Below are 115,343 nucleotides of genomic sequence, written 5' to 3' on the forward strand. Positions count from 1 at the left end.
TCGCCACCGCGTTGGTGCCCATGGCAACCGCGTTGGTGGAACTGGCCGCGGCATTGTTGCCGATGGCGATGGCGCTCGTGGCCGACGCCGCGGCGCCGATGCCGAGTGCGGTGCTGGCGACCCCGCTGGCGTTGGCGCTGACGCCGGCAGCGAGGGAATTGTCTCCCGTCGCCTTGGATCCGGACCCGAATGAGGAGGCATTTTGGCCGCTGGCAACGGCGACGTTACCAACCGCTGTGCTGGCGGCGCCACTCGCAACGGAGGTGGTGCCTATGGCGATGGCAGATTGAGCGCTCGCGTTTGCAGCCGTTCCCAGCGAAGCTGCATTCAAGCCACTCGCAGCGGCATTGTTGCCGATCGCCGTGGCGTTGACGCCCGCGGCCTGGGCTCCAGACCCCGCCGCGACCGTGCCGGTAGCGCTCGCCACGGCCAAATTGCCCAGTGCCAGCGAGAAGTCGGCCGAAGCGGTGGCAGAGCGACCGAACGCCCCGGAGCTTGTCCCCGCAGCATTGGCAAATAGGCCGATCGCCGCGGCGTTCGTGCCAGTCGCCTTGCTTTGGCGGCCCATCGCGATCGTATCGACCTGGGACGCCGTCACATCAGTACCGATAGCGATGGCGCTCTGGGCCAGCGCTCCCGTTCCGGCGGCAGTGCGCGAGCCGAGATAGACTGAGTTTATCGTGGTTGCAGTCGCCTGAAAGCCGATTGCAACGGCATTCTGGGCGCCTGCGTTCGTGTTGGTACCTTGGGCAATGGTGTCCAGTCCCGACGAGACCGCGTTACTCCCGAGCGCGATGGCGCGCGTCCCGGTGGCTTTAGATGACCAACCCCCGGCGAATGACAGGGAACCGCTGGCCAAGGAACTGACGCCGACCGCGGTGGAGTTACCTCCGGAAGCAACGGAGAAGGTGCCCAAGGCGCTGTCGCCGGCGCCGGTGGCACTGGCGCTCACGCCGATCGCCACCGTGTTGACATTATTTGAGATTGTGCCAGAGCCCAGCGCCACCGCGCCGCCGGGGCCCGTGGCCGACGCGGTCCGGCCAATGGCAATCGAATATTGTGCCGCCGAATTGGCCTGGAAACCGACTGCTATGGCCCAGTTAAGGCTGGCGGTTGAGCCATTTCCGATCGCCACGGTCTCGGGACCGGTCGCTGAACCGCCGCCAGCCTGATATTGCGCCTGAGCCGGCATCGCAGCCATGCCGATCGCGAAGGCGCCCAGCATCGCGGCCGCCGCCGGCATCCCGCCGACCCCGAGCGTTCCCAGCCCCAGGCGCTTGCGCCCCATACCCTGCGCGCGATGAGCCATGCGCAGGACCGCCATCAAACGACGGCGAACCGAGCGAGAGCGAGGATCGGCATTCGCGATCCAGTTGCCGGCGAAACGCGCCGCGCGACGCTGCACAACAAGTGAGCCGCTCGAAGTCTTGGTGTCGGTCATGGTGCCCTCTCCGCTGGCCGGCATGGAATCGTCTGACAATTCCAATCCACGACAGGAAGACATGATTCCTGCTTGCGGTATTTCACGATATTGCTGTCTTGTGAGAAAAGAGTCGAGCAACCCGGCAGAGGTTAACGGCTCGTTACTTTAGCCGATGCTTTAAGACCAAGCAGTGAAACAACGCCGCAAGTCGACCTTCATCTAACCTTGGCGTTAAGCTTACCTACCCGCGCCTGCAATGGCGTCACCTGCCGGTATTTCTTCATCATGGTGGTAAAATGGCTCTGGCTAGAAAATCCGCAGGAATGAGCGATGTCCGCGATCGTCATGCGGCTGTCGGCAAGCAGCCTTTCGGCAAGGTCCAGCCGCAGGTCGAGGACATATTGGTGCGGCGGCACCCCGAACGTCCTGGCAAATGCCCGCACGAAGTGAGAGGGCGAAAGCGCGCAGACCGCGGCGATCTCGGCAAGCGACAGCTTGCGGGTGAAGTTCTCGTGCAGGAAGTCTTGCACCTTGCGTGCGGCACGGGGAGAAAGCCCGCCTTTTGCAGTGAGCGCCGGCTGCCGCGCCGAATTGATTCGAGAAACTGACCCAGGGGGGCCATCATCGCCCGGCATTCTTCGGCCTCCTGACATGTCCCAGATAAAGTTCAACCCGAGGCTTCCTTCCCCGTTCCGCCGGAAAACAATTCGTGATTGATCGCAGCGGGCCTGCAGCGCCAGGCCCGTTCATGGGATCGATGCGTCCCGACGGCGAACAATGCGCAGGCTGCATGGGCGCAAGCACGATCCCTACGGAGTACTCCTTGGCCAGGAATGTCTGCGAGCCGGGCCCGCGAACGGAATAAATCACGCTTCCTTGCGCTGTGGCCCTGCGCGGACCTGCACTTTCAGGAATGATGTCCAGGACGTATCGAGCTGCTCGCTCCCGATCGATGCCTTGGGAAACGCCGCTTTCCCGTGCCTCGTCCGCATTTTTCATTCGCGCTGCCTCAGCCGTCCGACGCCGCCTCAAATCCCCTTTCCCGACCCGGAAGATAGCGTAACGCTCGCACCTTGGCTTGGGAAGAACTCCCACGCGCAAATAAAAATCTTTATTCGAGATAAAGATGGAAAAATGAACGGCTAGAGATCTCCGCGCCGGTTCTCGTACAGATCCCAGGCGAGTTCCACGATAGTCAGAAGAACGTCGTCCCGGTTCCACCCGGCAGCCACCGCAGCCTGGACGATCCCGTTGACGAGAGGCAGCAACTGGTCCTGGCAATCGGCCGACATATCGCCGTCGCCCGGCCCTTCGAAGTTGAACGTGATCATCCGGCGCCCCCCTCGCCTTCAGCCGAAGTGTTACATCGGCAATTTCATTCCCCCTCATATACAACGGATGCGGTACCAAAGTACAGGAAGCCCTGGAAGACCAAAGCAGAATGGGAGGGGCGCCGGATCACAACGGCTTTATGCTTCCCCGGGGTCAGGGTGAACGCCGCTTTCAGCGTCTTGGTTGAGTTGCTCAAATAACCGTGCGCCGGCCGTTCTTGCATCCGTAGACACAACCCGGTAGCGCCGCGCGGCCAATGGGCGGATGTGGACATCGCCGGCTGCATTGCCTTCCGCGGGCGCTCGCTGGATAGTCCCGGCAATGTTCGAGACCCTGGTGATTCACTGGACACAAATACTGGCGATCATCTCGGTGGTGATGGCGACCATCGGCATTGCCCATGCCGTCATGACCAAGGAGGACGTCCGCGCCGCCACCGGCTGGGTCGGCGTCATGGTGCTGTCGCCGATCCTCGGCGTGCTGATCTATGCCGTGGCCGGCATCAACCGCATCCGCCGCGCCACGATCAGCGCGCAGCGCCCGCTTGCCGAAGGCCTTGTGTCGGCCAAGCACGAGCGCGACGTCGCCGCCGAAGAGGCGTTGATCGTCGAGCGCTATGGACAGCGCTTCACCGGCCTCAGGACGCTGGGCGACAGGGTGGCGCGGCGCGCGCTCAACCCGGGAAATGCAATCGACGTGCTGGAGAGCGGCGACGAGGCCTACCCCGCAATGTGCGCGGCGATCGACGGGGCGGAGCGCAGCGTCCTGCTGGAGACCTATATTTTCGACAATGACGGCGTCGGCCTGCTTTTCGTCGAAGCGCTGGCCGGCGCTGTCCGGCGCGGCGTCACCGTGCGTGTGCTGATCGATGCCGTCGGCGCCCGCTACTCCGTCCCCAGCATCCTGGCACATCTGCGCCGCGCCAACATTACGGCGGATGTCTTCAACGGCAACATCGTCATGGGCCTGCGCCTGCCCTATGCCAACCTGCGGACCCACCGCAAGATCCTGGTGATCGACGGCACGGTTGCCTTTACCGGCGGCATGAACATCCGCAAGGGTTTTTCGTCGGAGTTCGCCGGATCGAACAGCGCCAGGGACACGCATTTCCAGGTCACCGGACCCGTCGTCGCCGACCTCTTCTCGGTCGCCGCGGAAGACTGGCGCTTCGCCACCAAGGAGGCGCTGAAGGGCGATGCCTGGCGGATCACACCGGTTTCACCGCCCGCCGGCCAGCCGATGCTGGTGCGTGCGGTCGCATCCGGGCCGGATGCCAGCAACGAGACCAACCACAAACTGCTGATCGGCGCCTTCTCTGTGGCGCGCAAGTCGATACGCCTGATGTCGCCCTATTTCCTGCCAGACCGGGAACTGATCAGTGCCCTGGTCACCGCGGCCAGGCGCGGTGTCGAGATCGATGTCGTGGTGCCGGCGGTGAACAATCTCTTCCTTGTCGACCGCGCCATGACCGCGCAATTCGACCAGATCCTGAAGAATTATTGCCGCATATGGCGCACGGAAGGACCCTTCGACCATTCCAAGCTGCTTTCGATCGACGGCGTGTGGGCCTATGTCGGGTCCTCCAATCTCGACGCCCGCTCGCTGCGGCTCAACTTCGAGATCGACCTGGAGGTCCTCGACGCAGGCTTCGCCACCGAGATCGAGAGGCGGATCGAAACGGCGATCGAAACGGCTGTTCCAGTCACGCTGGCCTCCTTGCGGGCGCGTCCCTTCATCATCCGCCTGTTCGACCGCATCCTCTGGCTGGGTTCGCCCTATCTCTAGAAAAAACCATTATCTGCGACAAAAATCCTATCTTTAACAAAACGACGTGTTTGCCCGGTAGCATGTCACCAACGATGGAACATCGGCCGAAAGACTTTATTTCCAGGTGCATGGTGAGAACCCTAGGGATGATGGGCGGGTTATGCGAATGAGCGGGCGCAGCCTGCCGGCCAGCATGCTCCTGTCCATTCGCGACAGGCGGATGCGCAAGGCCAACGCCTTGTCGCCGAAGAAGGACGGCGTCACCGGGACGCTGGTCGCCTCCTACAACGTCCACAAATGCATCGGCGTCGACCGCAAATTCGATCCCGACCGCACCAGCCGCGTCATCCGCGAGATCGCCCCCGACGTCATCGCCCTGCAGGAGGCCGACAATCGTTTCGGCGACCGTGTCGGGCTTCTCGACCTGCACCGTCTCGAACTGGAAACCGGCCTCGTGCCGGTGCCCATTTCCGCAACGGGCAAAGGCCACGGCTGGCACGGCAATGTCCTGCTGTTCAAAAGGGGCGTCGTTCGCGACGTGCATCAGATCAGGCTTCCGGGTCTCGAACCGCGCGGCGCCGTGGTGGCGGAGATCGATTTCGACGGAAATCAATCATTGCGCATCATCGCGGCCCATCTCGGATTGCTGCGCCGCTCCCGCTCGCAGCAGGCCCAGGTCGTGCTCGATCTCATGAACAGCCCCGATGAGAAGCCGACGCTCCTGCTCGGCGATCTGAACGAATGGCGGCTCGGAAATCGCTCCGCGCTGAACACGCTGCACGCGACCTTCGGCCCGCAGCCACCGGCAGTCCCCACCTTCCCGTCCAACCTGCCGCTGCTGGCGCTCGATCGGATCATGGCCAACCGGCACGGCATCATCGCGGCCGTCGAAGCGCATGACACGCCGCTGTCGCGCGTGGCCTCCGATCATCTGCCGCTGACCGCCTTCGTCCATTTGTAATGATTTTTGCCGCGCGTCGGTCACGTCTTGATGTCCACCGCGTTGGAAAGCGTGTGGTATGTACCCTGGAACAAGCTCCTCCTGTTGCGAGTTGATGCCAGTCAACCCCAGGAGGACGAAACGTGAAGAAGGTGATTTTGGCTTCCCTATTGGCGTTTGCCGCGACGGCTTCAGTCATTGCGCCAACGCAAGCCGCAAGTTTGACGATTCAGTCCGATGACGACAACCGATATTCCTCGGATGACGATTCCGGGATTGTCGTTCGCCGTCATCATGTGCGCCGTTATGATAACGAATACGATGGCGACCGGAACGCTCAGTACGAAGACTACGACAATGGCGGCTACCGCTGGCACCGCCGGCACCACCGCTGCCACACGGAAACGATCGTGCATTGGCGCCACCACCACAGGGTATTCGAGGACGTTCGCGTCTGCGGCTGAAGCCGCTCCGTCTCCTGATCCTATCCTTGGCGGATTGCCGCCAAGGTAGCCGTTGACGTCCGTCGCCTTTCCACGGACGCGGCTATTGCCGCATTGCACAAATTCCCCAGCATGCCCACAATGCCGGCATGATCCGAACTTCACTCGCCGTCCTGGTGATCGATGAAAACCGCATCCGCGCTTCGATAATCGAGGCCGGCTTGCGCGAGGCGGGCCATGAGCGGGTCACCGTCATCCATGACGTCAGCGGCATTGCGCGCCGCATCGCCGAGATCGAGCCCGACGTCATCGTCATCGATCTGGAAAACCCCAACCGCGACATGCTGGAAAACATGTTCCAGCTGTCGCGCGCGGTGAAGCGGCCGATCGCCATGTTCGTCGACCGCTCCGACCAGGCCTCGATCGAGGCGGCGGTCGATGCCGGCGTTTCGGCCTATGTCGTCGACGGGTTGAGGCAGGAGCGCGTCAAGCCGATCCTCGACATGGCGGTGAGCCGCTTCAACGCTTTCTCGCGCATGGCGCGCGAGCTGGAAGAGGCGCGCAGCGAGCTCGAGAGCCGCAAGGTGATCGACCGCGCCAAGGGCATCCTGATGAAGTCGCGCGGCCTGACCGAAGAGGCCGCCTACGCGCTGCTGCGCAAGACGGCGATGAACCAGAACCGCAAGATCAGCGATATCGCCCAGAGCCTGGTGACTGCCGCCGGGCTTCTCGGACCGGCGGAGGACGAATAGACATGGGCGCCGAGCACCAGATCACCGCCGGCTTCATGCCGCTTTTCGATAGCGCCGTCCTGGTCGCTGCCGGCGAACTGGGCTTTGCCGCGCGCGAAGGCATCGATCTCACGCTGCACCGCGAGACCTCCTGGGCCAACATCCGCGACCGCATCGCCATCGGCCATTTCGACCTCGCGCACATGCTGGGACCGATGCCGCTCGCCTGCAATCTTGGCCTCACCCCCCTCGCCTCCGAGACCATCGTGCCCTTTTCGCTGGGGCTCGGCGGCAACTGCGTCACCATCTCCAACGCCGTCTGGGCGGGCATGGAGGCGCACGGCGCCGTGCCCGATCTCGATCCGGCGCGCGCCGGCGCGGCCCTTCGCGCGTTCATCCGCGAGCGGGCGGCCGCCGGCCGCGACCCACTGCGCTTTGCCGTCGTGCATCCGCATTCCGGGCACAATTACGAACTGCGTTATTGGCTTGCCGCCTGCGGCATCGATCCCTCGCGCGAAATCGAGATCGTCATCGTGCCGCCGCCCTTCATGGCCGACGCGTTGGCAGCCGGCCGCATCGACGGCCATTGCGTCGGCGAACCCTGGAACAGCGCCGCCGTGGCAGCCGGCACCGGCCATATCGTCACCGTCAAGGCGCTGCTCTGGCGCAACAGCCCCGAGAAGGTGATCGGCGCGCGCAAGGCTTGGGCCGAACAGAGCCCCGAGGCGCTGGCGGCGCTCTTGCGCGCACTGCATCACTCGGCGCGCTGGTGCCAGGATCCCGCGAACCGCGACGAATTGGCCGCGGTGATGGCGCAACGTGGCTTCCTTGGCCTGCCGCCGGCCGTCCAGATGCCGATCCTGACTGGCCGTCTCCGGCTGGGCGGCGGGGCGGAGCTGGACATCGACGACTTCTTCGTGCCGTTCGACAAGGCGGCCAACTTCCCCTGGAAAAGCCATGCGCTGTGGTTCTACACGCAGATGGTCCGCTGGGGGCATGTCGCGCATACGCCGGAAAACCTTGCCATCGCCCGCGATTGCTACCGGCCAGATCTGTACCGCTCGGCGCTGAAGCCGCTCGGCGTCGCGCTGCCCGGCGCCAATGCCAAGGTCGAGGGCGCGCTGAAGGTGGCGACGCCGGTGGGCTCGGCGGGCGCGAGCCTGGTGCTTGGCCCGGACGGCTTCTTCGACGGCCAGATCTTCGATCTCGACGAGATCGACGCCTATATTGCGAGCCAGTCGCGCCGCTGATCATTCGCGCGCCATTCTTGTGCATTGCACAAAATTTATGCGATCCATCGACCGGATTGGTCAATGTTTGACCTTATCCGTTGCTGGCGCGACCGAACCATGAGTCGGCGATGTAACTGATTTCGCTAGACATTCCAGACAGTTCGGAAACTGGCACGGTTCCTGCATTGAAATAAACGAGCCCTTCTCGGGCAATCGAACAGGCGTCCAATGGCGGGCGCCACAGGCAAAGCTGCCGCTCAGGTCTACACGCGATCCCGGATGTACGGACGCGAGGGCTTGGACGGCGGCTTTTTTGTTTTGGACCCGAACACGCAATCAACGGAGCGCCGTTCCCAAGGCGCCCAACCGGAGACGACGATGACGAAACGGATCGGAACAACATCCCTGAAGGATTTCACCCGCCGCGATTTTCTGGTGAGCAGCGCGATGACCGCGGTGCTGTTCACCGTGGCGCTCCTGCTGTTTCCCACCGGCACCAAACCAGAGGGCAAGGCTCCGCAAGTGATCGCGCAAGGCGCGGCCTCTTCGCGCTGACCTATGCCGCACCGCATTCACCACCCAAGAACGAGCGCGGCGATGCCGCAAACCGGAGCCTGACATGACCGCAAATCTCCCAGCCGCGCCCAGCCAGGACACTGCTCCCCGGCAGGCGCTCGTAATGTCCACCATCGCCTTCACCGTCTGCTTCGCGGTGTGGACGATCTTTTCGATCATCGGCGTGCGCATTAAGCAGGATCTCGGGCTGAATGAGACGGAATTCGGCCTGCTCGTCGGCACGCCGATCCTCACCGGTTCCCTCGTGCGCATGGTGCTCGGCGTCTGGACCGACCGCTTTGGCGGGCGGCTGGTCTACACCGCGACCATGCTTGCGGCGGCAATCGCGACCTTCCTGCTGGCTTTTGCGCACACCTACGCGCAGATGCTGGTCGCCGCGCTCGGCGTCGGGCTAGCCGGCGGCTCCTTCGCCGTCGGCGTGTCTTACGTCTCGCGCTTCTTCCCCGCCGGCAAGCAGGGTACGGCCCTCGGCATCTTCGGTGCCGGCAATGTCGGGGCCGCGGTCACCAAGTTCCTGGCGCCGTTCGTGCTTCTTTCCTGGGGGTGGCAGTCGGTTGCGCTGATCTGGGCGGCGGCACTCGTCGTCATGGCTGTCGTCTTCTGGTTCACCACCGGCGACGATCCGGTCATTCGCGAGCGCCGTGCCGGCAAGGCGACACCCGTGAGGAGCTTCTGGCAGGAATTCGCGCCGCTCAAGAACCTGCAGGTCTGGCGATTCGCCTTCTACTATTTCTTCGCCTTCGGTGCGTTCGTGGCGTTGTCGCTGTGGCTTCCGCGCTATCTGATCGGCGTCTACGGCTTCGGTCTCGCGACCGCCGGCATGATCGGCGCGGCCTATTCAATTCCCGCAAGTGTCTTCCGCGCTTATGGCGGCGTGCTCTCCGACCGGATCGGCGCCCGCACCGTGCTCTATTGGACTTTCGCGGTCAGTGCCGTCACGACCTTCATTCTGTCTCTCCCCTCGGCAGACTACGTCGTACGCGGCATCAGCGGGCCGATCGCCTTCCATTTCGAGATCGGCCCGCTCGCCTTCATTGCCGTTGCCTGCGTGCTCGGCTTCTTCATGAGCCTTGGCAAGGCCGCCGTCTACAAACACATTCCCGCCTATTATCCACAGAGTGTCGGCGCGGTTGGTGGTGTGGTGGGCATGATCGGCGGTCTCGGTGGCTTTATCCTGCCGATCGCCTTTGGCGCGCTCAACGACCTCACCGGCGTCTGGTCGAGCTGCTTCATGCTGCTCTTCCTGATCGTCGTCACCTGCTTTGCCTGGATGCACTTTTCCATCCGGCGCATGGAGCGCGCGACAGCCGCCGAAGCTCCAGACCTTTCCTACGCCGCAGAGTGACACGGGAGCGGAGTAAGCACATGACCGAAAAACTCGTTATCATCGGCAACGGCATGGCCCCCGGGCGCATGCTGGAGCATCTGCTGGAACAGGCGCCGGGCCGCTACGCCGTCACCATCTTCAACGCCGAGCCGCGCGTGAACTATGACCGCATCATGCTGTCGCCCGTGCTGTCAGGCGAAAAGGCCTATGAGGAAATCATCATCCATGGCGACGGCTGGTACATCAAGCACGGCATCACCCTCTACAAGGGTCACAAGATCGTAGCCATCGACCGCCAAGCGAAGACCGTCACCTCCGATCACGGCGTGACCGAGCCCTACGACAAGCTTGTCATCGCCACCGGCTCGGTGCCGTTCATCATCCCGGTGCCGGGCCACAACCTTCCGGGCGTGCTGACCTATCGCGACCTGGATGACGTCCGCGCTATGATGCTTGCCGCCCAGTCGCGCGCCAAGGCCGTGGTCATCGGCGGCGGCCTGCTCGGGCTCGAGGCCGCGGCCGGGCTGAATTCGCAAGGCATGGATGTCACCGTGCTGCATGTCATGCCGACGCTGATGGAGCGTCAGCTAGATCCGGCCGCCGGCTATCTCCTGCAGCGCGCCGTCGAACAACGCGGCATCAAGGTCATCACCAAGGCCAACACCCAGGCGATCACAGGCAATGGCAAGGTCCAGCAGGTGGAACTCGCCGACGGCACAATCATCCCGGCGACCCTGGTGGTGATGGCGGTCGGCATCAGGCCGAATGCGGCGCTGGCCAAGGATGCAGGCATCGCCGTCAACCGCGGCATCGTCGTCGATGCCGGGATGCGCAGCAACGACCCCGACATCTTCGCGCTCGGCGAGTGCGCCGAGGTGGGCGGCACGGTCTACGGGCTGGTGGCGCCGCTCTACGAGATGGCGCGTGTTGCCGCTCATCAGCTTGCCGGCGACGAGACCGCCGCCTTCGTCCACATGGACACGCCGACCAAGCTCAAGGTCACCGGCATCGACCTCTTTTCGCTCGGCGACTTCGCCGATGGCGACGACCGCCAGGAGATCGTGCTGCGCGACGCTTCCGCCGGCGTCTACAAACGCCTGGTGCTCAGGGATGATCGCATCATCGGCACCGTGCTCTATGGCGAGACGGCTGACGGCGCCTGGTTCAACGACCTGAAGAAGAAGCAGACCGACATATCGCAAATGCGTGATACGTTGATCTTCGGCCAGTCCTACCAGGGGGGTGCCCCGCTGGACCCTATGGCGGCCGTTGCAGCCTTGCCGGATGATGCGGAAATCTGCGGCTGCAACGGCGTCTGCAAGGGCAAGATCACGGGCGCGATCACGGGCAAGGGCCTGACTTCGCTCGACGACGTCCGCGCCCACACCAAGGCGTCGGCCTCCTGCGGCTCCTGCACAGGGCTGGTCGAAAAGCTGATGGTGCTGACCCTTGGTGACACCTACAACCCGGCCGCGGTGCAGCCTATGTGTTCCTGCACCACGTTCGGCCATGACGAAGTACGCCGGCTGATCAAGGCCAAGCACCTGAAGACCATTCCGGCGGTCATGCAGGAACTGGAGTGGAAGACCTCCTGCGGCTGCGCCAAATGCCGGCCGGCACTCAACTACTATCTCGTCTGCGACTGGCCAGACGAGTATGCCGACGACTACCAGTCGCGCTTCATCAACGAGCGCGTCCACGCCAACATCCAGAAGGATGGCACCTATTCGGTGGTGCCGCGCATGTGGGGCGGCGTGACCAATGCGGCCGAACTGCGCGCCATCGCCGACGTCGTCGACAAATTCGAGATCCCGATGGTCAAGGTCACCGGCGGCCAGCGCATCGACATGCTGGGCATCCGCAAGGAGGACCTGCCGGCGGTGTGGGCCGATCTCGGCCAGGCCGGCTTCGTCTCGGGCCATGCCTATGCCAAGGGCCTGCGCACAGTGAAGACCTGCGTCGGCTCCGACTGGTGCCGCTTCGGCACGCAGGATTCGACCGGGCTCGGCATCCGCATCGAGAAATTCATGTGGGGTTCGTGGACCCCCGCCAAGGTCAAGATGGCGGTATCGGGTTGTCCGCGCAACTGTGCCGAGGCGACCTGCAAGGATGTCGGCGTGATCTGCGTCGACAGTGGTTACGAGATCCACTTCGCCGGTGCCGCCGGTCTCGATATCAAGGGCACGGAAGTGCTCGGCCTGGTCAGGACCGAAGACGAAGCGCTGCAGCACATCGTGGCGCTGACGCAGATGTATCGCGAGCAGGGCCGCTATCTCGAACGCATCTACAAATGGGCCAAGCGCGTCGGCATAGCCGAGGTCAAGCGCCAGATCATGGACGACGGCGAGAAGCGCCAGGCCTACTACGAGCGCTTTGTCTTTTCGCAGAAATTCGCCCAGGTCGATCCGTGGTCCGAGCGCGTCTCCGGCAAGGACAAGCACGAGTTCCGGCCCATGGCCTCGGTCGGGTTTGCGCAGGCGGCGGAGTGACAATCATGAACTGGATCGCGATCGGCACCATCTCCGATATTCCCCGGCGCGGCGCGCGCTGTGTCGCCACACCGCAAGGCAAGATCGCCGTCTTTCGCACGGCGGACGACGAGGTCTTCGCCATCGAGGACCATTGCCCGCACAAAGGCGGACCGCTGAGCCAGGGCATCGTCCATGGCGCGGCCGTGACGTGTCCTCTGCACAATTGGGTGATCTCGCTGGAGACGGGCAAGGCGCTTGGCGCCGACGAGGGCGCCGTGCGCACTATCCCGGTGAAGCGGGAAGGCGAGCGCCTGTTCATCGCGCTGGAAGCGCTGGCCAGCCGCGCGGCCTGAACCATGGAGATTGACGAAGCACGCGAGGTGAGGACCACCTGCCCCTATTGCGGGGTGGGCTGCGGCGTACTGGCAAAGATCGCCACGGACGGACAGGTGTCCGTCCGTGGCGACCCCGATCATCCGGCGAATTTCGGCCGGCTCTGCTCGAAGGGCTCCGCGCTCGCCGAGACCATCGGCCTCGACGGCCGGCTGCTCCATCCGCAAATCCACGACCACGGCTCGTCTTGGGACGAGGCGCTCGACCTCGTCGCTTCGACCTTCTGCCAAACCATTGCCGAACATGGTCCCGACGCGGTCGCCTTCTACGTCTCCGGCCAGTTGCTGACCGAGGATTACTACCTCGCCAACAAGCTGATGAAGGGTTTTGTCGGCTCGGCCAACATCGACACAAATTCGCGTCTCTGCATGGCGTCCTCGGTCGCCGGCCACCGCCGCGCGTTTGGTTCGGACACCGTGCCGGGAACCTACGAGGATATGGAACTCTCCGATCTCATCGTGCTGGTCGGCTCCAACCTCGCCTGGTGCCATCCGGTGCTTTATCAGCGCATCGCGGCCGCCCGCGAAAAACGGCCCGAGATGAAGGTGGTGCTGGTCGACCCGCGCCGCACCGTGACATCTGACATCGCCGACATGCATCTGGCGATCGCGCCGGATGGCGACGTCGCCCTGTTCACCGGCCTGCTCGCCTGGCTCGGCCAGCACAATGCGCTCGATCGTGCCTATATCACGGCGCATACGTCCGGCTTTGGACAAGCACTGTTCGCCGCCTCGGCGCTCAACCTTGCCGGCGTCGCTGCCGCCACGGGGCTCAGCGAAGACGAGCTCGGCCGTTTCTACAGCCTGTTCGCCAGGACGGAGAAGACAGTCACCGTCTACAGCCAGGGCGTCAACCAGTCGTCCCAGGGCACCGACAAGGTCAATGCGATCATCAACTGCCATCTCGCCACTGGCCGTATCGGAAAACCGGGCGCCGGGCCGTTCTCTGTCACTGGCCAGCCCAACGCCATGGGCGGCCGCGAGGTCGGCGGCATGGCCAACATGCTCGCCGCCCATATGGAGATCGAAAACCCCGAGCATCGCGAACGCGTGCAGCGCTTCTGGAATGCGCCGGCGATTGCAGGGAAACCGGGCCTCAAGGCGGTCGATATGTTCAAGGCGGTTGCCGACGGACGCATCAAGGCGCTGTGGATCATGGCCACCAACCCGGTCGATTCGATGCCGGATGCAGGCGCCGTCGAAGCGGCGATCAAGGCCTGTCCCTTCGTCGTAGTGTCGGACGTGCTGGCCGAGACCGACACCGTCCGCCATGCCCATGTCCGGCTGCCGGCGACGGCTTGGGGCGAGAAGGATGGCACCGTCACCAATTCCGAGCGCCGCATCTCGCGCCAGCGCGCGTTCTTGCCGATCCCCGGCGAGGCGCGGCCCGACTGGTGGATCATTGCCGAGGTGGCGCGGCGCATGGGCTTTGACGGGGCGTTTGCGCATGAGACGCCGGCGGAAATCTTTGCCGAGCACGCCGCGTTGTCGGCATTCGAGAATGACGGCGAGCGCGATTTCGACATTGGCGCTTATGCTGGTGTCGATAGAGAAGACTACGACGCGCTAGCGCCTTTCCAATGGCCAGGGCCGAGCCCAGGCACTCCCCTCACCCCGACCGGGCACCAATCCATCCGCTTCTTCGCCAACGGCAACTTCTACACGCCCGACCGCAAGGCACGCTTCATCGCCATCCGCCCGACCGTCGAAACCCGCATCACCTCCGACTTCCCGCTCATCCTCAACACCGGCCGCATCCGCGACCACTGGCACACCATGACGCGTACGGGCAAAAGCCCGCGCCTGTCCCAGCACATCGCCGAGCCCTTTGTCGAAATCCACCCAGTGGATGCGCACCGCCACGGCATTGGCGATGCCGACATCGCACGCGTCTCGACCCCGCGCGGCGAGGTGCTGGTCCGCGCGCTGGTGACCACGCGCCAGCGCCGGGGCAGCCTGTTCGCGCCGATGCACTGGACGGACCTATTCGCCGCCAGGGCCCGGCTCGACACGCTCACCGCATCGCTTGCCGATCCGGTGTCAGGCCAGCCGGCGTTGAAGCATGTCGCGGCCAGCATCGAGAAATTCACCGCCAGGACCTTCGGCTTTGCCGTGACACGCAAAAGACCCACGACGATGGCCGCCGACTACTGGGCGGTAGCCAGATGCCGGGGCGGCTGGCGGGTCGAGCTTGCCTTTGCCAATGACGATGTCGACTGGACGGCCTTCGCCGGTTCGCTCTTCGATACCGCGGATGCCGAAGTTCTCGCCTATCACGACCGCGAGGCCGGCCAACACCGCATCGCCGCCTTCGATGGCGAGCATCTGACGGGTGCCTTGTTCATCGCGCCAGGTCCGGTCGCGGTGTCGCGCGGCTGGGCGGCCGAGCAGCTCGGCGAGGTCCACGCCAGCCAGCGTCAGCGCTTCAGGATCGTTGCCGGTCGCGCCGGTGCCGGACGGCCCGATGCCGGCGCGACCGTCTGTTCCTGTTTCAACGTCGGGGTCAACCAGATCACGGCTGCCGCGGCCGCTGGCTGCACCACCGTGGACGCCATCGGCGCCGCGCTGAAGGCAGGCACCAATTGCGGCTCCTGCCGGTCCGAGATTCGCGCAATTATCGCGGCCAACCAGGTTCAGGCCGCCGAGTGAAGGCGACCCGGCAGGCCGGGCTGAACTCCGGCCGGAAGTTGGGATCGAACCTTTCCAGCAGAAATCGACTTCGCGGGTGATGGGGTGAAAGACGCCGCCATGGACCAGCAACCGGCCCCTGCAGGCGACCGTCGCGTGACGCCGCTCGCGTGGCTGGATCCCACCGTTCGGCTGACCATTGTTGGGAGGTGTTTTCCAAGCCATAGCAAGCAGTTGGCGAAATGCGCCATGAAATCGCCGCCGTGGATCTGTGGCTCGGCTGGCGCTGTCCTCCGCAATTGGTACGTCTGGACACGCGTGTTGAAGACTGAAAAATGGGGAACGCAACCCTCGCCATCCGAGTTGATTCAAAGCATCGGGAGATCAGCGCTGAATCTGGAAGACATAGCCGGCCATCCGGCCTTGCACCGCTACGTTCAGGAACAGTCGCAGTCCCTGATCCGCATCTATGAGGAAAGCCCGCGCCTGGCTTCCATCTTTGCCACACAGCAGCGCTGGCTTTTGGGTCATGTCGGCCTTGCCATGCACTTCAGGCGAGGCCCGAATGACCGCCGCAAGGAGCTGACCGTATCGCGTTTCATCGAGGTCGTGCACAAGAACGCGGTGGCCAGCCGCAACACGGCGGACGCCTTCATCAAGGAGATGCTGCACTACAACATCGCCGAGTATGTGGCGGGCGGCGACGGCCGCACGCATCCCCTGCAGCCGACAGCGGCCACCATCGAGCGATTCACCGGCTGGGTAACAGCCCATCTGCGCACGCTCGACCACATCGACGGCGGCGACCGGCTGGCCAGATTCCTGGAGCGGCCCGAAATGCTTGCCACGCTGCAGCCGCTGGTGGCTGACGGCCTGCTTGCGTCCAAGCCGGTGCGCGAACCCAACCAGACCTTCTCCCTGTTCATCTGGCTCAACAATGGCGGCATCGTCATGGACTGGCTGATGTCGGGCATCGACCCCGACCACGCCGGCCTGGAGCGGATTCCGACGGGCGTGGTTTCGATAGGTGACTTTGCCAAATGGCTCAAGCTGTCGCGGACCCATCTCGGCCGCAAACTGCGCACGGCGGAGGAACTCGGCAGCATTGGCTGGCTTGGTCAGCGTGGCCATTCGGTGATGTGGGTGTCGCACGGATTCTACGAGGAATACATGACCGTCCAGGCCGCCAAGCTGGCCGTCGTCGACACCGCCTTCAAGGCCTGTTTTCCGGCATCGCAGGGCGACGGCTGAGCAGCGCCGCGCATGAGAGTCATTCCAGGAAAACTGTGAAGCGTTTTCCGTCCGGAATTGTACCAGAACAGGTGGATTGACCGGTTCCGCGTTTGCGTGGCTGCGCGACGCCAAGGACCTCGGCAGCGTCGGCTGGCTCGGCCAGCGCCCAGTCACGAAAAGCCGACGCTGGACAGGCGTCAGAGCCTGTCCGGCGTTACTGCCGCGTGTACACCCTCCACCTGTGTCGATTGATGCTCGCCGAGCTTGATCGACACTGATCGCGGGCGGCGTTCTCAATCGATGTCGAACGAGACGCCTTGGGCGAGCGGCAGCGCCTTGGAATAGTTCACCGTATTGGTGGCGCGGCGCATATAGGCCTTCCATGCATCGGAGCCGCTCTCGCGTCCGCCGCCGGTTTCTTTCTCGCCGCCGAAGGCACCGCCGATTTCGGCGCCTGAGGTGCCGATATTGACATTGGCGATGCCGCAATCCGAACCGTCGACACCGAGAAAGCGCTCGGATTCCTGCAGGTCGCGGGTGAAGATCGATGACGACAAGCCGGCGCCGACCGCATTGTGCTCGTCAAGCACGGCGTCGAAATCCGAATACTTCATCACATAGAGGATCGGCGCGAAGGTTTCTTCCGTTACTGGCGAAACCTGCTTTGGCATTTCGACCAGCGCCGGATGGACATAATAGGCATCCGGATGGCCATTCTCGACCCGTGTCCCGCCGGTCACCTTGCCGCCATGGGCGGTCGCTTCGCTCAGGGCCTTCTGCATGGCATCGAACGCTGCCTTGTCGATCAACGGCCCGACCAGCGACGAGGTCTCCAGCGGATTGCCGACCGAAACGCTCTGATAGGCCTTCTTCAGCCGCGGCACCAAGGCGTCGTAGACGCTGTCATGGACGAACAGGCGGCGCAGCGTCGTGCAGCGCTGGCCAGCCGTGCCCATGGCCCCGAAGGCGATGGCGCGCAGCGCCATGTCGAGATCGGCCGTCGGGCACACGATGCCGGCATTGTTGCCGCCCAGTTCCAGCACCGCTCGTGCAAAACGCTTGGCCAGGCGCGGACCGACATCCCGGCCCATGCGGGTCGAGCCGGTGGCCGAAACCAGCGGCACCTTCGGATGATCGACCAGGATCTCGCCGACGGCACGGTCGCCGATCAGCACCGGCGCCAGGCCTTGCGGTGCGTCCGCGCCGAAGCGCTTGACCGCGCGCTTGAAGATCGCCTCGCAGGCAAGCGCCGTCAGCGGCGTCTTCTCGGAAGGTTTCCATACCACTGCATCGCCGCAGACCAGCGCCAGCGCTGCGTTCCACGACCACACGGCGACCGGGAAGTTGAAAGCCGAGATGACACCAACGACGCCGAGCGGATGCCAGGTTTCCATCATACGGTGGCCGGGACGCTCGGTGGCGATGGTCAGACCGTACAATTGCCGTGAGAGACCGACGGCGAAATCGCAGATGTCGATCATTTCCTGCACTTCACCGAGCCCTTCGGAGGGTATCTTGCCAACCTCGATCGACACCAGCCGGCCCAGCTCGGTCTTGTGCGCGCGCAGTTCTTCGCCCAGCAGCCGAACCAGTTCGCCGCGCTTGGGACCCGGCACCAGCCGCCAGGACTGGAATGCCTGGTGGGCGTCATTAATGGTCTTTGCCGCGTCGACTGGCGAGATCGTCTTCAGCGCCGCGATCTGCTCACCCGTCACCGGGCTGCGCACGATCAGGTCGCCGCCGACAAGCGCCTCCTTGGCCACGCCCAATTTCGCCAGAAGCTCGGCCGTTTCCTTCGCTATCGTCATTTTTGTCCCTTTCAGATCCCGCCGCTCGTGTGGCGTGGGTCAACGTCTTGCGCCATGCCTTCCCGCGCCGTTGCGGCTGGAAGGGGCTATCATGGCGTGCCATTACCTGTTTCAGGGGAAAATCGCCACCCCGGCATGGTCCAAGCCCAGGCTGCACGATTGAGCCAGACGACCCTTGGAGCAGAACTGGCAGAGGGCGCTTAGTCTAGTTTGCCTTTTTCGCCGGCGCGCGCACGGCGCCGTCCTTGATCAGACGGTCGATATGCATGCGGATATGGGCTGCTTCCGCCGCCGTGTTGGCGAGCGCAATGGCGCGGTCGAAGGCAATGCGTGCCTCCTCGCCCCGGTCGAGTTGCATCAAGAGCCCGCCCTTGAGGCCGAAGAAATGGAAATAGCCGGATAGTCTCTGCTCGAGCGGCTCGATCATCGCCAGCGCCGCTTCCGGTCCGCGCACCTTGGCCACCGCGACCGCACGGTTGAGCGTGATGACCGGCGACGGCTGCATCTGTTCGAGCAGGCCGTAGAGCAGGTCGATCTCCACCCAATCCGTGTCCTCGGCCTTCTCGGCCCGCGCGTGGAGCGCCGCGATCGCCGCCTGCACCTGGTAAGGGCCGGGCTTGCGGTGGCGCAGGGCCTTGTCGACCAGCGCCAGCCCTTCGTCGATCATCTTGCGGCTCCACAGGCTTCGATCCTGGTCCTCGAGCAGCACGATCTCGCCATCATCGTCGAAACGTGCCGGTGCGCGTGCGTGCTGCAGGAGAAGCAGCGCCGTCAGCCCCATGATCTCCGGCTCGGTCTGGAACAATCTGAGCAGCAGCCGTGCCAGCCGGATCGCTTCCTCGCACAGAGGCGCGCGGGCCGGCGCCTCGCCGCTGTTGGTCGAATAGCCCTCGTTGAAGATCAGGTAGACCATGGACGCGACCGCCGCGAGCCGCTCGGAGCGCTCGACCGCGCCTGGCGTCTCGAACGGCACGCCGGCGTCCGCGATGCGCGCCTTGGCGCGGGTGATGCGCTGCTCCATCGCGCTCTCGCCGACCAGGAAGGCGCGCGCGATCTGCTTGACGGTGAGGCCGGAGACGACGCGCAGCGCCACTGCGATCTGCTGTGTTGCGGGCAAATCAGGGTGACAGCAGATGAACAGCAGCCGCAGGATGTCGTCGCGGTAATGCGCGCCGTCCAGCCGCTCCGCGATATCGCTCTCGGCGTCTTCCAGATCGGATATCTGGTCTTCCTCTGGCATCGGCGCTTGCTTGGCGCGCTTGCGCACCGCGTCGATGCCGCTGTTGCGGCCGACGAAGATCAGCCAGGCCGCCGGATCGCGTGGCGGCCCGTTCTGCGGCCAGTTCTTCAGCGCCTTGAGACAAGCGTCCTGGAAAGCTTCCTCCGCGGTATCGAGATCGCGGAAATAGCGCAGCAGTGCGCCCATCGCTTGTGGGCGGGCAGCGCTGATTGCGGAGCTTATCCAGGCGAATTCGGTCATGCTGGAACCCTGGTTGGATGGAACACCGAGACCGGCCGGATCTCATAGGAACCGCCGCTCGGGTTGACCTCGGAAAGCTCGCGGGCGAATTCGACGGCCTCGTCGAGGTCAGCGCAATCGAGCGTATAGAAGCCGAGGAACTGTTCCTTGGTTTCGGCGAACGGCCCGTCGATGACCAGCGATTCGCCTTTCACTTTCCGCAGCGTCGTTGCCGCAGTTGTCGGCAAAAGCCGCGCCACGGGCCCAAGCCGGCCGGCGTTGGCATACTTCTCCTGGACACCGAGCAGGTCGGCCATGACCTTGTCGTCCTGTTCCTTGCTCCAGGAGCAGACGACATCTTCGGAGGCGTAGCAGAGGATGGCATAGAGCATGGAGGGTCCTTTCTGTAGCAAAGGACGAAACAGTAGGGCCGATCCCGACATGGCGTCGATAAAAAAAATCGAGACGCCGCGGATTCAGCGGCCGCTGATTGCCGCCGATCGACTCTCCTGCGTCTTCAACCATCTCAGCACGAGCGCTTCCTCCTCATCGAGACCGTCTATGGATCGCTTGCGCTTGTTGGCTTCCGCCATTTCGGCAAGCAGCCGTCCTTCGCTCCAGGCCTCGAAGACCTGCGGGTGGATATAGCATTTGCGGCAGACCGCGCGCGTATTGCCCAGCCGTTCGGCCACTTTGTCGATGATGTTGTTCATCGCCCGCTTTCGCTGTGCCTGGCTTTCAGGCAGTTCCGTCTGTGCAAACAGCGACGCGGCATGGATGGTGCCGCCCCATGTGCGGAAATGCTTCGAACTGAACGCGTCGCCGGCGGCGTCCCGGATGTAGCGGTTGACGTCGTCGGAGCGGACCGGGCGTCTGTCGTCCCTCTCGTCGAGATACTGGAACAGTTTCTGGCCCGGCAGGTCCTGCGCGCCCCGAACGATCCCGGCGATGCGGCGGTCCACCAGCTTCAATCTCCATTCCTTGCCGGACTTTCCCTTGAAGGCGAAGCGCAGGCTCGATCCCTTGATGTCGACATGCCGATCGCGCAACGTCGTCAGGCCGAAGCTCTTGTTATCGCGTGCATAGGCCGCGTTGCCGACGCGGATCATCGTGTTGTCGAGCAGCCAGACCACCGCTGCGACGACGCGTTCGAGCGGCAGGCCGTGACGGCGCAAGTCGCTATCGATTCTGCGCCGAAGGTCCGGCAGGCTTTCGGCGAAAGCGACGAGGCTGGAATATTTGACACCGTCGCGCTCCTCGGCCCATTGCGGGTGATAGCGATACTGCTTGCGCCCCCGCTGATCCCTCCCGGTCGCCTGAATATGTCCATCCGGATCGGGCGAAATCCAGACATCGGTCCAGGCCGGGGGAATGACGATGGCCGCGATGCGCGCCCTGTCGGCATCGGAGACCGCTCTCCCGTCCGGTCCCTTGTAGGCGAATCCTTTGCCAGCCTTCAGCCGGCGGATGCCGGGCTCGGCATCGCTGACATAGGTCAGCGCGGTATCCCGGGCGGAAATCTGTGGTCGATTCTTGGGTACGCTATCACAGTCAGCCAATCGGCTACGCGACGATCCGGTTCTCTGCAGCATGACGGCTCCACGCAAAATGTCCGTAGATAAGTTGCGGGCAGACTGCTGGTTCCACACCCCGTCTGGAAAGCAGGATCCGGTGGCGTCGGCGAGGCAATGCGCTGCATCTGTGTCGGCGGAAAGGACAGCCGGCGGCGCGCGCCTTTTTTTACGCCTTTTCGAGCACCACCGGGATGACGTCGACAGCCTGCTCCCCGACCTGTCCGCCGGTCGTCTTCAGCACGCCGACGATGGGCGCCACATCCGAATAGTCGCGCCCGTAACCGACGGTGATATGGTCGTTGGAAGCCCGCATGCCGTTGGTCGGATCGAACTCCTGCCAGCCGGCATCACGCCCGCACCAGACCTTGACCCAGGCATGCATGGCATCCGCACCTTCCAGCCGCGGCTTGCCCTTGGGCGGAATGGTGCGCAGGAAGCCGCTGACATAGCCGGCCGGAATGCCGAGTCCGCGCAGCCCGGCGATCATGATGTGCGAGAAATCCTGGCAGACGCCCCGCTTCAGCCGAAAGGCATCGCTGGCCAGGGTCCGCACCGTGGTCGCTTCGCCATCATAGGTGAAATCATGGTGGATGCGCTTGCAGAGGCTCATCGCCGTGCCGGCGGTCGAGCCACCGATGCTGTCTTGCGCATAGGTGGTGATCGCCGCATCCATGCCGGCGTGACCGCTTGCCACCAGGAAGTGATGCGGCGACGCCGGCGCCAGCGACCGCACGGCCGCCAGCTCCCGCCTCAGTCGGCCGATATCGGGCGACACGTCGAGCCCAGGCTCGGGCCGCGACACCGAAACGCGCGCGCTCATCCTTATGTCGAGCGCTTCATGCGCGTCGCGAAACGCGATCGAGGTAACGTTGTTGCCGAAAAAATCGGTAAAGTCGGATCGTTCATTGGGTGCCGGTTCAAAGGACAGCGAAGCGGCGATGACGCGCTGCACGCCGCCAATGGTCGGCGGCAGCACCCGCACCTGATGCCGGCCGCCGCCGGCAGCGGCGGCGTAGTCGTAATGGAGCAGAAGCCGGATGTCGTACAGCATGGCCATTGCTTTCTAGCCGAAATAGGCTTTGGCGAGGCTGTTGTAGAGGCCGCCGATTTCGCTGGCGAGTTCGTTCAGCGCCTTCGTCGTCATGTCAGCCGGCTCCTTGATGGCGATGGCGGTATTGAGCTGCAGGATCTCCTTGGCCGCCGCCGACATGTGCCCCTCGCCGCCGGTCGCCGGCAGCAGCCCTATCTCGGTCTTCAGCCTTTCCAGCTGGAACAGGATGGAGCGTGGATTGAGCGGATCGAGCGCCAGGAGATCGACCACCGTGCGCCGGCCGGCCTGCACCGGATATTGCCGGCGATGGGTCATGACGCTGTCGCCGATCTCCAGCATCATGTCCAGCGCGCCATCCGGCGCCTTGCTGCCGGTCAGTCGGGCCAGCGTGCCGGCGATCTGGATGCCACGTTCCAGCCGCCGGCCGATCTCGAGGAAGCGCCAGCCGGCGAAACGGTACATGTTCTCGTGCAGCAGGCCGGAGAATCCGGCAAGCTTGCGCAGAATGACGGTCATGGCCCGCGTCGCGTCGTCGCCGGGGGCCACGGTGGTGGCAAACCGATGGATCGTCTTCGACAAATCCTTGAGCGCCAGCCAGCCATCCGGCGAGAAACGATCGCGGATCTGGCCGGCGCTGTAGACCGCGCTGTCGAGCATGCCGATCAGCCCTGGCGGGATCGCCGTTTCGACATCGATGCCGAACGGCTCGAGATAGTCCCTGATATCTGCCAGCAGAGGCATGTCGGGATCGGACGTTTCGGCGAGCCGCACATGATAGGCGCGCAGGATGCGCACGGTGTCTTCCGAGCGTTCGATGTAGCGGCCGAGCCAGGTCAGGTTTTCCGCCGCGCGGCTGGGCAGGCTACCTGGCCTGGTGCGGTTGAAGCTGTCGCCCTCCTGCGGCAGCAGCGTCTCGCGCTCGACTGGTCTGTCGCTGACCACCCAGACATCAGCCGCCTGGCCGCCGCGCTGCATGGCGATCGCCGTCGGGTCGAGCGACAGGCCGACGCGGGCGAAACCGCCCGGCATCACCGTCCATCCCTCGGGCGTGCGCGCCAGATAGACGCGCAAGCTCGCCGGCCGGGGTTCCAGCCAGCCGCCGACATAGACGGGTGTCGTCGAAAGTGTCACCGCTTCCTGGCCGACGAAGGCCTCGCCATCGCGTTCGATGCGCGCCACCAGTTCCGCCCGTTCTCCGACCGACAGCGCCGAGCCGAGCTTTGTCTGTCCGTCATCCTCGAAGGCAAGTCTTGTCGACAGCGCCGGGCCGACCACCATTCGGTCGATATTGGCGAGGACATGGGCGCGCTCCGTCCCCTGCCCGCACCACCATGTCACCACACTGGGCAAAAGCAGCTCCTCGCCCCACAATTCGCGCGCGATCTTGGGCAGGAACGCAAGCAGCGCACGCGTCTCCATCAGGCCCGATCCCAGCGCATTGACGGTGGACACCGTACCTTGCCGGATCGCTTCGACCAGGCCCGGCGTGCCGATCTGCGAATCCGGACGCAGTTCGAGAGGATCGGCAAAGGCGGCATCGAGCCGCCGCCACAGCACGCTGATCGGCATCAGGCCCGACACGGTGCGCACCATGAGCCTGCCGCCGGAAACAGTCAGATCCTCGCCTTCGAGCAGCATGATGCCGAGGTAGCGGGCGATATAGGCGTGTTCATAGTAGGTTTCATTGAGCGGCCCCGGCGTGAGGATGGCGACGCGGCCGTCGCTCTCCTTTGCCATTCCGATCAGCGCATCGCGGAAGCGACGGAAGAAGCCGGCGAGCCGGTGCACATGCATCTCGCCATAGATGTCTGACAGTGCGCGCGTGGTGGCGACCCGGTTCTCCAGCGCGAAGCCGGCGCCCGAAGGCGCCTGGGTGCGGTCGCCAAGCACCCACCAGCGGCCATCGGGCCCGCGGCCGAGCTCGAAGGCGCAGAAGTGCAGGAAATGCCCTCCGGCCGGCCTGGTGCCGACCACGGGCCGCAAATATTCAGGGCTCGCCGCGATCAGCCCTGCCGGCAGGATGCCTTTTTCGACCAGTCGGTTCTGTCCATGGATATCGGCGACAATTTCCTCGAGCAGGTCGGCGCGCTGCACCAGGCCGGCGCTGATCGCCTGCCACTCGCTATCCTCGATGAGCACGGGAATATGCGCCAGCGGCCATTCGCGCTCGTTGGCGCCCGCCTTGTCATAGACGCGGTAGTAAACACCCGCATCGCGCAGATACTGGTCGGCGCGGGCGAAGCGCTGGCCGAGCTTTTCGGCCCCGAGTTCGTCCAGCGCTTCGACAAAATCCTTCCAGACCGGGCGGGGATTGCCCGACGCGTCGACCATCTCGTCGACGACGCCGTCAATCGGCTGGTAGTGCTTCAGCAGGCTATGGGCCTGCGGCTTGCCGCGCACCCTTTTGTGATTCCCCTTTGCCATGTCAGATCACAGTCTTGGCGGACGCCTGAGGTCAAGGGTCATCGGGAAATCTTCCCCCGGCTGTTCTTCACGCAACACATAGCCGGACGGGGTATGGCCGCGCGGTTCGAAGCGGGCGAGCCGCCGTGCCTCGGCCTCGTTGCCATTGACCGGGAAGGTGTCGTAATTGCGTCCGCCGGGATGGGCGACATGGTAGACGCAGCCGCCGACCGCCCTGCCCGACCAGCGGTCGTAGATGTCGAACACCAGCGGCGTGTTGACCGGCAGTGCCGGATGCAGGCCCGAAGCCGGCTGCCAGGCCTTGAAGCGCACGCCCGCCACCGCGACCTCGCGGTTGTCGGTAGCCCTCATCGGCACGATGCGGCCGTTGCAGACGATCGCATGGCGCTCCGGATTGAGACCTTCGGTCTTGACCTGCAGCCGTTCGACCGAGGAATCGACGAAACGCACCGTGCCGCCGATCGCGCCCTGCTCGCCCATGACATGCCATGGCTCCAGCGCTTGCCTGAGCTCCAGCTTGATGCCCGCATGCTGGACTTCGCCGCAGAAGGGAAAGCGGAATTCGAGCTGGGCGTCGAACCATTCGGGCCGGAACTCGAAACCATTGAGCTTGAGGTCGTCGAGCACATCGAGAAAGTCCGCCCAGACATAGTGCGGCAGCATGAAGCGGTCATGCAGCGAAGTGCCCCAGCGCACGAAGCGTCCGTCGAGCGGGTTCTTCCAGGCGCGTGCGATGATAGCCCGCACCAGCAATTGCTGCGCCAGAGACATGCGCGCATTGGGTGGCATCTCGAATCCACGGAATTCGACAAGGCCAAGCCGACCGGTCGGTCCATCGGGCGAGAACAGCTTGTCGATGCAGATTTCCGAGCGATGCGTATTGCCGGTGACGTCGGTCAACAGATTGCGGAACAGGCGGTCGACCAGCCATGGCAAGGGTGCGGCCCCCTGGTCGGGATGCGGCACCTGCGCCATGGCGATCTCGAGCTCATAGAGCGAATCGTGCCGCGCCTCATCGAAACGTGGCGCCTGGCTGGTCGGCCCGATGAACAGGCCGGAGAACAGATAGGACAACGAGGGACGCCGTTGCCAATGCAGCACCAGGCTCTTCAGCAGGTCGGGCCGGCGCAGGAACGGACTGTCATTGGGCGTGGCGCCACCGACCACGACATGGTTGCCGCCGCCGGTACCGGTGTGGCGGCCATCGATCATGAACTTGTCGGCGCCAAGCCGCGTCTGCCGCGCCTCGTCATAGATCGCCGTCGTCGTCGCCACGCAATCCTGCCAATTCGAGGCGGGATGGATGTTGACTTCGATGACGCCGGGGTCGGGTGCCACGCGGATGACGTTGAGGCGCGGGTCCTGCGGCGGGCCGTAGCCCTCGATATGCACGGGAAGGCCAATCGCCTTCGCCGCGTTCTCGGCAGCGGCGACGAGTTCGAGATAGTCTTCCAGCGCCTCGACCGGCGGCATGAAAACGCACAGCCTGCCGTCACGCGGTTCGACCGAAAGTGCCGTGCGCACCGCGCCGCCGATCTCGGTGATCTCCTGCTCGACCCGCTCCTGCTGGCCGGTCGCCGCCGTGAACGACACCGCCTGCTGGCGGCGGGCCATTTCGTCGGCGCCTTCCAGTTCGGCCGGAGCCGCCGCAGGCAAGATTGCTTCCCGCACGGGCAGCGGGCCACGCGGCAGCGACGGATCGACAGGCACGATGTAGGGGAACTGCGCGGGCGGCACATGAGGAAGCGTTCCCAGCGGCAAGCGGTAGCCGACCGGGGAATCGCCCGGCACCAGGAACAGCCGGCCACGCCGCGTCTTCCACTTTTCCGAACGCCAGCGCGGATCCGATGCCTGGCTGTTCCAGCGCTGCACTGGCAGCACATAGCCGGATGGCTTGGTCAGCCCGCGCTCGAAGACGCGCGCCATGCGGCTGCGTTCCTCGGGGTCTTCCAGCTTGGAGTTGGACGGGTCGACATTCTCGGGCAGCTTGCCTTCCTTGAGCAGCCATTCGGCCGGATCCTCATAGGCTTCACTGACCATGGACGTGTCGATGCCGAGCTCGCCGGCGATCGCCGTCAGCAGGCTTTCGGCCTGTTTCGGCCCGACATCAGCCGAGCTTTTCTCCGGCGCGATCAGCGACGGATCGCTCCACACCGGCTCGCCGTCGGCGCGCCAAAAGAGCGAGAAGGTCCAGCGCGGCAGGCTTTCACCGGGATACCATTTGCCCTGGCCGTAATGCAGAAAGCCGCCGGGCGCGAAGCGCTCGCGCAGGCGGCGGATCAGCGCGTCGGCCTTTTCACGCTTGCTCGGCCCGACGGCGGCGGTGTTCCACTCGGCGGCCTCGAAATCGTCGATCGACACGAAGGTCGGTTCGCCGCCCATGGTCAGCCGCACATCCCCGGCCGCGAGCGCGGCATCGACCTTGTTGCCGAGCGCGTCGAGCGCTTGCCAGCTTTCATCCGAGAACGGCTTAGTGATGCGCGGATGCTCGGCGATGCGATCGACCCGCATCTCGAAGCCGAACTCGACATTGGCAAAGCTCGCCATGCCTGAAATGGGTGCCGCATTGCGGAAATGCGGCGTGGCGGCCAGCGGCACATGGCTCTCGCCGGTGAGCAGGCCGGAAGTCGGGTCGAAACCGATCCAGCCGGCACCGGGAAGATAGACCTCGCACCAGGCATGCAGGTCGGTGAAATCGACTGATGTGCCGGCCGGCCCGTCCAGCGCGACTAGGTCGGGCTTGAGCTGGATCAGATAGCCAGAGACGAAGCGCGCGGCGACGCCGAGATTGCGCAGGATCTGCACCAGAAGCCAACTCGAATCCCGGCAGGAGCCCTTGGCCGCCGCCAGCGTTTCCTCCGGTGAGAAGACGCCGGTCTCCATGCGCACGATGTAGGCGATCTCGCGCTGCAGGCGCGCATTGAGGTCGACGAGGAAATTGACCGTGTTCGGCGCGCTGCGGTCGACGGTTTCCAGGAAAGCCGAGAGAAGCGGCCCCGCCGGCTCCGGTGCCCGGTAGATGGCCAGATCAGCCCTGATTTCCTCGGGATAATCGAACGGGAACGCCTCCGCCGACGGTTCGACGAAGAAGTCGAACGGATTGTAGACCGTCATGTCGGCGACGAGATCGACCTCGATCTTCAGCTCCGTCACCGGCTCGGGAAAGACAAAACGGGCGAGGAAGTTGCCGTAGGGGTCTTGCTGCAGATTGACGAAGTGGTTCGCCGGCTCGACCTTGAGCGAATGGCTCAACACCTTGGTGCGGGAATGCGGTGCTGGCTGAAGCCTGATCACCTGGGGACCCAGAACCACCGGCCGGTCGTATTTGTAGTGGGTCAGGTGGTAGACGGCTGCCAGAATTGCCATGGGGCCCCGGAATTCAGCGTTTCAAACGATTTCGCTGAACCCTGACACATCCGGCCGCCATTCTCCAAGCGGATGTTGCGGTGCACCTAAATTAAACGGCTATCGAACGGTCAGAAGAACGCCTGTATCCCCGTCTGCGCCCGTCCCAGGATCAGCGCGTGCACGTCATGCGTGCCCTCATAGGTGTTGACGGTCTCCAAATTCTGCGCGTGGCGCATGACGTGGTAGCCGATCTGGATACCGTTGCCGCCATGCATGTCGCGGGCCTGGCGGGCGATGTCGAGCGCCTTGCCGCAATTGTTGCGCTTGACGATCGAGATCATTTCCGGCGCCATTTTGCCTTCATCGAGCAGACGCCCGACGCGCAACGAAGCCTGCAGCCCCAAAGCGATCTCGGTCTGCATATCGGCGAGCTTCTTCTGGTAGAGCTGCGTGCCGGCCAGCGGCTTGCCGAACTGCTTGCGGTCGAGGCCATACTGGCGAGCGCGATGCCAGCAATCTTCCGCCGCGCCCATCGAGCCCCAGGAAATGCCGTAGCGGGCCCGGTTGAGGCAGCCGAACGGTCCGCCGAGCCCCTTGGCGTTGGGCAGCAATGCTTCCTCGCCGACCTCGACGCCTTCCATCACCACTTCACCGGTGATCGACGCCCGCAGCGACAGCTTGCCCCCAATCTTCGGCGCCGACAGCCCCTTCATGCCTTTTTCCAGCACGAAACCGCGGATCTCGTCCTTGCCGTTCTCGCCCTTCAACTTCGCCCAGACGACGAACACGTCGGCGACCGGCGCATTGGAAATCCACATCTTGGAGCCGGTCAGCTTATAGCCGCTGGCGGTCTTTTCCGCGCGCGTCTTCATGCCGCCGGGGTCGGAGCCGGCATCCGGCTCGGTCAGGCCGAAGCAGCCGATCCATTCGCCGCTGGCTAGCTTCGGCAGGTACTTCTTGCGTTGTTCATCCGAGCCATAGGCGTAGATTGGATACATCACCAGCGATGACTGCACCGACATCATCGAGCGATAGCCGGAATCGACGCGTTCGACTTCCCGCGCTACCAGCCCGTAGGTCACATAGTTGGCGCCGAGACCACCGAACTCCTCCGGGATGTTGATGCCGAGCAGGCCAGCCTCGCCCATCTCGCGGAAAATCGCTGTGTCGAAAGTCTCGTTGAGATACGCCTCCTCGATGCGCGGCGCGAGCTTGTCGGCGGCAAAGGCCGCCGCGCCGTCGCGCACCATGCGTTCGTCTTCCGAAAGCTGGCCCTCGATCAGGAACGGGTCTTCCCAGACGAATGCATTCTTGTCGGCGGCCATGGCTTGATCCTCAGAAGGGTGAAGCCCGGCTTATCGGCCCATGGCCTGAAAAAATCAAACGAAATTGCTTCACCGATCAATGAGCGTTAGGAATGGATCATGAGTGTCCAGCGTCGCCTTTTACCCAACATCAGCGCCCTTGCCGCCTTCGAGGCGGTGGCCCGGCTTGGCAGTTTCACCGCTGCCGCCCAGGAACTGGATCTAACCCAGGGCGCCGTCAGCCGGCAGATCAGCTTGCTGGAAGATCAGTTCGGCCGCCGATTGTTCGAGCGCGACAGCCGCAACGTCCGCCTGTCGACGGCAGGCGAAATCTACGCCGAGGCGGTACGTTCGGCGCTTGGCCAATTGCGCGACGCAGCGCTTGGATTGATGAGCAATCGGCATAGCGGCATCCTGAACCTGGCCATATTGCCGACCTTCGGCACGCGCTGGCTGATGCCGATGATCCCCAATTTCGTCGAAAGCAATCCCGACATCACCATCAACTTCGTCACGCGCGTCGGCCGGTTCGACTTCGCCAGGGAGAGGTTGGATGCAGCCATCCACTACGGCCTGCCGGACTGGCCGGACGCCGACTCGACACTGCTGGTGCGTGAGACGGTGGCACCGGTGGTGTCGCCCGAGTTCCTCGCCGGCCGCGCCATCGCCACGCCGGCCGACATCGGTCGTTTGCCGCTGCTGCATATGACGACGCGCCCCGGCGCCTGGACGGAATGGTTCGAGCATCAGGGACTGAGCGCGCCGACCGGGCCGGGCATGCAGTTCGAGCAGTTCGGCACCGCCGCCCAGGCTTGCATGGCGGGGCTCGGCGTGGCGCTGTTGCCGCTGCTCCTCATCGCTGGCGAATTACAGCGCGGCCAGCTTGTGCCAGCACCCGGCCAGCCGATGCAAAGCCGCAGCGCCTATTACCTCGTCATTCCCCACGACAAGCGCGGCTATCCACCGGTTGCCAGCTTTCGAGATTGGCTGCTAGGCCAGCTCGAGAAGGAGCCGGCTGTTCTGGCGTGGTAGCTATTTCCGCTTCAGTGCGTCCGCCAGCGCAGCGCCGAACGCACCTTGCTGTGCCGGCCGCTCGGGCTGGCGCTGCGGCGCCGGCGAGCGTGGCGCCGGCCTGCCGCCGCCATTGTCGCGCGGCCCGCTCCTCGGCGCGCCGCCCTCACCGGCATCCCTACGCATAGAGAGCGCGATGCGCTTGCGCTTGATGTCGACATCGACGACGCGCACCTTCACCACGTCGCCGGCCTTGACCACCTCATGCGCGTCCTTGATAAAACGGTCGGCCAGTTGCGAGACATGCACCAGCCCGTCCTGGTGGACGCCAATATCGACGAAGGCGCCAAACGCCGCCACGTTGGTAACGGTGCCTTCCAGCAGCATGCCGGGCTTCAAATCCTTGATGTCGTCGATGCCATCGGCGAAGGTCGCGGTCTTGAAGCCGGGGCGCGGGTCGCGGCCGGGCTTTTCCAGCTCGGCAAGAATATCGCGCACCGTCGGCAGGCCGAAACGCTCGTCGACGAAGACGCGCGGGTCGAGCGCCTTCAGCGCGGCGCTGTCGCCCATCAGCGAACGCACATCGCGGCCGCAGGCGGCGACGATCTTCTTGGCCACCCCATAGGCTTCCGGATGCACCGACGAGGCATCGAGCGGCTCACTGCCATTGGCAATGCGCAGGAAGCCGGCGGACTGTTCGAACGCGCGCGGCCCAAGCCGCGCCACCTTCAGCAGGTCCTTGCGGCTGGCGAACGGGCCGGTCGCATCGCGATGCGCGACGATCGCCTCGGCAAGCGACGCCCCGAGGCCCGAAACGCGCGCCAGCAAGGGCGCCGAGGCGGTATTGAGGTCGACACCGACCGCGTTGACGGCGTCCTCGACGACAGCCTCCAGCGAACGGCCGAGCCGGTATTGGTCGACATCGTGCTGATACTGACCGACACCGATGGATTTCGGCTCGATCTTGACCAATTCGGCTAGCGGATCCTGCAGGCGCCGCGCAATCGACACCGCGCCGCGCAGCGACACGTCGAGGCCGGGAAATTCCGCCGCCGCCGTCGCCGAGGCCGAATAGACCGAGGCACCCGCCTCGCTGACGATAACCTTGAGCGGCTTCGGGCCTGAACCCGCTGGCATGTCCGACAGCATGTCCGCCACCAGCTTCTCCGTTTCGCGGCTACCGGTGCCGTTGCCGATCGAGATCAGCTCGACCTTGTGCTGGCGGATCAGCGCGGCAAGCTCGGCCTGCGTGCCGCGCACATCGTTCCGCGGCGGGAACGGATAGACCGTCGTCGTCGCCAGCAGCTTGCCGGTGCCGTCGACCACCGCAACCTTCACGCCGGTGCGGATGCCGGGATCGAGCCCCATCGTCGGCCGCGAGCCGGCGGGAGCCGCCAGCAGCAAATCCTTCAGGTTTCGGGCAAAGACATGGATCGCCTCTTCCTCGGCCCGCTCGCGCAGGTCGCGCATCAGATCGAGCGTGAGGTGCAACGACAGTTTTATCCGCCAGGTCCAGCCGGCGACCTCCATCAGCCAGCGGTCGCCCGGCAGGCTGGCGCCGATGGCGTAGGCATTGGCGATCATCCGCTCGACCGGCTTCACCGGTGAGACATCGTCGGCGTCGACCTCGATATCGAGCGACAGCACCTCTTCATTGCGGCCGCGCAGCATGGCCAGCGCGCGGTGGCTTGGCGCCGTGGACCAACGCTCGACATGGTCGAAATAGTCCGAGAATTTCGCGCCGGCCTCCTGCTTGCCGTCGACCACCCTGGCGCGCAGGAAGGCGCGCTCCTTCATGTAGCCACGCAGCTTGCCGACCAGATCGGCATTTTCCGCGAACTGCTCCGACAGGATGTCGCGCGCGCCATCGAGCGCCGCCTTGGTGTCGGCCACCTCTTCGGTGACATAGGCGAGCGCGACTTCCGCGGGCACCAACGAGCGGTCGTTGAGAATGGCTTCGGCGAGCGGCCCCAGCCCGCGCTCCCTGGCGATCTCGGCCTTGGTGCGGCGCTTCGGCTTGTAGGGTAGGTAGATGTCTTCGAGTTCCGCCTTGGTGGCCACCGCCCCGATCTTCGCTTCGAGGTCTGGCGTAAGCTTGCCCTGCTCGCGGATCGAACCCAGGATGGTGTCACGGCGGGCGTCGAGTTCGCGCAGATAGACGAGACGCTCGGCAAGGTCGCGCAGCTGCGTGTCGTCCAGCCCGCCGGTCACCTCCTTGCGGTAGCGTGCCACGAATGGCACCGTCGCCCCCTCATCGAGCAGTCCGATCGCCGCGGCCGCCTGTTCGGGCCGCGCCTTGATTTCGGCTGCGATGATGGCTGCGATGCGCTTGATGTCGGATGCCATGTCGTTCCCACTCTCGTCGAAAAGAGCGGCGACCATAGGCGCAGAGATCAGGTCCGCCAACCACCGCGTTTTCAATGGCGGCGGAGGTCCACAGGAAAGCGCGGGCGATTGGATTGTCCGGGCTGGTCAGACCATGCGGCTCAGCACTTCGAAAAAGGCAACGATTTCGAGGTCCAGTGCATCGTCGACCGGCTCCGGCTGCGACGACATCTTGGCAATGACCACTTCGGTCCTGGGGTCGACATAAAGCCATTGCCCATGAATTCCGATGCCGCAATAGGCGCCATTTTCGAAACCGGTCTGATACCATTTGTTGCGGTAACGGCCGTTCGGGAACAGCGGCAGCATGGCGCCGCGCTGCCAGGCTTCCGAGCTGCCGCCGGTGCTGGTGGTGTCGCGCACCCAGGCCTCGGGCACGATGCGGCGGCCATTGGCCGTGCCGCCTTGCCGCATCATCTCGCCGATGCGCGCCAGGTCACGCGGCGTCACCGAAATGCCGCCTGCGGTACGTGCCGTGCCTTCCATGTCGACACCGACGGAGGCCTCACTGACGGCGCCAAGCGGCAGCCACAGTTTCTCACGCATCAAGTCGCAGAAGCGCTGCCCTGAAGCGCGTTCCAGGAGAAGGCCGAGCAGGTCGGAATTGGGCGAACGGTAGCGGAAGGTCTGGCCATGCGGCTCGGCAAGCCGCTGCAGGGTCAGGATGAATTCGCGCAGGCTTTCGGTGCCGCCGCCGGGGTTCCACAGCGTCGCGCGGCGATAGCGGGCAAAGGCGCTTTCCGGATCGAGATAGGCTTCCTCGAAATCGAGGCTGACGCTCATATCGAGCACATGCCGCACGCTTGCATCGCCATAGGCCGAGCCGGCTGCTTCAGGGATATAGTCCGTCACCGGCGCTTCCGGATCGAACACCCCCTCGCCTTCCAGTATGCCGGCGATGATCGCCGTCACCGACTTGCTGACCGAGAAGATGATGTGGCGCGCGCCGAACTCCATATGCGGCGCGAACCAGTCGCCAATGATCTTGCCGCCTTTCATGACCGTCAATGCGTCGGTGCTGGAGCGGACGAGAAACTCGGCCACCGTCTCCGGCGCGCTCGCGACCGTGACTTTTTCCCCGAGCAAGCCGTCCATGTCTCGCTGAGGGACTTCCACGGCGCCGGGCGCTGCCGCCACACGGGCGGTAGGCACCAGTTCGCCGAGATTCTGGAACGACCACCGATTGAACGGGGCCACGCGCCAGTTGGCGAGCAGCACCTCGTTACGGCGGAATCCGTATCGAGTCTCGAACGCGGTCTTGCCGGTCATGGCGTTCCTCCCAGTCCATTGGTCTTGAAGCTCAGGCAAGCGCCGCTGCGATGGCGTGCACGGCCTTCAGCGTTGCCACGGAATAGGCCGTGTTGCTGAAATCCGGGTAGGTCGACAGCTTCACCACCACCATTCCTGTGTTCCAGTCGATATGGATCAACTGTCCAAACACGCCCCGGCACATCAGGGCGCGCGAGCTGGGATCCTCGATCCAGAACTGGTTGCGGTAGCTGCCCTCGGGCAGGCTGGCGGAGAAATCCGGACCATGCTTGCCAGTGCGCGTCGCCTCGATCCAGTCGGCCGGCACGATGCCGCCGCCATTGTCGAGGATCAGCTGGCCGAAGCGGGCGTAGTCGCGCAGCGTCGCGTTGAAGCCGCCATCGGCGAGCGCATAGCCGGCGCTGTCGACGGTGAAGCAGGCGCTTTCGTCGGCACCGAGCTTTTGCCAGAGTTCCTCGGAAACCAGCTGCGCCAGCCGCTTGCCCGTCACCCGTTCCATGATGAAGGCGAGCACGTCCGTCTCGATCGAGCGATATTCGAACGCAGCCCCATGCGGGCGCACCGTCTCTTTCAAGCCCAGGATCAGCTCGAACATGTGCGAGGGCCAGCGAAAATCCGGATTGCTGCCCGGCGGCACCGGCTTCCAGCCGGTGGCGACATCGACCTGGCCGATGTCGGAATAGCGGTCGGTGTATTCCTCTGAGAACCGCACGCCGGTGGTCATGTCGAGCACATGCTGGACGCTGGCGCCGGCCCAGCCGGTCGCGCTCAGTTCCGGCAGGTAGTCCGTCACTAGCTTCGCCGGATCGATCAGGCCGCGCCCCGCCAATATGCCGAACACCGAGCCGGTGACAGACTTCGCCATCGACTGCGACAGATGCAGCGTGCGCTCGTCCATGCCGTTGAAATAGCGCTCATAGGCTATCCTGCCGTCCTTGAGCACCAGGAGGCCGTCCGTATAGGTCTCGTCGAGCAGACCGGCGAGCGTCGAAGGCCTGCCCCCGCTGTCCTCGACCGCCAACCCGTCGAGATCGACCTCGGCGCGTTCGAGACGGTGGCGATGGCCAGCGCCGCGCCAGACTTCGACGGTCGGCAGAATTTCCCTGATGTGCTGGAAAGCCCAGCGGTTCCAGGGCGCCCTGTCCCAGTCGAGCTTGGGGGGCACCATGGCGGGCGGCGAACCCTGCATGATCGGCGGCCGCGGATCGCTGTTGCGGTAGGAGTCCATGAAGGGCCATTCCCGGAAAAGAAAAGACCCGGCGGCATGTGCCGCCGGGCCCTTGTGTCTGTGACTATTTCTGCAGTTCGGTCCAGATCTTGGTGTAAATGTCCTGGATTTCCGGAGCGCACATCTTCTGCAGTTCGCCAAGCGGCTTGGCGTCCGCCGGAATGACGACTTCCGGCGCGTCCTTCATGTCGGCCGGCATGTACTTGTCCGAACCGGCGATGGCATTGGCGTAGCGGTGGAAGGCCGAGAGACCCGCCGCATTTTCCGGATCCATGATGAAGTTCTGGAACAGCTTGGCGTTCTCGACGTTCTTGGCCTCCTTGAGAACGACGACGTTGTCGCTCCACAGGCCATAGCCTTCCTTCGGATAGTTGAAGTGGATGGCAGGATTGGCCAGCCGCTGGCGCAGGGCCGAACCGTTCCAGTCGCTGGTTGCCTTGAAGTCGCCGGCGCCCATCTTCTCGATGGTGTTGTATTCCATCGAGATCCAGTTCGGCTTGGCCGCGACAAGCGTATCGCGCACCTTCTTCAGAACCGCCTTGTCGTCGGTGCATTGCTGGCCACCGAGATACTTGATCGCCGCGAAGATGACGTCATTCATCTCGGGAACGACGTTGACCTTGCCCTTCAACTCGTCAGGCGTATTGAAGATGATGCCCCAGCTATTGGTCGGGCCCTTGTAGGCGTCGGTGTTGACGACGACGCCGATCGTGCCCCAAGCCCACGGAACGGTGTATTTGCGGCCTGGATCGAAGTCAGGATTGGCCCATTCGGGCGCAATGTTCTTGGCGTTCTCCATCTGGCCAGGGTCGGTCTCCTGGACGAGGCCTTCCTTGATCCAGATCGGCACGTAGGTCTGCGAAGGCACCGCGATGTCGAAGCCGGTGCCGCCCTGGCGGACCTTGGCCAGCGCGGTGTCGTTGGAATCGTAATCGGTGATGGTCACCTTGATGTTGTATTTGGCCTCGAACTTCTTGATCACGTCGGGGCTGGTATAGTTGCCCCAATTGTAGATGTTCAGTTCGCCATCGGCGCGGGCGATGCCCGTCGAAGCGAGCAGCGCCAACCCTATGGCGCTCGCTGTTGTCTTCCAGTTCATGGTTTTAACTCCCATTATCGGTTTCAGTCTCGTTTCCTGCTGACGAAGAAAAACAACGTGACGATCGCGACCGAAAGCAGCAGGAAGGCGGTCGATATCGCGTTGATCTCGGGCGTTATGCCGCGGCGGATCTGGCCGAGCATGTAGGTGGGCAGCGTGTCCTGGCCGCCCGATTTGACGAACTCGGTGATGACGACGTCATCGAGCGAGATGACGAAGGCCAGCATCAGTCCGGCCAGGATACCGGGCCACAAAAGCGGCAGCGTGATGCGACGAAAGGTTTTCCACGGCGGGGCGTAGAGGTCGGCCGCGGCGCGTTCCAGCGTCAGGTCCATATTCTCCAGCCGCGCCCGTATCGGCAGGTAGGCAAAGGGAATGCAGAACGCCGTATGCGCGGCGACCAGGTAGCCGATACCGGAATAGCCGGTGAAGATCTTGATGCGCGAGAAGAAGATCAGCAGCGCCACGCCGGTGACGATCTCGGGCACCATCAGCGGCTGGTTGATCGCCGCGTATTTGAAGGTGAGGCCGGGATAGGACGCCGTGCGTGTGGTGGCTAGCGCGGCCATGGTGGCGAAGATGGTCGACAGCACCGCCGCGATGGAGCCGATCTGGAACGAACGCAGCGTCGCGTCGATGACCTGCGTGTTCTGGTATGCCGACTGGAACCATTTCAGCGAAAAGCCACCCCATTCGGATGTCGAGCTCGCCGCGTTGAAGGCGTAGATGACCAGCACGATGATGGGCAGATAGAGGATGACAAAGCAGGTCGCCGCGATCGCTGTGAAGCCGGTCTGATGCTTGATGGAAAAGTTCTTAGCCATGCCGCATCCCCGACTTGCCGGCATTGCGCACATAGGCAAGCAGCGCCACCATGACTATGATCATCACCGTGATCGACAGCGCCGAGCCCAGCGGCCAGTTGCGGCCCTGTCCGAACTGCAATTCGATCAGGTTGGACAGCATCATGTTCTTGCCGCCGCCAAGCACGCTCGGCGTCACGTAGGCGCCCAGTGCCGGAATGAAGACCAGGATCGAGCCGGCGATGACGCCGGGTTTGACCAGCGGGAAAATGATCTTCCGCAGCACCTTGAAGCGTGTCGCGTAAAGGTCATAGCCAGCCTCGACCAGCCGGAAGTCGAGCTTCTCCATGCTGGCATAGATCGGCAGCACCATCAGCGGCAGGTAGACATAGGCCATGCCGATCAGGATCGCCGTGTCGGTGTAGAGCATCTGGACCGGCGCCGAGACGATGCCGAGCTTGAGCAGGATCGTGTTTACGATGCCTTCGTTGCGGATGATCTGCAGCACGGCGAAGGTGCGGATCAAAAGGTTCGTCCAGAACGGGATGGTGATCAGGAACAGCCAGAGATCCCTGGTCTTTTCGCTGCGCGTCGCCATGAAATAGGCCGTCGGGAAACCGAGCGCCAAGGTGGCGAGCGTCGTCACCACCGCAAGCTTGATCGAGCGCCAGACGATGGTGACATGCGCCGCCGCGAGCGACAGCGTGTCGTCGAAAATATCGCGTTCCAGGAAGACCGATGTCCAGGCGTCGGATGAGAACTGCCATTTCACGTCGCCATAGGCGCCGGGGGTGAGGAACGAATAGACCAGCACGATCAGCAGCGGGCCGGTCGCGGCAAACAGAATGACCAGCAGCGCCGGCGCTGACAGAAGCCAGCGGTCACGGACATCGCGCCGTTCCGCTGCCTTGGCGACTTCTTCCGCGGTCGCCATCAGTCCCTCAGCACTTGCGCGGCATCGTTGCCGATCATGATGCCAACCTTGTCGCCGCGCTCGAAACCGCAGCCGGCGCTGCGCGTGTTCTGCTGGCGCACGGTGAAGGCCTCGCCGCTGTCGAGATGGACATGGATATGCGTGTCGGTGCCGAAATAGACGATGTTCTCGACCGTGCCCGACAGGTCGCCCTTGTCCTTCGACAACTTGGCATGCTCGGGCCTCACCACCACGGTGGCGTTTTCCTTCGGCTGGAAGCCTTCGGCGACGGTGGCATCGATGACCGCACCGGATTTGAGTGTCGCGCGCGCTTTGCCATTGCCGGCGCCTGAAATGGCGGCGGTGAGGAAATTGGTTTCGCCGATGAAGTCGGCCACGAAGCGTTCCGCCGGCTTGTCGTAGATGTCCCAGGGCGAGCCGACCTGCAGGATCTTGCCCGACGACATCACCGCGATGCGGTCCGACATCGTCAGCGCTTCTTCCTGGTCATGAGTGACGAAGATGAAGGTGATGCCGGTTTCGTTCTGCAGCCGCTTCAACTCGATCTGCATCTCCTTGCGCAGCTTGTAGTCGAGCGCCGAGAGCGGTTCGTCGAGCAACAGCACTTTCGGCTGCGGCGCCAATGCCCTTGCCAGCGCCACGCGCTGCTGCTGGCCGCCCGAAATCTGGCCGGTGCGGCGGCCGGCCAGCGCTTCCATCTTGACCAGCTTCAGCATCTCGGTGACGCGCGCCTTGATCTCGGCCTTCGGCCTGGCCAGCATTTCCAGGCCAAAGCCGATATTGTCGGCGACCGTCATGTGCGGGAACAGCGCGTAGGACTGGAAAACGGTGTTGACCGGCCGCTTGAAGGGCGGCAATGGCGCGATGTCCTGGCCGTAGAGCAGGATCTCGCCGGCGGTTGGAAAGTCGAAGCCGGCGATCAGCCGCAGCAAGGTGGTCTTGCCGCAGCCGGATGGTCCCAGCAGCGTGAAGAACTCGTTCTCGCGGATGGACACCGAAACCTTGTCGAGGGCAGCGACCTGCCCCTCACCCGATCCGAAAATTTTGCTGACGTTTACTACCTCAATCGCATTCCGATCCGGTTTGTCCGGCACGATTACGCCTCACTGTTGACCCCGCTCTTGCTGGCGGAGCTTGTCCCCTGTTGGATGTGACCACACGGCCGGTAGGTTGGCAAGCCCGGCATTGAATCACAGTTCAGTCAGTCTTTCAGCCAGCAAGCCTCATGCCATTATCGGGCCTGATAGGTGATCTTGCCGCCGCAGATCGTCGTCACCGGCCGCAGCTTGTGCAGATCGGCCGGCGCCGTCTTCTCGATATCGGCCGACAGCACCACCAGATCCGCCATATAGCCTGATTTCAGCATGCCTTTGCGGTGCTCGGCGAATTCGGCATAGGCGCCCTCGACCGTGTAAGCTGCGATCGATTCATGCAGCGAGAAGCGCTGGTCCGGGTCGCTTTCTGCCCACGGTTTGCGCAGCACTGCCGCCTGGATGCCCAGGATCGGATCGATCGGCGACACCGGCCAGTCCGAGGCGAACACGACGTGGGCGCCGGCGTTCTTCAAGGTCCGCCAGGCATAGCTCAGCGGCCAGCGGGCCGGGCCGATGCGCGACACGGTCGGCTCCAGCGGAAAATCCATGGCGCCGGGCGGATGCGGCGGCTGCATGGAAGCGATGACGCCGAGTTCCGCAAAACGCGGCACATCCGCGGTGGTGGTGACCTCGATATGCTCGACGCGATGCCGGCTGTCACGCTTGCCATTGGCTTTTTGCGCTGCCTCGTAGCCGTCGAGCACGGCACGCACCGCGCCGTCACCGATCGAATGCACCGCGATCTGCAGCCCGCGCCTGTCGACGGCGACAGCCAGATCGATGAACTGCTGCGGCGTGAACAGCGGCTCGCCGACCCAGTCGGGCCGATCGGCATAGGGCTCGACCATGACAGCCGTCCAGGAATCGAGCACTCCGTCGTAGAACACCTTGACCATGCCCGATGACAGCCACTCGCTGTTATAGCGCTCGGCCATCACGGATGCCTTGTCCAACATGTCGAGCGTCATGAAATTTTTGTAGTGGAAAGGGATCTGCACGCGGCAGGGCAGGCCTTCCCCGGCCTCGATCTCGGCCAGCAGTTCGAGCTGGTAGAGATTGCCGTCCATGTTCTGGATCGAGGTGATGCCGTGGCGCGCGCACCAGGCAAGCCCGCGCCGCATGATATCGCGGTCGGCGGCGCGTTCGGCGGCCGAAGGCATCGGGTCGGGCTCGCCGCCGGTCGCCAGGCCCAGCCGCACGCGGCCTTCGCCGGCAAGGTCGAGAACCGGGCCGAAGGCCTCGCCCTCGCGCAGTTCACCCGCTGCCAGGCCATCGTCGCCCATGACAATCTCATTGCCCGGACCAAGCGTGCGCCCATTGAGGATGCCGGCCATTTCAAGAGCCTTGGTGTTGGCCCACATCGTATGGTGGTCGGGCGCGGCCATGACAAAGGGCCGGTCCGGCAGGATCGCATCGAGATGATGACGCGTCACCCGCTCGTCGTCGAGCACGGTGTAGTCGACGCTCTGCCCGACCAGCATCCGCGCGTGGGGGTGCGTCGCTGCATAGTCGCGGATCGCCTTCTGCAGCGCCTCGAACCCATGCACGCCGGCCAGTTGCAGATGGGCAAGCTCGGCGGCGCCCGAAAACAGATGCATGTGGGCTTCGATGAAGCCGGGCAGGACCGATCCGCCAAGCGCGTCGATGACCTTGGTACCCGATCCCTTGAACTCTTCGATGGAGGTGCGGCTGCCGATGGCGATGATGGCGCCGTCCTTGACGGCAACGGCCTCGGCGGCGGGATTGTCACCGTCCATGGTCAGCACGCGACCGTTGACGACAATCAGATCCGCACTACCACCCGCACCCGTGACCGACATCGCGACTCCGCGTTTTTTGACGACTGACTGAGACCGGCAAAGCTCGCGTCCAACGACCTGCGCACCACGGCGCGGCGCTATCGGACAACGAATGATGCCAGTGCGCTGTCTTCGAAATTCCCCTTGTTATCCCAAGAGACAGCGTGGATAAAGAATGCGACTGATTATTCGCGTTTGTCAACATGCCGGATTTAGAATGTATTGTGGACAGAAGCGCTTCGCTTGTGTTGGGACCAGGCGGGAACGAGGGCATCAAGCAGTGAAGCGCAGTCTCGACCGCAAAACCAGGATAGCGCTCGAGCCGCGCAAGCAGCCGCGGCAACAACGGTCCAGCAAGGTCGTCGACAGGATTCTCGACGCGGCGCTGATCCTGACGCGGGAGCAAGGAACCAAGACGCCGACGACGCTCGCCATCGCACAGCGCGCGGGGCTGTCGGTCGGTTCGATCTACCAGTACTTTCCCAACAAGGAAGCCATTCTTCTGGATCTCGCCCGGCGCTGGCTGTCATCCTTTCCCGAGGTGATCGCTAGGCGCATCAAGGTCGCCCCGCCCACCAACCGCGAAGAGTTCCGGCGGGAAGTGCGCAAGCTCTTCATCGACACATCGAAGCTCTATCTCGAAAACGCCACCCTGATGCCGGTGATCGAGGCCATTTCAGGCAATGCGGACCTGCGGCCGATCCAGAACGAATATGACGACCAGATCATCGCCCTTTATGCCGCATGGCTGCAGCATGTGAACCCGGCACTCGAAGGCAAGATCGCCAGCCGGCTCGGGGCGGTGATGATGGAGGTCGGGCATGCCTGCAGGCTCGTGGGGTTGAAGAAGGACCGCAGGACATTCGACCTCATCGAGGACGATGTCGAAACCATGTGGCTCGCTCTGCTGAGCCCCTATCTCAATCTTGGCTGACCGGTTTCAACGCAATTCCGGACGGAAAACCGCTTCCCACCTATCCCGGAATTGCCTTAGTTGCGCACTTTGAGAGGAATTTCATGAAGACTGTCTATTCGCCGCTTCACGCCGGCCATGCCGGCCAAATGGAACTGGTTACCTCAGCCATCGTGCCCGGCTTTGAAAAGCCCTCGCGCGCGGAGTTCATCAAGGCGCGGGTCGAAAGCGAGAAGCTCGGCCCGATCATAGCACCGGTCGAGCACGACCTTGCCTCCGCCAAGCGCGTCCACAGGGCCGACTACATCGACTTCCTGCCGACCGTCTGGCCGCAATGGGTGGAATCCGGCTTCACGGGCTCGGCCATGCCCTTCACCTGGCCGACGCGCGGCCTGCGCGGCGACGTGCCGCCCAAGCGCATCGATGCCCTGCTCGGCTACTATTCCTTCGACGGCGGCGCCACCTTCGTCGAGGGCACCTGGACCGCGATCAAATCGTCCTTTGACGTGGCGCTGACCGCAGCCGGCCGGGTCAAGGACGGCGAGAGATCGGCCTTCGCGCTCTGCCGTCCGCCCGGCCACCATGCCGGCGCCGGCTTCATGGGCGGCTATTGCTACATCAACAACGCCGCGGTCGCCGCGCAATGGTTCCGTGACCAGGGCGCCAAACGTGTCTCGATCCTCGACGTCGATTATCACCACGGCAATGGTACGCAGGAGATATTCTATGACCGCGCCGACGTGCAGGTTCTCAACCTGCACGGCGATCCGATGGTCGAGTACCCCTTCTTCCTCGGCCATTCCGATGAGCGCGGCGCGGGCGCGGGCGAAGGTTTCAACATCAACTATCCCATGCCCTTCGGCACCGGTTGGGATACCTGGAATGCCTCACTCGAGGATGCCTGCGCCAGGCTCGCCGCATACGCGCCTGACATCGTCGTCGTCTCGCTCGGCGTCGACACCTTCGAGAAGGACCCGATCAGCCAGTTCAAGCTGAAAAGCCCCGACTATCCGAAGATCGGCCGGCGCATCGCCAAACTCGGCCTGCCGACGCTGTTCGTCCAGGAAGGCGGCTATGCGGTCGAGGAGATCGGCATCAACGCCGTCGGCGTGCTGACCGGCTTCGAGGATCGGTAAGCCTGCCAGAAAATCCAGGCGAGCAACGACAGACAGTAAAAGGGCGGCGTGGCCGCCCTTTTTGCAAGCTACGTTGCGATGCCGGTGCTCGGCGCGGCCATTGGCGTGGCTGCCCCGCGTGATCGTCCGAGATAATAGACCGCCGCAGCCGCGACGACGCCGACCGCCAGGATGGCCGCTGCCAGAACCGGCCGATACCAGAACCAGGCAATCGCGATTGTCGTGGCGCCGACCAGGATCGCCAGGAAGAAGGCGATGATGCCGGTTCCCATCCGCGCCATGCTGCCAAGGAACGGAATCACGTCGAGGATCACGCCGATCGGGCTGAGGAACAGCGCAAAGCCGATGGTCAGCAATAAAAGGCCGGCAACGCGCAGCAGCCAGGTAATCAGCGTGTTGGCGCTGACCGCCTCGGCGAACATCTTGTCGGCCGGCACCGAGCCGGTGTCGACCATCAGCAGCGCATCGCCCGCCTGCGTCTGGTAGGGCTCGAATCGGCTGCCGGCCTGGCGCGCCACGATGCTGACCACGCCGAGCGGCGCCAACTCGTAGCCGATACGGTAGTCGCCTAGCGCGGGCGTCGTGTTGTCGCTGCCGAGATAGATCTTCCCATCGATGATGCTGAGCGGCTTCGTTCCGGTGTAGGCGGCCTTGATCGCGGCTGACTGGCTGGCCGACAACGAAAGACCCTTGTCGCCGTCGATGCGACCCAGCACCGGCGTATCGAGATCGAAAGCGCCAAGCTTGCCCTGTGGAATCTGAAAGGCATGGCTGTGGATCGCCATCGGCGGATTCTGATGGCCGTCGGGCTTCTTGAAGTCCGACGAGTCGATCTGGTTGTTGTCCCACACCTTCGAATAGCTGTAGGTCGTCTCCGTCTCCTCGCCGCCGCCAAGCTTCTTGGTGGTTTCCGATTTGGACTCTTCCTTCCACTGATACATCTCGACGCCGCGCGACAGGCGCAGCCCTTGCGCCGCGATGCCGAAATCCGGATCCGCCAAGCTGCTGTCCGCCGTCACTGGCCCGCTGACATGCACCAGTTTCCCTTCATTGGCGGCATCGGAACTATCAGCCTCCACCGAGACCACGGCACCAGAGCCCTCGGCCAGCGAGCGCGCCGTCTGCACCGCACGGCCTTCGTTCCAGAACAGCCCAATCACCATCAGCACGATCAACAGCAGGCCGAAGATAACCCCGCCGACCGCGCGCTTGATCCGCCCGAACCACGAGATTGAAGTAACTTCCCGAAATGAATCGCTCATTGTTTCCCCCGAAACCAACCTTGCCAAGACCCGAGTAGCGCCGCAGCGGATAACCGCATTCCGCGCTGCCGACCTTGCGCTCGACTGCCGGGGTGCCCACCCCTTCGGCACGAGCGAAGCTACCGCAACGGGCCGGACGCTGATATGGCCTACGCGCACAGTCCCGGTATTTTCGCCCCTCAGTGGCTTCGAAAGCTCCCCTGAGTCGCAAGCAGAGTCCCCCAGATTCGATTTTGTCAAATCGCGTTTGATGTCGGATTCATCTGCGGGTAGATTAGACCCGAATCAGCCGGTCCGCGGGGGGCGCGGCGACCACCCAAAGTCTCACGTTCCGGACTTCTCCGGCGCCAGACGCGGATGTTTTCGCGTTCCCTGAATGGATTCCGTCTGATTGGGCGCGGCCCCGCGTCTCGTGTGTGTCTCGTAAAAGTAATGCGTTTTCGGGTTCGGCGGCTGGCTCTCCAGCAACCGGACATCAGCATCGATTCCGGCCAAAAGCAGCAGATGAGCAGTCCCGCCGCGCCTCTTCAATCCGATACATTGGGCTCGCGCCTGACGTCGCGTGGTGATCTCACCAGCTTCTTCATGGAGCTGACCGCCGAGATCGGCGCCGACAGCTACATGCTGGTCGCCATCGTCCATGACCAGGACCGCAACGATGCGCGTATCGTCTCCTCGAACTGGATCTTCGACGCCATCGAGCTGATCGGCAAGCGGCTGATCGCCGGCCTCGCCCAGGGACCACTCACCGCCGCACCCGGTATCCGTCCGACACCGTTGGTGGCGGCCCAGGCGCCGGATGCCGACGGGCTGGTCTCGGGTGAAGAGGCCCGGCTGCTCGACGTGCTCGGCCATGCCGAGATCTATTCACTGCGGCTGAATGTCGGCCGTCAGCGCCTGTTCGCCTTGTTCTCGGCGGTGGCCGCCGGCCGGATCGACCCGCCGGCGCTGATGAAGGCGCAACTGAAATGCTGCTACGCGCTCTCGCACATTCCGCAGTTGATCGCCGCCGCTGCCATGCAGGATCCGCTGTCGGACCGTGAGCGCGAATGCCTGTTCTGGGTCTCGGAAGGCAAGACCACCGACGAGGTGGCCGTCATCCTCGGCGTCTCCTCAAACACCGTCAACAGCTACATCACCCACGCCATCCAGAAATTCGCGGCCAGCAACCGTGCGATGGCCATCGCCACGGCGATCAGGAGTGGCATCATTTGAAACACACCGAGATCAAGGACGCAGCGGAAGCCCTTTTCAACGAGCAGCGCAGCCCTTTCGGCGCCTTCTCGCTGGGATCCGAAACACATCACGCCGTCACCATTCCCGATGCGGTGCGCCGCTGCCGCTGGATATCAGTCGACATTAACGCCTCGGCCTTCGGCCTGTTCTTCGTCAGCCCGTCGCCGGAGCGCGCCCGGCTGGTCCCGTGCTTTGATTCCGATTATCCCAGCGTCGCGGTGGCGTCGAAATTCATTTCAGGCGCCAATGGCGAGGAGATCGTTCGCCATAGCCGGATTTCGACCGAGCCGCGCTGGTGGACGGATGATGGCGTGGCGGCGATGGCCGACATGTTCGGCAATCTGGCCTGGACCGGGCAGATCGCGCCGCTGACACCCGGATCGAGTGGCATTGCCTTTCCCGTCCATGCCGATCGCGGCCAATGCGGCCTTGTCGTCTTCCTGGGATCGGAGATCGCGCTGCCGCAGGATGCGCTCTACGAAATCCACGCTCGCTGCTTTTCGCTGTTCGCCGCCGTCGCGCGGATGCGTCCGGGCGATGTCGGCAGAATGCGGTCGATCTCCAAGCGCGAGCTCGAATGCCTGAAGCTGACCGCCAATGGCAACACCAGCGAGGAGATCGCGCGGCTCCTGAAACTGTCGGTGCACACCGCCAACCAGTATCTCACCCAGTCGACCCAGAAGCTCAACGCCGTCAACCGCAACCAGGCGGTCGCCAAGGCGCTGCGGCTGGGACTTATCGAGTAGCCGCTATCGGCTGACCGAAGCGCTTTAAAACGCCAGCGGTTCGACCTTGCGGATACGAGCCTGTTCGATCACCGCCTCCAGCAGCGCCGTATTGTGCTGGGGGTCTTCGCCCGGTTTTTCAAACGACACGTAATTGACCACCACCGTGTTGCCGGTCTCGTTCAGCGTCAGTTGGAAATAGACGGTCACGCCGGGTGGCCTGAGCTCCAGGTCGAGCACGATGCGCGGGCTGCCGCTCCAGTCGACATGCGCCTCGCCGCCATGGCCGAGCCGCAGCGTACCAGGCATGAAGAACAGCTCCGCCGCTGAATCGACCAGATCCGACAGGCAGGCGAAGTGCTCCAGCCGGATGAAAGCGATATAGTCGGCGACGTCGATCAGCCTGAGTTCCACCACCACCTGCTCGATGGCGCTGGCGACGATGATCTCGCGGGATTTTGCGTGCGGTTGACGGTTCATGAAATCTGTCTGCGCTCAGCCTTTTTCGAGTAGACGATCCGCACCAGTTCGGCGACGGCCTGGTAGAATTGCGACGGGATCACATTATCGACCGAAACTTGCTTGTACATGGAGCGGGCGAGCGCCACGTCCTCGAAGATCGGGATGTTATGCTCCTTGGCGATCTCGCGGATTTTCAGCGCCACGAGATCCTGCCCCTTCGCCACTACGAGCGGCGCCGAGTCCTCGTCGCGCACATATTTCAGCGCGATCGAGAAGTGGGTCGGGTTGGCGATAACAAGCGTCGCGCGCGGCACCGCCGTCATCATCCGCTTGCGCGCCCGGTCTCGCGCCAGCGAGCGCAGCCGCGACTTGACGATCGGATCGCCCTCGGACTGCTTGAACTCGTCCTTGACCTCCTGCTTGCTCATGCGCAGGTCCTGCTTCCAGTGGAAGCGCGACCAGACGATGTCGATCGCCGCGATCAGTCCCATGACGAAGACGATCGCCACCAGTATGTCGATGGCGATGCCGCGGATGACGAGGCCGAAAGCGACCGGATTGGTGATCATCCCGGCAAGCAGCTTGCGGTGATCCTCCGACAGCGTGAAGGTGAGCACGGCGATGGCAAAGCCGACTTTTGCGAGGGACTTCAGGAACTCGACCCAGCCCTGGACGCCGAACATCCGGTTCCAGCCCTTGACGATCGAGATGCGTGACATCTGCGGCCTGATCCGCTCGCCGACGAATTGCGGCATATTCTGCAGCACCGAGGCGCCGATGCCGGCAACGGTGAGCAGCACCAGCAGGCTGAGTACGGCGCTGCCCACTTCCAGCATGACGAGCTTGTAGAGCGCGATGACATCGGTCTCGGTGTCCATCGGCCAGGCTTCGGGCTTCTCGAGGAACATCGACAGGAACATGCCGAGCTCGATGATGGCGTCCTTGGCATAAAAGACCGTGAAAACGAGTATGGCGACAAAGGAGGCCAGGATCGCGGTTTCCCTCGAATGGGGCAATTTGCCCTGTTCGATGGTATCGCGGATCTTCTTTTCCGTCGCCTCTTCGGTTTTCGAGTCCTTGTCGACGGCGTCGGACATGCCTTAGGCGGCGTTCTGCGTCGAGGGAAGTTCGAAGGCGCCTTCGCGCGACAGCCGGATCGTCGTCGTCACGATCGTCTTGCGTGCCGCCATGATGTCGGCGGCGGGCACACCCTCCGACCCTTGCCCGAGTTCGGCCTCGATCATGCGCCGGGAGCGGGCGCCGATCGCCGACAGCACCGCTTCGGCCAGTGCCGCCGACGTGCCGCGCAGCGCCAGCGTGACAAGCTCGGTCGATAGCCCGTCGAACAAAAGCACGCGCGCCTTCTGGGTGAGCAGCGGCAAATCGTCGAAAGCGAACAGCCGGGCCCGAACACCGTCGAGGTCGGGCGTGCCGGCGGCTTCGAGATCCTGCATGACCTCATCGAGCAGGGGCTTTTCCAGCTCGTTGAGCACGCTGGCGACGCGCGCCTGCCCGGCCGAAGTATCCTTGGTCGTGGTGTCCGACAGCACGCTGGCGCGCAGCCGGTTCTCGACGATCCTGGTGGCGGCGGCCGGAACATTGGCCATCGTCACCATGCGCTTGATGATTTCGCCGCGCATCGGCTTCGTCAGCGTCAAAAGCACGCTCGCCGCCGCTTGTGGCGCCAATTTCGACAGCACCATGGCCGCCGTCTGCGGATGTTCGCCCGCGAGGAACGCGCCAAGCCGCGAGGGCTCCAGCTTTTCGAGATCGGGCCAGATCGGCGGTGGCCCTTCGGGTGCCGCCTCGGGCTTCTTGTTGCCCATGATGGCGTTCATCTCTTCGGGCGAGAGAGACTCGTTGAGGATGGTATCCATCCTGTCGGCGGAATCGAGCAGGCCCGCGCCCTCGGTGAACTCGGCCTCGAATTCGGCGACGATGCGCTCGAGATCGCCTTGCGGAATGGTCCTGAGCAGCCGGGCGCCCTCGATCAGCGCCTTCAGCTCTTCCTGCTTGAAGAATTTCAACAGGCGGCTGGCGGACGGTTTGCCCATCGCCACCAATATGGCTGCCGCCTTCTGTGCGCGCGTCAGGGTCGTCAGCGGCGTTGTCATGCCTTTCGCCTCCGCTGCCATCGGCAAGCCCCGCCAGCCATGTCTAGGCGCCCTTCGTGCCGGCGATGATTTCGGTCAGCCTGATGCCGAAGCGCGAAGGGTCGCTTTCGAGCACGGTGATCTCGCCGCGCGCTATTTTGCGGCCGTTCACCACCACGTCGACCGGCTCGCCGATGCGCCGGTTGAGCGCGACCGTCGACCCCTTCTGCAGCGCCATCAGATCGGCAACCGCCATCTCGGTGCTGCCGAGAATGATCTGGACATCGACTGGGATGTTCATGATGACGCTCGAATTGGCTGCCGCGCCGGCCCTGAACGCCGCATCAGGGCGTCGCTCTTCTTCGTGCAGGACCCCGCGCAATTCCTCGATGGCGCGATCGAGCTGCTCGTCCGGCTGGTCGAGCTCTGGTTCTACCTTGGTCTTGGCCATGCGTCGTCTCCAAAAGCTCAGGCGCGCCCGGCACCAGCCGGCATGAGCCCGTCGATAAAGTCCTGCCCGGCATCGAAAGGATGTCTGATTCGGACGGTGTAATTCTGCCCCAGTTTGCCGAACTCGCATACGAACAGCGTCTGGCCGCGCGCGCCGAGGCGGGCGCGCGATTGCGCCGTTTCTTCGAAGTCGATGACCTGGCCTACTTCGAGATTGGCGAGGTCTCCGAGCGTCAGCCGTGCCAGCGGCATGGTGGCTTCGAGCGCCACGGTCGAGCGCATCACCTCTTCCGAAAAGCGTGCCCGCCAGCTGGTGCTGTGATCGTCGTCGCTGACGCTTGCCGTCCCGTCGCGGCCGGCCAGCACGATACGCTGCGGCATCGTCACCGTGATCGAGCCGCTGTCGACCGGCGTCGAGATGCCGAGGACGATGCGGATCGCGGCGCCGTCGCGCAACACGTGTCGCCTGGCCTCGATGCCCGACATGGCCCGCGGCGCCGGCAGCCGCAGTTCGAGCGAGCGCCGCCCCGATCCGTTCAGAGCCTGTGCAACCTCCTGGAACACCATGGTCGAGACATCGGCCTCGATCGACGACAGGTCGCGCTCGATCGGCGACACCGGCATGTCCGGATCGCCGCCGAACAGCGTCGAGACCATGATCGCGATCGCGGGAGCGTCGATGACGAGGGTCATCGCGTCCGAGGACGCCGGCGAGCCGACGACGGTCATGGCGAAATTGTCGCCGGCGCGCGAGCGCGCCTCCGGGACGCGGCTGACCTCGACGGTCTTGAGGTCGACGATTACGGGAATGCCGAGCTCGCCCGAGATCGCCTTCTGCAGCAGCGGCACGGCGCGTTCGGCCATGGCACGTCCGGCGTCGATGACCTGATCGGCCTCGCCGCTGTCGCCGACCAGACGCTCGATGATCAACGAACGCGCTTGCGAGGGGCTGCCCGGACTCGTCATGACAGTTTTGGCACCGGTCTGTCGCGCATCGCTCAGGCGGCCTTCTTCTCGGCGCTGCCGGTGTTCATCGTGCTCTGTTCGACGGCGTCGATGCTCGGCCGCTCATAGGAGGAGATAGTCTTGCGGCCGAACTCGATCGCCACCTGCGGCAGCGCGCCGTTCATGTAGGCGAGCAGCGTCTGCTTGACGATGATGTAGAGGCGGTTCTTCTTCTCGCGCACCGTCTTGATCTTGGTGGCGACAGGTCCGACCACCGCGTAGGACAGGAAGATGCCGAGGAAAGTGCCGACCAGCGCAGCGCCGATCAGGCCGCCGAGGATTTCCGGCGACTGGTCAAGCGCACCCATCGCCTTGACCACGCCGAGCACGGCGGCGACGATGCCGAGCGCCGGCAGGCCGTCGCCAACCGCGACCAGCGCGTGATAGGCCTTCATCTTGTCGGACTTGATGGTCTGGATTTCCTCGTCCATCAGCGCCTCGATTTCATGCGAGCGGGCGTTGCCGATGATGATGATGCGGCAGTAGTCGCAGATGAAATTCATCAAATCGTGGTTCTTGAGCACGGTCGGAAAGGCCTGAAAGATCGCCGATTCCTCCGGATTGTCGATATGCGCCTCGACCTCGCTGCGCGACTTGGAGCGTAACTCGCGCATCAGGCTGTGCAGAACGCCAAGGGTTTCCAGATAGTCCTGCTCCTTCGGCACAGCCTGTTTGAAGGCCTCCAGTATGCCTTTGCCGGTATCCTTGACCGTCTTCATCGGATTGGCGACCAGGAAAGTGCCGAGCGCGGCACCGCAGATGACCACGGCTTCCCATGGCTGCACCAGCACGTGCAGATGCCCGCCCATGGCCATGAAGCCGCCAAGGACGCAGCCAAGCGTCACCACAAGTCCAATCAGAATGCCCACGACCGGTCCTTCCGCATTTCACGTCGGAGAATGGATAGTCCCTGTGCCTTGTGTGAGGCTTGAATCGGAGCCGCCATGGAACCGAAAGTTGGCGATTCAGTTTCGCGCAAGGAAGTGAGCTTATTGTGCTGGCATAGCTTCGGCCGGAGGCGCGTCCTTGCTCAGTACCTATACCAGCTACCAGTTGATCACCAGAGACATCAACAAGTCGATCGACCGCATCGAGCAGCAGCCGACGGTCGATCGCGATACCCAATATTACCTCGCCAACATCACCAAGGTGAAATCGATCGACGATTTCGTCAAGAACGACCGCTTGTTCAAATATGCCATGAAGGCCTACGGGCTGGAGAACATGGACTACGCCAAGGCGTTCATGATCAAGGCGCTCAAGGAAGGCGTCACCAATCCCGACAGTTTCGCGAACAAGCTGACCGACAAGCGCTACGCCGCGTTCGTCAGGGCCTTCAACTTCGCTGCCAACGGCGCCGACGCGACGATCTACAACAAGGCCCAGCAACTGGTGACGAAGAACTATGCCACGCAGGCGCAAATCGCAGGCCTCGATCCGAATTCAGACTATGTGAAGGGCGAGACGACGTATTATCTCGCCAACATCACCAAGGTGAAGTCCGTCGACGATCTGATGGGCAACAGCCGGCTTTACACCTATGCCCTGGCGGCGTTCGGTCTCGATTCGGCGACCGAGGACAAGGACCTCATCAAGCAGGTCCTGCAAGGCGGAGTGCGCGATCCCGACAGCGTCGCCAACAAACAGACGAATCCGGCTTACGCGGCACTGGCCTCGGCTTTCAACTTCGAGCAGTACGGCGAGAACGCCACCACCATCAATCCGGCGCAGCAACCGACTGTCGACAGCTACATGCGCCAGACGCTGGAGGAAGATGCCGGCCAGACCAATGAGGGTGTGCGGCTGGCGCTCTATTTCCAGCGCAAGGCTCCTGACATCACCAGTTGGTACGACGTGCTGGCCGACACCGCGCTGGCCAGCGTGGTGCGCACCGCGCTGGGGCTGCCCGATTCCTTCGCCACCGCCGACATCGACAAGCAGGCGCAACTGTTCGAGCAGAAGCTCGACATCTCGGATTTCACGGATCCCGTGAAACTCAACAAGTTCCTGACCCGCTTCACCAGCATGTACGAGATCAACAATCCGACCTCGACGGCCGTGACATCGATCAGCGTGCTCTTCGCCAAACCGGTCACATCGGGCATCTCCACCGACCTGATGATGGCCATGCAGAAACTGAAATTCTGATCATGCGAGACAGTCTCTACGTCGCCCTCTCCGCCCAGATGGCCCTCGAGCGACGGCTCGATACGATCGCCGACAATGTCGCTAACGCCAGCACCGTCGGCTTTCGCGCCACCGGCGTGAAGTTCGAGGACGTGGTGTCGGGTGCAGGGCAGAAGTCGGTATCGTTCGCTTCCTCCGGCAAGACCTATCTGTCGGGGGCTCACGGTGCCATGACGGAAACCGGCAACCCGTTCGATTTCGCCATCCAGGGCGACGCCTGGTTCGCCATCGACACGCCGGCAGGCACCGTCATGACCCGCGACGGCCGCTTCTCGATGAACGAGAATGGCGAGCTGATGTCGGTCGAGGGCCATCCGGTGCTCGACGCCGGCGGGGCGCCGATCCAGCTCGATCCCCGTAACGGCCCGCCCAAGGCCGGCGCCGACGGCTCGCTGCGCCAGAACGAACAGCTCGTCGGCTCGATGGGCCTCTACAATTTCGATCCGGGCCAGAATTTCGTTCGCTACGGCAATTCCGGCATTGTGCCCGCACGCACGCCCGAACCAGTCACCGACCGTTCCGATGTCGGCATAGCGCAAGGTTTCGTCGAGGAATCCAACGTCAATCCGGTGCTGGAAATGACCCGGCTGATCATGGTTCAGCGGGCCTTCGAGAACACCGCCGCGCTGATGCGGCAGACCGATTCTTCCACCGACGAGGCGATAAAGACGCTCGGCTCGAAGTCGTAGCATGTCGTCGGAGCAACCATCCATCCGCGCACCCGAAAGACAGCTCCAGCCGGCGCCGAAGGATAGGCTTGCCGGGTTGGAGCGGATTATCAGGCGCTTCGGCGACGGCGACGGGCTGGTCAAGCGCGGCGGTCTCGTCACCGAAGTCACACCCACGCACTACAAGGTGCGCGGCCTTTCCGATTTCACCAGGCTGGGCGACATCGTCGAGCAGCGCGGCCAGGCCGGCGCGCGCCGCGGCGAGATTGTCAAGATCAGCCGGGACGAGGTTGTGATAGCACCCTTCGAACGCAGCGCCGACGCCGGCATCGGCGATGCCGTGTTCCGCAGGGGTCCGCTCGCGGTGGCGCCGCATGCCTCGTGGCGCGGCCGCGCCATCGACGCGCTCACCCGGGCGATCGATGGTGGTCCGCCTCTGATCAGGGGCGACGACATGTCGGCGACCGCCGCGACGCCCGGCGCCATGGCGCGGCAGCGTGTCGGCACAACCTTCATGACCGGCGTCAAGGTCATCGACATCTTCACGCCGCTCTGCTTCGGCCAGCGCATGGGTGTCTTCGCCGGCTCTGGCGTCGGCAAGTCGACGTTGCTTGCCATGCTCGCCGGCGCCGACGCGTTCGACACGGTCGTCGTGGCGCTGATCGGTGAACGCGGCCGCGAGGTCCGTGAATTCCTCGAGGACACGATCGGCGACAGCATGGCCAAGACCGTCGCCGTCGTCGCCACAAGCGACGAGAGCGCCATGATGCGCCGGCGCGCGCCCGACACCGCCATGCGCGTGGCAGAGCATTTCCGCGACCAGGGCCACCGCGTGCTTTTGGTGCTGGATTCGATCACCCGCTTCGCCCACGCGCTGCGCGAGGTGGCGACCGGCACGGGCGAGCCGCCGGTCGCCCGCGGCTATCCCGCCTCGGTCTTCACCGAATTGCCCAAGCTGCTCGAACGCGCCGGACCCGGAGCTGAAGGTAAAGGCTCTATAACCGCCATCATTTCCGTGCTGGTCGATGGCGATGACCACAATGATCCGGTCGCCGATTCCGTGCGCGGCATCCTCGACGGCCATGTCGTGCTCGACCGCGCGATCGCCGAACAGGGCCGCTATCCGCCCGTCAATCCACTGTCGTCCATATCGCGACTTGCGGGCAAGGCCTGGAGCGTCGAGCAGCGAGCCCTGGTGACGCGGCTGAAGTCGATGATCTCCCGCTTCGAGGACACGCGCGACATCCGCCTGCTCGGCGCCTATCAGGGCGGCGTCGACGCCGAACTCGACATGGCCGTGCGCCAGGTGCCCCTGATCTATGAGGCGCTGACGCAATCGCCCAGGGACCGTCCGTCGGCCGATCCGTTCTCCGACCTTGCCCGCTATCTCAAGGGAAAACAGAATGCCGAACCAGGAGACTGAACGCCAGTACACCGAGCGCCTCCTGAGCGAGATGATCGCCGAGGCGAACGCCGCGGAGCAGGCTCGAGCGGAGGAGGCCAGGGTCGCCAAGGCAAACACCGCCGGCGCCATAGCCGCCCGGACCGCGGCTGTTCTGGCCAGGGCCGTCAAACCGGCTCTCCCCAGATCCGAACCTTTTCTGGGTCGGACCGCCCTTTCCTCAACGCATGTGGTTCCCGGCGTCGATACTCCCGAGATGGCGCAGGCCAGCCGCGAATCGCTGATCGATGGCCTGTTCGCCGCCACCGAATGGCCGCAACCGCCAAAGGCGCAATTTCCAAAATTGAGAAAGAAGGCTGACCGTCGCAGCGACGTCGTCATCGCCGCGCTCGGCATCACGCTCGGCCTGACCTGCGCCCTGTTTCCCTGGTACATTTTCTTCAACCAGGACCAGTTCGGCGTGCAGGCGATCAAGTTCGGCGGCACCGGCACCAATTCGGGACGCGCGGGCGGCGGTGTGGTCGCCGCACGCAGCGCGCCGCTGACCGCCAAGGACGTTCCCAACACCAGCGTCGACCTGCTTGCCACCGGCACGGTGCAGGACGATTCCAAAGCGGACCCACCCGGCGACCAACCCTTTCCCGCCGATATCGCGAAGTTCCGCATGGTCCATGTCGCCAACGGCCGCGCCATGATCGAGGACGACACCGGCCTGTGGATGGTCCAGCGGGGTTCGACGCTGCCGGATTCCAGCAAGGTATCGGCGATCGAACAGCGCAACGGCAAATGGGTCATGCTCACCAGCGCCAACCAGGTGATCGAGCTTTCCCGGTAAGGCCGGTTCGGTTTTGGCCAGAGCTGGATCCAATTCAAGAGACGGAGCAAGATGCCGTCCAAAAGCCGCTTCATGCTTTTCGCCGTCATTTTCTAGCGACCGTCCGCAAGGTCCGCGCAAGACTGGCGGCCTAGTCTTTGGGCACATGCCCGGAGATTCCCATGGAGCCTGTTTCCCTTTTCGATCTCGCCGCCAAGCAAGCGCAGTGGCTGTCCGTGCGTCAGTCGGCGGTCGCCGGCAACATCGCCAATGCCAACACGCCGGGCTACACGGCAAATGATGTCGAGCCGTTCGAGAAGGTGCTCGACCGCACCGCGGTGTCGCTCCAGATCACCGAGCCCGGCCATCTCGGCAGTGCTGCCACAAATGCCGGCTTCACCATCAAGCCGCAGGAAGACGACGGCGTGATCATGCCGTCCAAGAACACGGTCGTGCTTGAAGACCAGCTTCTCAAGGCCGGCGAGGTACGCCGCTCCTTCGAACTCAACACGGCCATCGTCAAGGCATTCCACTCAATGATGATGATGGCGGTGAAGAGCTGATCATGGACGCACTGACCGCAGCCCTCAAAGTCGCGGCATCAGGCCTCGGCGCCCAGTCCGAGCGCCTGCGCGTGGTCTCGGAAAACCTCGCCAACGCCCAGTCGACAGGCACCACGCCGGGCGCCGACCCGTATCGCCGCAAGACCATCAGCTTCGTCTCCGAACTCGACCGGGCTTCCGGCAGCTCGACGGTTGAAGTGAATTCGATCGACCGCGACCCGAGCAACTTTCCCGTCGAATTTCAGCCCGGCAACGAGGCTGCCGACGACAAGGGCTACGTCAAGATGCCCAATGTGAACGTGCTGATCGAAATGGCCGACATGACCGAGGCCAACCGCTCCTACGAGGCCAACCTGCAAGTGGTGAAGCAGGCGCGCGACCTCATTTCAATGACCATCGACCTGATGAGGAACCAATGATCGTCAACGGCATCGGCGCGCTCAACCTGAAGCCTGGACTGGGCGACACAGCCACCGACCTGCTTCAGGGCGGTGTCGCGCCCGCGACAGCCGGCAACCTTGGCACCTCCTTCGCCGAAGCGGTGAGCCAGGCTGCCTCCAAGACCGTCAGCACCATGCAGAATGCCGAGCAGGTGTCGCTCCAGGCGCTCAAGGGCGACGCCGACACCCGTCAGGTGGTCGATGCCGTGATGAGCGCCCAGCAGGCGCTGCAGACCGCCGTCGCCATCCGCGACAAGGTCGTCTCGGCCTATCTCGAAGTCAGTCGCATGGGCATCTGAGGAGCACGCCATGAAAGCACTCGCCATCGCCGCTACCGGCATGAATGCCCAGCAGACCAATCTGGAAGTCATCGCCAACAACATCGCCAACATCAACACCACCGGCTACAAGCGCGCCCGCGCCGAATTCTCCGACCTGCTCTACCAGGTCGACCGCACGCAAGGTGTGCCGAACCGTTCCAACGCCTCGCTGGTACCGGAAGGCGTTTCGATCGGTCTCGGCGTCAAGACGACCGCCGTGCGCAACGTCCACACACAGGGCGAGCTGACCAGCACCGGCAACAGTTTCGACATGGCGCTCACCGGCAGGGGCTGGTTCCAGATCGAGGGTGCCGATGGCGGCACGCTCTATACGCGCGCCGGCGCCTTCAACACCAACGCCACCGGCCAGCTGGTGACGGTCGACGGGGCCAATGTCATTCCGGCCATCACCGTGCCGACCGATGCGGTCGAGGTGATCGTCAACAAGACCGGTCAGGTCTTTGCCCGCATCGACGGCCAGACCAACCTGCAAACTCTCGGTCAGCTTCAGATCGTCAACTTCGCCAACGAGGCGGGATTGGCACCACTCGGCGACAATCTGTTCCAGGAAACGACCGCCTCCGGCCCGGCCAATGCCGGCGTGCCCGGCGATCCCGGCTTCGCCACCATCCAGCAAGGCTATCTTGAGGCTTCCAACGTCGATCCGGTCAAGGAGATCACCGAACTGATCTCGGCGCAGCGCGCCTATGAGATGAATTCCAAGGTCATCCAGGCCGCCGACGACATGGCCTCCGTCGTCTCCAAGAACATCAGGTAACGGATGATGGCCATGCCGATCTCCTGCTCCGCATTCCGTTGCGCCGCGCTGTTCGTAGCGCTGGTGGCCGGCGGCATGCCGGCTTTCGCCCAGGAATCGGCCAGCCAATCGACGAGCCAGTCAGCCACCCAGATCGCCAGCAACCAGCCTGCCGGCGAGGTCGTGCTGATCCCCAACCGCGTCATCTATCCCGGCGAGACGATCGAACTCGGCGCCCTGAAGCAGGTGACCCTCATCCCGGGCAAGCACAAGCCGGATGCGGTGGCGACCCGTTCCGAGGAACTCCAGGGCAAGATCGCCAAGCGCACGCTGCTGCCCGGCCGCTACATTCCTTCAGCCGCCATCCGTGAGGCCTGGTTGGTCGAGCAGGGTGCCGCCGTGCAGGTCTTCTTCGTCGCCGGCGGGCTGACGATCACGGCCACCGCCGTGACCTTGCAGCCGGGCTCGGCGGGCGACTTCATCAAGGTCCGCAACAGCGACAGCGGCAAGATCCTCTCCGGCACGGTGATGGCCGACGGCACAATTCAGGTCGGCGCTTCATGATGCGCCCATTTGCCCTTCTGCTCGCGGCGGCACTTGGCCTGCAGCCGGCGCTGGCCGATGGCCTGACGTCCAAGGCCAAACGCGAGCTCGCCGCCAGGAATGGCGGTGTCTACGACGATCCGGAATATGATCCGGCCACCACCACACGCATGTTCCGCGTTTCGCCCGGGCCAAGTTCGCTGCCACCAGGCCAGGTCGCTTCGCGCATCAAGGACATTGCCCAGCTGCAGAGCTCGCGCGACAACCAGCTCGTCGGCTACGGCCTCGTCATCGGGCTGGCCGGATCCGGCGACAGCCTGCGCAATTCGCCGTTCACCGAACAGTCGATCCGCGCCATGCTCGAAAATCTCGGCATCGCCACCGAAGGCGGCAGCGCACGCGCCAAGAACGTCGCCGCCGTCATCGTCACCGCCAACATGCCGCCCTATGTGCAGTCCGGCGCCCGCATCGACATCGACGTCTCCTCGATGGGCGACGCCACCTCGCTTGCCGGTGGCACGCTGATCATGACGCCGCTGAAGGCGGCGGACGGGGAGATCTACGCCGTCGGCCAGGGCGCGGTCATCGTTTCCGGTTTCATCGCTAAAGGCCAGGCCGAGCAGTTGACGCAAGGCGTGCCGACCGCCGGCCGCGTGCCGAACGGGGCCATAGTCGAGCGGCAGGTGAAGGCCGAGTTCGACGACCAGTCGACGCTGACGCTGCAATTGCGCAATCCCGATTTTTCGACCGCTATCCGCATCGCCGACGCGATCAACGACTACACCGCCCAGCGCTTCGGCATGCGCGTAGCGGCAGAGCGCGATTCCCGAACCGTGCAGATCAGGCGGCCGAAGAGCGTTTCGGCGGCCCGCTTCTATGCCGAGATCGAGAATCTGGTGGTCGAGTCCGACACGCCGGCCCGCGTCGTTATCGACGAGCGCACCGGGACCATCGTCATCGGCAACGACGTCAAGATCTCGCGTGTCGCCATCAGCCACGGCACGCTGACGGTGCGCATCACGGAAGCGCCGCGCGTCGTGCAGCCCGAACCCTTCTCCAAGGGCGAGACCGCCATCGAGCCGTTCACCGCAATCGATGCCAGCCGGCCCGATGCCCGCGTCGCCGTGCTCGACGGGCCCGACCTGCAAACCCTTGTTTCCGGCCTCAACCGTCTCGGCGTCAAGCCGGACGGCATCATTGCCATCCTGCAAGGCATCAAGTCGGCCGGCGCCCTGCAAGCCGATCTGGTTCTCCAATAGGCGATGCCGATGATCTCCTCCCTCTCGTCCCATGAAAGACGCCGCTCCCGCACCTTCCTGTTTGCGGCCGCCCTCACGGTCATGCCTGTTTTTGGTGGCGCACACGCGGACGATACCGTGCGCCAGGTTCTGCCCGGTGCGCAGCCCGTGGTCGCGCCGCCGCAATTGACGCGGCAGAAAGCGCCGGACCAAAGCGAGATCGAGCGCTTCTGCTCCAATATCGCCGACGCCGCTCGCGACCGCCGCTATGCCTTGCAGGCCGAGGAGTTGAAACAGCTCCAGGCCGGCATCGACGAGCGCATGAAAGCTCTGGACACAAAGAAGGCCGAATACGAGACCTGGCTGAAGCGGCGCGAAGTGTTCCTGGCCCGGGCCGAGGACGGCGTCGTCAAGATCTATGCCGGCATGAAGCCCGATGCGGCGGCCGAACGCTTGGCGATCGTCAACGCAGACCTGGCCGCGGCCATCCTGATGAAGCTCGATTCACGCAAGGCGGGCGTCATCCTCAACGAAATGGACCAGAAGGCGGCGGCGACGCTCACCGGCATCATGGCCAGCGCAGCCCGAAGGGTAGATCCGTCATGATCCGCAGAATGCTCATCCTGTGCGCGGTGGCAGCCTTGTCCGGCTGTGGAACCAACTTCAAGGAGATCGGCAGGGAACCGGCGCTGTCGCCGGTCGGATCGGGCATCGGCAGCGACGGGGCAGCGCCCTACAGCTATCCTCAGCCGCCCGCCACGCCGGTCAAGAAGTTCTCTCTGTGGGACGATCGCCAGAGCCGGCTGTTCACCGATCCCAGGGCGCTGCGCGAAGGCGACATCCTGACCGTCAGGATCAAGCTCAACGACAAGGCCAATTTCAAGAACCAGAACGACAGGAGCCGCACTGCCGCGCGCAAGCTGGGCTATGACGTCACGCTCGGATGGGAAGGCAGCAGCACGAGCGGCAAGGGCGACGCCGGCTTGAGTTCCAGCACCGAAACCAACGCCGATGGCGAAATCAAGCGCTCGGAGAACCTCGAGCTCAACGTCGCCGCCGTCGTCACCGAGGTCCTTCCCAACGGCAATTTGATGATCAGGGGTTCACAAGAAGTGCGCGTCAACTACGAACTCAGGGTGCTCACCATCGCCGGCATGGTGCGCCCGTCTGACATCGGCGCGGAGAACACCATCTCCTATGAACGCATCGCCGAGGCGCGGATCTCCTATGGCGGCCGCGGTCGCGTCAGCGAGGTCCAGCAGCCGGCCTACGGCCAGCAGGTCCTCGACCAGGTTCTTCCGTTCTAGTTCTTGGCATTCTGGGGATTGGAGAGCAAAGCGCCATGGCCGATGTCGAACAGGTTCAGCCTCGCAAGGGTCCTTCCCTTGCCATCCAGGGCGCCATGCTGCTCGTGGTGACTGCCGCCGCCATCGGCATGGGCTGGATGTCAGGCGGCTACCTCAAAGGCGTCGATGCACCACCATCGGTGCCGGTTGCGCCTGAAAATGAGGGCAAGGTCGCCCAGCCCGCCGCCGCACAACAGCCTGGCACGGGCCCGACGCTTGTCGCACTGGCGCCGATCACCACCAACATCGCCTCACCCGCGGATACCTGGATCAGGATGGAAGTATCCGTGGTCTATGACGCGCCGCAGCCGCCGGCCATGGCGGAGAACATTCAACAGGATCTTCTGGCTTTCGTACGTACCCTGAAGACGCACCAGATCGAAGGCGCCAGCGGCTACCAGCATCTGAAGGCCGATCTCGACGACCGCGCCTCGATCCGCAGCCAGGGGCACGTCAAACAGGTTCTTATCAGGACATTGCTGCTCGAATGAGAAAATTCCTTCTTGCGGCGGTACTGATCGGTGCCGCCACCTCCGTCGCGGCGGCCCAGCAACTGGACCTTGGTGCCATCGGCAAGGCCGATGGCACCACCGTCGGCTACATCATCCAGATGTTCGGCCTGCTTACCGTCTTGTCGGTGGCGCCGGGGCTGCTGATCATGGTGACGAGCTTCACCCGCTTCGTTATCGCCTTCTCGATCCTGCGTGCCGGCATTGGCCTGCAATCGACGCCGGCGAACCTCATCCTCATTTCGCTGTCGCTGTTCATGACCTTCTATGTCATGGCGCCGACCTTCGATCAGGCCTGGAATACCGGTGTCAAGCCGCTGATGGACAACCAGATCAGCCAGACCGAGGCCTTCGAGAAGATTTCCGATCCGTTCCGCACCTTCATGCTGCACAATGTGCGCGACAAGGACTTCGATCTTTTCGCCGATCTCGCGCGCGAGCGCGGCCAGGTCGTTGCCAAGGAGACCGTCGACCTGCGCATCCTGGTGCCCGCCTTCATGATCTCCGAAATCCGGCGCGGCTTCGAGATCGGCTTTCTGATCGTGCTGCCATTCCTGGTCATCGATCTGATCGTCGCCACCATCACCATGGCGATGGGCATGATGATGCTGCCGCCCACGGTCGTGTCGCTGCCGTTCAAGATCCTGTTCTTCGTCCTGATCGACGGCTGGAACCTGCTCGTCGGCAGCCTGGTGCGCTCTTTCACCTGAGCGCCCGCGCCCGGCATCAGGCACCGCGCGCGCCGAGGAACCGGGCGGCGCGAGCATCATCGAATTTTCTCCGAATTATTTTCGATTAACCGTCCGATTTAGTCCTTTGGTAGGGACTCGCCGCCATAGTCGCTCGCAGATGGCGGGTGACCCAAACGCAACGGTCATTGGCATGATGCCGCTCCGTCATACCGGACAAACCGGTATGCAAAAAAACCTGTAAAAACAAGGTACGAGTAGCCATGGCCAGTATCATGACCAACGCCGCAGCGTTGACCGCGCTGCAGAGCTTGAACGCCACCCAGAAGAGCCTCGACACCACCCAGTCCCGCATCTCGACGGGCTATCGCGTCTCCCAGGCTTCGGACAACGCCGCCTACTGGTCGATCGCCACCACGATGCGCTCCGACAACCAGGCCATGTCCACCGTCTCGGACGCGCTCGGCCTCGGCGCCTCCAAGGTCGACACCGCCTACACCGGCATGAACAGCGCGATCACCACCATTAACCAGATCCAGCAGAAGCTGACCGCATCCTACGGCCAGACGGATGCTTCCAAGGAAAAGACCCAGGTCGAAATCGCCGCTCTGCAGAAGCAGCTGCAGGCCTATGCCGATGGCGCCACCTTCTCCGGCACCAATATGCTGTCGGTGTCCACCGCTTCGGGCACGGCGGCCGACGTGAAGGTCGTTTCGGCCTTCAACCGCAGCGCCGCCGGCGCGGTTTCGATCTCGACGATCGACGTCAATGTGGAAAGCATCAAGCTCTATGACGCCGGTGCTGCCCCGACTGCGAAGGGCATCCTCGACACGGCTCGTCTCGGCACCACCGGCGCCGCGGTTACCACGGCATCGAACCCGACCCTGGGCGCGGCCGCTGCGGCCACCGATACCTATTCGGTCGCCTCTCTGGCCATCTTCTCGGGCACCACTGCTGCCAGCGATACCCAGATCCAGCAGATGATGAACGTCGTCGATGCCGCGCTCAAGGGCATGACGACCGCCGCCACCAAGCTTGGCGCCGCCAAGAGCTCCATCGACCTGCAGAAGACCTTCACCTCGAGCCTGATGGACTCCATCGATCGCGGCGTCGGCCAGCTCGTCGATGCCGACATGAACAAGGAATCGACCCGCCTCCAGGCCCTGCAGGTTCAGCAGCAGCTCGGCGTCCAGGCGTTGTCGATCGCCAACGGCTCCTCGCAGTCGATCCTGTCGCTCTTCCGCGGCTGATCGCTCTCGACCGACCAAACCAGGCAAACGGGCCGCGCCAGAAGCGCGGTCCGTTTCGCGTTTGCTCCAGCCCCGCGCAACTCTCGTTCCTTAACCCTCTAAAGTCGGCTTTTAACAGGCCGTTAACCATAACGCGCTAGTCATGGTTAACCAATGACTTACAACGGATTACCGAATCGGTCCGATCGGGGCGGCGGCAATCCACGGGCGGGTCGAGCGGCTCGCGAGGGCAACGCCGGTTTTTGAGAAAGACCGGTCTGGAAAAAAGGAGCGAGTTTCTTGGCGAGCATCATGACGAACGCTGCGGCGTTGACTGCACTTCAGAGCCTCAACGCCACCAACAAGTCGCTTGAGCAGACACAGGCCCGCATCTCGACGGGCTACAGGGTCTCCGAAGCATCCGACAACGCGGCCTACTGGTCGATCGCCACGACGATGCGCTCCGACAACCAGGCGCTCTCGACCGTGCAGGACGCGCTCGGCCTCGGCGCCTCGAAAGTCGATACCGCTTATACCGGCATGAACAATGCGCTGGACACGATCGGCAAGATCAAGACCAAGTTGCTCTCCACCATTGGCCAGACAGCTGCTGCCAAGGCGAAGACACAGACCGAAATCACGGCCCTCCAGGCGCAGATGAAGTCCTTTGCCGATGCCGCCACCTTTTCGGGTTCTAATTACCTTTCGGTGACATCGACACAGGTGGCCGCCGCCAATGATGGCGTCCAGGCCAACGCCAAGATCGTCTCGTCCTTCAATCGCTCCTCCTCGGGCGCCATTTCGCTCGGCACGATCGACATCGATGTCGAGAGCACCAAGCTGTTCGATTCCGGTCTCTCCACCGCCGTCAAGAACCAGGGCACGCTCGATCGCCAGACCTCGGTCTATTCCACGGCGGCCGCCCAGAACCTGTATGATACCGCTTATGCGGCCGCAATCGCCGGCGGCGGCACGGACATTGCCGCCAACACCGCCGGCCAGACCGCGGCCGGTGCGGTGGTTCCCAGGATCGACAATGTTTCCGCTTACAATCTCGATATCACGGCGGCCGGCGTGACCGACGACATCATCACCCAGATGGTCGGCAAAATCGACAAGGTCATGAGCCAGTTGACCGACTCCGCCACCATCCTCGGTTCAGCCAAGAGCAGCATCGACCTGCAGAAGACCTTCACGCAGAGCCTGATGGACTCCATCGACCGCGGCGTCGGCCAGCTCGTCGATGCCGACATGAACAAGGAATCAACCCGCCTCCAGGCGCTGCAGGTGCAGCAGCAGCTCGGCATCCAGTCGCTGTCGATCGCCAACAGCTCCTCGCAGTCGATCCTGTCGCTGTTCAAGAACGGCTAATTCAACCTTAGCCGACGGATACGTCGATTTCCAATTCACGGGCCGCGTCGCAAGCGCGGCCCGATTTCATTTTCGCACAAGCTTCGAGGATTAGTGTTCCGGCGGACAGTCATGCTGGGAGTCGCTCAATCGTGCCGGAACAGATCCAGAGCATCATCTCGAATCTCCGCGGCTTTGGCGTCAGGCGCCTCGCCATGCTGGCGGGCATCGCTGTCCTGGTGATGGGCGTCATCGGCATTGCCTCGGTCTACCTCAACCGCCCGGCCTACGACACGCTCTATGTCGGGCTCGACCGCTCCGACGTGAACCAGATCGGCCTAGTGTTGGGCGAAGCCGGCATCGGCTTCGACGTCGGCGCCGACGGAACCTCCGTACTGGTGCCGGCCGGCACCACGGCGCAGGCGCGCATGCTGCTTGCCGAGAAGGGCCTGCCGACCAGCGCCAATGCCGGCTATGAGCTGTTCGACAATGTCGGCGCGATGGGCCTCACCTCCTTCATGCAGCAGATCACCCGCGTGCGTGCGCTGGAAGGCGAGATCGCCCGCACCATCCAGTCCATCGCCGGCATCAAGGCGGCGCGCGTCCACATCGTCATGTCCGAGCGCGCCAATTTCCGCCGCGACGAACAGCAGCCCTCCGCCTCGGTCGTCATCCGCTACGCCGGCATCGACGCGGAGAAGAGCGCCATGTCGATCCGCCACCTCGTCGCCGCTGCCGTGCCTGGCCTGTCGGCCGACAAGGTGACGGTGCTCGATTCCAACGGCAATCTGCTGGCCGCGGGTGATGATCCCTCCAACACCAGTGCCGCCCGCACGCTCGGCGTCGAGCAGACCGTGGAGGCGCAGATCGGTGACAATATCCGCCGCGCTCTGACACCCTATCTCGGCCCGGACAATTTCCGCGCCAGCGTCAAGGCCGAGGTCAACACCGACACCCGTCAGACGGAAGAGACAATCTTCGACCCGAATTCCCGCGTCGAACGCTCGGTGCAATCGGTGCGCGCCAATGAGAACAGCAACCAGAAGCAGGCTTCAACTCCCGCCAGCGTCGAGCAGAACCTGCCCGAAACCCAGGCGACCAGCACCGAGGGTCCGCAGACCTCCTCGGCCAACGACCGCAAGGAGGAGATCACCAATTACGAGATCAATTCCAAGAAGATCGCCACCGTCTCCAACGGCTATTCAGTGACCAAGATGTCGATTGCCGTCGTCGTCAACCAGGATCGGCTGAAGACGATCCTGGGCAAGGATGCGACACCCGAGCAGATCGCCAAGCGCGTCGCCGAAATCCAGAAGATGGTGAGCTCCGCCACCGGCTTCGACGACAAGCGCGGCGACGTCATCGACGTCTCGGCCGTCGAGTTCATCGACGGGCTGGACGGCGAGGCGGTGCCCCAGGCGGGAATGCTCGATTCCATCGGCCAGCACGCCGGCACGCTGATCAATGCCGGCGCCTTCATCGTCGTGGTGTTCCTGGTCGCCTTTTTTGGCCTGCGGCCGATGGCGACCGCGTTGACGGCCAGGGCGACGCCTGCCATAGCAGGCCCCAATTTCGATGAAGTCCAGCGCTCTCTGCCGACGCCGGAGGCAGCCGCTTCCGCCGATGCGGGTGCCGCCATTGGCGCCCTGCCCGGCACGCGTGCTGGCGCCACCCCGCTCGACGATCTGCGCCAGAAGATCAGGCCGGCCCCGCAGGAGCGGCTTGCCCGCATGGTCGACATCAACGAGGAACGCACCGCGCAGATCCTGCGCAAATGGGCGGCCCAGGAAGTCGCGGCGTAGACCATGCCCTCCGCAGCCCTCTTCGATCTTCTCCCTGATTTCGGCACGCGCGCGCAACGCGCCAGCCAGCCCCAGGCCGCCACCGAGCACAAACCCGAGGCGGCACCGCCGGCCGATATCGGCACGCTGATCGCCGAAGCGGTTGCCCAGGCGGAGGCAGCGCTCGGCGAACGGCTTGCCGCGACGCATGAAGCAGCGCTGGAAGCGGAACGCCGGGCCAATGCCGAGGAAGCGAAGGCCTTTCTCGACAGCTTCGGTGGCGATGTCGGCAAGGCGGTCTCGTCGCGGCTCGACGCCATGGAGGCGCGCGTGACGGATCTTGTCGGCGCCACGGTCGCCCGCATCATCGGCGGCGTGGTCAGCGACGACCTGCGGAAGCGCTCGCTTGAAGCGCTCGCCGGCGCGGTCCGCGAAGCCGTCGGCGATGGCGAAGCCGTGCGCATCACGGTCCGCGGGCCGCTCTCGCTGTTCGAAACGCTGAAGGCATCGCTTGGGCCGCGTGCCGAAAATCTCGACTTCATCGAGGCGCCCGGCTTCGACCTGACGGTCACCATCGACGAGGCCGTGTTCGAGACGCGCATGGCCGAATGGTCGGCAACACTTTCCGAGGTGCTGTCATGAGCGTCGCCGATGCCGATCATGGCAGGCACGAGATCATCATCGTGCGGCGCGGGCATGACGACCACGACGAAGGTCACCATGGCGGCGTCTGGAAGATCGCCTTCGCCGACTTCATGACCGCGATGATGTGCTTCTTCCTGGTCATGTGGCTGATCAATGCCGCCAACGAACAGACCAAGGCCGCCGTCGCCAGCTACTTCAATCCCGTCAAGCTGGTCGACCGTGAGTCGAGCCGCAAGGGCCTCCAGGATCTCGGCAATGGGCCGCGCTCGGTCGGGCTGATGGCCGACGACCCGCAGGAAGCGACAGCCAAGGCCGGGCAGGACGGCAGCGGCGCCGCGGGCTCATTCAACCGCAAGCAGGAAAACCAGGAGCCGCAGCAGTCGCCACAATCCGACGAGCATCTTTTCGCCGACCCCTATGCGGTGCTCTCGGAGATCGCCACGGATACCGGCGTCATGCAGAATGTCAGCCAGAAGGGCGATGGCGGCGCGCAGAATTCCGGCCCGGCGACGGGTGCCTCGGGCGGCGCGTCCTACCGCGATCCCTTCGAGCCGGACTTCTGGTCGCAGCAGGTCGCCGCGCCCGGCGCCGAGGCGAGCGCCCAGCGTCCCAAGATCGAGGGCGACCCGCTCAAGTCCGGCGACAAGGCGGCCGAGACTCGGGTCGCCAAGGTCAAGGCCGTGCCGCCCACACCGCCGGTCAAGGACGCACCGCTCGAGCCCCTGGCCGGAGATGGCAGGAATACCGCCGCGACACTGGTCAAGACGGGCGATGCCAAGGCCGGCGATGCCACGGCCGGCGATGCCAAGGCGGGGGATACCAAGGCGGGCAACGCCGACGCTGGAGACAACAAGGCCGCTGATGCGGTCGCAAAGCAGGAGGCCGCAAAAACCGAGGCGGCGGACAAGGCTCCGACCACCGCCGCGCTGAAGGCGGCTGCCGACGTTAAGCAGCAGCTCGCCGATGCCTTCAAGCCCGGTGACAAGCTGCATGACGGTGTCTCGGTCGAAGCCACCGACAAGGGTGTCGTCATCTCCATCACCGACCAGCTCGACTTCGGCATGTTCGAGATCGGGTCGGCGGTGCCGAGTCGCGAGCTGGTGCTGGCGATGGAAAAGATCGGCCACATCGTCAACAGCCAGAAGGGCACCATCAGCATCAACGGCCACACCGATGCGCGCCCTTTCCGCAGCGCCAGCTACGACAATTGGCGGCTGTCGACGGCGCGGGCGCACTCCGCCTATTACATGCTCGTGCGCGGCGGCGTCGATGAACGCCGCATCACCGAGGTTGCCGGCTTCGCGGATCGCCAGCCCAAGGATCCGGCAGACCCAATGTCGGCGGCCAACCGCCGCATCGAGATCCTGATGGCGACCGGCGGATGAAGCGGGCGGCGCTGACCAGCCGCCTGATGGGCCTGTTGCTGCTGGCCACGGCATATCCGTCGGCGGGCTTTGCCCAGGATACGCTGCAGCCCTATCAACTGGTGCGCTCATTGCAGCTCGTCCAGGATCGTATCGCGGCCGGCGATCACGCCGCGATGCCGATGCAGGCCAAGCTGCTCGAGATGACCGATGCGCGGTTGCGCGCGGCCGATGCCGAGGATTTCAAGGATCCCAGGAATTTTCGCGCGCTCCTGGTCTACGGCATGAGCGGCGGCAATCCGGTGACGGTCGAGGCGGCCGTGTCGCGCGCCGCCTCCGATCCGCGCAACCTTGCCATGGCCAAAGGTGTGATCGACTACCTGAACGGCCGGCCCGGCGAGGCGATCGAAGCCCTGAGGCCGATCGATCCGATGGCTCTGCCAGGCGATCTCGGCGCGTTCCTCGCCTTGGTCAAAGGCTCGCTGCTTGCCACGGACCAGCCGGCGACCGCACTCACGCTGTTCGACGAGGCCAAGCTGCTCAGCCCCGGCACTCTGGTCGAGGAAGCGGCGTTGCGGCGCTCGGTCGGCATTGCCGTGACGCAAGGCGACGCGGCACGGTTCGCGCTTGCCTCCACCCAGTACGTCGAGCGCTATCTCTATTCGCCTTACGCCAGCCAGTTCGCCGACTCCTTCGTCTCCGGCGTCATCGCCCTGCACATGTCGATCAGCCAGGACAAGCTTGCCGACATCACCTCGATGATGGATCCCGAGCGCGAGAAGGTGATCTATCTGCGCATCGCCCGCCGCGCCGCGATTGACGGCATGAGCGACTTGTCGGCCTTCGCCTCGGCAAGGGCCGAGCAGGGTCGCGACGGCAACACCAATCAGGGCGATCCGCGCGCCCTGCTCTATTCCAGCCTGTCCACGGTGACCTCCGATACCATCGAGGACGTGCGTGCCAAACTGGGCAAGATCGACCGCAGCAGGTTGTCGGACGGCGACCGCGCCTTGCTCGACGCGGCCCAGACCATCGCCGGTGAAGTGGTGGCGCCGCCTGCCTCCCCTCCGGCCGCAAATCCGGCGCCCGCCGCGGTTGTGCCATCGCCCGAACCCGAGGTTGCGGCCACCGATGCCGCCGGATTGCCACCTGTCGAGGGCGCCGTCCCTGAACAGACCGCCGTAGCGCCATCCCTGGACGCAGCAGCGGCTGCGCCGAACGCATCCACGCCTGCAACCGATGCGGCGATCGTCCTGCCGGCACCGGCGGCCTCGGCCAGCGCCGACACGACAGACCCGACCGACGCCGCCATGACGAAAACCCGTCGACAGCTAGACCTGATCGACCAGATGCTTGGAGCCGCCCCGAAATGACCCCCAGCCTCGGTCCGGCTCTGCAAGGATTCACCGCCGTGCGCACGGCCGAGCAGCCGGCCGCGTCCGGAAAGAAGGACGACACCGGTTTCGGAGAGATGGTGCACGGCGGCGCGAGCCCTGCCCATTCGGAGAAGCAGCCACCGGCCGAGGCGGGCTCCCGCGATCCGCGGTGGACCAGGCTTGCCGCGGAGCTTGCGGCAAAGGCAGGCGAGGACAAGCCGATGCCCGCCGGCAAGGCAAGGGCCACGCCGAGCGGATCGTCTGCCGCGAAATCCATGAAGGACGGCAAGGACGCCGGGACGGACAAGGATGCCGATGCCGAAGCGCCCGCCGCCGATCCGGGCGCAACGCCGCTCGACGGGCATCTGCCGCTGCTGATGGCGTTTCATGACCTGCGCCATTTCTCGACATCGACCAAGTCGGCCGACTCGAGCGCGAGCGAAACAGGACAGGGCTCTGCTATCGATGGACAGCTTCCGTCGAAGGCCTATCGACAGAAATCCGCTGCGGGGCGTGACGGTCTTGAACCCATGTCCGAGCCTGAGCGGGTATCGCTCGTCGACGGGCCGTTGACGAAACTCGACGGCAGGCTCGTCCGCGATGCCACCGGCGCGCCGAAACACGACAATGCCATCGTGGCCGGCCCGCTGCCCGAGGCGCCCGCGGAGGTGCCAAGCATGGAGACGGAACAGGCGGCGCCACAGCTGAAATCCATCGCCGACCTTCAGTCCTCATTGCGGTCCGAGCCGGGAAAACAGCAGTCGGCGGCGGCACGCATCGACGTGGTTTCCGAACGCAGCTTTCCCGCGCCGCCGCAGGCACCGATGAGCCAGGCAGCCCTCAACGTGATCGGCGCCATTTCAGCCGATGGGGGCCCGAACAAGACGCTTTCCACGGCTTCCGCGACCGCTCAACTGACGGGCTCTGTTGCCGTTCCGACACATGTGTTGAAGATCGAACTTCACCCGGCCGAACTGGGCATGGTCACGGCCCATCTTCGGCTCTCCGGAGAACAACTGTCGATTGAATTGAAGCCCGAAACACACGATGCCTATCGCCGGCTTTCCAGCGACAGCGAGGCGATCGTCAAGTCGCTGCGCGGGCTGGGCTTCGAGGTTGATAAGGTCACCATCATGCAACCCTCGGTCGCAATTTCCTCTACAACCCGGACGGATACGACCGCCTCCGTGAGCGCTGCACCCGGCCGCGATCCATCATCCTTCCAGCCCGGAAATTCCGGCGGCGGCAATAATGGAGCCGGCGGCCAGCAGTCGGGTCAGCAATCCGCAAGGGGTAACCATGATGAAGCGCAAGCACACGGCCGCGCCGCTTCGCCTTCTCGCGAGCGCACTGGCGATATATTTATCTAGCCTCGCGAGCAGCGCCGGCGCCGCCACCAATCCTTGCGAACCCGAGATCCTGCGTGCCGCCGACCGCTATGGCATACCCGCCGGCATCCTCTATGCCGTCGGATTGACGGAAACCGGCAACAAGGGCAGTCTTCAGCCTAACGCCTTGAACATAGAGGGAAAAGCAGTCTTCCCGAGAAGCCGGGCCGAAGCGCTTGCCGCCTTCGCCAACGCCCAGCGCGAGGGCAAGACGCTGATCGATCTGGGCTGCATGCAGATCAACCATCACTACCATGCCTCGCATTTCCGCAGCGTCGAGGACATGCTCGACCCACGCCAGAACGTCGACTACGCGGCAAGCTTCCTGGCCAGCCTCCATGCCCGCCATGTGACCTGGTCGATGGCCGTCGCCCGCTATCATGCCGGTCCCGACAACGATCCGGCGCAGAAGGTCTATGTCTGCAGGGTGATCGCCAACATGGTGGCCACCGGCTTCGGCAAATGGACCACGAACGCTCGCGCCTTCTGCAACCCATAAGCGCATTTTCTGCTTCTAATACGTCAACTCCCTGGATGCGAAGCGGTCCATTCGACCTGGGCTCACAAACATATCTGGCGGCGCGCTAATGCAACCGCTCCGATTCCAGACTCCCAAGAAACTAGTTACAAGAAATGACGGTTGTTCAGGATTCTCGCCAGCGGATACGCCTTTCCCCACGGGGCAAATGTGCTGATTCGGAGGCGGGGCCGATGATCGTTATCGTTGACGAGCGAGAGCTCGTGACAGAGGGCTATAATTCACTTTTCGACCGCGAGGGGATTGCCTGCGCCGGTTTCGCGCCGGGCGAATTCGGCGAGTGGGTCAACTCGGCCGCCGACACCGATCTGCGATCGGTCCGGGCCTTCCTGATCGGCGACTGTCGCGACGGCGCGATCTCGCCGCGCCAGATCCGCGACCGCACCGGAGCTCCGGTCATTGCGCTCAGCGAGCAACATTCGCTGGAAAACACGCTGCGGTTGTTCGAGAGCGGCGTCGACGACGTCATCCGCAAGCCGGTGCACATCCGCGAAATCCTGGCCCGCATCACCGCCATCCGTCGACGCGCCAGCGAGGACGTCGCCTATACCGAGATCGGTGCCATGCGCATCTTCATGGACGGCCGCGATCCCGAGATCGACGGCCAGCCGCTGCCCTTGCCACGCCGCGAGCGCCGCATCCTGGAATATCTGGCGAGCAATCGCGGCCGCCGCGTCACCAAGACCCAGGTGTTCAACGCCATCTACGGCATTTTCGACGAAGAGGTCGAGGAGAACGTGGTGGAAAGCCACATCAGCAAACTGCGCAAGAAACTGCGCGAGAAGCTGGGCACCGACCCGATCGATTCCAAGCGCTTCCTCGGCTACCGGCTGGTGTTCTGATGCGGCACCGCGCCAGCCTCGCGCAAGACAGGAGGCTTAGCCTCGAAGCCAGTGGCAAGGATATTGCGGAGACATCTCGATGAGCCTCTACGGAATGATGCGGACTGGCGTTTCCGGCATGAACGCCCAGGCAAACCGCCTGTCGACGACGGCCGACAACATCGCCAACTCCGACACCACCGGCTACAAGCGGTCCTCGGCCGAATTTTCGACGCTGATCATGCCGTCGACCGGCGGCGCCTATAATTCCGGCGGCGTCACCACCACGATCCGCCAGGCGGTCAGCGATCCGGGCGTACTTCAATACACGACCTCGGTCTCCGACCTTGCCGTCAGCGGCGATGGCTTCTTTGTCGTCCAGGACCCGAGCGGCACGCCCTTCCTGACCCGCGCCGGCGCCTTCGTTCCCGATGCACAGGGCCGGCTGGTCAATGCCGCCGGTTTCCAGCTGATGGCCTACAGTTACGCCAACGGCACGCCGGCAGCGACCGTGAACGGCTTCGAAGGTCTCGAGCCGGTTGTCATCTCCGACCAGGGACTGACCGCGACGCCGAGCACCCAGGGCAATTTCAGTGGCAATCTGCCGGCAGGTGCGACACCGGTCGCCGCCGGCAACCTGCCCACCACCAACACCGCAGGCGCGCAGTACACCTCGAAATCGTCGATGGTCGCCTATGACAATCTCGGCAACAAGAGGCTGCTCGACGTCTATTTCACCAACACCGGCGCCGGCACCTGGCAGGTGGCGGTCTTCGACCAATCGAAGGCGACGGCCGGAACTGGCTTCCCCTACGCTGGCGGCGGTGCACTGGGCACGGCCAACCTGACCTTCGATACCACCACCGGCAAGCTTACCGGCACCCCCACCGACGTTTCGTTCACAGTGCCGGGCGGCGCCAGCCTCGATCTCGATCTGTCGGCGCTCACACAGCTCGGCACCGGTTTCACCGTTTCCGACGCCCAGGTGAACGGCAACGCGCCGAGCACCATCGACAAGGTGCAGATCAGCAAGGACGGCACCATCTACGCCCAGTACAAGGACGGCACTTCCAAGCCGCTCTACAAAATTCCGCTGGCCGACGTGCAGAGCCCCGACCAGCTCAAGGCGCTGCCTGGCAATGTCTACGCCCAAGGCACCGACTCCGGTGCCATCCGTGTCGGTTTTGCCAATGAAGGCAAGCTTGGTTCGATCATTTCCGGCGCGCTCGAAAATTCCAACGTCGATATCGCGGAGGAATTGACCGACATGATCGCGGCTCAACGCAGTTACACCGCCAATTCCAAAGTCTTCCAGACCGGTTCCGATCTGATGGACGTCCTCGTCAACCTGAAGAGATAAGCCGGGCTCCGCCCGTGAAAGACCAGCATGTCGCTTTCCTCCGCACTGAGCATCGCCCAATCGGCGCTTCTGGCCACCTCGCGGCAGACAAGCGTCGTCACGCGCAACGTGGCAGACGCCGACAATCCGAACTATTCGCGCCGCATCGCGCTCGTCACCAGCACGACGCCCGGCGCGCGTTCGGTTGATGTCCAGCGTGCGGCCAACGACCTGCTGTTTCGCCAGAACCTCGGCGCTTTATCCGCCTACGCCGGCCAGAATGCGCTCTACAGCGGCATGGATCAGCTCGACGTTTCAGTGAATGGCGTCGACAACGCCTCCTCACCTTCGACCGCCATCGCCAATCTGCAGCAGGCGCTGCAGCTATACGCCACCTCGCCGTCCAACCAGAATCTGGGCTCGAGCGTCATCGACGCGGCCAGACAGGTCGTGCGGTCCCTGAATGAAGGCTCCAAGGCCATTCAGGATTTTCGTACCCAGACCGACGGCCAGATCGATACCGCCGTCAAAGATCTCAACTCGCTGCTCAACCAGTTCCAGGATGCCAACACGGCGGTCATGTCCGGAACCCGTTCCGGTACCGACGTTTCAGATGCGCTCGACCAACGCGACGCATTGTTGAAGAAGATCGCCAATTACATTCCGGTATCGACCTTCACGCGTGGCGACAATGACATGGTCATCACTACGGGCGACGGCACGACATTGTTCGAGACGATCCCACGTACCGTCAGCTTCGCCCCATCTTCGGGCTATGCCGCGGGTTCGACTGGCAACACGGTCTATATCGACAATGTGCCGGTCTCGGCGGGCAGCGGCGGCAACACAACCGCCAGCGGCACGATTGCCGGCATGCTGCAATTGCGCGACGGCGTCGCCTCGACCATGCAGAGCCAGCTCGACGAAACCGCGCGCGGCCTGATCACCGCCTTTGCCGAAACCGCACCGTCGATGCCCAACGCAGCGGGCCTGTTCACCTGGTCGGGCGCACCGGCGGTGCCAGCCGCGGGCACGCTCGTCGATGGCCTTGCTGGAACGATCAAGATCAATGCCGCGATGGATCCCAGCACCGGCGGCAACCCGACATTGCTGCGCGACGGCGGCGCCAATGGCGCCGCTTACGTCGCCAACACTGGCGGAGCTTCATACTCCAACCTTCTGGTCGCCTATGGCGACCAGCTCGACAAGCCGATGACGTTCGATTCCTCGGCCGGGATTTCGGCAACCTCCAGCGTTGCCGACTACGCCGCCAATTCGATCGGCTGGTTGCAGGGCGTTCGTCAGCAGGCTTCGACCGCCGCCGACGCCAAGGAAGCCCTGGCACAGCGCAGTGCCGATGCCTTGTCCAACGCAACCGGCGTCAATGTCGATCAAGAGATGTCGCTGATGCTCGATCTCGAGCACACCTATCAGGCATCCGCCCGGATGATGAAGACCGTCGACGACATGATGACGGCCCTGTTGAACGCGGTGGGATAAGCCATGACCTTTGTCTCCTCTGCTGCCCTCACGAATGCCATGCGCTATCAGCAGATGCGTATGCAGGCCGATCTCGTCAAAGCCACGAAGGAGTCCTCGACCGGCAAGGTCGCCGATGTCGGTCTGGCACTTGGTGGGCGCACCGCCCAGTCCGTCACCTTTTCGCGCGACCTCGACCGGCTCAACGTCATTGTCGATTCCAACGGACTGGTGGCCGCCCGGCTCTCATCGACCCAGACCTCGCTCGGCCAGCTCTCCAACGTCGCGCAGACTTTCCTGTCCAGCCTGACCACCGCATCGTCGGGCGACAACTCCGACAGCCTGACCCAATCGACCGGCCAGACAACTATCCAGCAGCTTACGTCGATCCTCAACACCAGCGTTAACGGCGAATATCTGTTCGCTGGCACCAACACCGACGTCAAGCCCATCAACGATTTCACGGCCCCCGGTTCTCCCGCCAAGGCTGCCTTCGACGCCTCCTTCGTCGCCAAATTCGGCTTCACGCCCAATGACCCGGCCGCAGCCAACATCACCGCGGCCCAAATGGACGATTTCATCACCAACGATGTCACGCCGCAGTTCCTCGGCGCGGGCTGGCAGACCAACATGTCGAATGCCACCGACCAGCAGATCGTCAGCCGCATCGCGCTCAACGAAACCACCGAGACCTCGACCGGCGCCAACAGCGACGGCGTCAGGAAGCTCGCCATGGCGGCGGCCTTGGTCTCCAGCCTGATGTCCACCAATATCAGCCGGGCGGCAAAGGACAGCATCGTCGACCACTCGCAGGTGCTGGTTGGCGAAGCGCTGAGCGGCATCGCGCAGGTCCAATCCCAGACCGGCATCGTCCAGAAGCGCGTCTCCGACGCCAGCGACCGTATGAAGACGCAGATCGACCTGTTCGAACGGCACATTCTGGATCTCGAAGCAGTCGATCCGGCCGCAGCCGCGACCCGCGTCGCCGACCTGACGCAGCATATCGAGACGTCTTTCGCTCTGACGGCGCGCCTGCAGCAGCTCAGCCTGTTGAATTACCTGACCTGAAAGCACTCTGAACCGGAACGGTAGAGCCAACGATGTACCAATTCTCCTACGCCGACGTCCAAAGCACCTCCGTCACGGACGCCAAGGACCGTGAGCGCGAGCTGCTGACCCGCTCGATCGACATGCTGTCGGCTGCGGCGGTGGCCGGCCAGGATTCGATGGAGGCCGTGGAGGCACTGAATTTCACCAACCGCGTCTGGACTGTCTTCGTCGAAGACCTTGGCTCCAGCGACAATGCGCTCCCCAAGGAATTGCGCGCCAACCTGATTTCCATCGGCCTGTGGCTGCTGCGCGAGGCCGAGGACATCCGCCAGGGCCGTACCGACAATTTCGAGGGGCTGATCGAAGTGTCCCAGATCATCCGCGACGGCATTCAATGACGAACACGCTGAAGATATCGCTGAAGCCCAATGAGAAGATCTACATCAACGGCGCGGTCCTCCGCGTCGACCGCAAGGTCACCGTCGAGCTGATGAACGACGTGCAGTTCCTGCTCGAGAGCCATGTGATCCAGGCCAACGAGGCGTCGACGCCATTGCGGCAGCTCTATTTCATCGTGCAGGTCATGCTGATGAACCCCGCTGGTGCCGATGAAGCACGCGAGATGTTCCGCCGCTCGCTGCCGCTGCTCATTGCAAGTTTCGAAGACGCCGAGATCGGCAACGCGCTGAAACAGGTCGACCGCATGGTCGGCGAGGATCACATCTACGAGGCCTTGAAGGCGATCCGTTCGCTTTATCCTCTCGAACGCCGCGCGCTTGGCGGCAATGACGACGTTCCGGGTGCCGCGCGCCCGCTGGCCGTGGGGGCACGATACTGATGACCGTGGACATGACGACGACGATACCGGCTGGCGCCAACCAGACCACCAAGTCGACCTCGAAGACAGCGGTCGACTATCAGTCCTTCCTGAAGCTTCTGATCGCGGAGATGAAGAACCAGGATCCGACCAAGCCGATGGATTCGACGGCATACGTCGCCCAGCTCGCCACCTTCTCCCAGGTCGAGCAATCGGTACAGAGCAACACCAAGCTCGACCAGATCATGCAGTCCTCGGCGCTGTCGCAGGCCGACGCTATTATCGGCCGCTCGATCACGTCGGCCGACGGCAAGACCACCGGAATAGTGGCTTCGGTGACGCTCGCCAGCAGCGGACTGATCGCAGTGCTGCAGGACGGCACCCAGGTCCCCGTCGGCGCGGGCGTGTCGATCAAGCCGGCGAGCTAGGCCAACCGCCGACATGAATGAAGCCGACGCTCTCGACATCGTCCAGTACGCGGTTTGGACGGTGCTGACGGCATCCGCGCCGGTGGTGCTGGTCGCAATGGCCGTCGGCATCGGCATAGCCTTGATCCAGGCGTTGACACAGGTCCAGGAAATCACCTTGACCTTCGTGCCCAAGATCATCGCCATCATGCTGGTGGTGGCGCTTACGGGCCCCTTCATCGGCGGCCAGATATCGGCCTTCACCAATGTCATCTTCGAGCGCATCCAGAACGGTTTCTGAGCGATTCCAGAAAGTGTGCTCGGCGCCTTCCGGCACGAGCGTGTGGCCCTTCGCTATCCCCTTGTTGGACCATGATCTTGCCCGCAAGGCATTCGCCCTTTGCGCCGTGATGCCATAGTTTCGGCAAATCATGCGGGGAAACGGATCACCGCAAGGATCGGCACGCCGTGGCAGGAACCCGCCCATGATTGACGAAAAGCCGGATAGCGAAAGCGTCTCGGCGCTGGCGCCATTCCGGCACGGCATCTTCCGCGCCGTCTGGGGCGCAAGTCTCGTCTCCAATTTCGGCGGCTTGATCCAGGGCGTCGGCGCCGCCTGGATGATGACCACCATCGCCACCTCGCCCTATCAGGTCGCCCTGGTCCAGGCTTCGACCACCTTGCCGATCATGCTGTTCGCGCTTGTCGCGGGCGCCGTCGCCGACAGCTTCGACCGCCGCAAGGTGATGCTGGTCGCCCAGACCTTCATGCTGGTCGTTTCGGTGCTTCTGACCGTATTCACCTATCTGGACCTGATCACGCCGTGGACGCTGCTGGCCTTCACCTTCCTGATCGACAGCGGCACGGCGCTCAACAGCCCGTCATGGCAAGCCTCCGTCGGCGACATCGTTCCGCGCAACAAGGTGCCTGCCGCCGTGGCGTTGAATTCCATGGGCTTCAACCTGACCCGCAGTGTCGGCCCCGCGATCGGCGGCATCATCGTCGCGGCCGCCGGTGCGGCCGCCGCCTTCGCGGCGAACGCGGTGAGCTATGTCGGCCTCATCGTCGTGCTGGCACGCTGGAAGCCGGATCTACCGGTCTCGACCCTGCCGCGCGAGTCATTGGGGGCCGCCATGGGCGCCGGCCTGCGTTACGTCGCCATGTCGCCCAACATCGGCAAGGTGCTGGTCAGGGGCGCGGCCTTTGGCTTCAGCGCCGGCGCGGTGCTGGCGCTGCTGCCGCTGGTGGCGCGCGACGTCGTCAAGGGCGACGCGCTGACCTACGGCATCATGCTGGGCGCCTTCGGCATCGGCGCCGTCGGCGGCGCGCTGATCAGCGTGCGGCTTCGGCAGTTGCTCTCCAGCGAGACGATGGTGCGCTGTGCCTTCGCCGGCTTCGCTGCCTGCGCCTTCAACGCCGCCATCAGCCAGCATGCCTGGCAGACCTCGCTCGGCCTGCTGGTCGGCGGTGCCTGCTGGGTGATTGCGCTCTCGCATTTCAACGTTACCGTGCAGATGGCGACGCCGCGCTGGGTGGTCGGCCGGGTTCTGTCGGTCTACCAGACCGCCACCTTCGGCGGCATCGCGTTGGGCAGCTGGATCTGGGGTGTGGTCGCCGACGCGCATGGCGCCGAGACGGCGCTGATCGCCGCGGCCATCGCCATGCTGGCCGGCGGTGCCATCGGTCTCGTGCTGCCGCTACCACAACAGCAGGTGCTCAACCTGGACCCGCTCAACCGCTTCAAGGAGCCGCACCTCGCCCTCGACCTGAAGCCGCGCAGCGGTCCGATCGCCATCATGATCGAATATGTGATCCGGCGCGAGGACGAGGCGGAATTCCTCGCCACCATGGCCGAGCGCGGGCGCATCCGCCGCCGCGACGGCGCCCGAAACTGGACGCTGGCGCGCGATCTCGAAAATCCGTCGATCTGGATCGAGCATTATCACACGCCGACCTGGCTCGAATATGTCAGGCACAATGGTCGCATCACCCATGCCGATGCCATGGTCGGCGAACGCTTGCGGGCGTTGCACTCAGGCGACGAGCCGCCGCGCGTGCGCCGCGTCATCGAGCGTCCGACAACCGCCGGCACGGCGCTGGTGCCGGCCAAGGGACCGATCGAGCACTGACGAGTTCGGAGACCGCGGGCTCCTTACCCTTCCCCCGACAGGTCCCGGCGCGCCTTTTCGAGTTCCTCGGCATAGCGCCGCATCAAATGGCCCTCGGTCAGAAGCCCGAGCACAATGTGGTCGGCGAAGTCCTCGACCACGGCCAGTTCCTCGGCGCCGGCGCGCTGGAAGGTCTCGGCGGCGGCCTGCACGTTCATGCTGGGCACCAGGACGGCATCCTTGTACTGGGCAAGATCGCGCACCGGCACCTCGCCTCCGGAGGGATCGCTGTGCAGTTCGGCCACGATCAGCACGCCGACATACTCGTCCCCCGGGTCGACGGCGATCACGCGCTGGGCCGAACCCAGCGGGAATTCCTTGCGGAAGGCGGCCAGGGTCGTCGAGGCGTCGATGGTCTTGATGTCCTTGCGCATCATCGAGCCGACGGTCAGGCTGCGCATCCAGCCGACATCGTGGGCGCTGCGGATCGTCTCGCCGCGCAGGTGGAAGCGCCAGGTCGAGAACGAGTAGCCGAAGGTCTCACGCACCAGGATCGCCGCCATGATCGAGGCGGCCAGCACCACGCCGGTGAGCGTCAGGTCACGGGTCGATTCCAGCGCCAGGAAGGTCATGGTCAGCGGGCCGCCGACGACACCGACGGCGAGCGACGTCATGCCGACGACGGCGGCGACGGAAGGGTCGATGCCGGTCGCCGGCGAGACGAGCGCCATGACACCGGCGAACGACTTGCCGAGCAGAGCCCCAAGGAACAGCGAGGCGAAGAACAGTCCGCCGCGAAAGCCCGAGCCCAGCGAGATGGCCGACGCCGCCAGCTTCAGCACGAAGACGCTGGCCACCACCACCAGCCCGTAATTCATGGCGAACTCGCGATGCAGCGCGCCGTGGCCGCTGGACAGGACCTGCGGCGTGATCAGGCCGAGGAGGCCGACCAGGACACCGCCGATGACGGGGCGCAGCGAGGCATCGACGGACAGCCTGTTGAACCCGCGCTCGATCAGCGTCACCAGATGCATGATGGCGATCGAGGCCGCGCCGCCAAGCAGGCCGAGCAACAGGAATGGTACATACTGACTGGCGGTGAGTTGCGGCAACCCTGAAAGCTCGAGCGGAAACGGTACGCCGCCGAACACTTCCGCTGTCAGCGACGCCGAGATCGCGGCGGTCAAGACAGGCGCGACATTGGCGACCGAGTAGATGCCGATGACCAGCTCGAAACCGTAGAAGGCGCCGGTCAGCGGCGCATCGAAGGCGGCTGATATGGCGCCGGCGGCGCCGCAGCCGACGAGGATGCGGACATCGTTGCGGCGCAATCGGAAGGCACGCGCCAGCCGCGAGGCGACCCCTGAGCCGATCTGCGTATAACCGGCCTCCAGGCCGACCGAAGCGCCGAAGCCGCTGGAAATCATCGTCTGCACGACGATGATGAAGGTATCGGTGAGCGACATGCGCCCGCCATAGAGCGCGTTGGCCTCGATCGGGTCGACCGGCGTGCGGAATTTCCGAAGCCTCAGCCAGACCACCGATATCCCAAGCAGGATGCCGCCGATCGCGGGGATCAGCGCCTGCATCGGATTGGCAAGCGAGAACATGCCAGACAGGCGTCCGCCGGGCTGGACACCAAACAGCAGCCCGTGCAGGTCCTGCACGATCTGGCTCATCGCGGTGACCAGTATGCCCGCCATGATGCCGACAACGCCCGCCAGGATGACCACGGCGATGCCGCGCGCCTCCAAGAGAGGGACTGACCTCAGAAGCACCGCGCGCAGCCGGCGGGCGTAGACTTGGGGTTGGTTTCTGGAAAGCACCGGGACGGCTCGCCGATATCAAAGGCAACGGAAGACCCGCCTGATACGCCGGGCGGCACGTCGTGACAACCACAATGCCGACATCAAAGGCGCCAATATGGCCGCGATGCCGCCTGACCCGGCCGTTCCCGTCCCGGGCGTGGAAAGCCACCGGCCCGGTGGTCAATCCGGGATCGTCAGCGGCCGCAATCGTCGTAGGCAATAAAGGTCGCCAGCAGTTCGGCCGGCTCGGTGGTGCTGGCATTCTCGGCGACGAGATGGATCGCTCGCAAACGGGCCTGATTGCTGATCATGTCGATGTCTCCGGGCGGATTGGTTCAGGCGGGCAAGCGGAAATCGGCGCGCCAGCCGAGTTCCTCGGCCGCCTTTCGCGTCGAGACGGCCTCATTGGGTTCGGCCACGTTGAAGATGCCGGGCACGCCCTTGTCCAGCGCAAGCCGCACGCTGTTCCATGGCCGCATCCATCATATCGAGCTCAGCGCCAGCGGACAGGCCCTGCTGCGGCGATGCTGGGACCGTGTGCATGCGATCGAGAGCGAACTGACCGCCGGCCTGTCGGCGCCGGAGGAACGAGCCGTCAGGCGGTGGCTGGTCGGCGTTGCCACCGCAGACACGGCCGAGACCTGATTGCTTGCTGGCGGCCGGCAAGGATCCGGGCGCCGGACCGCTCAGGTCGGCATGGCTTCGCCGGTCTCGTAGAGCATGAGATTGCGTTCGCCGATGCCGAGGCCCGGCCAGCTCCCGCGCCAGTCGGCGATGTGCGGCGAGCGGAAATGCGCATCGAGTGCCGGCCTGTCGCGCCATGCCTCGGTGACCCGGATCAAGCCGGGATCAAGCACATCCTGCGCATAGGAATATTCAAGGCAGCCGTCCTCGGCCCGGCTGGCGCGAACCATGCGTTCCATTACCGGCCTGGCCTCGTCGAGCCTGTTGGGCGGCAGGCGGATCGTACCGATGATCAGCAGCATGAATTGTCCTTCGCGAGAGAGTCGATCCGGCCACTCTCCCACCCTCGCGCAAGCTTGGCCAGCTACCCTCGCCGGGCTGTCGCATGCTCGGCAGCCCTGTGGTTCGAGGACGAGAATGGCGATCAGCGAAAGCATCCAGCCCGGCGTGGCGGCCAAGAACGGCCGCGACATCTTCTTCGCGCTCGGCATCGTCATCATCCTGGCCGTGCTGTTCCTGCCGATCCCGGCCTTTCTCATCGACATCGGGCTGGCTTTCTCGATCGCACTTTCGGTGCTGATCCTGATGGTGGCGCTGTGGATCCAGCGGCCGTTGGATTTCTCCTCGTTCCCGACCGTGCTGCTCATCGCCACCATGCTGCGCCTGTCTCTCAACATCGCCACCACGCGCATGATCCTGTCGCATGGCAATGAGGGCACGCACGCCGCCGGCTATGTCATCGCCGGCTTCTCCAAGCTGGTCATGGCCAGCGACTTCGTCATCGGCCTCATCGTCTTCATGATCCTGATCGTGGTGAACTTCATCGTCATCACCAAGGGCGCCACCCGTATCGCCGAGGTCGGCGCGCGCTTTACCCTCGACGCCATCCCCGGCAAGCAGATGTCGATCGACGCCGACCTCTCCGCCGGCATGATCGACGACAAGACCGCGCAACTGCGCCGCCGAGAACTGGAAGAGGAATCCTCCTTCTTCGGCTCGATGGACGGCGCCTCGAAATTCGTGCGCGGCGACGCCATCGCCGGCCTCATCATCACCGCCATCAACATCGTCGGCGGCATCGCCATCGGCTACATCAGGCACGGCATGGGCATGGGCGAGGCCGCCGACGTGTTCATCAAGCTGTCTGTCGGCGACGGTCTGGTCACCCAGATTCCGGCGCTGATCGTCTCGCTGGCAGCCGGCCTGCTGGTGTCGAAGGGCGGCACGCGCGGCTCGACGAACCAGGCCGTGTTCGGCCAGCTCGGTGCCCATCCGCGCGCGCTCTACGTGGCGGCCGCACTGCTGGTGCTGCTCGGCCTGATGCCCGGCCTGCCGCTGTTCCCGTTCTTCGCGCTGGCCGCCGGCATGGCCGGCCTCGGCTATGTCATTCCGATGCGCCACAACCGGGCCGTCGCCGAGGCCGAGGCGCTGAAAAACCAGGAGAAGGCGACCAAGGCCGAGGAAGAAAAGAATTCGGTCAAGGCCTCGCTCGCCACCGCCGAGATCGAGCTCCTGATCGGCAAGCAGCTTTCGACCCGGCTGCTGGTCTCGCATCAGGAACTGGTCTTCCGCATGTCGAAGATGCGCAAGAAATTCGCCCAGCAATACGGCTTCGTCGTGCCGGAAGTCCGCGTCGCCGATGACTTCGCCATCCCGCCGAAAAGTTATCAGATCAAGGTGCACGGCACCGTGGTCGCCGAATATTCGATGCGCGTCGGCGAGATCATGGTGCTGCTCGGCAACCGCGACATCCCCGAAATCCCCGGCGAGGAGATCCGCGAGCCCGCCTTCGGCATGCGCGCCTACTCCGTCATGGAGACCTTCGCCGAGGATCTGAAGCGCGAGAACTTCACCTTCGCCGACAACATGTCGGTGCTGCTCACCCATCTCTCTGAAGTCATCCGCAACAACCTGCCGCAGCTCCTGTCCTACAAGGACATGAAGGCACTGCTCGAACGCCAGGACCAGGAATACCGCAAGCTCGCCGACGAGATCTGCACCACCCACATCTCCTATCCCGGCCTGCAGGCGGTGCTGAAGCTTTTGCTTGCCGAACGCGTCTCGATCCGCAATCTGCATCTCATCATCGAGGCCATTGCCGAGATCGCGCCGCATGTGCGCCGCACCGAGCAGATCGTCGAGCATGTGCGCATCCGCATGGCCCAGCAGATCTGCGGCGATCTCTCGGAAGGCGGCGTCCTCAAGGTATTGCGCCTCGGCAACCGCTGGGACCTTGCCTTCCACCAGAGCCTCAAGCGCGACGCCAAGGGCGAGGTGCGCGAGTTCGACATCGATCCGCGCCAGCTCGAGGAGTTCGGCCAGGACGCTACCAAGGCGATCAAGAAACATCTGGAAGCCGGCGAGCGTTTCGTCCTCGTCACCGCGCCCGACGCGCGCCCCTATGTGCGCATGATCATCGAGCGCCTGTTCACCACGCTGCCGGTGCTCTCCCATGTCGAAATCGCCAAGGGCGTCGAGATCAGGGTGCTCGGGACCATATCGTGAGCGTTCTCTCGCAGGCCGTCGTCATCGCGGCGTTCCTCGCCTTCTGCCGCATCGGCGCCTGCTTCATGCTGATGCCGGGCCTGTCCAGCGCCCGCATCCCGGTCCAGGTCAGGCTGTTCGTCGCGGTCGCCGCCACCGGCGGCCTGCTCGCCTTCCTGTGGGAAAAGATCTTTCCCTTCGTCGATCCGCGCCCGCAGATCCTGGTGCCGATGATCATCTCGGAGTTGCTGGTCGGCGGGCTGATCGGCGCCATGACCAGGCTCTACATGGAAGCGCTTCGCTTCATGGGCTCGGCCATCGCCATGCTGATCGGCTATGGCGGCTCCGGCGGACCGGCGATCGAGGAGCCGGAACCGCAGGCAGCCCTTACCGCCATCATCTCGTTCTCGGCGCTGCTGATGCTGTTCGTCTTCGACTTCGACCACGAAATCGTCCGTGCCCTGGTGACGTCCTACACGGTCGCGCCGGTTAATGTCTTCTTCAACCCGCAGGCCGCACTGGTCGACATCACCGACACCGTGTCGGACACGTTCTTCCTGGTCATCCGCCTCGGCAGCCCGTTCGTCGCCTATGCCATTCTCGTCAATCTGACGATCGGCTTCGTCAACAAGCTGACCCCGCAGATCCCGATCTATTTCATCTCCCAGCCCTTCGTCATCGCCGGCGGCATGCTGATCTTCTATTTCGCCATCGGCACCATGCTGTCGTTGTTCGTCGACGGCTTCGTCGACCTCACACTGGCGAGGTGACATGAGCACGCGCAAGGACCGCTTGAGGAAACTGGTCAAGGTGCAGGAACAGCTGAAAGCCTTGCACGAAACCCGCCACGCCGCCTTCGTCGCCGCGGCAAACGCCGCCGAGACCGAAGCCCGCGAATTGATCGGCCATTTCGACCAGGACAATTCCCTCTCCGGCCTATTCCCCGATCTCTATCATCGCCGCATCGCCCAGGCCGTCGTGCGCCAGGAGGAAAGCCTGGAAAGCGCGAGGCAAGAAGCCGGCCTCATCGCCGCGGCAAGCGCCCGCACCAACATGGTCGAGCGCGCCTACAAGGACGTGCGCAACCGCGACGAACGCGAGAGATCAGACCGCGAGCGCCTGGACCTGATCGCCCAGAAGCGGGGCGAGGAGTAGTGCCGGAGCCCGATCGTTGGCCCGAACTCATCAAGGTTGCGTGGAGAGTCCATCCGCCTGCCGGCTAACGTCCATGCTTACTTCCGTAACCAGCTTGCGGCGAAGGGCCGTCACATAGTCGCTCGGTCCCTTCGGCGTTATAACGAAGGCTTGGGAACCGCCAATGACCGATTTGGCGAAATAGGATGCCAACGGTTGATCGGGATCCTCATCCTGCGTTGGAATGGCGATCGCGTTGATCGTATACCCCTTGGCAACGGCGTTCAGCCTGCTCGGCTGAACAGGAAGCCCATCGTTATTCTCGCCGTTGGCCGAGATGTCGATTACTTTCTTTGCTGCCGTTCCCGGAAACTGATCGAGCAGAAGGCTACCGACGTCAATAGCCGACGATACGGACGTTCCGCTCCGCCCCCGGCGAGCGAAGCCGGTATCTCCCTTCTTGCTGATCACCGACGCGGCCGCTCTGGCGTCTTCCAGCCCGCAGATGTTTGTCCACGGCAGCACGACGCGTGAGTGTCCGGGACTTGACCACTCAAAGTAGGCAATGCTGATGCAGCCGACGTAATTGCGCGCGATGGCGGCGATGATCTCTGGAGAAGTGAGTGCCGCGGCATGACCTTCGCGCTGTAGATCGGCGACCTTTGGATCAATCGAGGATGAGAAATCGACAGCGAATACTACGGCAACATCGACATTGGCCGCCCAGGCCCGCGGCGCCCAACCCACCGAAGCTGCAAGTGTCCCTACCAGCGCCAAAAATAGGCTGGCACGCTTTGCCGGCCCTTCGGCTGACCGCTCTGTCGCCGATGTCAGGGTGCCCCTGCATATCGCGCACGCCTGCTCGCGAAAAGAGGCCGCTACGGACAGGGCACCTACGCCCCGATGCATACTACCCAACATGTTATTCTCCATCTCAAGAACGGGCATTTTTTCAAACAGTCATTTTTCAACGTGTGGAAATCTCGCGAAGAGCCTTGCTCCGCGCGCCGAGCAGCAGCAGATCCGCCTTGGTCCATAGAAGGTAACAGCCCAGCAAAATCAGTTGCATGGCGAGCGCCGCGAAGGACTCGCCCGACCAGACCCGCGGGAAGGTCCCCCCGAGGGCTACGGTTGTCGCCAGCATTGCCGGCAACCGGCTGGCGAGCACTGCACTACGGAAGGGATCGGGCCAGGCGACCGGCCATAACGGAAGCGGCGTGCCCGTCCCATGAATGGCGCTGCCGAATTTACCCAACGCATGCAGCAGGCCGGAAGTCGCCGCCAGTAAGGGATCGCCGAGCAGCAGCAGGGCAGCGCCGAGCCCGAGCGCACCTATGCCTGACAGGAAGTCGCCCAGACGGTTGAGGGCGGGATCGGGAGCATCCGGCCCTGACCATGCCCGGTGATAGGCCTCACCGCCCAAGAAGAAAACCAGGGTAGCCAGGGCCAGCGAAACACTGCCATGGCTGCCGGCGAAACAGTTCATCACCGCGGTGGTGACGGCGCTTCCCTCGTGCAATCCGACCGGCACCGTGGCAATCTGAATTGCGACACCCACGACGATGCCGAGCGCATTGCCGCTGTTGTAATAGCCGCCGGGTCCCTTCACGCGGGCGCGAAGCGCCGCCACCAGATATGCGATCGGAGCTGCCCGAGCGGTCATCGCGGCGACCTCGCGACAAGCCCGGCAGCGACCGCTGCCGGGTCGTTTGAGGCCATGCCGAGTGGCGGTCGGATTTGGAATACGCATTGATCAACGGCAAGGATGATGACGTATCTCCACTGAACCTGAATTGGGGACGGAACGATCGCCCGCCCTGAGTGCGGGCGCGGCCACGACGACAGGCGCCGCATCAAAGGGAATCGGGCCGGCCAGCGCGGGCACGCGTGCCCGCGGCGTTCCGTTCGCTGCAACGGACAGGATCGCACCGAGAATGATCGCGGCACCCAGTGCGGCCGGGGGTGAGCTCCGTTCGCCAAGGAAGATCGTCGCTGCGAGCGCCCCGAAGACACTTTCGGCACTGACGATCACGGCGGCATGACTGGCGGTGGTGAAGCGTTGGGCGGCGGTCTGTATGCCGAAAGCGATCGCGGTGGAGAACACGCCGAGGACCGCCAATTCCGGGCCAGCCGCGAATACAGCGGCCGGCGATAGCTTGCCTTGCAGCGCTCCGAGCGGCAGGGCGAAGGCCGCCGCCCCGAGGAATTGTGTCGCCGAGGCGGTGAACGGTCGCTGATGGGCCCGCATGTGCCGGCCAAGTTCGACCATCCAGAGCGCATAGCAGGCGGCCGACAGGATAGCGGTGAGATTGCCGCCGCCGAAACCGTCGATTCCGTCGGACAAAAGCAGGGCACCAAGGACGGTCAAACCGGCAGCTACGGCAAGGTTCGCCGTCGGGCGTTCGCCGATGAGCAGCCAGGCGGCCAGTGGTGTTATCACGGTTGCGGTGCTCACGAGGAAGCTTGCATTCGTGACCGCGGCGCCGAGATAGCAAAGCTGCTGAAGCGTGATGGAGATCGCGAACAACACACCCACCTTGGTCAGGCTGGAGAAATAGCCTGGCCCGGCAGGCAGTCTCCTCTCCTTCAAGACAAAGGACAGCACCAGCAGCCCGCCGATCAGGCAACGCAGGCCGACGGCACTCAGAGCATCAAGGTGAGCAAGCACTGTCTTTTGCGCGACATTGCCGAGGCCCCATAAAGCGGCCGCCAACAGCAGCAGCAAATTGGCTCTGGTCTCAGACACCCGGCACCCCCTCAAGCCAAGGTCTTGATGACTCGGCCGCCCTTACTCGCCGGATCTAGACGATCCTGCATCACGGCAGCGCTTGAGGGTGGTGCGCTACTGTTTGCGAAGCGTTAGTTTTGAGTTAGAATTTCGTCAGGCGGGGAGAGCAAATGCAAAATGAAGATAAGGGCGAGACAAATAGAATCTCGCTCTTCGGTGGTTTCAGGATCGAAAATGCCACGGCGGATTCGCTCCGGCTGACAGGAAAACGAGGGCCTGCGATCATCGCTTATCTGTCCCGGTCTCCAGGCATGGCAGCGACACGGGAGAGACTGGCTGATCTATTCTGGAGTGACAGCGATAGCGAGCACTCCCGCAACAGTCTGCGGCAAACCCTCAGTATTCTGCGCCGGGATTTATCGCGGGCAGGCGTGAATCTTATCCATTCCCGCGGGGAATCGATTGGCCTCACGCCAGGCGCGGTTCGGGTTGACGTGGACGAGTTCGAAGCAGGCCTCACGGCCCGTTCCGTGCCGGAGCTCGAAAAGGCCCTGGCGAACTACACCGGGCCGTTCCTCGACGGGCTTTATCTGGGAAGCGATGGGTTCGATGGCTGGGTCACATCCGAACGCGACAGATTGCTGAGCCGCGCACTTGAAGCTTTCGAAAAATTGGCCCGTCTCGTTGACGCGGAAACCGGAATCATACTGGTCGATCGCGTTCTCGTCATGGAGCCGACGCGGGAAGAGTCCTATCGGCTCAAGATGGAATTGCTGCTCGCGTCGGGTCAACGCGACAGGGCGATCAGGACATACGAAGTTTGCAAAAGCATTTTGAAGAAAGAGTTCGGGGTCGAGGTCGGCCCGGAGACGCGAGCGCTTTGGCAATCCATGCTGTCTGCCGACACGGCGTCGAATACACAGTCGGCAAATGCTGTTCCAGCCAACCAGCGCCACGGGCGCCCATCGATCAGCGTTGCCGACTTCATCAATCTGACCGGAAAGCAAGGCGACGACTTTTTCTCCAAGGGGCTCGTGCAGGACATCACCACGGCTCTTTCCGAAGTGGCTGACTATGTCGTGCTCTCCGCGCCGCCACCCGCGGAGAAAAGTGGTGCCGAAGGAACCAAGATCCCGGGAACGCTCCGCGCGCGATACGTGCTTAGCGGCAGCGTCCAGAGATCGGGCAATGGGCTGAGGGTGAATATCCAGCTTGTCGATGCCGCTGGCGGCCACAACGTCTGGGCCCAGAAGTTCGACGGGCACTCCGAGAATGCGCTCGAATTCCAGGACAGGATCGCACAGTCTGTTGTCTTGGCCGTGATCCTCGATCTTCAACTGACCAACTGGAAAGTCCGCGACAAGAGCCCGCCTGGCCCCCCCGAAGTGCGCAGGTTGGTGAACGAAGCTTTGATGAAGTACTTTGAGATGACCCGGGACTCGCTTTTGATCGGGCTAGAGCTTGCGGAGAAAGCTGTCTCGATAGGCGCCGACAACGCTCGTGCGAAGCGGACGCTCTCGATTACAATTTCAATGGGCGTGGCGTTCGGTTCGTTGCCCAGGGAGCCGGGCCAGATCGAGCGGGCGGTCGAGCTTGCGGCGGCGGCGGTACGGGCGGTGCCTGACGACGAAATTGCCCGCTGCATCCTGTCATTCGCGCTCGAAAGCTGTGGCCGCATCGACGAAGCGATCGCCGAATGTCAGCACGCGATCAGTCTCAATCCAAGCTATCCGACCGGCCACGGCGACATTTCGATGCTGTTTGCATTGCGCGGACAGGTAAACGAAGCAGTGCGTGAGGCGAACGAGGCAATCCGGCTCGGAACGCATGACGTCATCGATTTCTGGCGTCATCATGGCTTGGTTGTCGCACTGTTCGCGGGCGGCGACGATCGGCGGGCGCTCGAAGTCGCCCGCAGGGTGGTCAGGACAAAGCCGGGATTTGTTCGCGGTGCCCTTTACTGGGCCGCGTCCGCGTCGGCGACCGGAAACAACGAAGAAGCCTCACGGGCCATACACCATTGCCTGTCACAACTTCCTCAACTCAACCTGGGCAATGTCTGCCCCGGCTTTGTGCCGCGCTATGTGAAGGATCATCATCACGCGAGATTCCTTGAAATGTTGTCGAGAGCTGGCCTTCCTGCTTCCTGACGGAAGCTGGCAGGGCGGCGTGGACCCGGAGAAACCAGATCAAGCCCGCCTCCCCGCAAGCCTGCCACAAGCTTGTTGAGGCATGGTCATGGCTAAGGAAACCCGGCAAAAGGCGGACCTTCTTGGCGATTTCTCCACCCAGCGACATCGTGATGGATGTCGCCCGAGCTGCCGATCCGATGGATATCGAGGCTGCCCGCGCCGCGCTGACGAAGCGCGCCGGGAACGTCGCCGGCACGTTTTCGGTCGACACCGCGGCCTCGGTCGATGCCGGCTCGATCCTGTCGCGCGCGACGGCTGACAAGGCCGCGGCGACGGCCGACCCGGCCAAGAAATTCAAGAAATTCGAGGCGATGGTCTTGCAGACCTTCATCCAGAACATGCTGCCCAAGGACACCGAGGGCGTCTACGGCACGGGTCTCGCCGGCGACATGTGGAAATCGCAGCTCGCCGAGCGCGTCGCCGACGTCGTGGCCGATCGCGGCGGCATCGGCATCGCCAAGTCGCTGCTTGCCGACCACTACATGGACGGCAAGCGCACGGTACCGATCGGCCCGGTTTCGAATGGACCGGAAAAGACCGAGATCGACCAGCAGACCCGTCTGTCCACCTCGCTCGTCCAGGAATTGCAGCGCAAGGCCGCCAGGTCGATGACCGGCGACGAGACAACCATAAAAACAGACATCAAGATCTAGACTGGGAAACACCATGGCCGACTCTTCCGAATTCACCGCCAACCTGCCAGCGCGAGCAACAGCGTCGGACGCACCGACCCCTTTCGCGCGGCCTGGAAACCTTGCCGCCATCATCGGCCGCATCGAGGAGGTGGTCGAGGAAGAGACCGCCGGCATCCGCAGCGATACAAGCTATGACCTCAAGGCGTCGAACGCCCGTAAGAGCCGCTATCTCTACGAGCTGACCCGCGCCATGAAGGGCGGCAGCGAGGCCGAATTCCTCGAGCAGCACCGCGAGGGCCTGACCCGACTGCGCCAGAAGCTGGCGAAGAACGAGGCCGCGATCCTGGCGCATCTGAGCGCCGTCAACGAGGTTGCCGGCCTGCTGCGCAGCGCCATCCAGCGCGCCGAAACCGACGGCACCTACTCCGCCGGCGAGTTCGGCAGGCAGAAAGGTTAGAGCGCGGCGATGCCGGGCTCGGGTTCAAAATGATCAAAGTCATCGCCATAGCGGTCTGGATCTGCGCCGCCACGCTCGGCGCGGTGTTCTATTCGTTCCAGGCCGCTGGCGAACGCGGCGTAGGCGAAAAACCCAAGCCGATGCTGGGCGGGCTGGACTACGTCAAGACCGACGTCATTTCGGTGCCGCTGATCCACGACTCCAAGATCGACGGCTACTTCCTGGCCAAGCTCGTCTATACCGTCGAGCCGGAACAGATAAAGAAGCTGTCGATCCCAGCCGAGGCGCTGATTACAGACGAGGTCTACAGTTATCTCTACGCCCACCCCCAGATCGACTTCAGCAAGAAGGCGACGGTCGACCTCGATGCCTTTCGCGCCGCCATCCGCGACACGATCAACACACGTGTCGGCGCAACCCTGGTGCATGAGGTCCTGATCGACCAGGTCAATTTCCTGAGCAAGGATGAGATCCGCGACAACTGGCTGCGCCGACGCCAGGATGCCAGCACCCCTGCGCCCGCGACGCCTAAGCCGGTCAGCGCGCATTGAACTATCGGCCCGGTGCCGGTGGTCCCGATAGCAGTCGGCGTCGGGGCCGATTCCTGCAATTCGCGTTGACGTAAACGTCAATCCAAAGCTATATGCGGCAGCGATCGTGATCGCCAGTGATGCCGCATGGACTTCGGCTGGACCGAAGTGCCGTTGCGCGACAGAATGCAACCAGACAGGAGAACAGCGTGAGCGTTCAGGAGATTGCCGAGGAGATCAAGTCGCGCGTGGCCAGCAGCGGGTTCGATCGTTCCGTGAAATTCGACACCGGCAGCGACGGCGTCATCGTCATCGACGGCGCAACCGTCTCGACCACGGACGCTCCCGCCGACTGCACCATCAAGCTGTCGCTCGACGATCTGGATTCGCTGATCGCGGGCGACCTGAACCCGACCATGGCGTTCATGACCGGCAAGATAAAGGTCGAAGGTGACATGACCGTCGCCATGGCGCTGAGCCAGTTGATCGGCTGAACGGACGCGGCCGCCAGAAGCGGCTTTGAGGTGACAAAAGCGCCGCCTTTTCAGGCGGCGTTTTGTTTTGAAGGGCAAGTCGCGCTTAAGCCTCACGCGCCAGGATCGGCGCCTGTGCCTTTAGCTTGCGGCCGGACGCCTTCAGCGTGCCCTCGGCGCCGTCGAGCGCGCCCTCCACCAGTTCCAGCGCCAGCAGGCGGTGCCGCTCGTAAGGTCCCGGCATGGCGAGCGCACCGGTCCTGGCGGCCGAAAAGCCGAAGCGGCCATAATAGGACTCGTCGCCGACCAGCAGGATCGCCGCGTGGCCGAGGCGCGCGGCTTCCGCGATGGCGTGCCGCATCAGCGCCGAACCGATGCCGGCACTCTTGAGCGACGGGTCGACGGCGAGCGGACCAAGCAGCAGCGCCGGACCGCCGTCGCCCAGCGTGACGTCCCATAGCCGCACCGTGCCGGCCAAGCCGCCCGAGGCATCGCGCGCGAAGAAGGCCAGCCCCTCCGAGGGCCGGCGGCCACGCCGCAGCTTCTCCGACGATTTGGTCTTGCGCTTCGGCCCCATGGCGTCGTCGAGCAGCGCCTCGCGCGCTGCAAGGTCGGCCGAGGTCTCTGCGACGACGCTAATCTCCTCCCTTGAGGGGGAGATGTCGCCGAAGGTGACAGAAGGGGTCGGTGCGCGCAGAGCGCCGGCGCGAGGAGAGGCCGCAGCAGTGGAGGAGACCCCCTCTGGCCTGGCGGCCGTTTCCCCCTCGAGGGGGGAGATCAGCCAATCGCGCTGTCCAGCTTCAACAATGAAATTCGCAACGTCCATTTCCGCAATCCTTCACGAGCGGATATCTGTTCCACAGGCGAGCCGGTGCGGACGATCACTTCGCCCGCGCCGGATGATCTGAACAGCTCTAACGAGCCGTCAGATCACGTAGGATCGGAGAGGCTCGAAGCCGTTGAAGGCGACCGCCGAGTAGGTGGTCGTGTAGGCGCCGGTGCCTTCGATCAGCACCTCGTCGCCGATGGTCAGCGACAAGGGCAGCGGATACGGCGTCTTCTCGTACATCACGTCGGCCGAATCGCAGGTCGGGCCGGCGAGCACGCAAGGCGCGGTCTCGGTGCCGTCATGCGCGGTGACGATCGGGTAGCGGATCGCCTCGTCCATCGTCTCGGCCAGACCGCCGAACTTGCCGATGTCGAGGAACACCCAGCGCACATTGTCGTTGTCGGCCTTCTTCGAGATCAGCACGACTTCCGACTTGATGACGCCGGCATTGCCGACCATGCCGCGGCCTGGCTCGATGATCGTCTCGGGAATGGCGTTGCCGAAATGCTTGCGCAGCGCCGAGAAGATCGCCTGGCCATAGGCCTGCGCCGCCGGCACGTCACGCAAATAGCGCGTCGGGAAGCCGCCGCCCATGTTGACCATCTTGAGCACGATGCCTTCTTCGGCGAGCGTCGCGAACACCTTCTTGGCGTCGGCCAGAGCACGGTCCCATGCGGTCAGGTCGGTCTGCTGCGAGCCGACATGGAACGACACGCCATGGGCATCAAGGCCGAGACCCTTGGCATGGCGCAGCACGTCGACGGCCATCGCTGGCACGCAGCCGAACTTGCGCGACAGCGGCCATTCGGCGCCTTCGCCATCGGTCAGCACGCGGCAGAACACGCGGGCGCCTGGAGCGGCGCGGGCGATCTTCTCGACCTCCTCGACGCAGTCGACCGCGAACAGCTTGATGCCGAGCTGGTAGGCGCGTGCGATATCACGCTCCTTCTTGATGGTGTTGCCGAAGGAGATGCGGTCCGCCGGCGCACCGGCGTCCATCGCCATCTCGACTTCGGCAACGGAAGCGGTGTCGAAGGACGAGCCCATCGCAGCAAGCAGGCGCAGGATTTCCGGCGCCGGGTTTGCTTTCACCGCATAGTAGATCCTGGAATCGGGCAGAGCCTTCTCGAAGGCGCGGAAATTGTCGCGCACGACATCGAGGTCGACGACGAGGCAGGGGCCGGACGGACGTCGGGTGGCGAGGAAGTCGAGGATGCGCTGTGTAGCCATCGGGTTTCTCCATCGCGCCTTTCGGCGCGCACAGGGGTGCGGACACGGGCTTTCGGCCTCGCGAACACGCGGTCAAACAAAGGCGGGACGGAAAATCCATGGAACCAGCCGGTGGAGACCCCGGAACCATGAAACGCCGTCTCGCGGCGATGAACCTTGGCCTTGCCCGGCTTCGGTTCGCTTTGTCTGCCTTGGCTTGGATTGGGAGAACCCCGTTCCGCACTGCCGGCAATGAAGGTGTGCCTCTTCAGTAACCCCGGTCTTTGGACAACCGGCAGAGAACCAGAAAGGCCCGCACCGTCGTTGCTTCAAGGTGTCCTCGGTCTGGCGGTTGGCCGCTAAACCGACTGGAGGGGTTGGCTCCAGTTACCTTACCGATTTCCCTCACCATTCGAGGATCGGCGGACACCCACAGGCACGTGCGACTTTGGGCAAGCGCGATATAGGGGCGAAGCATTTCACAATCAATAAAAATCGTATCCCAGGTTGTAAAATATCTGGCATCGAACAATGTTGGCGCAACCGTATCCGGATATCGAACGATGACAGGCACGCACGGCCCCTTCAACGCCTTTCTCGATCTTCGCCAGATACCGGTGGCGCATGCCGAGCTTGGGCCCCTGGCCGGCCTGCGGCTGGCGGTCAAGGACATTTACGATGTTGCCGGCTATCGCACCGGTTGCGGCAATTTGCGGAAATTCGCCGAAGGCCACGCCGCTTCGCGCACGGCACCGGCCGTGCAGATGATTCTCGACGCGGGCGCGCGTTTCGTCGGCAAGACCCAGACCGACGAACTCGCCTTCGCTCTGTTCGGCCAGAACGCGCATTTTCCGTTTCCGGCGAATCCCGCGGCTCCCGACCGCGTCACCGGAGGCTCGTCGTCCGGGTCGGCAGCCGCGGTGGCGGGTGGGCTGGCCGACATCGCCACGGGGTCCGACACCGGTGGTTCGATTCGCGCGCCGGCGAGTTTCTGCGGGCTGATCGGGCTCCGCACCACGCATGGCCGCATTTCCCTCGAGGGCACCATGCCGTTGGCGCCGAGTTTCGACACGTTCGGCTGGTTCGCCGGTGACATCGAAACCTACGAGACAGTCGGCAAGCTGCTGCTCGGCCGCGACCCGCACCAGCATGCGCTCGACCGCCCGCTGACGCTCGGCTGGCTGGACGAAATGGTCGCCCGGCCGGCACTCGCAGAATATGCGGGAATGAAGGCGCTGGCGAGCGCGGTTTTCGGCACGCCGGCGACGCCGACGACGCGCTTCAGCTCTCCCCCGGATGAACTCTACTGGTGCTTTCGCCGGCTGCAGGCCAGCGAGGCCTGGACGGTACATGGCGAATGGATCACCAGCGGCGAGCGCGATCTTGGCCCCGGGGTCGAGGAGCGTTTCGGCTTCGGCCGTGCCGTCGACGACCGGACGGCACAGGCCGAAAAAGTGCGCCGGCTGACCTTTCGCGGCGAATTGAGTGCCCTGCTCGGCAAGGACGGCTTCCTTGTCCTGCCGACGGTGCCAGGCCCGGCGCCTTACGTCGACAGCACACCCGAGCAGTTCCAGGCCTATCGCGAGCGCGCCTTGCATCTTCTGTGCCTGGCCGGGCTCTCCGGCTTTCCCCAAATCACCTTGCCGATCGGCTCGGTCGCCCGTGCTCCTTTCGGCCTGTCGCTGCTTGGCCCTTCCGGCAGCGACATAGCCCTGATACGGCTCGGCCGAAAACTTCTCGACGCAGCACAAAGAGCCTGAGCAATGGATACACTGACCCGCATGCGCGCCTTCATCGATGTCGTCGAGGCCGAGGGCTTTTCGGCGGCAGCGCGCAAAATCGGCCGCTCCAAGGCGCTGCTGTCGAAATATGTGCGCGAGCTGGAGGACGAACTCGGTGCGCTGCTGCTCAACCGCACCACGCGCCAGTTCTCGATGACCGAGGCCGGCCACACCTACTACCGTCGCGCCTCGGAGATCGTGCGCGAAGTCGACAGCCTGGCCGACGCCGTGCGCGAGTCCTCCGGCGATGTGCGCGGCCGGATCAAGCTGTCGGCGCCGCGCACTTTCGCCGACGCGCCGATCGGCCAGTCGCTGATCGACTTCGCCAAGCAATACCCCGACATCGTGCTCGACATCCAGCTCGACGACCGCTTCGTCGATCTGGTCGAGGAAAGCTTCGACCTCGCGGTGCGCATCTCGCGGCTGGAGAATTCGTCGCTGATCGCCAGACGGCTGGCGCCGTTTTCGATCAAGCTCTGCGGCTCTCCCGAACTGATCGCCAGGCATGGCATGCCGACACGGCCCCAGGATCTCGGCCACATGCCCTGCATCGTCGACACCAATGGCCGCGGCCTGAACAACTGGCCGTTCAAGGGCGACAATGGTGATCCGGTGAGCATCGCCGTGTCGGGCCCGATCGAAGTCAACAGCCCGATGGCGGCGCGCGCCGCGGCCTTGTCGGGGCTTGGATTCTGCATCCTGCCGGATTTCATCGCCGCGCCCGACCTCAAGAGCGGCCAATTGATGGCGGTGCTCGACGACCGCATCCTGTCGGGCGGCGGCATCTTCGCCGTCTATCCACACCGCCGCTATCTGCCGGCGAAGGTGCGCGTTTTCGTCGATTTCCTGGTGCAGTGGTTCAGGACCCGCGAGAGCGCCTGACCCCGCTTTAGTGTGCGTGTCGTCGTCCCAAAACCGCGTCGCACTTTTGGGCGACACGCCTTTGTTGTGTGCGTGTCGTCGTCCCAAAACCGCGTCGCACTTTTGGGCGACACGCACTGGCGGTCCCAATTTCGCCCCCTTTCTGGTAACCTTCGACAACTCTCTCCGAAAGCCAAGGGAATCGCGACCGCGAATGCATTTGAAACGGCACGCAATCATGCTGGCTTCGGCCTTGGCGGCGACCTTTGCCGCGACAGGACCCGCCCAGGTGCATCCGCACGTCTTCGCCGAGGCACGCCTCGACGTGATCCTCTCCCCGGATCACCAAAGTGTGAAAGCGTTGCGTCATCTGTGGCGCTTCGACGACCTGTTTTCGAGTACGGTGATGATGGAGTTCGACAAGAACTCCGACCTGAAGCTTGACGACAAGGAGCTGAAAGAGGTCGCCGATACCGTTCATGCCTCGCTGGCCGAGTTCAATTATTTCCAGCTCGTCACGCAGAACGGCAAGGACGTGACGATGGTGCCGCCGCCGCATCTGATGGCCAATTTCGATAACGATCAGTTGATCATCCTGTTCGAGTCCGAACCCAAGGTGCCGATCAAGCTGACCGGCACGATCGACATTGGCGTCTACGATCCGACCTTCTACACGGCGATCGACTTCACCGAGGATTCCAACATCACGGTTGAAGGCTTGCCGTCGAATTGCACGAGCAAGGTCATCCGGCCGGACCCTGACGAGGCGATCAAGGAAAACCAGAAGACCCTGACGGATGCTTTCTTCAACGATCCGACAGGCACCGATATGAGCAAGATCTTTGCCACCAAGCTCGAACTGACCTGCCAGCCAGAAGGATAGATCCGGTGAACCTGATCGGGAACTGTTCGAAACCGTCCTTGCGTTTGGCGTTCGGCCTGATGGCCCTCACCTTTGCCGTGATGCATTTCGCCAATGCCGCGCACGCCCAGAGTTCGCTCGGCATCGGCGTCAATGACGGCATGGCGCCGACCACCGGTCCGTTCGCCCATATCCTGATGTGGATCAATCTCAGGCAGCAGGAATTCTATCGCGCGCTGGCGACAGCCATGAAGGCGATGCGCCATGACAACAGCAAGCTCTGGGTGCTCATCGGCCTGTCCTTCGCCTATGGCATTTTCCACGCCGCCGGCCCCGGCCACGGCAAGGCGGTGATCTCCTCCTACATGGTGGCAAACGAAGTGGCGCTGAAGCGCGGCATCCTGTTGTCCTTCGTCTCGGCGCTGTTGCAGGGCCTGACGGCGATCCTGGTGATGCTGCTTGCCTATTTCGTCCTGCGCGGCACCACCATCTCGATGACCGATGCGGCCTGGTTCATGGAGATCATGAGCTTTGCCCTGGTCACCCTCTTTGGCGCCTGGCTTTTGTGGCGCAAGCTCGGTCCAGCCGTCCTGCGCCTGTTTGGCAAGGGGCCGGCCTACAGCCTGTCCGCGGCTCACGCAGGTCATTCCCACGCGGGCCATTCTCATATCGGCGGCCATTCGCATGGCGCCCACGACCATGCTGCGCACGCACATTCCCATGCACTTCACGCGCATGACGATCGTGATCATGCGCATGGCCATTCGCACGATCATCACGACCATGGCGCGCACGATCATGCGCATCACGACCACGCCGGCGGCGAGGTCTGCGAAACCTGCGGCCACTCGCATGCGCCCGATCCGGCGCTGCTGTCGGGTGACCGCTTTGATTGGCGCACCGCCTGGTCGGCGGTGGCCGCCGTCGGCATTCGCCCTTGCTCCGGTGCGTTGATCGTTCTCAGCTTCGCGCTGCTCAACGGGCTCTGGCTCGGCGGCCTGCTATCGGTTCTGGCTATGTCGATCGGAACCGCGATCACCGTCGCGGCGCTGGCGACGCTTGCCGTGACAGCCAAGAACTGGGCGGTCTATTTCGCCGGCGGCGGCCGCATGGGCAACCGCATCCACTCGATCGTCGAGATCGGCGGCGCGGCCTTCGTCTTCCTGTTTGGATTGTTACTGCTGTCGGCCAGCTTGGCGAGCGGCGGGTAGACCCATCCAACCCATTGGAACGGGATAGGCGCCGCAACGCCTAACCGGCGATCTTGCCGCCGAGTTCATCCTCGATATGAGCGCGGATGATCTCGTCAAAACTCTTCTCGGCACTGAAGCCAAGCTCCCTTGACCGCCGCGCCTCGAACCGGGTCGGCCAGCCCTTGACGATCGCCCAGATTGTCTCATCGGGCACCTCGCGGATTAAGCTTGCCGCCTTCGATCCGGCGATGCGTTCCAGCGCCTCGATCTGCTCGCCGACGGTGACGGCGACGCCCGGCATCGTCAGGTTGCGGCGCGGCCCGACGGCGGCACCGTCGATGCCAGCCGCGTGGATCAGGAAATTCACCGCCGAACGCGGGCTGGCATGGGTGTGCAGCACCGAGCGCGGCACCGGCAGGACCGCCTCCTGCCCGCTCAGCGGTTCGCGGATAATGCCGGAGAAGAAGCCGGAGGCCGCCTTGTTCGGCTTGCCCGGCCGCACGCAGATCGTCGGCAGCCGGATGCCGATGCCATCGAAGAAGCCGCGCCTTGAATAATCGGCGAGCAGCGCTTCGCTCATCTGCTTCTGCGTGCCGTAGGAGGTCAGCGGCGTCGGGTGGAATTCGTCCGGAATGACATCCGGGAACGGCGCGCCGAACACCGCGATCGACGAGGTGAAGACGACGCGCGGCGCGAACCCCGCCAGGCGGATGGCGTCGAACAGCGCGCGCGTGCCGTCGAGGTTGACGCGGTAGCCGAGTTCGAAATTCGCTTCCGCCTCACCCGACACGATGCCGGCGAGGTGGAAGACGACATCGGGCCGCGACGCAACCAGGCCTTCCGCGGCGCCTGCTTCGGCAAGGTCACCCGTGTGCGGTGCGACGCTGACGCCGTCCATGGCTGGCGCCTGCGGCGGCACGATGTCGTGCAGATCGAGCGCGGTGATCTTCTTGCCGCGCAGCGTGCCGTCCTTGGCCAGCCGGGCGATGAGCTTGCGGCCGACCATGCCCGCCGCGCCAGTGATCAGAATGCGCATGTCCGATATCCCTTACTTCCGATTTTTGCGCTGGCTGCGCGCGCGCAGCCAGAACACCAAGAAGAACGCCAGCACGAAGGCGGTGCCGAAGATACCCGCCAGCACGGTCGAATAGTTGCCGAGTGCCAACATCACGGTCGGCAGGTAGAAAGCGGCAATACCGAACAGAAGCATGATCCAGACCGCCGCGATGGCCGCATTGCGCGTGTCGCGGTCCATCATGCCGGACCGGAGCGGCGATCGTTCATCGGGCTGAGTTTCAAAGCTGGAGAACTCCTGAGGCAGGTCCGATTAATGATCATTGATCGGGCCTAGCGATAGTGACCGTGATGCGGAGCCGCATCGTGCTCATGCTTATGGTCGTGGCCGTCGCCATCGTCGGCGCAGTGGCCGAATTCCGGTTCCACGGTGGCATGGCTGATGCCGTGCTCGCTGGCAAGCCACTTCTTGATGGCGCTGACCGCCTGATGCGCGTCGACCCCATCGTCAAGGCACGCGTGCAGCGTCGCCATGCTGCTCGTGCCGTCGATCGACCAGATATGCATATGGTGCACTTCGCGCACGCCCTTGACCGTTGCCTGGATATCCCCGGCGATCAGGTCGCGATCGAGGCTTGGCGGCACGCCTTCGAGCAGGACGTGGGCGGCGGCGCGCATCAGCGACCAGGCGGTGGACAGGATCAGCAGCGAGACCAGCACGGACAGGATCGGGTCGATTGGCGTCCAGCCGGTCGCCAGGATGACCAATGCCGCCACGATCGCGGCGGCCGAGCCGAGCAGATCGCCAAGCACATGCAGGATGGCGCCGCGCATGTTGAGGTTGTCTCGATCGCCGCCATGCAGCACCAGGAAGGAGCCTATATTGACCAGCAGGCCGAGGATCGCCACCACCAGCATCGGACCGCCCAGCACCGGTGCAGGTATCAGCAGGCGATTCCATGCCTCGTAGACGATCCACAGCGCGATGACGAAGATGGCGATGCCGTTGGTGTAAGCCACCAGCGTCTTGACCCGGCCGAAGCCGTAGGTGAGCTGGCCGGTCGCCGGCCGGCCTGCCAGATGGAAGGCATACCAGGCCAGGCCGAGCGCAATGGCGTCGGCGAGCATGTGGCCGGCATCGGCCATCAGCGCCAGCGACCCCGTAAACAGACCGCCGAGCGCCTCGGCGACCATGAAGCCGGCGGTAAGGCAAGCCGCGATCAGCACGCGCTTCTTGTCGGTCGAACCATGCACATGGCCGGCGCCGTGGTCATGCCCGCCGTGGTCGTGCCCGCTGTGGTCGTGGGTATGCGCCAAATGGCAAACTCCCGTTAGGCGCCGAATTCCGCGCGAAAATCCTCCAGGCGGCGCTTCTGCTGGCCATCGGCGTCGAAGTTGGCTGGATCGAGCCAGGCTTCATAAGCCTTGCGCAGAGCCGGCCATTCCTTGTCGATGATCGAATACCACGCGGTGTCGCGGTTTTCACCCTTGACGATGAGATGCTGGCGGAAAATGCCCTCGAATTTAAAGCCGAACCGTTCCGCCGCGCGCTTCGACGGCTCGTTGCGGTTGTTGCACTTCCATTCGTAGCGGCGATAGCCGAGTTCGTCGAAGATGTATTTCATGAACAGGAACTGCGCTTCCGTCGCCGCCGGCTTGCGCGAGATGAGCGGTCCCCAGTAGATGTTGCCGATCTCGATGACGCCATAGGCCGGATCGATGCGCATCAGCGTTTGGCGTCCCGCGATCTTGCCGCTGGCCTTGTCGATGACCGCGAAGAACAGTGGATCCTCGCTGGCCTCCACCTTGTCCAGCCAGGGCTGGAAGGCGGCGCGGGTTTCCGGCGGATAATCGGGTAGCCAGGCGAAGCGGCCGTCGACATCGGCGACGGCCGAGGCTGCATAGAGGCCGTCGCCGTGCTTCGCGGCACTCAGCGGCTCGAGCCTGACATAGCGGCCCTCCAGCACCTTGTGCTCCGGGCGCGGACGCGGTTGCCAGTCTTTGAGATTTTCCGACACCGAAAGCTCCAATCCGTTTGACTTTTGCGGGCGGACGCTCACAAAAACGCTCGCCAACAGTAAGAACCACAGGGACGGGAAAAATGCTCCACACGATTTCGGCCTTAGACCGTCTCGGCGAGGAAAACGCTTTTGCCGTGCTGGCCCGGGCAACGGCGCTGGCGAGCCAGGGCCACGACATCGTCAATCTCGGCATCGGCCAGCCCGACTTCAAGACGCCGCAGCACATCGTCGAGGCGGCGATCAAGGCGTTGCGTGACGGCCACCATGGCTACACGCCGGCCAACGGCCTTTTGGCGACGCGCGAGGCGGTGGTGCGCCGCACGCTGACCACCACCGGCGTCGAGGTCTCGCCCGAGGCGGTGATGATCATGCCCGGCGGCAAGCCGACCATGTTCGCCGCCATCCTGATGTTCGGCGAACCGGGCGCCGAGATCCTTTATCCCGACCCCGGCTTTCCCATCTACCGCTCGATGATCGAATTCACCGGTGCGACCCCCATTCCCGTGCCGATGCGCGAGGAGAACGGCTTCGCCTTCTCGGCGCAAGAGACGCTGGCGCTGATCACGCCGAAGACCACGCTCCTGATCCTCAATTCGCCGGCCAACCCGACCGGTGGCGTCACGCCCCGGGCCGAGATTGAAAAACTGGTCAAGGGGCTGGAGAAGCACCCAGACGTCGCCATCCTCTCCGACGAGATCTACGACGTCATGACCTATGACGGCGAGACGCATTGCTCGCTGCTCGGCTTTCCCGAGATCCGCGACCGGCTGATCGTGCTCAACGGCTGGTCGAAGACCTGGGCTATGACCGGCTGGCGCATGGGCTGGTCGATCTGGCCGAACGGCGACAAGGGCGGCCATCTCTACGACAAGGTACGCAAGCTGGCGGTCAATTGCTGGTCCTGCGTCAACGCGCCGAGCCAGTTCGCCGGCATCGCCGCGATCGACGGCCCGCAGGACGACGTTGACAAGATGATGCGCGCCTTCGACAACCGCCGGAAGATCGTGGTCGAAGGCCTGAACGCCCTGCCAAACGTCTCCTGCATTACGCCCAAGGGTGCGTTCTATGCCTTCCCAAATGTCTCGAAGACCGGTTGGAAGGCCAAGAAGCTCGCCTCGGCGCTGCTCGACGAGGCCGGTGTGGCGCTGATCGGCGGCCCCGATTTCGGCATTCTCGGCGAAGGCTATATCAGGCTCTCTTACGCCAATTCCGAAGAGAACATCCTGCGCGCCCTGGAGCGGATTGGAGCGTTCCTGGCGAAGTGAGTCTCAGCGTCCGCCGCGCGAGCCCAGATAGGTTGCCGCCGCCTTCCACGACGGTGTCATGAACCGTCCGGAGGCGCGTAGCCAAGGCTGGGCGGGCATGCCGAAAACGGGCTACGAATTCCCTTTATCAGGACCAAATGAGGGAATCTCGGATGTTCTATGCAATCCTCGCCTATCACGTGGAAGACGCGATCAAGGCGATGACGCCGCGGGAAGATGCGGCACTGATGGCCGAGTTGTTGAAGATAAACACCCGGCTTCACGAGGAAGGCACGCTTGGACCGTCCGCGCGTCTGGGGGCAACACAGGATGCCTGCACCCTGCGCGGCCCAGGCGACGGCATGATTGTCGACGGGCCGTTCGCCGAGACCAAGGAGCAGTTGCTCGGCCTCTACGTCGTCGACTGCGCCACCTCGGACGATGCGATCGCCATCGCGCGCGACCTGCGCCGCGTCAATCCTACCGCCGTTTACGAGATCAGGCCCATTTTGCTTTTCAAGCCCGGCGTGCCGCTGGTTGGCAAATGAACCGGCGGCGAAAGCCCTGCCGGCACCCGCGGCTCACCCACGCCCGACGAATGGCATCTTGGTCGCCATCACCGTCATGAACAGCACGTTGGCGTCGAGCGGCAGGCTGGCCATGTGCACGACCGCATCGGCGACGCGCTGGACATCCATCACCGCTTCGGCGGCGATCGAGCCATTGGCCTGCGGCACACCCACGGTCATCGGCTGCGCCATGTCGGTCAGCGCATTGCCGATGTCGATCTGGCCGCAGGCGATGTCAAAGGGGCGGCCATCCAGCGCCAGCGTCTTGGTCAACCCCGTAATGGCGTGCTTGGTCGCCGTATAGGGGACGGAGCCCGGACGCGGCGCATAAGCCGACACCGAGCCGTTGTTGATGATGCGGCCGCCCATCGGCTTCTGCTTGCGCATAGCGCCGAAGGCGGCGCGCGCGCACAGGAAAGATCCCGTGAGATTGACGCCGACGATATCGTTCCACACCTCGACCGGGATCTCGTCGATGGGCGTCGACTTGTAGCCCATGCCGGCATTGTTGAAGAGCAGGTCGACGCGGCCGAAAGCCTCCGCCACCGTCTCGAACAGATCGTCGACCTCGCCGGCCTTGCTGATGTCGCAGGAAACCGCCAAAGCCCTGGCGTCGGTCGGGCCGATCTCGGCGATCGCGGCATCCAGCACCGGCTTGCGACGCCCGCAGAACACCGTGTTCCAGCCCGCCTTGAGCAATGCCGTGGCGACGCTCTTGCCGATCCCGGTGCCGGCGCCGGTGACGATGGCGGTTTTTTGCTCGGTCATGGCAGTTGTCCTCCGGCAGCGCTATGCGTGCTCGCCTGATCTACAAGTTTGGTTCGGGTGGAGAAGGCATCGCAAATGATGGCGGCGATGGCAAGCGCGGCCACCGGGACATGCCCTCGAAAAGTGAAACCCGTTTCTTTGGAGGGAAGCCGGCGAGCGCCGACAAAAAGGGCGGTCATTGGCGACCGCCCTGATCTGAACCGGGCTTGGGAGGAGGAAAAACCGATCCGACTGTGTAGAATGATGCGCTTCCTGAGTTAACGAAAGGTAAACGCCTCCAGGGCCCTCTGTGCCAATCCGGGCTACCCCTGCGGATTGGGTGACGTACCCTTGGCGGCGGGCACTTTCGCCGCCGAAACCGTCGCCTCGACATGGTCGATCAGCGCATCCGGCAGGCCAAGCCGCCCGGCAAGCAGGTCGAGATAACCGCGCTCGGCGCGGGTGTCGGGGTCGATGGTGAGGCGCGACGCCGTATAGAGCTCGAGCTTCTGCGCGTCGGTCCTGGCGCCGGCCACCAGCGTGTCGAGGTCGAGCGGGCTCTCCAGCTCCGCCATCAGGAATTTTTCCGCATCGGTGCCGATCCCGGCGAGGTTGAGCTTGCCGGCGATCTTCTGGCGTTCCTCGTCGTCGACATGGCCGTCGGCCTTGGCCGCCGAGATCATCGCCCGCACGAGGGTCAGCGTGAACTCATCCTCGCCTTGCGGCGCCTGCGACGGGTGGAAGGCGGTGTCCTTGGGTGGCGGCAGCAGTTCCGGCTCGCCGGCGGCGGGCGCCTGTTCCGGCGCGTTGCCGGCCTTTAGTTCTGATAGGCCTTGTAGGCGAGACCGCCGATGGCGGCCAAGCCGCCGAGCTTCACCGCGGCACCCGTCACCTGCCGGCCGGCGCCGGTCCCAAGCAGCACGGCAGCCAGCGCACCCGCGGCCAGCGGATTGTCCTTGGCCATCTGCACCGCTTGCCCGGCCTTGTCGCGGACCGTGCCGCTGGTGCCGGGAATTTGCGAGCCGAGCAGATCGTCGAGAAGCTTCTTGGGATCGAACATCAATGCCTCCAGGATTTGCCCGGCCGAACGGGCAGGTTTCGACGCCGAAGACGTAGGTTCCAAAGCTTGACATTGCAATGACAGACGGCCCCGGTTTGCCCGGCCCCGCGCCTCCATCAGGATCCGATATGCGGTCCCCTGCCCCGGGCTTGCGCGAGCTCGACCTGCCGCTGGCGCTCTGCGTAGCGCTCGCGGTCTTCATCCGAGCGGGCGTCGAAGCAGTGCGGGCACGAAACCCCGGCGGCATATTTCGGCGACACCAGCTCGCTCTCCGTCAGCGGATGGCGGCACGCGCGGCAGAGTTCCGCGTCGCCCTCCGCGAGGCCGTGCGACACCGAAACCCGCTCGTCGAAGACGAAGCACTCGCCCTCCCACAGGCTCTGCTCCGCTGGAATCTCCTCGAGGTATTTGAGAATACCGCCCCTGAGGTGGAACACATCCTCGAAGCCGAGCGACTTCACATAAGCGGTCGCCTTTTCGCAGCGTATGCCGCCGGTGCAGAACATCGCCACCTTGCGCCCTTCGAGATCTGCCCGGTGCGCTTCCACCCAGGCCGGGAATTCGCGAAAGCTCGCCGTCGCCGGATCGACGGCGCCCTTGAAGGTGCCGATCGAGACTTCATAGGCGTTGCGCGTATCGATGACGATCGTATCGGGTTGCGAGATCAGCGCATTCCAGTCGCCCGGCTCCACATAGGTGCCCGCGCTTTTCGCCGGGTCGATGGTCTCGACACCCATGGTGACGATCTCGCGTTTCAGCCGCACCTTCATGCGGTGGAACGGCATGGCTGCGGCACTGCTGTATTTGACCTCGAGACCCGACAGGCCGTGGATCGCTTCGATGTATTCGATGAGCGCGGCGATCGCTTCCTCGCTGCCCGCGACGGTGCCGTTGATGCCCTCATGCGCCAGGAGCAGCGTGCCCTTGATCCCGCGCCCGCAGCAGAAGGCCGCAAGCGGCGCGCGCAATGCCTCGAAAGCGTCAAGCCGGGCAAAGCGGTAGAGCGCGGCGACGCGGACTGGCTGGGATGGCGCGGGCAGAGTTGTCATCGCCAGAGCAACTAGACGCTCGTAGACGTCGATTCAAGGCGAAACGGGTCGGGCTGCTCGTCATGGCCTTGTCGGGAAAGAACCTTTAAGCTCGGCGACAATACGTGACATCGCGCCGCGACCGGTTTCGTGGACACGGCAATACCCGTCTGCTAATCGGTTGAAATTCGTTAGATGCGGTCCTCGACAAGGAGAGACAGATGCCCAGCAAGACCGAGAAACTCCTGTCGCTCCTGAATGGCCAGCCTGTCATTCCGGTGTTGAAGATCGCCAACGTAGCCGATGCGGTGCCGCTGGCCCGTGCTCTGGCGCGCGGCGGTTTGCCCGCGATCGAGATCACACTCAGGACCGCGGATGCGCTTGAAGCGATCCGTCGCGTGGCGGGCGAGGTCGAGGAGGCCATCGTCGGCGCCGGCACCATTCTGGACAGCAAGCAGTTCGACGAGGCAGCCGGTGCCGGTTCGCGCTTCATCGTCAGCCCCGGCATCACCCGCGAGCTTCTGGCCGCCGCCGCCGGCAGCGAGGTTCCGCTGCTGCCCGGCGCCATCACGCCCGGCGAGATCATGACCGCGCGCGAAGCCGGCCTGCGCTTCCTGAAATTCTTCCCCGCCGAACAGTCCGGCGGCATCGCTTCGCTCAAGGCCTTCGCCTCGCCGCTGGCCGACGTCAAATTCTGCCCGACCGGCGGCATCACCGGCAAGAACGCCGCCGACTATCTCGCTTTGCCCAATGTCATCTGCGTCGGCGGCTCGTGGGTCGCGCCCGACGACATGGTCAAGGCCGGCAAGTGGGACGAGATCGAAGCGCTCGCACGCGCCGCCAGCAAACTCGCGAAATAACCTTTCCGGACGGCCCGAAAAACCCGGCCGACTGGCGTCGACCGGGCCTTTTTGACCGGCTGGGGGTGCGATCAGTTGCAGACCGTTGACCGTCTGCTTGGGATGGTGCCGCCAGCACGTCACCACCCTGGTGCGGCAGTGCTTCTTCATCATGTGATCCTGCGGCATAAGGCACCACCTGCATCGCACCTCTGGACAGCAAAAAGCCGCGCGGGCCGCCCGGCGCGGCTTCAGCAATATTCCGGGCTGTTCGCTACTTCGTCTGGAAACGGGCGACCGACAGGAACTTGACGGCATTGCCGGTGAAACGGTTGGCGTCGGCCATCTGGTTGCCCGCCTGGAAGCCAGTCGTATAGACCTCGCTCGGCGGCGTATGCACGATGTTGTAGGCGTAACCCGGCGCGGTCGTCGCGCTCGAAACGGCGGCAACGTTTTCGCCGCTGGTCAGCGCCCAGCGGGCGGCCTGCGGAGCAGCGGCAACCACCACGGCCCTGGGGCCGGGTTTCTGGTCGCGGACGGTGGCCCTGGCTTCCTTGCGGGTCGTCTTCACACCAGCGCCGATCGCGGCGACCGGATCGGAACCGGCAGGACGGGCGGCAACAGCCTGGCGTGGCGAGGCCGCATCGACACCAGACGGATCGTTGAAGGCCGAACGCGGTTCTTCGGCCAACGAGGCCACCTGATATTCGTCGGCGATGCCGACCTGGGCATTGGCCTGGTCGAGCACGGCCTTGACGGCGTCCGGCTTGGTCGGCTCGGGACGCGCTGTCGGCAGCACGGAGAACGCATCCGTCGCGGTCTTGCCCTGGTCAGCCGTTTCGGCCAGCGCCATCAGCACATCCTTGCTGGGCGGCGGTGCGAGGTCCGCCGGCAGCGAGCGCTCGGGGCGCCATGTCGGCAGTGGGATGTTGTTGACGGCGACCTGCGCCGGATCGGCGGCCGCGGCTTCCGCGATGGCTGCCGGATCGGACTTGCCGAAAGGCATGTTCGCCGGTGCCTGAGCCGTCGCCACTGCCTGTTCGGTGGTGGCCGTCGCATCCGCCGTGGCGAAGGGAACATTCTCAGGCGGCTGCGCGCCAACATCGGCCTTCGGCCGCGGCGCGAAATCGGGCAGCGGGATTTCCTTGGCCGGCAGTGCCGCGATAATCGTCTCCGGCGTGTTCTTCTCCGGTTCCGGAGCCTGCTCGTCGGCAACCTGCGGAATGTCGGCCCGTTGGGCATTCTCGGGGGCCACGATGGCGATGCCAGGCACGTTGCTGCTCTTGCCGGCGGCGGCCGGCTTCAGATTTCTAGCCTTGGGCGCAGGTGCGGCCGAAGCGGTCTCCACGTCGGCGCTGTCGTCGGCCTCGTCGTCGCCACCGCCGCCGAACAAGGCAGAGAGGAACCCGCCGGATTTCTTGCCGCTGCCGCCGGCGCTGGCCATCTCGATATTCGGTGTGCCGGAACCCTTGCGCGATTGGTAGGAGGCCAGCGCCTGTTCATAGCCGGGCAGCGGCCGGCCGTCGCTCGGCACATGCAGCGTCTTGCCATTGGGGAACAGGCTGACCAGTTCCTGGCGGCTGATGCCGGGCCAGTGGCGCACATTGCCGACATCCATGTGGACGAACGGCGAACCGGAGGTCGGGTAATAGCCGACGCCACCGCCCTGCATCTTGAGGCCGATGTTGCGCAGCTTCTTTAGCGGCACGCCGGGAATATAGAAATCCATCGCCTTGCCAAGCATATGCTGGCTCTTCTCGGCGACACCGCGGCTGCGGCTGCGCAGCATTGAATTGGTCGAGGGCGAGCGGTAGCCGCAGACGACCTGGATATAATCGGTGGCGCCGCTTTCGCGATAAGCCTCCCAGACCAGATCCAGCAGACGCGGGTCCATCTTGGTCGGCTCGTTGCGGCGCCAGTCGCGCAGGATGATGTTGATCTTCCTCAGGCCCTCGGGAACGTAGCGGCCATTGCGCTTGTAGACGATCTCCGCCTTCTCGTGGGTGTGGAGGTGGTAGAGCTTTAGCGAACGAACTTCGGCCTGGGCGCCCGTGGCGACCGCGGCAACAAAACCAAATGCGACAATCACCGCCGCCAACCATCTCGGCCAGACGCTCAAATGATAGTGCCGCCCGTTTGTGAATCGTTCGATTCTGTTCAAATCAAAAGGCCTTGCAGGCTGCCGTTTGTCCCCGGATTTGCCCAAACGGACGTGTCGTTTTCACATCCGAATATCGATCCTAATGGTTAATCATCGCTTATTGAAGCCGAAATGCGGTAACACCGTGGCGATATCCCGTCAAAAATTGTCCGCGCGGTTTCTTGGTAAACCGCTGGTTTAGATCAGGATTCCGGCTTTGGCCGAACACGATCTGTTACCACTGGCCTCAATGCGTGAACAATACCCACATCGAGTGCCGCCTCCGACCCGCGATAGTCCGGGAAGGCACTCTGTCAGCCCACATAATGACGAGGGAAGCTGGTCCCGGCCTTGCGGTTCAGGATGCAAGCCTGTCGACGCGGCCGGTTTCCGGGTCGATACCGTATTCCTTGAGCTTGCGGTAAAGCGTCGAGCGGCCGATGCCGAGCCGGCGGGCGACCTCACTCATCTGGCCGTTGTAGTGATCGATGGCGAGCTTGATCATTTCGAGTTCGACATCGGCCAGCGCACGCACATTGCCGCGCTCGTCGAGCGCCCGCAGCGTGCCGAAGCGGGGCTGCGCCCCGGCCGGCTGCACAGTTGCCGGAGCGGTCTCGTCGGGCACGACGTCCTCGTCGTGCGGCGCCAGCGGCGGCGCAGCGCCGCTGGTTTCGAACGTGTCGTCCACCTCAAGATTGACAGTGCCTTCCACCTGCGCGCGGATCTGCGGGAAATCATCGGCCGTCAACACATCGCCTTCGCACAGCACCAATGCGCGGAAGACGGCGTTTTCGAGCTGCCGGATGTTGCCAGGCCAGTCATAGGCCTGCAGCACCGCAAGTGCCGCCGCCGAAATGCCTTTCAGCCGATGGCGCGGGTCCGCGGGCGCCACCTTTTCCATAAAATGCGTGACCAGATGGGGAATGTCGTCGCGGCGGTCACGCAGCGGCGGCACGAAGATCGGGTAGACGTTGAGCCGGTAGAACAGATCCTCGCGGAACTTGCCGTCCTTGACCTGCTGCAAGAGGTTGCGGTGCGTCGCCGAAATCAGCCGGATGTCGACCTTGACGGTCGAGCGGCCGCCGACCGGATCGACCTCGCCCTCCTGGACCGCGCGCAGCAGCTTGACCTGGACCTCGAGCGGCAGGTCCCCGATCTCGTCGAGGAACAGCGTGCCGGAATGCGCCTCGACGAATTTGCCGGTGTGCTTGTCGGTGGCGCCGGTGAACGAGCCTTTCTCGTGTCCGAACAGGATGGATTCCACCAGATTGTCGGGGATGGCGCCGCAATTGACGGTGACGAACGGTTTCGAGCGGCGGTCGCCGCTACCCTGGATGGCACGCGCCACCAGCTCCTTGCCGACGCCGGATTCGCCCTCGATTAGGATCGGGATGTTGGAGGCCGCCGCTTTCTGGCCGAGGCGTATCACCCTGTCCATGGCCGGACTGTGGGTGATCATGTCCCTGAAGGTCAGCAGCCCGCCGCGTTTGCGCGATGTGCGCTTGACCTCGCCCTCGACCGCCTCGACCTTGAGCGCATTGGAGATCGAGGCCTGCAGCCTGTCGGGCGAAGCGGGCTTGACGACGAAATCGAAAGCGCCGTGGCGCATCGCCGAAACCACGGTTTCGATGCCGCCCTGTGCGGTCTGCACGATGACGGGCACGCTGATGTCGCGCTCGCGCATCGCCTTCAGCACGCCGATGCCGTCGAGACCGGGCATGACAAGGTCGAGGATCACGACCGAGACGTCGCGGGCGCCAGGCCCGTCGAGGACTTCGAGGCCGGCAGCACCGCCATCGGCGATGATTGCGGTATGGCCGAACCGAGTCACCGCCGCCTCGAGCAGCCGCCGCTGCACGGGATCGTCATCGACTATGAGTATGGAACCTGTCATGACTGTCTTGGTTTGCCCGGGCCCGAATTCCCCATGGATCATCTTGGCACAGGGTTCTAAATAAGGTTTCAAAAAACCCGGTGAACGAATTCCTTAGGATTTGACCGGCTTCTCCATTCGCGTTGAGTCCGGCTCGGTAATTCCGGTCACTTGATTCAAAGAAGGTATGTCGATGCGCATGATGTTTGATCGGCGGATTGCGGCGCCAGCGTCCGGTCAGGGTGCGGCGGCCGGGCTTGGCGATCTGCCGGAGTGGAACCTCGCCGATCTTTATGCCGGCATGGAGGCGCCGGAACTGAAGCGCGACATTGCCAAAGCGGCCGCCGACGCCATCGTATTCGAGGCCCGCTGGAAAGGCACGCTAGCCGCCGAGGCCGGGCGCGGCAGCGCCGGCAGGCTGGGCGAGGCGCTTGCTGCCTACGAGGCACTCGAGGAACTGATCGGCCGCATCGTCTCCTATGCCGGCCTCGTCTATGCCGGCAACACCGCCGATCCGCAGCGCGCCAAGCTCTATGGCGACATCCAGGAGAAGATGACCGACGCCAGCGCGCATCTTCTGTTCTTCGCGCTCGAGCTGAACCTTATCGACGATGCGGCGATCGAAAGCGCGCTGGCCAGCGACCCCGCCTTCGGGCATTACCGCCCGTGGGTGCTCGATCTGCGCATGGACAAGCCTTATCAGCTCGAGGACCGCGTCGAGCAGCTTTTCCACGAAAAATCGATCACCGGGCGCGGCGCCTGGAACCGCCTGTTCGACGAGACGATGACCGATCTTCGCTTCGATGTCGACGGCGAGGAATTGACGCTGGAGCCAGCCCTCAACCGGCTGCAGGACGCCGATGGCGATGTTCGCCGGCGCGCCTCGGAGGCATTGGCCACGACCTTCCGCAAGAATTTGCGCACCTTCACGCTGATCACCAACACGCTGGCCAAGGACAAGGAAATTTCGGACCGCTGGCGCGGTTTCGAGGACATCGCCGATTCACGCCACCTCGCCAACCGCGTCGAGCGCGGCGTGGTCGATGCGCTCGCCATCGCGGTGCGCGAGGCCTATCCGCGCCTGTCGCACCGCTACTACGCCATGAAGGCGCGCTGGCTCGGCATGGAGGTGATGAACCACTGGGACCGCAACGCGCCCTTGCCGGAGACGCCGCAGGCGGTGATCGGCTGGGACGAGGCCAGGAACACCGTGCTGTCGGCCTATCACCGCTTCTCGCCCGAGATGGCCGAGATCGCGCGCACCTTCTTCGACCGCAACTGGATCGACGCGCCGGTGCGTCCGGGCAAGTCTCCCGGCGCCTTTGCCCACCCGACCGTGCCATCGGCTCACCCCTATGTGCTGCTCAACTACATGGGCAAGCCGCGCGATGTGATGACGCTGGCGCATGAACTCGGGCACGGCGTGCATCAGGTGCTGGCCGCCGGCCAGGGCGCGCTGATGGCCTCGACGCCGCTGACTCTGGCGGAGACGGCGTCCGTCTTCGGTGAGATGCTGACCTTCCGCTCGCTGCTCGAGCGGACCACCGACCGGCGCGAGCGCAAAGCCATGCTCGCCCAGAAGGTCGAGGACATGATCAACACGGTGGTACGCCAGATCGCCTTCTATGAATTCGAGCGCAAGGTGCATGCCGAGCGTCGCAACGGTGAATTGACATCCGACAGGCTCGGCCAGTTCTGGCTGGAGGTGCAAGCCGAGAGCCTGGGACCGGCGATCAAGTTGCGCGAGGGTTACGAGGTGTTCTGGACCTACATCCCTCATTTCATCCACTCGCCCTTCTACGTCTATGCCTATGCGTTCGGCGACTGTCTGGTGAATTCGCTCTATGCGGTCTACCAGAATGCCGAGCGCGGCTTTCAGGACAAATATTTCGAGATGCTGCGTGCCGGCGGCACCAAGCACCATTCTCAGCTTCTGGCGCCTTTCGGTCTCGACGCCACCGACCCCGCCTTCTGGCAGATCGGGCTCGCCGTGATCGGCGGCCTGATCGACGAACTGGAAACGCTGGACGATTGAGTCGCCTCTCGCCCGGCAAGAACAGTTTAGCCGGAATGCATGTTTGAGCCGCGCTATTCTTGGCCTAAATATTTGTTCTTGAAGAACTCTCCGCGAACGTTTTCCCATAGCTTTCCGCAAGCTCTATGGTAGCTTTCCCTTTAAGCTCAGCCGGAGCGCATGCGGATCGGCGAGGGAAAGTCCCGGCCGGCCGTGCGCCCAGGCGAACGCGACGACGGCCGTTGGCCATGGGCAGGCAAAGCCGATCGCCGACAGCTCGAACCGAAGCCGGCTGTTCCGCGAACCGCGGAACCATCATCGAGTAGTCCTGCGCCGAAGGTCTTGACCCACGGCAGACGGATCTGACTGGAGAGAGACAATGGGCACTTTTTTCTACGTGGTCCTGGCGTTCCTGGTAGGCGTGTTGGTCGGCTGGTTCATCTGGGGGCGTCTGCGCGGTGAACTCGACAGTTTGCGCGGCGACGTCGATCGCACCCGCAGCGAGCGCGACAAGCTGCGCGCCGACAGCGACCGCCTGACCGGCGAACTCAATGCATGCGGCAAGACCCGCTCCGATCTCGAGCGTCAGCTGCGCGATGCGCAGGCCTCGTCGGGCGCCGGCGGAGCAAAGGCGTCAAGTCAGCCACCGGCAGCCCTGATGTCGACGCCTGCCGTTGGCAAATCCGCTCCGGCGACAGCCAAGCCAGCCGCCGCGAAGGCCGCCCCGGCAAAGACGGCGCCGAAGCCCGCGGCGGCCAAATCCGCAACCGCTTCGGCACCGGCGGCCAAGGCTTCGCCGACCAAGGCTCCAGCGACCAAAACTCCGGCGAAGACCTCGGCCGCGCCCAAGGCAGCGCCCGCCGCAAAGAAGGCCGCAACAGCAGCAGCCAAGCCGGCGTCGGGCAAGCCCGACAATCTGCGCCGGCTGATCGGCATCGGCCCGGTCAACGAAAAGCTGCTCAAGGCGCAAGGCGTTACCAGCTTCGCCCAGATCGCCGCCTGGACATCAGCCGACATCAAGCGGATCGAGGACGTCATGAACTTCGACGGCCGCATCGCGCGCGAACGCTGGATCGAGCAGGCCAAGCTGCTCGCCGCCGGCAACGAGGCCGAATTCGCCAGGCAGTTTCCAACGGCCGGAACCGCCAGCAACACCTGAACGATGGGGACCATGTGGCGGCGGCGCCAAGGGCGCCGCCGCTTTCTTTTTGATCGCAAGGTTCGATGCGGCAAAGGTCGGCTTTGAGGGACAGGGTGCCGTTCCCTCGATTGCGTGCGCCCGGCCCCCCATATAGAGCGATCGTCGGCTACATCGATCCCGGTTCCCATGTCCCTGCCCGCCGCAATTTTCCGCAACGACGAAAGCGCGCGCCAGCTCGTTTTCGAGCGGCCGGCCAAT

The 115,343-nt window shown here is 64.0% G+C and carries 107 protein-coding genes and 1 pseudogene (2 of these 108 running past the window's edge); 66 read left to right on the plus strand and 42 right to left on the minus strand.

The annotated features are described in order from the left end of the window. From FJ941_RS06500 to FJ941_RS06515, 3 genes are all read right to left on the minus strand, one after another. A protein-coding gene (locus FJ941_RS06500; protein WP_140504063.1) for a YadA-like family protein crosses the window boundary here: on the minus strand, positions 1-1,441 show its start. The gene continues 3,023 nt to the left of window position 1, outside the view; the window shows 1,441 of its 4,464 coding nt (coding positions 1-1,441); it begins with the start codon at positions 1,439-1,441; its stop codon lies off the left edge, out of view. 197 nt (positions 1,442-1,638) lie between these two features. Continuing rightward, positions 1,639-2,058 carry an AraC family transcriptional regulator gene (locus FJ941_RS06505; RefSeq protein WP_181169734.1) on the minus strand — a complete coding sequence of 140 codons (420 nt, stop codon included), beginning with the start codon at positions 2,056-2,058 and terminating at the stop codon, positions 1,639-1,641. Between the two features lie 507 nt (positions 2,059-2,565). Continuing rightward, the gene (locus FJ941_RS06515) at positions 2,566-2,754 is read right to left on the minus strand and encodes a hypothetical protein (protein ID WP_181165818.1); all 189 of its coding nucleotides are present in this window, start codon (positions 2,752-2,754) and stop codon (positions 2,566-2,568) included. Between the two features lie 322 nt (positions 2,755-3,076). Here FJ941_RS06515 and FJ941_RS06520 point away from each other — a divergent pair, with 322 nt between their 5' ends. The 11 genes from FJ941_RS06520 (at position 3,077) to FJ941_RS06570 (ending at position 16,513) form a co-directional block, all read left to right on the plus strand. Further along, on the plus strand, positions 3,077-4,540 hold the full coding sequence (locus FJ941_RS06520; protein WP_140504067.1) for a phosphatidylserine/phosphatidylglycerophosphate/cardiolipin synthase family protein: 1,464 nt from the start codon (positions 3,077-3,079) through the stop codon (positions 4,538-4,540). 142 nt (positions 4,541-4,682) lie between these two features. Next, positions 4,683-5,483, plus strand: a complete 801-nt coding sequence (locus tag FJ941_RS06525; protein ID WP_140504068.1) for an endonuclease/exonuclease/phosphatase family protein — start codon at positions 4,683-4,685, stop codon at positions 5,481-5,483. Between the two features lie 122 nt (positions 5,484-5,605). Beyond that, positions 5,606-5,926 (plus strand): hypothetical protein, encoded by a 321-nt coding sequence (locus FJ941_RS06530; RefSeq protein ID WP_140504070.1) that lies wholly within the window; start codon positions 5,606-5,608, stop codon positions 5,924-5,926. A gap of 128 nt (positions 5,927-6,054) precedes the next feature. After that, positions 6,055-6,657 (plus strand): ANTAR domain-containing response regulator, encoded by a 603-nt coding sequence (locus FJ941_RS06535; protein WP_140504072.1) that lies wholly within the window; start codon positions 6,055-6,057, stop codon positions 6,655-6,657. Between the two features lie 2 nt (positions 6,658-6,659). Then, positions 6,660-7,886, plus strand: a complete 1,227-nt coding sequence (locus FJ941_RS06540; protein WP_181169735.1) for a CmpA/NrtA family ABC transporter substrate-binding protein — start codon at positions 6,660-6,662, stop codon at positions 7,884-7,886. Positions 7,887-8,096: 210 nt separating this feature from the next. Then, entirely contained in the window at positions 8,097-8,423 is a 327-nt protein-coding gene (locus FJ941_RS28940) for a hypothetical protein (RefSeq protein ID WP_181166645.1), read from the plus strand. A 64-nt stretch (positions 8,424-8,487) separates the two neighbouring features. After that, a complete protein-coding gene (locus FJ941_RS06550) occupies positions 8,488-9,789 on the plus strand; it encodes a nitrate/nitrite transporter (RefSeq protein ID WP_140504075.1) in 1,302 nt (433 codons plus the stop codon). Between the two features lie 20 nt (positions 9,790-9,809). Continuing rightward, positions 9,810-12,260, plus strand: a complete 2,451-nt coding sequence (nirB, locus tag FJ941_RS06555) for a nitrite reductase large subunit NirB (protein ID WP_140504077.1) — start codon at positions 9,810-9,812, stop codon at positions 12,258-12,260. 5 nt (positions 12,261-12,265) lie between these two features. Further along, positions 12,266-12,595 carry a nitrite reductase small subunit NirD gene (gene nirD, locus FJ941_RS06560; protein ID WP_140504078.1) on the plus strand — a complete coding sequence of 110 codons (330 nt, stop codon included), beginning with the start codon at positions 12,266-12,268 and terminating at the stop codon, positions 12,593-12,595. Between the two features lie 3 nt (positions 12,596-12,598). Next, a complete protein-coding gene (locus FJ941_RS06565) occupies positions 12,599-15,283 on the plus strand; it encodes a nitrate reductase (RefSeq protein WP_140504080.1) in 2,685 nt (894 codons plus the stop codon). A 402-nt stretch (positions 15,284-15,685) separates the two neighbouring features. Then, a complete protein-coding gene (locus FJ941_RS06570; RefSeq protein ID WP_246673713.1) occupies positions 15,686-16,513 on the plus strand; it encodes a hypothetical protein in 828 nt (275 codons plus the stop codon). Positions 16,514-16,788: 275 nt separating this feature from the next. Here the strand turns inward: FJ941_RS06570 and FJ941_RS06575 are convergent, their stop codons facing one another. The 8 genes from FJ941_RS06575 to FJ941_RS06610 all read right to left on the minus strand — a co-directional run bounded on the left by FJ941_RS06575 (position 16,789) and on the right by FJ941_RS06610 (position 29,484). Beyond that, positions 16,789-18,303 carry an aldehyde dehydrogenase family protein gene (locus FJ941_RS06575; RefSeq protein WP_140504081.1) on the minus strand — a complete coding sequence of 505 codons (1,515 nt, stop codon included), beginning with the start codon at positions 18,301-18,303 and terminating at the stop codon, positions 16,789-16,791. A gap of 205 nt (positions 18,304-18,508) precedes the next feature. Beyond that, positions 18,509-19,783, minus strand: coding sequence for an RNA polymerase sigma factor (locus tag FJ941_RS06580; RefSeq protein WP_140504083.1), 1,275 nt, complete (start codon positions 19,781-19,783; stop codon positions 18,509-18,511). Then, positions 19,780-20,154: a YciI family protein gene (locus FJ941_RS06585; protein WP_015315946.1), complete on the minus strand. Its 375-nt coding sequence runs from the start codon at positions 20,152-20,154 to the stop codon at positions 19,780-19,782. Before FJ941_RS06585 ends, FJ941_RS06580 begins: the two co-directional genes overlap by 4 nt. A gap of 84 nt (positions 20,155-20,238) precedes the next feature. Next, entirely contained in the window at positions 20,239-21,354 is a 1,116-nt protein-coding gene (locus FJ941_RS06590; protein ID WP_140504085.1) for a DNA topoisomerase IB, read from the minus strand. Between the two features lie 148 nt (positions 21,355-21,502). After that, entirely contained in the window at positions 21,503-22,387 is an 885-nt protein-coding gene (locus FJ941_RS06595; protein WP_140504087.1) for a transglutaminase family protein, read from the minus strand. Between the two features lie 12 nt (positions 22,388-22,399). Continuing rightward, positions 22,400-24,811, minus strand: a complete 2,412-nt coding sequence (locus tag FJ941_RS06600; RefSeq protein WP_140504089.1) for a circularly permuted type 2 ATP-grasp protein — start codon at positions 24,809-24,811, stop codon at positions 22,400-22,402. A 6-nt stretch (positions 24,812-24,817) separates the two neighbouring features. Further along, entirely contained in the window at positions 24,818-28,177 is a 3,360-nt protein-coding gene (locus FJ941_RS06605) for a transglutaminase family protein (RefSeq protein WP_140504090.1), read from the minus strand. 110 nt (positions 28,178-28,287) lie between these two features. After that, positions 28,288-29,484, minus strand: a complete 1,197-nt coding sequence (locus FJ941_RS06610; protein WP_140504092.1) for an acyl-CoA dehydrogenase — start codon at positions 29,482-29,484, stop codon at positions 28,288-28,290. A gap of 99 nt (positions 29,485-29,583) precedes the next feature. Between FJ941_RS06610 and FJ941_RS06615 the strand changes: the two genes are divergently transcribed. After that, positions 29,584-30,495, plus strand: coding sequence for a LysR family transcriptional regulator (locus FJ941_RS06615; protein WP_140504094.1), 912 nt, complete (start codon positions 29,584-29,586; stop codon positions 30,493-30,495). Here FJ941_RS06615 and FJ941_RS06620 read toward each other — a convergent pair whose 3' ends face one another. The 8 genes from FJ941_RS06620 to FJ941_RS06655 form a co-directional block, all read right to left on the minus strand. Next, positions 30,496-32,820, minus strand: a complete 2,325-nt coding sequence (locus FJ941_RS06620; RefSeq protein WP_140504095.1) for a Tex family protein — start codon at positions 32,818-32,820, stop codon at positions 30,496-30,498. 126 nt (positions 32,821-32,946) lie between these two features. Continuing rightward, complete coding sequence (locus FJ941_RS06625; protein ID WP_140504097.1) at positions 32,947-34,128, minus strand: serine hydrolase; 1,182 nt, start codon at positions 34,126-34,128, stop codon at positions 32,947-32,949. Positions 34,129-34,159: 31 nt separating this feature from the next. After that, complete coding sequence (locus FJ941_RS06630; RefSeq protein ID WP_140504099.1) at positions 34,160-35,356, minus strand: serine hydrolase; 1,197 nt, start codon at positions 35,354-35,356, stop codon at positions 34,160-34,162. Positions 35,357-35,420: 64 nt separating this feature from the next. Next, positions 35,421-36,455, minus strand: coding sequence for an extracellular solute-binding protein (locus FJ941_RS06635; RefSeq protein WP_140504100.1), 1,035 nt, complete (start codon positions 36,453-36,455; stop codon positions 35,421-35,423). A 23-nt stretch (positions 36,456-36,478) separates the two neighbouring features. After that, positions 36,479-37,279, minus strand: coding sequence for an ABC transporter permease (locus FJ941_RS06640; RefSeq protein ID WP_140504102.1), 801 nt, complete (start codon positions 37,277-37,279; stop codon positions 36,479-36,481). Beyond that, the gene (locus FJ941_RS06645) at positions 37,272-38,192 is read right to left on the minus strand and encodes an ABC transporter permease (protein ID WP_140504104.1); all 921 of its coding nucleotides are present in this window, start codon (positions 38,190-38,192) and stop codon (positions 37,272-37,274) included. The genes FJ941_RS06640 and FJ941_RS06645 overlap by 8 nt, the downstream gene beginning before the upstream one ends. Beyond that, on the minus strand, positions 38,192-39,286 hold the full coding sequence (locus FJ941_RS06650) for an ABC transporter ATP-binding protein (protein ID WP_140504106.1): 1,095 nt from the start codon (positions 39,284-39,286) through the stop codon (positions 38,192-38,194). Before FJ941_RS06650 ends, FJ941_RS06645 begins: the two co-directional genes overlap by 1 nt. Positions 39,287-39,423: 137 nt before the next feature. Continuing rightward, positions 39,424-41,106 carry an amidohydrolase gene (locus FJ941_RS06655; protein WP_140504108.1) on the minus strand — a complete coding sequence of 561 codons (1,683 nt, stop codon included), beginning with the start codon at positions 41,104-41,106 and terminating at the stop codon, positions 39,424-39,426. Positions 41,107-41,365: 259 nt separating this feature from the next. Between FJ941_RS06655 and FJ941_RS06660 the strand changes: the two genes are divergently transcribed. Both FJ941_RS06660 and FJ941_RS06665 read left to right on the plus strand, forming a co-directional pair. After that, positions 41,366-42,019, plus strand: a complete 654-nt coding sequence (locus FJ941_RS06660) for a TetR/AcrR family transcriptional regulator (protein ID WP_140504110.1) — start codon at positions 41,366-41,368, stop codon at positions 42,017-42,019. Between the two features lie 83 nt (positions 42,020-42,102). Then, entirely contained in the window at positions 42,103-43,134 is a 1,032-nt protein-coding gene (locus FJ941_RS06665; RefSeq protein ID WP_140504112.1) for a histone deacetylase family protein, read from the plus strand. Between the two features lie 68 nt (positions 43,135-43,202). Here FJ941_RS06665 and FJ941_RS06670 read toward each other — a convergent pair whose 3' ends face one another. Then, positions 43,203-44,396 carry a TMEM43 family protein gene (locus FJ941_RS06670; protein WP_140504114.1) on the minus strand — a complete coding sequence of 398 codons (1,194 nt, stop codon included), beginning with the start codon at positions 44,394-44,396 and terminating at the stop codon, positions 43,203-43,205. A 504-nt stretch (positions 44,397-44,900) separates the two neighbouring features. Between FJ941_RS06670 and FJ941_RS06675 the strand changes: the two genes are divergently transcribed. Together FJ941_RS06675 and FJ941_RS06680 are read left to right on the plus strand one after the other, a co-directional pair. Further along, a complete protein-coding gene (locus FJ941_RS06675) occupies positions 44,901-45,611 on the plus strand; it encodes a helix-turn-helix transcriptional regulator (RefSeq protein WP_140504115.1) in 711 nt (236 codons plus the stop codon). Then, a complete protein-coding gene (locus tag FJ941_RS06680; RefSeq protein WP_140504117.1) occupies positions 45,608-46,378 on the plus strand; it encodes a helix-turn-helix transcriptional regulator in 771 nt (256 codons plus the stop codon). The genes FJ941_RS06675 and FJ941_RS06680 overlap by 4 nt, the downstream gene beginning before the upstream one ends. A gap of 24 nt (positions 46,379-46,402) precedes the next feature. Here the strand turns inward: FJ941_RS06680 and FJ941_RS06685 are convergent, their stop codons facing one another. From FJ941_RS06685 to motA, 6 genes are read right to left on the minus strand one after another with little or no spacing between them, the layout of a single operon-like run. After that, the gene (locus tag FJ941_RS06685; protein ID WP_140504119.1) at positions 46,403-46,837 is read right to left on the minus strand and encodes a hypothetical protein; all 435 of its coding nucleotides are present in this window, start codon (positions 46,835-46,837) and stop codon (positions 46,403-46,405) included. Then, complete coding sequence (gene flhB / locus FJ941_RS06690) at positions 46,834-47,916, minus strand: flagellar biosynthesis protein FlhB (protein WP_140504120.1); 1,083 nt, start codon at positions 47,914-47,916, stop codon at positions 46,834-46,836. The genes FJ941_RS06685 and flhB overlap by 4 nt, the downstream gene beginning before the upstream one ends. Before the next feature lie 3 nt (positions 47,917-47,919). Then, positions 47,920-48,933, minus strand: coding sequence for a flagellar motor switch protein FliG (locus tag FJ941_RS06695; RefSeq protein WP_140504122.1), 1,014 nt, complete (start codon positions 48,931-48,933; stop codon positions 47,920-47,922). A gap of 43 nt (positions 48,934-48,976) precedes the next feature. Continuing rightward, positions 48,977-49,363 carry a flagellar motor switch protein FliN gene (fliN, locus tag FJ941_RS06700; protein ID WP_140504123.1) on the minus strand — a complete coding sequence of 129 codons (387 nt, stop codon included), beginning with the start codon at positions 49,361-49,363 and terminating at the stop codon, positions 48,977-48,979. A 17-nt stretch (positions 49,364-49,380) separates the two neighbouring features. Then, positions 49,381-50,328 carry a FliM/FliN family flagellar motor switch protein gene (locus FJ941_RS06705; RefSeq protein ID WP_140504125.1) on the minus strand — a complete coding sequence of 316 codons (948 nt, stop codon included), beginning with the start codon at positions 50,326-50,328 and terminating at the stop codon, positions 49,381-49,383. Positions 50,329-50,360: 32 nt separating this feature from the next. Next, positions 50,361-51,236 carry a flagellar motor stator protein MotA gene (gene motA, locus FJ941_RS06710; protein ID WP_140504127.1) on the minus strand — a complete coding sequence of 292 codons (876 nt, stop codon included), beginning with the start codon at positions 51,234-51,236 and terminating at the stop codon, positions 50,361-50,363. A gap of 157 nt (positions 51,237-51,393) precedes the next feature. On the opposite strand from motA, the gene FJ941_RS06715 reads away from it, so the two are divergent. The 31 genes from FJ941_RS06715 to FJ941_RS06865 all read left to right on the plus strand — a co-directional run bounded on the left by FJ941_RS06715 (position 51,394) and on the right by FJ941_RS06865 (position 79,556). After that, on the plus strand, positions 51,394-52,515 hold the full coding sequence (locus tag FJ941_RS06715) for a DUF1217 domain-containing protein (protein WP_140504128.1): 1,122 nt from the start codon (positions 51,394-51,396) through the stop codon (positions 52,513-52,515). A 2-nt stretch (positions 52,516-52,517) separates the two neighbouring features. Continuing rightward, positions 52,518-53,243, plus strand: a complete 726-nt coding sequence (gene flgF / locus FJ941_RS06720; RefSeq protein ID WP_140504130.1) for a flagellar basal-body rod protein FlgF — start codon at positions 52,518-52,520, stop codon at positions 53,241-53,243. A gap of 1 nt (position 53,244) precedes the next feature. Then, positions 53,245-54,645, plus strand: a complete 1,401-nt coding sequence (gene fliI, locus FJ941_RS06725) for a flagellar protein export ATPase FliI (protein ID WP_140504131.1) — start codon at positions 53,245-53,247, stop codon at positions 54,643-54,645. Further along, on the plus strand, positions 54,626-55,459 hold the full coding sequence (locus FJ941_RS06730; RefSeq protein ID WP_140504133.1) for a hypothetical protein: 834 nt from the start codon (positions 54,626-54,628) through the stop codon (positions 55,457-55,459). The genes fliI and FJ941_RS06730 overlap by 20 nt, the downstream gene beginning before the upstream one ends. Before the next feature lie 161 nt (positions 55,460-55,620). Next, positions 55,621-56,001 (plus strand): flagellar basal body rod protein FlgB, encoded by a 381-nt coding sequence (flgB, locus tag FJ941_RS06735; protein WP_027144748.1) that lies wholly within the window; start codon positions 55,621-55,623, stop codon positions 55,999-56,001. A gap of 2 nt (positions 56,002-56,003) precedes the next feature. Beyond that, a complete protein-coding gene (gene flgC / locus FJ941_RS06740; RefSeq protein ID WP_015315914.1) occupies positions 56,004-56,420 on the plus strand; it encodes a flagellar basal body rod protein FlgC in 417 nt (138 codons plus the stop codon). Beyond that, positions 56,417-56,740 (plus strand): flagellar hook-basal body complex protein FliE, encoded by a 324-nt coding sequence (locus tag FJ941_RS06745; protein WP_027144750.1) that lies wholly within the window; start codon positions 56,417-56,419, stop codon positions 56,738-56,740. The genes flgC and FJ941_RS06745 overlap by 4 nt, the downstream gene beginning before the upstream one ends. A 10-nt stretch (positions 56,741-56,750) precedes the next feature. Next, positions 56,751-57,539 (plus strand): flagellar basal-body rod protein FlgG, encoded by a 789-nt coding sequence (flgG, locus tag FJ941_RS06750; RefSeq protein WP_010911276.1) that lies wholly within the window; start codon positions 56,751-56,753, stop codon positions 57,537-57,539. Between the two features lie 6 nt (positions 57,540-57,545). Next, positions 57,546-58,082 (plus strand): flagellar basal body P-ring formation chaperone FlgA, encoded by a 537-nt coding sequence (flgA, locus tag FJ941_RS06755; RefSeq protein WP_181169736.1) that lies wholly within the window; start codon positions 57,546-57,548, stop codon positions 58,080-58,082. Then, on the plus strand, positions 58,079-59,320 hold the full coding sequence (locus tag FJ941_RS06760) for a flagellar basal body P-ring protein FlgI (RefSeq protein WP_140504136.1): 1,242 nt from the start codon (positions 58,079-58,081) through the stop codon (positions 59,318-59,320). The genes flgA and FJ941_RS06760 overlap by 4 nt, the downstream gene beginning before the upstream one ends. A 3-nt stretch (positions 59,321-59,323) precedes the next feature. Then, the gene (locus FJ941_RS06765; RefSeq protein ID WP_140504138.1) at positions 59,324-59,905 is read left to right on the plus strand and encodes a MotE family protein; all 582 of its coding nucleotides are present in this window, start codon (positions 59,324-59,326) and stop codon (positions 59,903-59,905) included. Further along, positions 59,902-60,606 carry a flagellar basal body L-ring protein FlgH gene (flgH, locus tag FJ941_RS06770; protein WP_140504140.1) on the plus strand — a complete coding sequence of 235 codons (705 nt, stop codon included), beginning with the start codon at positions 59,902-59,904 and terminating at the stop codon, positions 60,604-60,606. Before FJ941_RS06765 ends, flgH begins: the two co-directional genes overlap by 4 nt. 35 nt (positions 60,607-60,641) lie before the next feature. After that, a complete protein-coding gene (locus tag FJ941_RS06775) occupies positions 60,642-61,136 on the plus strand; it encodes a flagellar basal body-associated FliL family protein (RefSeq protein ID WP_140504141.1) in 495 nt (164 codons plus the stop codon). Next, entirely contained in the window at positions 61,133-61,864 is a 732-nt protein-coding gene (fliP, locus tag FJ941_RS06780; RefSeq protein ID WP_140504143.1) for a flagellar type III secretion system pore protein FliP, read from the plus strand. The genes FJ941_RS06775 and fliP overlap by 4 nt, the downstream gene beginning before the upstream one ends. A gap of 242 nt (positions 61,865-62,106) precedes the next feature. Next, positions 62,107-63,093 (plus strand): flagellin, encoded by a 987-nt coding sequence (locus FJ941_RS06785; protein WP_140504145.1) that lies wholly within the window; start codon positions 62,107-62,109, stop codon positions 63,091-63,093. A gap of 279 nt (positions 63,094-63,372) precedes the next feature. After that, complete coding sequence (locus FJ941_RS06790) at positions 63,373-64,443, plus strand: flagellin (RefSeq protein ID WP_027144759.1); 1,071 nt, start codon at positions 63,373-63,375, stop codon at positions 64,441-64,443. 131 nt (positions 64,444-64,574) lie between these two features. Then, positions 64,575-66,224 (plus strand): flagellar basal-body MS-ring/collar protein FliF, encoded by a 1,650-nt coding sequence (fliF, locus tag FJ941_RS06795; RefSeq protein WP_140504147.1) that lies wholly within the window; start codon positions 64,575-64,577, stop codon positions 66,222-66,224. Positions 66,225-66,227: 3 nt separating this feature from the next. Beyond that, the gene (locus tag FJ941_RS06800; RefSeq protein ID WP_140504148.1) at positions 66,228-66,845 is read left to right on the plus strand and encodes a hypothetical protein; all 618 of its coding nucleotides are present in this window, start codon (positions 66,228-66,230) and stop codon (positions 66,843-66,845) included. Further along, positions 66,842-68,233 (plus strand): MotB family protein, encoded by a 1,392-nt coding sequence (locus FJ941_RS06805; protein WP_140504150.1) that lies wholly within the window; start codon positions 66,842-66,844, stop codon positions 68,231-68,233. Before FJ941_RS06800 ends, FJ941_RS06805 begins: the two co-directional genes overlap by 4 nt. After that, complete coding sequence (locus FJ941_RS06810) at positions 68,230-69,585, plus strand: chemotaxis protein MotC (RefSeq protein WP_140504152.1); 1,356 nt, start codon at positions 68,230-68,232, stop codon at positions 69,583-69,585. Before FJ941_RS06805 ends, FJ941_RS06810 begins: the two co-directional genes overlap by 4 nt. 38 nt (positions 69,586-69,623) lie before the next feature. After that, positions 69,624-70,958 carry a flagellar hook-length control protein FliK gene (locus tag FJ941_RS06815; protein ID WP_246673714.1) on the plus strand — a complete coding sequence of 445 codons (1,335 nt, stop codon included), beginning with the start codon at positions 69,624-69,626 and terminating at the stop codon, positions 70,956-70,958. Beyond that, the gene (locus FJ941_RS06820; RefSeq protein ID WP_181165815.1) at positions 70,891-71,475 is read left to right on the plus strand and encodes a transglycosylase SLT domain-containing protein; all 585 of its coding nucleotides are present in this window, start codon (positions 70,891-70,893) and stop codon (positions 71,473-71,475) included. Before FJ941_RS06815 ends, FJ941_RS06820 begins: the two co-directional genes overlap by 68 nt. 212 nt (positions 71,476-71,687) lie before the next feature. Next, a complete protein-coding gene (locus tag FJ941_RS06825) occupies positions 71,688-72,356 on the plus strand; it encodes a response regulator transcription factor (protein ID WP_015315897.1) in 669 nt (222 codons plus the stop codon). Between the two features lie 79 nt (positions 72,357-72,435). Then, positions 72,436-73,695: a flagellar hook protein FlgE gene (locus FJ941_RS06830; protein ID WP_140504155.1), complete on the plus strand. Its 1,260-nt coding sequence runs from the start codon at positions 72,436-72,438 to the stop codon at positions 73,693-73,695. A 27-nt stretch (positions 73,696-73,722) separates the two neighbouring features. After that, positions 73,723-75,174, plus strand: coding sequence for a flagellar hook-associated protein FlgK (flgK, locus tag FJ941_RS06835; protein WP_140504157.1), 1,452 nt, complete (start codon positions 73,723-73,725; stop codon positions 75,172-75,174). Between the two features lie 3 nt (positions 75,175-75,177). Continuing rightward, a complete protein-coding gene (locus FJ941_RS06840; protein WP_140504158.1) occupies positions 75,178-76,221 on the plus strand; it encodes a flagellar hook-associated family protein in 1,044 nt (347 codons plus the stop codon). A 32-nt stretch (positions 76,222-76,253) separates the two neighbouring features. Further along, a complete protein-coding gene (gene flaF / locus FJ941_RS06845; RefSeq protein WP_140504160.1) occupies positions 76,254-76,601 on the plus strand; it encodes a flagellar biosynthesis regulator FlaF in 348 nt (115 codons plus the stop codon). Continuing rightward, positions 76,598-77,041, plus strand: coding sequence for a flagellar biosynthesis repressor FlbT (gene flbT, locus FJ941_RS06850; protein ID WP_140504161.1), 444 nt, complete (start codon positions 76,598-76,600; stop codon positions 77,039-77,041). The genes flaF and flbT overlap by 4 nt, the downstream gene beginning before the upstream one ends. Further along, positions 77,041-77,448 carry a flagellar hook assembly protein FlgD gene (gene flgD, locus FJ941_RS06855; RefSeq protein WP_140504163.1) on the plus strand — a complete coding sequence of 136 codons (408 nt, stop codon included), beginning with the start codon at positions 77,041-77,043 and terminating at the stop codon, positions 77,446-77,448. Before flbT ends, flgD begins: the two co-directional genes overlap by 1 nt. 13 nt (positions 77,449-77,461) lie before the next feature. Further along, positions 77,462-77,728 carry a flagellar biosynthesis protein FliQ gene (fliQ, locus tag FJ941_RS06860; RefSeq protein WP_140504165.1) on the plus strand — a complete coding sequence of 89 codons (267 nt, stop codon included), beginning with the start codon at positions 77,462-77,464 and terminating at the stop codon, positions 77,726-77,728. A gap of 184 nt (positions 77,729-77,912) precedes the next feature. After that, positions 77,913-79,556, plus strand: coding sequence for an MFS transporter (locus tag FJ941_RS06865; RefSeq protein WP_140504167.1), 1,644 nt, complete (start codon positions 77,913-77,915; stop codon positions 79,554-79,556). Between the two features lie 23 nt (positions 79,557-79,579). On the opposite strand, the gene FJ941_RS06870 is transcribed toward FJ941_RS06865, so the two are convergent. Next, complete coding sequence (locus tag FJ941_RS06870) at positions 79,580-81,361, minus strand: chloride channel protein (protein ID WP_140504169.1); 1,782 nt, start codon at positions 81,359-81,361, stop codon at positions 79,580-79,582. A 291-nt stretch (positions 81,362-81,652) separates the two neighbouring features. Between FJ941_RS06870 and FJ941_RS28945 the strand changes: the two genes are divergently transcribed. Beyond that, the gene (locus tag FJ941_RS28945) at positions 81,653-81,988 is read left to right on the plus strand and encodes a hypothetical protein (protein ID WP_181169737.1); all 336 of its coding nucleotides are present in this window, start codon (positions 81,653-81,655) and stop codon (positions 81,986-81,988) included. Positions 81,989-82,029: 41 nt separating this feature from the next. On the opposite strand, the gene FJ941_RS06885 is transcribed toward FJ941_RS28945, so the two are convergent. Beyond that, positions 82,030-82,329 (minus strand): putative quinol monooxygenase, encoded by a 300-nt coding sequence (locus FJ941_RS06885; RefSeq protein WP_140504171.1) that lies wholly within the window; start codon positions 82,327-82,329, stop codon positions 82,030-82,032. A 115-nt stretch (positions 82,330-82,444) separates the two neighbouring features. Between FJ941_RS06885 and flhA the strand changes: the two genes are divergently transcribed. From flhA to FJ941_RS06900, 3 genes are read left to right on the plus strand one after another with little or no spacing between them, the layout of a single operon-like run. Then, the gene (flhA, locus tag FJ941_RS06890; protein WP_140504172.1) at positions 82,445-84,532 is read left to right on the plus strand and encodes a flagellar biosynthesis protein FlhA; all 2,088 of its coding nucleotides are present in this window, start codon (positions 82,445-82,447) and stop codon (positions 84,530-84,532) included. Then, a complete protein-coding gene (fliR, locus tag FJ941_RS06895; RefSeq protein ID WP_140504174.1) occupies positions 84,529-85,281 on the plus strand; it encodes a flagellar biosynthetic protein FliR in 753 nt (250 codons plus the stop codon). The genes flhA and fliR overlap by 4 nt, the downstream gene beginning before the upstream one ends. 1 nt (position 85,282) lies before the next feature. Beyond that, entirely contained in the window at positions 85,283-85,666 is a 384-nt protein-coding gene (locus FJ941_RS06900) for a hypothetical protein (protein WP_140504176.1), read from the plus strand. A 30-nt stretch (positions 85,667-85,696) separates the two neighbouring features. Here the strand turns inward: FJ941_RS06900 and FJ941_RS06905 are convergent, their stop codons facing one another. The 3 genes from FJ941_RS06905 to FJ941_RS06915 all read right to left on the minus strand — a co-directional run bounded on the left by FJ941_RS06905 (position 85,697) and on the right by FJ941_RS06915 (position 88,370). Beyond that, entirely contained in the window at positions 85,697-86,566 is an 870-nt protein-coding gene (locus tag FJ941_RS06905) for a DUF1194 domain-containing protein (protein ID WP_140504375.1), read from the minus strand. Positions 86,567-86,612: 46 nt separating this feature from the next. Further along, complete coding sequence (locus FJ941_RS06910; protein ID WP_140504178.1) at positions 86,613-87,308, minus strand: hypothetical protein; 696 nt, start codon at positions 87,306-87,308, stop codon at positions 86,613-86,615. Positions 87,309-87,398: 90 nt separating this feature from the next. Beyond that, positions 87,399-88,370 (minus strand): DMT family transporter, encoded by a 972-nt coding sequence (locus FJ941_RS06915; RefSeq protein WP_246673715.1) that lies wholly within the window; start codon positions 88,368-88,370, stop codon positions 87,399-87,401. Between the two features lie 173 nt (positions 88,371-88,543). On the opposite strand from FJ941_RS06915, the gene FJ941_RS06920 reads away from it, so the two are divergent. The 5 genes from FJ941_RS06920 (at position 88,544) to FJ941_RS06940 (ending at position 92,681) form a co-directional block, all read left to right on the plus strand. Further along, positions 88,544-90,523 carry a BTAD domain-containing putative transcriptional regulator gene (locus FJ941_RS06920; protein WP_140504182.1) on the plus strand — a complete coding sequence of 660 codons (1,980 nt, stop codon included), beginning with the start codon at positions 88,544-88,546 and terminating at the stop codon, positions 90,521-90,523. A 122-nt stretch (positions 90,524-90,645) separates the two neighbouring features. Continuing rightward, positions 90,646-91,218, plus strand: a complete 573-nt coding sequence (locus tag FJ941_RS06925; protein WP_181169738.1) for a rod-binding protein — start codon at positions 90,646-90,648, stop codon at positions 91,216-91,218. 13 nt (positions 91,219-91,231) lie between these two features. Next, positions 91,232-91,657 (plus strand): hypothetical protein, encoded by a 426-nt coding sequence (locus tag FJ941_RS06930; protein ID WP_027144780.1) that lies wholly within the window; start codon positions 91,232-91,234, stop codon positions 91,655-91,657. A gap of 29 nt (positions 91,658-91,686) precedes the next feature. Beyond that, entirely contained in the window at positions 91,687-92,208 is a 522-nt protein-coding gene (locus FJ941_RS06935; RefSeq protein WP_140504183.1) for a hypothetical protein, read from the plus strand. A gap of 188 nt (positions 92,209-92,396) precedes the next feature. Then, positions 92,397-92,681: an SCP2 sterol-binding domain-containing protein gene (locus tag FJ941_RS06940; protein ID WP_140504184.1), complete on the plus strand. Its 285-nt coding sequence runs from the start codon at positions 92,397-92,399 to the stop codon at positions 92,679-92,681. Between the two features lie 85 nt (positions 92,682-92,766). Here FJ941_RS06940 and FJ941_RS06945 read toward each other — a convergent pair whose 3' ends face one another. Both FJ941_RS06945 and odc2 read right to left on the minus strand, forming a co-directional pair. Next, positions 92,767-93,321: an N-acetyltransferase gene (locus FJ941_RS06945; RefSeq protein ID WP_140504379.1), complete on the minus strand. Its 555-nt coding sequence runs from the start codon at positions 93,319-93,321 to the stop codon at positions 92,767-92,769. Between the two features lie 264 nt (positions 93,322-93,585). Further along, entirely contained in the window at positions 93,586-94,719 is a 1,134-nt protein-coding gene (odc2, locus tag FJ941_RS06950) for an ornithine/lysine decarboxylase (protein ID WP_140504186.1), read from the minus strand. A 542-nt stretch (positions 94,720-95,261) separates the two neighbouring features. Between odc2 and FJ941_RS06955 the strand changes: the two genes are divergently transcribed. From FJ941_RS06955 to FJ941_RS06970, 4 genes are all read left to right on the plus strand, one after another. Further along, a complete protein-coding gene (locus FJ941_RS06955) occupies positions 95,262-96,458 on the plus strand; it encodes an amidase (RefSeq protein WP_140504187.1) in 1,197 nt (398 codons plus the stop codon). A 3-nt stretch (positions 96,459-96,461) separates the two neighbouring features. Further along, the gene (locus tag FJ941_RS06960; protein ID WP_140504189.1) at positions 96,462-97,361 is read left to right on the plus strand and encodes a LysR family transcriptional regulator; all 900 of its coding nucleotides are present in this window, start codon (positions 96,462-96,464) and stop codon (positions 97,359-97,361) included. A gap of 193 nt (positions 97,362-97,554) precedes the next feature. Next, entirely contained in the window at positions 97,555-98,223 is a 669-nt protein-coding gene (locus tag FJ941_RS06965; protein WP_140504191.1) for a DUF1007 family protein, read from the plus strand. Between the two features lie 14 nt (positions 98,224-98,237). Continuing rightward, a complete protein-coding gene (locus tag FJ941_RS06970; RefSeq protein WP_140504381.1) occupies positions 98,238-99,413 on the plus strand; it encodes a nickel/cobalt transporter in 1,176 nt (391 codons plus the stop codon). Positions 99,414-99,453: 40 nt separating this feature from the next. Here FJ941_RS06970 and denD read toward each other — a convergent pair whose 3' ends face one another. The 4 genes from denD to FJ941_RS06990 all read right to left on the minus strand — a co-directional run bounded on the left by denD (position 99,454) and on the right by FJ941_RS06990 (position 102,427). Beyond that, a complete protein-coding gene (gene denD / locus FJ941_RS06975; protein ID WP_140504193.1) occupies positions 99,454-100,431 on the minus strand; it encodes a D-erythronate dehydrogenase in 978 nt (325 codons plus the stop codon). A gap of 12 nt (positions 100,432-100,443) precedes the next feature. After that, positions 100,444-100,653 carry a hypothetical protein gene (locus tag FJ941_RS06980; protein ID WP_140504195.1) on the minus strand — a complete coding sequence of 70 codons (210 nt, stop codon included), beginning with the start codon at positions 100,651-100,653 and terminating at the stop codon, positions 100,444-100,446. An 89-nt stretch (positions 100,654-100,742) separates the two neighbouring features. Continuing rightward, complete coding sequence (locus FJ941_RS06985; protein ID WP_140504197.1) at positions 100,743-101,726, minus strand: cation diffusion facilitator family transporter; 984 nt, start codon at positions 101,724-101,726, stop codon at positions 100,743-100,745. Positions 101,727-101,740: 14 nt separating this feature from the next. Continuing rightward, positions 101,741-102,427, minus strand: coding sequence for a GNAT family protein (locus FJ941_RS06990; protein ID WP_140504199.1), 687 nt, complete (start codon positions 102,425-102,427; stop codon positions 101,741-101,743). Between the two features lie 83 nt (positions 102,428-102,510). Between FJ941_RS06990 and FJ941_RS06995 the strand changes: the two genes are divergently transcribed. After that, positions 102,511-103,695 carry a pyridoxal phosphate-dependent aminotransferase gene (locus FJ941_RS06995; RefSeq protein ID WP_140504201.1) on the plus strand — a complete coding sequence of 395 codons (1,185 nt, stop codon included), beginning with the start codon at positions 102,511-102,513 and terminating at the stop codon, positions 103,693-103,695. Positions 103,696-103,847: 152 nt separating this feature from the next. Further along, complete coding sequence (locus tag FJ941_RS07000; RefSeq protein WP_140504203.1) at positions 103,848-104,222, plus strand: YciI family protein; 375 nt, start codon at positions 103,848-103,850, stop codon at positions 104,220-104,222. A 33-nt stretch (positions 104,223-104,255) separates the two neighbouring features. Here FJ941_RS07000 and FJ941_RS07005 read toward each other — a convergent pair whose 3' ends face one another. From FJ941_RS07005 to FJ941_RS07015, 3 genes and pseudogenes are all read right to left on the minus strand, one after another. Continuing rightward, complete coding sequence (locus FJ941_RS07005; protein ID WP_140504205.1) at positions 104,256-105,011, minus strand: SDR family oxidoreductase; 756 nt, start codon at positions 105,009-105,011, stop codon at positions 104,256-104,258. 302 nt (positions 105,012-105,313) lie between these two features. Continuing rightward, positions 105,314-106,050: pseudogene (locus tag FJ941_RS07010) on the minus strand (tellurite resistance TerB family protein). A 116-nt stretch (positions 106,051-106,166) separates the two neighbouring features. Next, positions 106,167-107,099 (minus strand): rhodanese-related sulfurtransferase, encoded by a 933-nt coding sequence (locus tag FJ941_RS07015; RefSeq protein WP_140504207.1) that lies wholly within the window; start codon positions 107,097-107,099, stop codon positions 106,167-106,169. A 200-nt stretch (positions 107,100-107,299) separates the two neighbouring features. Here FJ941_RS07015 and FJ941_RS07020 point away from each other — a divergent pair, with 200 nt between their 5' ends. After that, positions 107,300-107,938 (plus strand): 2-dehydro-3-deoxy-phosphogluconate aldolase, encoded by a 639-nt coding sequence (locus FJ941_RS07020; protein ID WP_140504209.1) that lies wholly within the window; start codon positions 107,300-107,302, stop codon positions 107,936-107,938. Between the two features lie 253 nt (positions 107,939-108,191). On the opposite strand, the gene FJ941_RS07025 is transcribed toward FJ941_RS07020, so the two are convergent. Continuing rightward, positions 108,192-110,006: a DUF882 domain-containing protein gene (locus FJ941_RS07025; protein ID WP_246673717.1), complete on the minus strand. Its 1,815-nt coding sequence runs from the start codon at positions 110,004-110,006 to the stop codon at positions 108,192-108,194. Between the two features lie 409 nt (positions 110,007-110,415). Continuing rightward, complete coding sequence (locus FJ941_RS07030; RefSeq protein ID WP_140504213.1) at positions 110,416-111,951, minus strand: sigma-54 dependent transcriptional regulator; 1,536 nt, start codon at positions 111,949-111,951, stop codon at positions 110,416-110,418. A 172-nt stretch (positions 111,952-112,123) separates the two neighbouring features. Here FJ941_RS07030 and FJ941_RS07035 point away from each other — a divergent pair, with 172 nt between their 5' ends. The 3 genes from FJ941_RS07035 to FJ941_RS07045 form a co-directional block, all read left to right on the plus strand. Beyond that, positions 112,124-113,965 (plus strand): M3 family oligoendopeptidase, encoded by a 1,842-nt coding sequence (locus FJ941_RS07035; protein ID WP_181166650.1) that lies wholly within the window; start codon positions 112,124-112,126, stop codon positions 113,963-113,965. Between the two features lie 358 nt (positions 113,966-114,323). Then, the gene (locus FJ941_RS07040; RefSeq protein WP_140504214.1) at positions 114,324-115,103 is read left to right on the plus strand and encodes a proton-conducting membrane transporter; all 780 of its coding nucleotides are present in this window, start codon (positions 114,324-114,326) and stop codon (positions 115,101-115,103) included. Positions 115,104-115,271: 168 nt separating this feature from the next. Further along, positions 115,272-115,343, plus strand: the beginning of a protein-coding gene (locus FJ941_RS07045; RefSeq protein ID WP_140504216.1) for an aminodeoxychorismate synthase component I. The gene runs 1,071 nt beyond the window's last position; the window shows 72 of its 1,143 coding nt (coding positions 1-72); it begins with the start codon at positions 115,272-115,274; the stop codon falls past the right edge of the window.

The organism is Mesorhizobium sp. B2-3-13, from assembly GCF_006442195.1.
Taxonomy (GTDB): domain Bacteria; phylum Pseudomonadota; class Alphaproteobacteria; order Rhizobiales; family Rhizobiaceae; genus Mesorhizobium; species Mesorhizobium salmacidum.

What these genes read in the sequence shown, in the direction of transcription:
- FJ941_RS06505 (WP_181169734.1), bottom strand. Translation starts at nt 2,058, where the DNA reads ATGCCGGGCGATGATGGCCCCCCTGGGTCAGTTTCTCGAATCAATTCG.
- FJ941_RS06515 (WP_181165818.1), bottom strand. Translation starts at nt 2,754, where the DNA reads ATGATCACGTTCAACTTCGAAGGGCCGGGCGACGGCGATATGTCGGCC.
- FJ941_RS06520 (WP_140504067.1), top strand. Translation starts at nt 3,077, where the DNA reads ATGTTCGAGACCCTGGTGATTCACTGGACACAAATACTGGCGATCATC.
- FJ941_RS06525 (WP_140504068.1), top strand. Translation starts at nt 4,683, where the DNA reads ATGCGAATGAGCGGGCGCAGCCTGCCGGCCAGCATGCTCCTGTCCATT.
- FJ941_RS06535 (WP_140504072.1), top strand. Translation starts at nt 6,055, where the DNA reads ATGATCCGAACTTCACTCGCCGTCCTGGTGATCGATGAAAACCGCATC.
- FJ941_RS06540 (WP_181169735.1), top strand. Translation starts at nt 6,660, where the DNA reads ATGGGCGCCGAGCACCAGATCACCGCCGGCTTCATGCCGCTTTTCGAT.
- FJ941_RS28940 (WP_181166645.1), top strand. Translation starts at nt 8,097, where the DNA reads ATGGCGGGCGCCACAGGCAAAGCTGCCGCTCAGGTCTACACGCGATCC.
- FJ941_RS06550 (WP_140504075.1), top strand. Translation starts at nt 8,488, where the DNA reads ATGACCGCAAATCTCCCAGCCGCGCCCAGCCAGGACACTGCTCCCCGG.
- nirB (WP_140504077.1), top strand. Translation starts at nt 9,810, where the DNA reads ATGACCGAAAAACTCGTTATCATCGGCAACGGCATGGCCCCCGGGCGC.
- nirD (WP_140504078.1), top strand. Translation starts at nt 12,266, where the DNA reads ATGAACTGGATCGCGATCGGCACCATCTCCGATATTCCCCGGCGCGGC.
- FJ941_RS06565 (WP_140504080.1), top strand. Translation starts at nt 12,599, where the DNA reads ATGGAGATTGACGAAGCACGCGAGGTGAGGACCACCTGCCCCTATTGC.
- FJ941_RS06575 (WP_140504081.1), bottom strand. Translation starts at nt 18,303, where the DNA reads ATGACGATAGCGAAGGAAACGGCCGAGCTTCTGGCGAAATTGGGCGTG.
- FJ941_RS06580 (WP_140504083.1), bottom strand. Translation starts at nt 19,783, where the DNA reads ATGACCGAATTCGCCTGGATAAGCTCCGCAATCAGCGCTGCCCGCCCA.
- FJ941_RS06585 (WP_015315946.1), bottom strand. Translation starts at nt 20,154, where the DNA reads ATGCTCTATGCCATCCTCTGCTACGCCTCCGAAGATGTCGTCTGCTCC.
- FJ941_RS06590 (WP_140504085.1), bottom strand. Translation starts at nt 21,354, where the DNA reads ATGCTGCAGAGAACCGGATCGTCGCGTAGCCGATTGGCTGACTGTGAT.
- FJ941_RS06595 (WP_140504087.1), bottom strand. Translation starts at nt 22,387, where the DNA reads ATGCTGTACGACATCCGGCTTCTGCTCCATTACGACTACGCCGCCGCT.
- FJ941_RS06600 (WP_140504089.1), bottom strand. Translation starts at nt 24,811, where the DNA reads ATGGCAAAGGGGAATCACAAAAGGGTGCGCGGCAAGCCGCAGGCCCAT.
- FJ941_RS06605 (WP_140504090.1), bottom strand. Translation starts at nt 28,177, where the DNA reads ATGGCAATTCTGGCAGCCGTCTACCACCTGACCCACTACAAATACGAC.
- FJ941_RS06610 (WP_140504092.1), bottom strand. Translation starts at nt 29,484, where the DNA reads ATGGCCGCCGACAAGAATGCATTCGTCTGGGAAGACCCGTTCCTGATC.
- FJ941_RS06615 (WP_140504094.1), top strand. Translation starts at nt 29,584, where the DNA reads ATGAGTGTCCAGCGTCGCCTTTTACCCAACATCAGCGCCCTTGCCGCC.
- FJ941_RS06620 (WP_140504095.1), bottom strand. Translation starts at nt 32,820, where the DNA reads ATGGCATCCGACATCAAGCGCATCGCAGCCATCATCGCAGCCGAAATC.
- FJ941_RS06625 (WP_140504097.1), bottom strand. Translation starts at nt 34,128, where the DNA reads ATGACCGGCAAGACCGCGTTCGAGACTCGATACGGATTCCGCCGTAAC.
- FJ941_RS06630 (WP_140504099.1), bottom strand. Translation starts at nt 35,356, where the DNA reads ATGGACTCCTACCGCAACAGCGATCCGCGGCCGCCGATCATGCAGGGT.
- FJ941_RS06635 (WP_140504100.1), bottom strand. Translation starts at nt 36,455, where the DNA reads ATGAACTGGAAGACAACAGCGAGCGCCATAGGGTTGGCGCTGCTCGCT.
- FJ941_RS06640 (WP_140504102.1), bottom strand. Translation starts at nt 37,279, where the DNA reads ATGGCTAAGAACTTTTCCATCAAGCATCAGACCGGCTTCACAGCGATC.
- FJ941_RS06645 (WP_140504104.1), bottom strand. Translation starts at nt 38,192, where the DNA reads ATGGCGACCGCGGAAGAAGTCGCCAAGGCAGCGGAACGGCGCGATGTC.
- FJ941_RS06655 (WP_140504108.1), bottom strand. Translation starts at nt 41,106, where the DNA reads ATGTCGGTCACGGGTGCGGGTGGTAGTGCGGATCTGATTGTCGTCAAC.
- FJ941_RS06665 (WP_140504112.1), top strand. Translation starts at nt 42,103, where the DNA reads ATGAAGACTGTCTATTCGCCGCTTCACGCCGGCCATGCCGGCCAAATG.
- FJ941_RS06670 (WP_140504114.1), bottom strand. Translation starts at nt 44,396, where the DNA reads ATGAGCGATTCATTTCGGGAAGTTACTTCAATCTCGTGGTTCGGGCGG.
- FJ941_RS06675 (WP_140504115.1), top strand. Translation starts at nt 44,901, where the DNA reads ATGAGCAGTCCCGCCGCGCCTCTTCAATCCGATACATTGGGCTCGCGC.
- FJ941_RS06685 (WP_140504119.1), bottom strand. Translation starts at nt 46,837, where the DNA reads ATGAACCGTCAACCGCACGCAAAATCCCGCGAGATCATCGTCGCCAGC.
- flhB (WP_140504120.1), bottom strand. Translation starts at nt 47,916, where the DNA reads ATGTCCGACGCCGTCGACAAGGACTCGAAAACCGAAGAGGCGACGGAA.
- FJ941_RS06695 (WP_140504122.1), bottom strand. Translation starts at nt 48,933, where the DNA reads ATGACAACGCCGCTGACGACCCTGACGCGCGCACAGAAGGCGGCAGCC.
- fliN (WP_140504123.1), bottom strand. Translation starts at nt 49,363, where the DNA reads ATGGCCAAGACCAAGGTAGAACCAGAGCTCGACCAGCCGGACGAGCAG.
- FJ941_RS06705 (WP_140504125.1), bottom strand. Translation starts at nt 50,328, where the DNA reads ATGACGAGTCCGGGCAGCCCCTCGCAAGCGCGTTCGTTGATCATCGAG.
- flgF (WP_140504130.1), top strand. Translation starts at nt 52,518, where the DNA reads ATGCGAGACAGTCTCTACGTCGCCCTCTCCGCCCAGATGGCCCTCGAG.
- fliI (WP_140504131.1), top strand. Translation starts at nt 53,245, where the DNA reads ATGTCGTCGGAGCAACCATCCATCCGCGCACCCGAAAGACAGCTCCAG.
- FJ941_RS06730 (WP_140504133.1), top strand. Translation starts at nt 54,626, where the DNA reads ATGCCGAACCAGGAGACTGAACGCCAGTACACCGAGCGCCTCCTGAGC.
- flgB (WP_027144748.1), top strand. Translation starts at nt 55,621, where the DNA reads ATGGAGCCTGTTTCCCTTTTCGATCTCGCCGCCAAGCAAGCGCAGTGG.
- flgC (WP_015315914.1), top strand. Translation starts at nt 56,004, where the DNA reads ATGGACGCACTGACCGCAGCCCTCAAAGTCGCGGCATCAGGCCTCGGC.
- FJ941_RS06745 (WP_027144750.1), top strand. Translation starts at nt 56,417, where the DNA reads ATGATCGTCAACGGCATCGGCGCGCTCAACCTGAAGCCTGGACTGGGC.
- flgG (WP_010911276.1), top strand. Translation starts at nt 56,751, where the DNA reads ATGAAAGCACTCGCCATCGCCGCTACCGGCATGAATGCCCAGCAGACC.
- flgA (WP_181169736.1), top strand. Translation starts at nt 57,546, where the DNA reads ATGGCCATGCCGATCTCCTGCTCCGCATTCCGTTGCGCCGCGCTGTTC.
- FJ941_RS06760 (WP_140504136.1), top strand. Translation starts at nt 58,079, where the DNA reads ATGATGCGCCCATTTGCCCTTCTGCTCGCGGCGGCACTTGGCCTGCAG.
- FJ941_RS06765 (WP_140504138.1), top strand. Translation starts at nt 59,324, where the DNA reads ATGCCGATGATCTCCTCCCTCTCGTCCCATGAAAGACGCCGCTCCCGC.
- flgH (WP_140504140.1), top strand. Translation starts at nt 59,902, where the DNA reads ATGATCCGCAGAATGCTCATCCTGTGCGCGGTGGCAGCCTTGTCCGGC.
- FJ941_RS06775 (WP_140504141.1), top strand. Translation starts at nt 60,642, where the DNA reads ATGGCCGATGTCGAACAGGTTCAGCCTCGCAAGGGTCCTTCCCTTGCC.
- fliP (WP_140504143.1), top strand. Translation starts at nt 61,133, where the DNA reads ATGAGAAAATTCCTTCTTGCGGCGGTACTGATCGGTGCCGCCACCTCC.
- FJ941_RS06785 (WP_140504145.1), top strand. Translation starts at nt 62,107, where the DNA reads ATGGCCAGTATCATGACCAACGCCGCAGCGTTGACCGCGCTGCAGAGC.
- FJ941_RS06800 (WP_140504148.1), top strand. Translation starts at nt 66,228, where the DNA reads ATGCCCTCCGCAGCCCTCTTCGATCTTCTCCCTGATTTCGGCACGCGC.
- FJ941_RS06805 (WP_140504150.1), top strand. Translation starts at nt 66,842, where the DNA reads ATGAGCGTCGCCGATGCCGATCATGGCAGGCACGAGATCATCATCGTG.
- FJ941_RS06810 (WP_140504152.1), top strand. Translation starts at nt 68,230, where the DNA reads ATGAAGCGGGCGGCGCTGACCAGCCGCCTGATGGGCCTGTTGCTGCTG.
- FJ941_RS06820 (WP_181165815.1), top strand. Translation starts at nt 70,891, where the DNA reads ATGAAGCGCAAGCACACGGCCGCGCCGCTTCGCCTTCTCGCGAGCGCA.
- FJ941_RS06825 (WP_015315897.1), top strand. Translation starts at nt 71,688, where the DNA reads ATGATCGTTATCGTTGACGAGCGAGAGCTCGTGACAGAGGGCTATAAT.
- FJ941_RS06830 (WP_140504155.1), top strand. Translation starts at nt 72,436, where the DNA reads ATGAGCCTCTACGGAATGATGCGGACTGGCGTTTCCGGCATGAACGCC.
- flgK (WP_140504157.1), top strand. Translation starts at nt 73,723, where the DNA reads ATGTCGCTTTCCTCCGCACTGAGCATCGCCCAATCGGCGCTTCTGGCC.
- FJ941_RS06840 (WP_140504158.1), top strand. Translation starts at nt 75,178, where the DNA reads ATGACCTTTGTCTCCTCTGCTGCCCTCACGAATGCCATGCGCTATCAG.
- flaF (WP_140504160.1), top strand. Translation starts at nt 76,254, where the DNA reads ATGTACCAATTCTCCTACGCCGACGTCCAAAGCACCTCCGTCACGGAC.
- flbT (WP_140504161.1), top strand. Translation starts at nt 76,598, where the DNA reads ATGACGAACACGCTGAAGATATCGCTGAAGCCCAATGAGAAGATCTAC.
- flgD (WP_140504163.1), top strand. Translation starts at nt 77,041, where the DNA reads ATGACCGTGGACATGACGACGACGATACCGGCTGGCGCCAACCAGACC.
- fliQ (WP_140504165.1), top strand. Translation starts at nt 77,462, where the DNA reads ATGAATGAAGCCGACGCTCTCGACATCGTCCAGTACGCGGTTTGGACG.
- FJ941_RS06865 (WP_140504167.1), top strand. Translation starts at nt 77,913, where the DNA reads ATGATTGACGAAAAGCCGGATAGCGAAAGCGTCTCGGCGCTGGCGCCA.
- FJ941_RS28945 (WP_181169737.1), top strand. Translation starts at nt 81,653, where the DNA reads ATGTCGATGTCTCCGGGCGGATTGGTTCAGGCGGGCAAGCGGAAATCG.
- FJ941_RS06885 (WP_140504171.1), bottom strand. Translation starts at nt 82,329, where the DNA reads ATGCTGCTGATCATCGGTACGATCCGCCTGCCGCCCAACAGGCTCGAC.
- flhA (WP_140504172.1), top strand. Translation starts at nt 82,445, where the DNA reads ATGGCGATCAGCGAAAGCATCCAGCCCGGCGTGGCGGCCAAGAACGGC.
- FJ941_RS06900 (WP_140504176.1), top strand. Translation starts at nt 85,283, where the DNA reads ATGAGCACGCGCAAGGACCGCTTGAGGAAACTGGTCAAGGTGCAGGAA.
- FJ941_RS06905 (WP_140504375.1), bottom strand. Translation starts at nt 86,566, where the DNA reads ATGTTGGGTAGTATGCATCGGGGCGTAGGTGCCCTGTCCGTAGCGGCC.
- FJ941_RS06910 (WP_140504178.1), bottom strand. Translation starts at nt 87,308, where the DNA reads ATGACCGCTCGGGCAGCTCCGATCGCATATCTGGTGGCGGCGCTTCGC.
- FJ941_RS06920 (WP_140504182.1), top strand. Translation starts at nt 88,544, where the DNA reads ATGCAAAATGAAGATAAGGGCGAGACAAATAGAATCTCGCTCTTCGGT.
- FJ941_RS06930 (WP_027144780.1), top strand. Translation starts at nt 91,232, where the DNA reads ATGGCCGACTCTTCCGAATTCACCGCCAACCTGCCAGCGCGAGCAACA.
- FJ941_RS06935 (WP_140504183.1), top strand. Translation starts at nt 91,687, where the DNA reads ATGATCAAAGTCATCGCCATAGCGGTCTGGATCTGCGCCGCCACGCTC.
- odc2 (WP_140504186.1), bottom strand. Translation starts at nt 94,719, where the DNA reads ATGGCTACACAGCGCATCCTCGACTTCCTCGCCACCCGACGTCCGTCC.
- FJ941_RS06955 (WP_140504187.1), top strand. Translation starts at nt 95,262, where the DNA reads ATGACAGGCACGCACGGCCCCTTCAACGCCTTTCTCGATCTTCGCCAG.
- FJ941_RS06960 (WP_140504189.1), top strand. Translation starts at nt 96,462, where the DNA reads ATGGATACACTGACCCGCATGCGCGCCTTCATCGATGTCGTCGAGGCC.
- FJ941_RS06965 (WP_140504191.1), top strand. Translation starts at nt 97,555, where the DNA reads ATGCATTTGAAACGGCACGCAATCATGCTGGCTTCGGCCTTGGCGGCG.
- denD (WP_140504193.1), bottom strand. Translation starts at nt 100,431, where the DNA reads ATGCGCATTCTGATCACTGGCGCGGCGGGCATGGTCGGCCGCAAGCTC.
- FJ941_RS06980 (WP_140504195.1), bottom strand. Translation starts at nt 100,653, where the DNA reads ATGATGGACCGCGACACGCGCAATGCGGCCATCGCGGCGGTCTGGATC.
- FJ941_RS06995 (WP_140504201.1), top strand. Translation starts at nt 102,511, where the DNA reads ATGCTCCACACGATTTCGGCCTTAGACCGTCTCGGCGAGGAAAACGCT.
- FJ941_RS07000 (WP_140504203.1), top strand. Translation starts at nt 103,848, where the DNA reads ATGTTCTATGCAATCCTCGCCTATCACGTGGAAGACGCGATCAAGGCG.
- FJ941_RS07005 (WP_140504205.1), bottom strand. Translation starts at nt 105,011, where the DNA reads ATGACCGAGCAAAAAACCGCCATCGTCACCGGCGCCGGCACCGGGATC.
- FJ941_RS07015 (WP_140504207.1), bottom strand. Translation starts at nt 107,099, where the DNA reads ATGACAACTCTGCCCGCGCCATCCCAGCCAGTCCGCGTCGCCGCGCTC.
- FJ941_RS07020 (WP_140504209.1), top strand. Translation starts at nt 107,300, where the DNA reads ATGCCCAGCAAGACCGAGAAACTCCTGTCGCTCCTGAATGGCCAGCCT.
- FJ941_RS07030 (WP_140504213.1), bottom strand. Translation starts at nt 111,951, where the DNA reads ATGACAGGTTCCATACTCATAGTCGATGACGATCCCGTGCAGCGGCGG.
- FJ941_RS07035 (WP_181166650.1), top strand. Translation starts at nt 112,124, where the DNA reads ATGCGCATGATGTTTGATCGGCGGATTGCGGCGCCAGCGTCCGGTCAG.
- FJ941_RS07040 (WP_140504214.1), top strand. Translation starts at nt 114,324, where the DNA reads ATGGGCACTTTTTTCTACGTGGTCCTGGCGTTCCTGGTAGGCGTGTTG.